This is a genomic window from Streptomyces sp. SID12488, from assembly GCF_010548275.1.
Classification (GTDB): Bacteria; Actinomycetota; Actinomycetes; order Streptomycetales; family Streptomycetaceae; genus Streptomyces.
Window position 1 is genome coordinate 1 of record NZ_JAAGLT010000022.1, and the last position, 114,395, is coordinate 114,395.

Consider the following 114,395-nt stretch of genomic DNA (forward strand, 5'->3'; position numbering starts at 1 on the left):
CAGCCCCACGACCGGCAACAACGGCTCCAGCACCGACCACTGCTCATCCGAAAGATCCCCACGCCCCACACCTAGATCATCACGGCATGAAGCATGGTCAGGGACTCAGTTCCAAAACACGGCCTAGACGGGGCGGGTGGGAAATGCCGCTCGCCGTCGAGAAGTTCGAGGGCGCCCGGCGAACGGACTGGAAACGGGCGGGTGGGTGGGAAGCAAGGCCTGGGCTGCAGCGGCCTCGCCCATCGGACGCCGGGTCGGCGGTGTGGTTTGAGGGCGCCCCGCCAACGGGCTGGAAGCCGGGGGGTGGGTGGGAAATCTCGCCCAATTCCCCTACCCCACCCGCGACATCCGAGCCACCGGATCCCCCGCCTCCGGGTTGTCCGTCTCGTACTTCAGGTCGTCGCCGACCGGAGTGAGCAGCACCCTGTGCGAACCCGTGGTGCACACGCTCCTGTTCGACTTGTCGGCGATCGACGTGACGACGAGCTGCGTCTTCGTGACCTCCTTCAGGAACAGGTCGTCGTCGCAGATGCCGCCGATCTGGTCGGTCTGCCGGAAGGTGCCCAACTTCTCGCCCACGGCGACCTGTTGGACCGTCACCCGGAACGTCCCCATCGGCAGCGTGCCCTCGAGGGCGACGGCCGGCCCCTCCCAGGTTCCGACATAGGACGCGGGGATCGCCGTAGGCCCGGTGACCACGTCCCCCGACGAGGTGCTCGGCACCGGGCTCTCCTCGACCTGGCCGGAGTCCTCGGTCGGCACCGGGGAACTGGCCGCGTCGGCGCCGCTGCTCTGCGCGGTGTCGTCGTCGGCGCCCCCGCCCGGCAGCAGGTCGAACACATACACCGAGCCCACCGTCACCGCGGCCATCGCGCCCGCCACCGCGAGGGCCACCGTGCAGCTCAGCTTCCGTCCGCGCCCGCCCGCGACGGGCGTGGAGGTCGCCGCCAGGCTCACGGAGACCTTGCCGGGCGTCCGGTCGGCCGGTTCCGGCTCCCGCTCCGGTTCCGCGTCCCGAGGCCCCGGCAGCGCCGGAAGCACCGGACCCGGCATCACCGGCGGCGGCCCGAACTCCCCCACCGCACCCACCGGCCCGGACAGCGAACCCTCCTGAGAGTCCGCCTCAGCAGTTGCCACCTCCAGGTTCAGCAGCGCCACCGCGCTCCGGCTGACCCGCTCCACCAGCACCCCCGGCAGCCACCCGCCCGCCACCAGCCGCGCCGCGCCCTCCGGAGCCAGCCGCCGGGCCACCTCGCCGGGGGCCGGTCGCGCTGCCGGGTCCTTCGCCAGGCACTCCTCGACCACCTCCCGCAACTCACCGCCGAGCCCGTCGAGTTGGGGCTCCTCGTGGACGACCTTGTAGAGCAGGGCCGCCGAGGAGTCACCAGGGAAAGGGGATCTTCCGGTCGCCGCGTACGCCAGTACCGCGCCCAGGGAGAAGACGTCCGCCGCTCCCGTGATCGGCTTGCCGAGGATCTGTTCCGGTGACATGTAGCCGGGCGAGCCGACCGAGACGCCCGTCGACGTCAGGGACGCCGTGCCGTCCGTGGCCCGCGCGATGCCGAAGTCGATGAGGAGGGGGCCGTCGAGGGTGAGCAGGACGTTCGAGGGCTTCACGTCCCGGTGGACGAGGTTCAGGGCGTGTACGGCGGTGAGCGCCTCGGCGAGGCCGGCGCCCAGCGCCCGTACGGAATCCAGGGGCAGGGGACCGTCGCCCGTGATCGCCGCCGTGAGGGAGAGGCCGGCCGCGTACGCCGTCGCCACCCATGGCACCGGGGCCTCGGGGTCCGCGTCCAGGACGGGGGCCGTCCAGGCGCCGCCGACCCGCCGGGCGGCCTCGACCTCGCGCCGGAACCGGGCCCGGAACTCCTCGTCGAGCGCGAAGTGCGGGTGCACGATCTTGACCGCGACGGTACGGCCGCCGGCGCTGCGCCCCAGGTAGACCCGGCCCATCCCGCCCGAGCCGAGCCGCCCGAGCAGCCGGTAGGGCCCCACGACGGTCGAGTCACCGACGTCCAGTGGCTGCATGACCCCCACCTCTCCCCCGTACACACACCTCATGCGCTCACATATGCCCGCACACACCCGCGTGCGCCCGCATTGCGCGCGTCGGTCCCGTGCGCGAGCAGCAGCCTACGGCTCCAGGAGGTCGACCTCCACGTCCGCGGGGAAGCCCGTCGTGGGGCCCACCCGGCGGGCGAACTCCCGCACGGCCGCCAGCTGCGGTGCGCCGAAGCGGAAGTCGAGGGTCGTGAAGTAGCGCTCCAGGACCTGCGCGTCGAACTCCTCCCAACGGGCCGCCTGCTCGGCGACCTTGCCGACCTCCTCCAGAGAGAGGTCGCGGGAGGCGAGGAACGCCTCGTGGACCTTGCGGGTCAGGACCGGTTCGCGCTCCAGATAGTCCTTCCGGGCCGCCCACACGGCGAAGACGAACGGCAGCCCCGTCCACTCCTTCCACAGGGCGCCCAGGTCGTGCACCTCAAGGCCGTAGCGCGGGCCGTCCAGGAGGTTGGCGCGCAGGGCGGCGTCCCCGATCAGCACCGCGGCGTCCGCCTCCTGCATCATCAGGCTGAGATCGGGCGGACACGTGTAGTAGTCAGGCCGTACGCCGTAACGCTCGGTCAGGAGCAGTTGCGCCAGGCGCACGGAGGTGCGGGAGGTCGAGCCGAGCGCCACCCGTGCGCCGTCCAGGCGGTCCAATGGGACCTGAGAGACGAGCACGCACGACATCACCGGGCCGTCGCAGCCGACGGCGATGTCCGGAAAGGCGACCAGATCGTCGGCGTTGCGGAGGAACTCGACGAGCGTGATGGGCCCGATGTCGAGATCGCCGCGCACCAGCTTCTCGCTGAGCTTCTCAGGGGTGTCCTTGGTCAGCTCGAAGTCGAGGAGCGTGCCTGTTCTCGCGAGCCCCCAGTACAGGGGCAGGCAGTTCAGGAACTGAATGTGGCCGACGCGCGGCCGGGTGCGAGAATTGTCCACATCGCGAGGCTAACGGGCGTTCGGTACGGTGCACCCTCCCGGGGGCTGTCAAGGCCGTGAGCCGCCCCTCAAACGTCCGGGTGACGTGATCTTGACCTCTATTGCTTTCAGGTGCCTGCATGCTAGGCTCGCCGCAAGTTGCAGTTTGGTTTCCCTTGCAGTACAGAGCCTGCGGAGCATCTGACCGTGGGCTCTCGTCGTATTCAGATGAATGCAGTTGTTTACAAGTTTTTGTTTACACCTTGCAGGTTCTGGAGCAGGGCAACCCTTTGGGCCCAGGGAGGGCTTATGGCTACCGGAACCGTGAAGTGGTTCAACGCCGAAAAGGGCTTTGGTTTCATTGCCCAGGAAGGCGGCGGCCCGGACGTCTTCGTCCACTACTCCGCGATCAACGCGAGCGGATTCCGCTCTCTCGAAGAGAACCAGGCGGTTTCCTTCGACGTCACGCAGGGTCCGAAGGGCCCGCAGGCGGAGAACGTCAGCCCGATCTAAGTCTTCGGCTCAGCTGAGCCGAACGCTCTGATCCGGAACGTGTGCAGTACCCCAAGGAGCTCCGAGCCGTCACGACGGCATCGGAGCTCCTGCCTTTTCCGGCGAGGCCGGCCGCGTTGTCCGTGGTCGGCCGCATTGTCAGTGGGCCCCGCTAGCGTCCCCTCCATGACCACCGAGACCAACGCCGACGCCAAGCCCGACGCCAACCCCGACTTCGTCGCCGCGACGCGCGTCTTCTACGACGCCATCGCCGAGGACTACTTCGACCGCTTCCGCTCCGGGCTCGCCGCCCAGCCGTTGGAGCGGGCCGTGCTCACCGCGTACGCCGAGTTCGTACGGGGTTCAGGGGGCGGCAGCGGACAGGTCGCCGATCTCGGGTGCGGGCCGGGGTGGGTCACCGGGTTCCTCGACTCGCTCGGGCTGTCGGTGTTCGGGCTGGACCTGTCGGCGGCGATGCTCGCGGTGGCCCGGCGGGAGCATCCGGGGCTGCGGTTCGAGCAGGGCTCGATGCTGGAGCTGGACCTCGCCGACAGCACCCTCGCCGGTGTCGTGTCCTGGTACTCGACCATCCACACCCCGGCCGACCGACTGCCCGGCCTCTTCGCGGAGTTCCGTCGTGTACTGGCGCCGGGCGGGCATCTGCTGCTCGGTTTCCAGGCGGGGGACGTGCACAAGCACCACGACCAGCCCTTCGGACGCCCCGTATCGATGACCTTTCAGCGGCGCCGGCCCGAGTGGATCGCCGAACTGCTGGCGGAGGCCGGGTTCACGCTCGCGTCACAGACCGTACGGGCGGCGGACGAGGAGGCCGGGGAGTCGTCCGAGCAGGCGTTCCTGATGGCCCGCAGACCGTGACCGGCCTGCGGGGCTGAGGGATTCAGGAGGTTCCGGCTCAGTATCCGTAGTCCTCGGGGTCCGGAAGTGGCTTGTAGTCCTTGTACTGCTGCCACTCTCCCGGGTTGTCCTGGATCAGCTGCAACAGCTTCCCGAAGGCGGTCGGGTCGTACAGCGCCCCGTTTATCTCGTCGGGGACACGGACGTCGTCGATCACGGCGGTCGGTGTTCCCGGGCCTTTTCCGGGCTCCGTGCCGACAGTCTCGTAGGCGTGCTCGGAGGCGGTGACGAAGGAGCGGTACTTCATCGTCCTCACCGCCGACTCGAACGCGGGGGTGCGCAACCCGTCGACCCGCTCGGCCAGTTCGAGGAGGCGGGCGTCGGTGAAGCCGTCGACCTCCTCCTCGGGCTGGTTGGCGTACAGCACCTCGTGGTACTCGGCGAACCGGTCGGCGTCCAGCGCGGCCCTGAGCGCGTTGGCCGCCTTCTTCGAGCCGCTCCCGCCGAACCTGTCGTCGAGGAAGGAGGCCAGGGTGTACTCGGCCTTGACCTCCCGCCGCAGCACGGCGTTCTGGAGTTCCGGGCCGCCGCCGGTCGTCTCGAACTCCTCGCAGACCGGGCAGCGCATGTCCTCGTACAGGTGCACGGTCACCTCGGCGGTCGGGTCGCCGACCATGATGGTCGTGCCACTCACCGCGAGCTTCTCCGGCACCTGCGCCAGGGTGTCGTACGGCTTCGGATCCCCGTACCGCTGCCCGCATCCCGTGACGAGCGCCATGCCCAGTACCGCCATGCCGACCACCGCGACCGCCGTCGTCCTTCTTGACGCGGCGAACCGCCCCCCGTGCCTTACGCGCACCTGTTGCCTCCCCAGCAATCAGCGTGACACTAAGGCATGTTCATGCAGAACGCACAGGTATATCGCCCGGCTGCGGGCCCCAGTGGTCCCCCCGGCGGTCAGAGCACCCCCGCCGCTGCCAGTGCCGCCACGTATCCGAACGTCATCGCCGGGCCGATCGTCGAGCCCGCGCCCGCGTAGCTGTGGCCCATGACGGCGGCGCTGGCGTTGCCGGCGGCGTACAGGCCGGGGATCGTCGTGCCGTCGGCCCGCAGTACCCGCGCCTTGGCGTCGGTCCGTAGGCCACCCTTGGTGCCGAGGTCGCCGGGGACGATCCGGAAGGCGTAGTACGGGGGCAGCCACAGAGGGGCCAGGCAGGAGTTCGGGAGGACGGCCGGGTCGGTGTAGTAGTGGTCGTACGCACTGTCGCCGCGCCCGAAGTCGGTGTCGTCGCCGTTCAGGGCAAGGGAGTTGAAGCGGCTGACCGTGGTACGGAGGGCGGCGGACGGGACGCCGATGGAGGTCGCCAGGGCGTCGAGGCTCCAAGCCTTGTACGCGGCACCGGAGTTGTACCAGTCGGCCGGGAGTACGAAGGTCGGCGTGACGTCCTTGAAGAGGTAGCGGTTGCGGTAGTTCTGGTCGACGATCAGCCAGGCCGGGATGTCCGGGTCGGTGGCGTCGCGCTCGTACATGGTGTGGACGACGTCGCTGTAGGGACCGGCCTCGTTGACGAAGCGGGAGCCCGCCGCGTTGACCAACAGGCCGCCGGGGAGGGTGCGTTCGGCGAGGCAGAAGTACGGCTCGCCTGGGAGCGGGATCGCCGGGCCCCACCAGGCGTCCTCCATCAGGGCGAGGGAACCGCCGACGCGCTCCCCCGCGCGGATTCCGTCCCCGGTGTTCTCCTTCGCGCCGACCGTCCACTGCGTGCCGATGGGCTGCTGCTGGTACTGGGCGCGCATCGCCGCGTTGTGCTCGAAGCCGCCGGAGCCGACGATCACGCCTCGTCGGGCGCGGAGGAGACCGGCGGTGCCGTTGCGGGTGACGACGGCTCCGGTGACTGCTCCGGACTCCGAGTAGAGGTCGGTGAGTGGGGTGTTGAGCCAGACCGGCACTCCCGCCGACGCCAGGCCCGCGCGCAGTCCGCCCGCGAGTGCCTGGCCCATGGTGAGCGGGGTCTGGCCCTTGAGGGCGGCCTTCGTGCCGCGCGCCAGGCACTCGCCGGCGACGGCGGCGCCCTTCGCGTTCACGGCTGCGAGGGCGAGCCACTTGTAGTCGGCGCTGAAGACGACCATGCCGGACGGGACGGCGAGGTAGGGCGGGTTGAGGTGGGCGAGTTCGGCGCCCAGGATGTTTCCGTCGAGCTGATCGGGCTCTATGGAACGGCCGTTGGGAAGCCCGCCGGGCAACTCCGGGTAGTAGTCGCTGTATCCCTCCATCCAGCGGAAGCGGAGGGGGCTGTTCGCCATGACGAAGGAGAGCATGGCGGGTCCGTGGGCGAGGAATGCCTGTTGTCGGGCGGCGGGGACGTCCGGTCCGACGACCGCCGCGAGATAGGCGGCGGCCTTGGCCGGAGTGTCCGGCACCCCGGCCGCCAGGATCACGGGGTTGTTCGGAATCCAGATCCCGGCGCCGGAGCGGGCCGCGGACCCGCCAAAAGTGGGCGCCTTCTCGACAACGACACAGGTCAGCCCCTGCTTTGCGGCCGTCAGCGCGGCGGTCATCCCGGCGGCGCCCGCTCCGACGACCACGACGTCGTACGTCCCGAGGAGGGGTGGCGGGGCGAGGGACGGGGCTGCGGCATGGGCCGTCCCCTGCCCCGCCGCGACACCCACCCCGACCGCAACACCCGCCACTGCGGCGCCGGCCAACACGCCTCGTCTGGAAGGGAGTTCGGCACGTCCGGAAGATTCGGAACGGTCGATACGGTCGGTACGTCTCGCGGGGTCCGCTTCTGGGTTCATGGGGCGGGAATGTCGTGCTTGGGTCTTGGGAAGTCAAGGCCTATACCTGACCGACAGTGAAACCCGCTCGACCGCGCCTCCCCCTGGAGAGATCCTTTCCGCATGGAGTTCCTCTGCTACCACCGCGACCGTCCCGACTCCCTCGCGCTGCGCTACGAACTGTTGGAAGAGCACTGGTCGTACATGGACCAGTACGCCAAGGAGATGATCGCCCGGGGCCCGACCTTCACCGCCGACGGCGAGACCCTCACCGGCAGCGTGCACATCCTCGACCTGCCCGACCCCGCCACCGCCCGCGCGTTCGCCTTCGACGAGCCGGGCTACCAGGCAGGCGTCTACCGGGACGTGCTGCTGCGCCGCTGGCGCAACACCCTGGGCCGCACGATGTGGGACTTCCCCGGCGGCCCTACCGAGGGCAACCGGTACCTGGTCCTCGGCCTCGGAACCGGCGAGCCCGCCGACCTCGCCCTACCGCCCGACCGGGACGACGACCTGATCGCCTACGGGCCGCTGCTGTCCGACGACGGCACCACCTGGCTGGGCACGGCGGCGCTTCTCCGGGCGCCGGACCCGGCCACGGCCCGCACCGTCTTCCTGGCCCCGGACCGGTACGCCGACATCGAGGTGCACGACTGGCAGTTCGGCGGGCGGCAGTAAGAGGTCGTTTCATCCTGTTGTTTCATCCCTGGATGAAACAACAGGATGAAACGACGTCTTAGCCGGTTCGGGTCGTCCTTGTTCTTGGCCACCTCGATGCACAGCAGGTTGTCGTGGGCGTCCGCGTGCTCGTGAAGGACGTAGTGGGCATCGTTCGTCGTTCCCGACTCGGGGCAAGCACCGACCGCTACTCATGCTCGGACAAGCGGATCTCGCTACTCCGAGGCGTCTGCCAGGTCGGCGGAGGGCTCTTGCCCACGCTGGAAGGCACGGCCGAAGTGTTGGCCGGAGCTGCCGACGGACATGAGGTTCGTGCGTTTGGCCACGCGACCGTCTCCGGAGGAACGCCCACGCGCGCGCCTGCCGATCCACGGACCTAGGAATCCGGCGACCCAGCGCACCTCGGCTGACGCGGCACGCAAGAATCGTGCCCGACCAACAGGCAGGACGGGCAACGGGTGCGTCCAGGAGGCGTCAGCGTCTGGCAGGTTGAGCGAGTGAGCGAGCGCCGCCGCGATCCGCTGGTGGCCGAGTGGGCTCGAGTGGAGGCGGTCCTGACTCCACAGGCGTGGATCCGTTGCCACCGGATACATGGTGACGTCGGCGACGACGACACCATGCCGGTGCGCCGCCGCGCGAACGCGGTGGTTCAGCGCCTCAAGACGCGGCCGGAGCGGACGGGCCAGTGGAGTGATGCGCGCGATGTCGGGAATGGTGAGCGTCGCCACGCGCGCCCCCTGGCCGGTGAGCGCGGCGAACATCGCCTCCAGATGCGCGGCCACCTCATCCGGATCGAAGCGGGGGCGCAGCATGTCGTTGACTCCGGCCACGACCGTCGCGAAGTCCGGCCGCAGCGCAAGCGCCGTGGGCAACTGCTCCGCGTGGACCTGCCCGGCCAGACGGCCCCGTACTGCGAGATTGGCGTACCGGAGCTGCGGGCTGTGCCGAGCCAGGTGCTCGGCGAGCCGGTCTGCCCACCCGCGCAGGCCCGTCAGATCGTCGGCGTCGCCCACCCCTTCGGTGTGACTGTCGCCCAGGGCCACGAAGCGCAGGTAGCGGGTCTCAGTGCCTGACATGAGCGGCTGGCTCCTTCTCGCGATCACCGGAAGAGCCATCACTCTACTCACTTTTTTGAGTATTAACCTTGGCGCGCTGGTCGAGCCTGCGCAACGCCATGTCGCCCCACTGGAGGTTCTCCCGCTCGAACGACATCCCGCGCAGCAGAGTGAGGTACGGGCCGATACGCTCGGCCTCGGCGAAGTACGCCTCCTCCGAGCGGCCGCCCAGCAGTCGTTGCCGGATTCTCTCGTAGCGGGCCAGCTTGGCCGTGGCCCATTCCATGCGTTCGACGACGGCGGCGCGCACCGCCTCGACGTCGCCGGCGTCCGCGCACTGCACCTTGACCAGCAGCTCGTCCCTGATGACCGCGGGCCGACCCGGTGGCTCGGCCGTGTATGCGCGCACAGCCTCCCGCCCAGCCTCCGTCAGGGAAAACAGCCGTTTGTTGGGACGCCGCCGCTGCTCGACGAGGCGGGCCGCGACCAGCCCCTCGGCCTCCATACGCTCCAGCTCCCGATAGAGCTGCTGAGGCGTCGCCGCCCAGAAGTTCGCGACCGTCGCGTCGAAGCCTTTCGCGAGGTCGTAACCGGACGCCTCGCCCTCCAGCAGCGCGGCCATCACCGCGTTCCGCAATGCCATGGGAGCAAGGTACGGCCCAGCGAGCATCCAATGGTGAGCACTGCCGGAGCGCCGCACCCTCGACAAGCACCGGAGTCGCCTCTACCCTCCTCTACACATATACAACTTGTTGAGTATCGAGGTCGATCATGCACCCCTTTCGCAAGGCCGTCGAGAACGGTGACCTGGACGCCGTGGCCGCCCTTCTGGCCGACGACGTCGTCTTCACCAGCCCGGTCGCCTTCAAGCCGTACCCGGGCAAGGCGATCACCACCGCGATCCTGCGCGCTGTGACACAGGTCTTCGAGAACTTCACCTACGTCCGGGAGATCGCGAACCCCGACGGCCGCGACCACGCGTTCGTCTTCACCGCGAGCGTCGCCGGAAAGAAACTCCAGGGCTGCGACTTCCTGCACTTCGACGAGGACGGCAAGATCGACGACTTCACGGTGATGGTGCGCCCGCTGTCGGCCGCCCACGCGCTGTCCGAGGCCATGGGCGCCCAGTTCGAGAAGATCGCCCGAGAGGCCGCCGAGCAGTGAGCCCGACGACCGACGCCGTGGTCATCGGCGCGGGAACGCCTGACTGACCGCCGCCACCCTCCAGCATGCGGGACGACGCACCTCCTTGTGAGGCGTCACAACCGGCTCGAAGATCCACCTGATCACGGAGCGGACCGGTTTACCCCTCTCCGTCGGCATCTCCGGCGCTAACCTGCACGACAGCCAGGCGCTGGAGCCGCTCGTGCGCGGGGTCCCGCCGATCCGCTCCCGCCGAGGGCCACGCCGACGTAAGCCCGCCAAGTTGCACGCCGACACGGACTACGACTACGACCAACTGCGCCGATGGCTGCGCAAGCGCGGCATCCCTCCACACGGTTGGGCCGCCACCGATGGACGATCGAGCGCACCATGGCCTGGCTCGCCGGCTGCCGTCGGCTCCACCGCCGCTACGAGCGCGAGGCCGAACACTTCCTGGCCTTCGCAGCCATCGCCTGCACCCTCATTTGCTACCGCCGGCTCACCAAATGAGACACCGTGGCGGCCTGCCGTCGGAATCACGCCCCCACTCAGTGACGCCGAGCTGATCACGCTCGCGGTCATGTCGGCGCTGCTCGGATACACCTCTGGCCGGCGCCGACTTCGCCGCGTCGGGCGGGACTTCGGCCACCTGTTTCCCCACGTGCCCCAGAAGTTCGGCTACAACAAGCGGCTACGCGCCGCGTCCTCACTGCTCACCAGCATGATCCGGATCGTGGCCCGCGATACCTCACTGTGGAGCGAAGATGTGTGGCCAGCCGATGCTGCGCATCACACTAACTAGCGGCGGAGGCGGCGACTGCCTCGAAGCCGCCTACACCTGGCGCAAGTCCAGCCACAGCAGTGGCGAAGGCGGCGAATGCGTAGAGGTGGCCGCCTGCCCCCACGCCATCCACCTCCGCGACTCCAAGAACCCCACCGGCCCCCACCTCACCCTCTCCCCCACCACCTGGTCCCTCTTCCTCCGCCAGGCGTCTGTGTAACAGCTGTAACAGCTGTGCTGCGTACGCGGCCGAGGTGGACTTACCGGGACCCTGCGCGGTGATGATCAGGGCATGACCATGACCACCCGCGCGGCCACAGCGGCAGCGATCTGCGCGGCGGTGCTGCTGACCGGCACCGCCTGCACCAGCGGCGACGACGGGCCGAAGACCTCGGCCAAGAAGTCGGCCCCTGCCACACCCACGCCCACCGTCTCCGCCGAGCCCGCCGACGACGCCGTTGAAGACCGCCCCTACGCCGACACCGTCAGCAAGGCTCCGCAGATCGACCGAAAGACCATCGCCTCGTTCGCCAACGGGCAGTTCGGGCGTGCCATCCCCTTCAAGGGCGGGCTCCACAAAGGGACCCTCGGGATCGCCCTGAACTGCGAGGGCAAGGGGACCGTGAAGGTCGAGGTCCCCGACCTCGGCATGAGCTTTGTCGAGGAGTGTGCGGACGGCAAGGTCGCCACCATCTACAACGAGATGGAGATCAGCGACCCGGACCCGGACGCGTACGTCCAGATCATGGGCACTTCCGGGGTGCGTTGGTCGATCTCCGCCGGGCAGTGACACACCCCGTGAGCCCGTTATGAAGCTGCTGAGCTCAGCGAAGAAGCATGGGGAAAGTCCGCCGACCGATGCTGGAAGCTGAGGATCTTCGGGTTCTGGACGACGCCGTCGCGGATCTCGATGGCCTTGCGGACCGTGACGTCGGCATCCCATGCCACCGGGCCGCTCATGACCTTGCGCAGGTACGGCAGGAGCGCCTCGCTGATTTCCCAGGTGGCGGAGTTCCACAGGTGGGACGGGCTGTGGTCGACCGCGTAGTAGTGACAGCCAGGTCCCACCGTGAACATCGGTTCGCCGAAGGTGGTCGGGCGGGCCCACTCGAAGCCCATGCCGTCGTCGCAGGAGACGTCGATGAAGACGGTCCCCGGCCGGAACCCGGCGAGTTCCTCGTCGTTGACGAACGTCAGCGGCGCGTCGGTGTCCTGCAGGATGCAGTTGACGATGATGTCGAACCCGGCCAGGTACTCCGCGAGCGGCACAGGGCCGGTCGGGGTGGCTGCCTGGAGGCGCGACGGGTCGTCCTCCTGCTCCTCGAAGTGGGACATCACGACCGAGGGCATCGGCGAGGCCACCGCCGCTGCGGCGCGCTGGGTGAGCACCGTGACGTCGGTGACCCCCATGGCGCCCAGCCCGGTGACCGCTCCGCGCGCCGTGGCGCCGAAGCTGATGACCACCGCGCGCAGGCGGCGGCCGTAGTGGCCGGTCAGCCCGCCGAGCTGGAGGGCGTGCAGGACCGAGCAGTAGCCGGCCAGCTCGTTGTTCTTGTGGAACACATGGACGCTGAAGGCGCCCGCGGAGGTCCAGTGGTTCATGGCTTCCCAGGCGATCAGGGTCAGCCGTCGGTCGATGGCGAGCTGGGTCATCTTCTCGTCCTGCACACAGTGCGGCCAGCCCCACAGCACCTGGCCCTCGCGCAGCTCGGCGACGTCCTCGTGCATCGGCTTGGGCAGCAGCAGGACGTCGCACTCGGCGATGAGCTCCTCGCGGGAGCGCAGGCCCGCCACCAGGGGGCGCAGCGCATCGTCCGCGACGCCGAACCGTTGACCGTACCCCCGTTCGAGGAAAATCTTGTCGCGCAGGTCAGGTGCGATTCGGTCGAGGTGACGGGGGTGAAGCGGCAGGCGAAACTCGTTCTCCTTGTGCGAGGAGGCGAGTACTCCGAGAGTCATCAGGCTCATGTGGGGCGGCTCATTTCCGACCGGACGCGATGCGTCCCGGCATTGCCGTTCCCCGAGGGCGACGCCGAAATGGATGACGGCGTGCGAAGTGCGCTCGGTACCGCTACCGTACTCCGGTCCAGGTCCACGGAGTGCCCGCCGCTCGTTTGAGCTCGAACAGCCGGCGACGACAACCGACGACGTCAGCGGCCCAGCGTCGTCCCCACGTCCTCCCATGCCCGTGCGCTCAGCAGCGGCCGGAAGCCGGTGAAGAGGGCGAGCAGATCCGGGCCCCACTGTTCGCGGAACACCGGGTTCACTCGGGCCAGGTCCAGCTCGTTCGCGGCCGTCAGCTCGGCGAGGTCCTCGCACCGGCTCCGGTTCGGAGTTCGCACGGCACCGGTGAAGCGGTCGTGGAGCGGCGCGTCCAGGGTGGCCAGGCCCGGGTAGGTGGCCTTGCGGTCCATGGCGGCGTAGACGTGCACGATCTCCTCCGCCTCCGGGCCGATCACCCTCGCCAGCTCGGCGCGGCGGTCGAGGGAGAGCAGCGCGGTGGGGAAACCGTCGCTGCCGTAGGCGGCGTGGCAGAGGCCCGCCAGGCGGAGGGCCGGCCGGGCCTCCCAGGCGGCGAGCAGACGGTAGACCCGACAGAGGTGGGCGAGCAGGGTGCCGCCGGGGTGCGCAATCTGCTCGGCGCCCAACTGCCTCAGGAATCCGACGGCTTGGGCGGCAGCGGAGGTCGCGAGGGTGGGAGGAGGGGGCTGAGGGGGGAATGGAGGAGACGGAGCGTGAGACGGAGAGGGGGAAGGGGAAGCGGACATGGGGTGGCGTCCTCTCGGTGCGCGAAAGGTCGGCACCCGTCCGCTCCCCGCCCTGTGGTCCGGACCCCGGCGGGGGCGCGGGACGGGTTGCCGCCTGGGCCCTGCGCTGATCGTGACGTACTCGCCCGTAGCCAGTCAATCCTAAGGTTCTGTCACCAACTCCAAGTGTTAGCTTGGGTGTTGTGACCCTGGATGACCTCCGCGTCTTCGTCGCCGTGTGCCGGGCGGGCAGCCTGAGCGCGGTGGCCCGTGACCTCGCGTGTACGCAGTCGGCCGTCAGCCAACATGTGAAGCGGCTGGAGCGGGAGACGGGCGTCGCGCTGCTGGAGCGGCACGCGCGAGGCGTCGTACCGACCGAGGCCGGGCGCGTGTTGCAGGCCGCCGCCTCGGAAGGCATCGCCGGGCTGGATCTCGCGCTGCGGCAGCTCAAGGACCTCGTCGACGGGGAGAGCGGGTCGGTACGGGTCGCCACCGGCGCCACGACCGTACGGCACTTCATGGCGGAGGCGGTTGTCACCTTCCGGCGTCAACACCCCAAGGTGAGCCTGGAGTTCCGTACGGAGAACTCCAGCCGGGGGTGTTTCGCCGCGCTGGCCGACAGTGAGCTGGATCTTGCGTGGATCACCATCGGGGGGCCGGTGCGGGGGATCGAGCAGCGGGTGGTGATGGAGTTGCCGTGGGTGCTTGCGGTGGGGGCGGGTGAGGCTCTTGCGGGGCGGGACTGTGCGGAGGTCGGTGATCTGCGTGACCTGCGGCTGATTCGGTTGCCGCCCAACTCGACGTCCGCGGCGCGTCTGGACGCGGCGTTCGCTGAGGTGGGGGTGCGGCCGGTGTTCGACACGAGTGTCGCCGACTGGGACACGGCTTTGTTGTTGGCCGAGTTGGGGTTGGGGTGCGCGATTGTTCCGGCCGTGCCTGATCTGGTGGTGCCGGGTGTGGAGGGGCCGGTTCGGTTGATCCCGGTGCCCGCGCTTCGGCCGTTGGCGGTGGGTTGGGCTGTGCGGCGGTGGGATGCGCTGAGCCCGATCGCGCGGGTGTTTGCGGACACCGTCGCGGAGAGTTGCGGTCGTTAAGGCGCCCATTGCCGGTCGTTACCCCTCACCACCCCTCGCTACTTCTCGTACAACCCCTCCACCTCCGCCGCGAAGTCCCGCGTGATCTCGAACCGTCGCAGCTTCATCGACGGCGTCAGATGACCGGCCTCCTCCGTGAAGTCGACGGGGAGGATGGTGAACCGGCGGATGGACTCCGGGCGGGAGACGAGTTTGTTGGCCTCCTCCACCGCCCGTTGGATGACCTCTCTCAAGTCGTCGTCGTCCATGAGGAGTTCGGCCGGTACCGGGTGCTTGCCCTGCATCTGGCGCCAGTGGGTGAGGCCCGCGGGGTCGAGGGTGATCAGGGCCGAGATGTAGGGGCGGCCGTCGCCCAGGACCATCGCCTGCGAGATCAGGGGGTGGGCCCGCAGCCAGTTCTCCATGGGCGCCGGGGCCACGCTCTTGCCGCCGGCCGTGATCAGGATCTCCTTCTTGCGGCCGGTGATCGTCAGATAGCCCTCTTCGTCGAGGGAGCCGATGTCGCCCGTCGCCAGCCAGCCCTCCGGCGCCGCCGGGACGACACCGCCCGCGCCCGGATCCCAGTAGCCGCGCAGGATCTGTTCGCCCGCGAGCAGCACCTCACCATCGGCGGCGATCCGCACCCGGGTGCCGGGGAGGGGCCAACCCACCGTGCCCACGCGGGGTTTGAGCGGTGGTGTGATCGTGGCCGCGCCCGTGGACTCGGTCAGGCCGTAGCCCTCGTAGATCTCGATGCCCGCGCCGGCGAAGAACCCGGCCAGGGGGCGGCCGAGGGGTGAGCCGCCGCAGATTATGTAACGGACCCTGCCGCCCATGGCGTTGCGGATACGGCGGTAGACCAGGGGGTCGTAGAAGGCGCGCGAGGTGCGCAGCGCACGGCCGGGGCCGTTGCCGATGCCGTGCCGCTGGTCCTCCACCGCCTCGCTGTAGCGTCGGGCCACGCCCACCGCGCGGTCGAAGGACGCGACCCGCTTGCCCGTCTCGGCTCTCGCGCGGGCCGTGTTGAAGACCTTTTCCAGCATGTAGGGGATGGCGAGCAGGCAGGTGGGCTTGAAGGCCGCCAAGTCCCCCAGCAGATCTTCCGACTTGAGGCTCGGGGCGTGGCCCAGCCGCACCCCTGCCCGGATGCACGCGATGGCCACCATCCGGCCGAAGACGTGCGACATCGGCAGGAACAGCAGTACCGACGCCTCCTCCTTCGTCCGTTCCCGGAAGACGGGGTAGAGGAGTTCGATGGCGTTGTCGACCTCGGCGAAGAAGTTGCCGTGCGTGAGCGCGCAGCCCTTGGCGCGGCCGGTCGTGCCCGAGGTGTAGATGAGCGTGGCGAGGGTGTCGGGGCCCAACACCCCACGGCGTACGGCGACTTCCTGGTCCGGTACGTCCTTGCCGAGCTCCGCGAGGCGCTCCAGGTGCCCCTTCTCGAAGACCCACATGTGCTTGAGGTCGGGGATGCGGTCGCGTTCCGGGCCGAGGGCGGCGGCCTGGGTGAGGGTCTCGGCGGCGAGGGCCACGGCGCCGGAGTCCTGGAGGATCCAGCGGGTCTGGAAGGCGGAGGACGTCGGATAGATGGGTACGGTCACCAGGCCCGCCGCCCACGCGGCGAAGTCCATGAGCGTCCACTCGTACATCGTCCGCGCCATGATGGCCAGCCGGTCGCCCGGCATCAGGCCCTCGGCTATCAGCCCCTTGGCCACCGCGAGGACCTGCTCGGCGAACTCGGCCGCCGTGACATCCGCCCAGGTCCCGTCGGGCGCACGACGGCTGAGGACCGTCGTCCCGGGCTCCTCGTTCGCGTTGTCGAAGGGGATGTCCGCGAGCGAGCCGTACGTCGCGGGCGCGACGAACGCCGGTACGGCCACCTCCCGCACGACCCCGTCCAGCCGTCGGATCTCGGGCTCGACGAGGAGCGGCTCGCCGTCGTAGCCCACGGCGGTCACGATCTGTTGTGAGGCCGGGGAGGACGGGGAGGACGGGAACGACGACGACACGAGCGGCTCCTGTGGCGTGCAGCGGCCTTCCGGTGGGCGTGCACCTCCGGTGGGTTCACCACAGATGTACGGATTCGGCAGCGCCGCTGTTCAGAAACCGGATCGTACGGCTCGCACGTGTGGGCGTCGTGCGGGTTCGGGGGTGGTGGAGCGGCGGCGGTGTGCAAGCTCAGACGTCACACAGGTTGCCGATGGGTCGTCTTGCCCTGTCATGAGCGCTTCACGTTAGCACCGGCCCCAGGTGCCTTCCTAGGGCATTCCTGGACCATTCCCGGGCCATCCTGGACCATTCCCGGCTTTCTTCGCACCTCTCCGCACATGACGGGTTGTGTCCGCGAGAGGGGAATTAGGGCTTACCTCCGGTAACCTTACTTAGGAGTAAGTAATCCGTCGAGCCATACGGACTCGTATGGAGCCGGGAGTCGCGTAGCCGTATGCCTGCTCACACCCTCGCCCGGACGCCTGCCCTCGCTCCCCTACTCGCACGGGGCGCCCTCCTGTCCCCCTTCAAGAAGGCCGCCCTCAACAGACCCCGCCCGGACACCGGCCTCCCGGGCACCCGCCTCGTCCTGCCCGGCGTACGCATCGATCTCGCCCGCCTCGCCGCCTACGAGCGGGTCTGCGGCTTCCCCGTCGGCGACGACGGCCTCCCCATCACCTATCCGCACGTCCTCGGCTTCCCGCTGGCCATGGCCCTGATGACCGACCGGCACTTCCCGCTCCCGCTTCTCGGGCTGGTGCACACCTCGGTGGAGATCGTCCGCTGGCGCCCGCTCGCCGCCACCGGCAGGTACGAACTGTCCGTGTACGTAGAGGAGTTGACGCCCCACCGGCGTGGCACCGAAGCCACGGTGCAGACGGAGGTACGGGAGGGCGAGGAGCTGGTGTGGGAGTCGCGGAGCACCTATCTGGCCCGGCACCGGAATGGCGAGCAGCCTGCCACCGGTGCGCCGGCCACCGACGCACCGCCCGCCGGCGACGAACGCGAGGCGCTCCCCCTGATCGCCGAGTGGCGGCTCGGGGAGGACGTCGGCCGGCGGTACGCCGCCGCCTCCGGCGACCGCAACCCCATCCACCTGCACGCCCTCACCGCCCGCCTCTTCGGCTTCCGGCGCGCGATAGCCCACGGCATGTGGACCGCCGCCCGCTGCCTCGCCGCCCACGGCACCCCTCAATCGGCCCTGGTCCGGACCGACTTCAGAGCGCCGGTGCTGCTGCCGGGCGCGGTGGAGTACGGGGCGGACGGCTTCGGGAGTTTTGAGCTGCGGGGCGGGGGGCGGGTACATCTGCGGGGGGAGGTGCGGCGGGTGTGAGGGGTTGTCGGTTTGCTGCGGCGCCGTCGTGGCCGGTCGCGCCCACGCGGCGGAGCCGCAAATCAATACAGCCCCGCGCCCCTTGGGGCCTACGGCCCCTTAGGGGCGGCGGACTCGCTCAGCTCTCTTTGTCAGTGGCCTTGGGCGTCTCCGCCGGGGGTGACCAGGGGTGTCCCGCCATCAGGTTGCCCAGGCCCGCCCAGGCGAAGTTCATCAGGGTGGCCGCCGCCTGTTTCGCGGTGATGCCGGGGGTGGTGTTGGCCCAGGCGGCGAGGGACTCGGCGGCGCCGACGAGGGCCACGGCGAGGCCGGCGACCTCCCGTTCCGGCAGCGAGGGGTCACGGTGGGCCTCGCGGGCGGCGACCACGATCAACTGGGTGACGAACGCGACGAGTTCCTCGCGCATCACGGCGACCTCGGACGCGAACGGCGCACCGTGCGTACGGGCCTGGAGGTGCAGTACCGACCAGCCGTCCGGGTTCTGGGCGGTGTGCGTGAAGAACGCGCGCAGGCCGTCCCAGAGCTGGCGGTCGGCGGGCAGGGCCGGTTCGACACCGGCGCGGACCGCTTCGGTGAGCGTCCTGGCCTCGCGCCGGATACAGGCGGTGAAGAGGTCTTCCTTCGAGTTCAGGTACAGATAGACCAACGGCTTGGAGACACCGGCGAGTTCGGCGATCTCGTCCATCGACGCAGCCATGTAGCCGCGCTGGCCGAAGGTTTGTACGGCGGCGTCCAGCATCTGCTGCTCACGGACGGCTCGCGGCATCCGCTTGTTCTTCACAGCACCCATGGGAGCAAGGGTAGTTGGGCTCTGGGGTCAGGAGGGCTGACCCTGCGCGCGGGCCGCCTCGTCGATGGCCTCGTCCTCCTGGCTGCGGTTCGCGTCCAGGTTGGCCTTGACGCGGTCCACCCTCTCGACGATCTGCACCGACGCCCGGTCCCGCTCCTTGCGCAGCGCCACGAAGCTGATCGGGGCGGAGATCACGAGGGAGAGCAGGATGATCCACATGCCGTTCGAGCTGCCCAGGCCACGCGGGGCGATACCGGAGAGGACGAGACCCCAGACGACCAGCAGGCAGGCCACCAAGATCCCGAGGCGCATCAGCGTGTAGCGGAGCATCTCAATCCACTCTTCCGGTTCCAAAAAGGGGCACCGTCCAGTGAAGCACGGCAAGGTCCTGATCTTGCAAGGGGGTGCACGGGCATACACGGGCGTCCCGCCTGGGCATCGTGCACGGGCGCCGCGTACGGGCTCACACCAGGGGCAGCAGCATGATGACGTCGTCGCGGTCGTCGCCGGGCGCGACCCGTATCGCGCCGGGTATGCGGCCGACCTCCTTGTAGCCGCAGGAGCCGTAGAAGCGCTCCAGGCCGAGGCCGCCGCGGCAGCTGAGGCGGATCGCCTCCGTGCCCTCGAAGGTGCGGGCCGCGTCGGAAGCCGCCGCCAGCAGGTCACGGCCGTAGCCCCTGCCCTGATGACTGGGATGCACCATCACCGTGTACAGCCACACCCAGTGGGCCACCACGCGGCGGGTGTTGAAGGTGAAGAAGGCGGCTGCGGCGACCCGCCCGCCCTCGTCATGGCCGACCAGGAGCCGGGTGCCGCCCTCCGCCATCGCCGCGAAGTACTTCACCAGCTCGGGCCTGATGACCTCCCTCTCCACCGGGGCGACGAAGCCGACGGCACCGCCCTCGTTGGAGACGTCCACCCACAGGTCGAGGAGGCCGTCGCGGAGGTCGGGGGTGACGGCGGGATCGAGGGTGAAGGTAATGGTCACACTGAGAGGATACCCATTACCACACTCGCGCTCACACTCGCCCCCGCCCCCGCACTCACACCCGTATCCGCACTCACACCCGCATCGGCTGCGGCGAATCCCGGCGCGCCGGGTCCGGACCGTCGTACTCCCGGATGATCTCGTACCGCGTGTTGCGCTCCACCGGACGGAAGCCGGCGTCCCGGATCAGGTCGAGCAGGTCCTCACGGGTGAGCTTGTTGGGGGTGCCGTAGTTGTCGGCGTCGTGGGTGATCTTGTACTCGACGACCGAGCCGTCCATGTCGTCGGCGCCGTGCTGCAGGGCGAGCTGGGCGGTCTGGACGCCGTGCATGACCCAGAAGACCTTGACGTGCGGGACGTTGTCGAACAGCAGCCTCGACACCGCGAAGGTCTTCAGGGCCTCCGCGCCGGTCGCCATCTGCGTGCGCGCCTGGAGGCGGTTCCTGACCTTGCCGTCCTTCATGTCGACGAAGTCGTGCTGGTAGCGCAGCGGGATGAAGACCTGGAAGCCGCCGGTCTCGTCCTGGAGTTCGCGCAGGCGCAGGACGTGGTCCACCCGGTGCCGGGGCTCCTCGATGTGGCCGTACAGCATCGTGGACGGGGTCTTGAGACCCTTCTCGTGCGCGAGGCGGTGGATGCGCGACCAGTCCTCCCAGTGCGTCCGGTGGTCCACGATGTGCTCGCGGACCTCCCAGTCGAAGATCTCGGCGCCACCGCCGGTCAGCGACTCGAGGCCCGCGTCGATCAGCTCGTCGAGGATCTCCGACGCCGACAGACCGCTGATCGTCTCGAAGTGGTGGATCTCCGTCGCCGTGAACGCCTTGAGGGAGACGCTCGGGAGGGCGGCCTTCAGCTCTCGCAGGGAGCGCGGGTAGTACCGCCACGGGAGGCTCGGGTGCAGGCCGTTGACGATGTGCAGCTCGGTGAGGTTCTCGCCCTCCATCGCCTTGGCGAGCTTGACCGCCTCCTCAATGCGCATCGTGTACGCGTCCTTCTCGCCCGGCTTGCGCTGGAACGAGCAGTAGGCGCAGGAGGCGGTGCACACGTTGGTCATGTTGAGGTGCCGGTTGACGTTGAAGTGGACGACGTCACCGTTCTTACGGGTCCGCACCTCGTGCGCCAGCCCGCCGAGCCAGGCCAGGTCGTCCGACTCGTAGAGCGCGATGCCGTCCTCGCGGGTCAGCCGCTCACCGGCCCTGACCTTCTCCTCCAGCTCACGCTTGAGCCCGACGTCCATGCTCATCCCTCTTCCACACCTAGACAGACCTCGTCAACCGTACGCCCACCACCCCTACTGCTCTTCCGGCAGCTCACCCACCCTGTTCTCCCACTTCGTGGAGAGCACGATGGTCGTACGGGTCCTGGAGACGCCCGCGGTCCCGCTGAGCCGCCTGATGGTCTTCTCCAGCCCGTCGACGTCGCTCGCCCGCACCTTGAGCATGAACGAGTCGTCGCCCGCGATGAACCAGCAGTCCTCGATCTCGCCGAGGTCCCGCATTCGGCGCGCCACGTCCTCGTGGTCGGCCGCGTCGGAGAGCGAGATGCCGATGAGGGCGATGACGCCGAGGCCGAGCGAGGCGGAGTCGACGGTGGCGCGGTACCCGGTGATGACACCGGCCGCCTCCAGCCGGTTGATGCGGTCGGTGACACTGGGCCCCGACAGACCGACGAGGCGCCCCAGCTCGGCGTAGGAGGCCCGGCCGTTCTCTCTCAGGGCCTGGATGAGCTGCCTGTCCACGGCGTCCATGCGATCGAGCCTTCCGATGAAGAATCCTGAAGAATGAAGAATGCTGAACATTTCTGAACACTGCTGAAGGTGAAGACTGCCGAAGTACTGCGGTACTGAAGTACTGGGGTTCCCGAAGGTGATGAGTGGTACTGCCAGTTGCTGATACGTACGCCGGCTCAGTCGTTATCAGCACGGGACGTACGGGATGACCCGGCCCCGCCACCGAGTTCGCCCTTCCAGCGGCGGTACAGCCCGTGCGGGACGCCCGCCGCGTCGAGCACACGCCCGGCGACGAAGTCGACGAGGTCCTGGATGTGGGTGGCACCGGCGTAGAAGGCGGGCGAGGCCGGTACGACACTCGCTCCCGCGTCGTCCAGGGTCACCAGGTGACGGAGGGTCTGCCCGTTCAACGGGGACTCCCGCACCGCGACGACGAGTGGGCGCCGTTCCTTGAGGGTGACACTGGCCGCCCGCTGCAACAGGTCCTTCGACAGCCCGAGCGCGACCCCCGCCACACAGGCCGTGGAGGCGGGCACGATCAGCATCCCCTTGGTGGCGTACGACCCCGAGGAGGGCCCGGCCGCCAGATCCCCGGCGCTCCAGTGCCGTACGCCACTGATGTCCACGTCGAAGGTGTCGGGCTTGCCGTCGGCGCCCCGGGACAGCCATTCCCGCAGGTCGTCCTGCCAGTGGGCGTCCCGGAAGGAGATCCCGGTCTCGTCGAGCAGGGTGAGCCGGGAGGCCCGGGACACGACCAGGTCGACGCTCTCGCCCGCGTCGAGAAGAGCGCGCAGCACTGCGGCGGCGTAAGGCGTGCCGGAGGCGCCGGACACCCCCACGATCCAAGGCGCACGCGGCGTCTCTCCTGGCTTGAGTGGGTTCACGACACGGAGCTTATCCGGCATCGTGGGGTGGGAACCGGGCGAGGCCGCCCAGGCGTTCTCTGTGGAGGGCGAGTTGATTCGCCCGTCATGGGCGGGGCGGGGGTCTGGCATGTGGGACAAGTGGAACGCGGCGAGAACGGGCCGGGCCGGTGCGGGTACCGGTCCGTCACAAGGTGACCGGCTCGCGCGTGACGGCGAGCTGTCCGGCGGTCTGCTGTCCGGCGGCGAACGCGCGAAGGCCGCGGCCAAGCTGATGCTCGGCTGGGTGGCGCTGCTGTGGCTGCTGGAGGTTGTCGACGTGGTGAGCGGCCACGCGCTGGACGGCCTCGGCATCACACCCCGCACCAGCTCCGAGCTGGTCGATGTCGTTCCCGCCGCCTTCATTCACTTCGGCTTCGCCCATGTGGCCGCCAACAGTGTCCCGCTGCTGGTCCTCGGCTTCCTCACGGCCCTGGGCGGCCTGCGCCGGTTCGCCGCGATCTGCGCGCTGATCATCGTCGCCGACGGGCTGGGCGTCTGGCTCGTGGCGCCCGAGCACAGCAACACGGCGGGCGCCTCCGGTCTGATCTTCGGCCTCTTCGGCTACCTGGTCGTGACGGGTTTCGTGGAACGCCGCCCGCTGGGCATCCTGGTCGGTCTGCTCGTGGCCGCCGTCTGGGGCGCCTCGATCCTGACCGGCCTGGCCCCGACCCAGACGGGCATCAGCTGGCAGGGCCACCTGGCGGGGCTGATATCGGGGCTGGTTGCGGCGTTCATGTTCCGGCGACGGGTGTCTCCGGGACAGCTCATGCCGTAGAGGGGCCCAGAAAGGGCAGTGGAGGGCCCGGTCGTGGGTCCCTCCGCGCCATGGACCTGCTATGACCTGCCATGGGCTGGCTTGCCCTGGCATGAGCTGCCATGACCCGATCACTCGATCGGGTGGTCAGACCGTGAGTCCACGGACGACCAGGTCGAGCAGCGCACACCCGAAAAGAGCGATGCCGATGAATCCGTTGACCGAGAAGAACGCCCGGTTCAGTCGTGACAGATCATGCGGGCGCACGATCCTGTGCTCGTACACGAACGCGCCCGCCACGATCAGCAGTCCCAGCCAGAAGAACGCCCCCGCGTCCGTGACCAGCGCGTACCAGACGAACAGGCCCGTCGTCAGCGCGTGACAGACCCGGGCGCTCCACACCGCCGCCGGGATGCCGAAGCGGGCCGGTACCGACAGCACGCCGGTCTCGCGGTCGGTGTCGACGTCCTGGCAGGCGTAGATCAGGTCGAAGCCGCCGATCCAGATGCCGACCGCCAGCCCCAGGATCACGGCGTCCCAGGACCACTCCCCCGTGATCGCCAGCCAGCCGCCGACCGGGCCCATGGCCTGGGCGAGACCCAGGATGGCCTGGGGGAAGTTCGTGAACCGTTTGCCGTACGGGTAGACCACCATCGGGATCACCGCGACGGGGGCGAGGGCCAGGCACAGGGGGTTCAGGAGAGCCGCCGAGCCGAGGAAGACGACGACGGCGATCAGGGCGCCGGTCCAGGCGTGCTTCACCGACATCGCGCCCGTGACCAGTTCGCGGTGGGCCGTGCGCGGGTTACGGGCGTCGATCTCGCGGTCGATGATCCGGTTGACCGCCATCGCGAAGGTGCGCAGGCCGACCATGCAGACGGTGACCAGGAGCAGCCGGCCCCAGTGGACGTTCTTGTCCGTCTGGAACATCGCCGTCAGCGCCGCGATGTAGGCGAAGGGCAGTGCGAAGATCGAGTGTTCGATCATCACCAGGCGCAGGAACGCCTTCGTGCGGCCGGGCTGGGGCAGTGCGGCGGATGCGGATGCTGAACTCACAGGCCGTATTCCTTCCAGCGTCTGTCGACCTTCGCCGCCGTGTCCGGGTCCGACACGACCATCTCCGGCCAGCCGCCGTCCCGCGTGTACCCCTCCTCGGGCCACTTACGGGTCGCGTCGATGCCCGCCTTGCCGCCCCAGAACTGCTGGTAGGAGGCGTGGTCGAGGTGGTCGACGGGGCCTTCGACGACGGTCAGGTCACGGGCGTAGTCCGTGTTGCCGAGGGCGCGCCAGGCGACTTCGTGCAGGTCGTGGACGTCGCAGTCCGAGTCGACGACGATGATCAACTTGGTCAGGGACATCATGTGGGCGCCCCAGACCGCGTGCATCACCTTCTGCGCGTGTTTGGGGTACTTCTTGTCGATCGAGACAATCGCGCAGTTGTGGAAGCCGCCGGCCTCGGGGAGGTGGTAGTCCACGATGTCGGGAACGATGATCTTGAGGAGGGGGAGGAAGAACCTCTCCGTCGCCCGGCCCAGTGGGCCGTCCTCCGTCGGTGGCCTGCCCACGACGATCGACTGGAGCAGCGGGCGACGCCGCATCGTCACACAGTCGATCGTGAGCGCCGGGAAGGGCTCCTGCGGGGTGTAGAAGCCGGTGTGGTCACCGAAGGGGCCCTCGGGGAGCATCTCTCCGGGCTCCAGCCAGCCCTCCAGTACGACCTCCGCCTGCGCCGGCACCTGCAACGGCACCGTCTGACAGTCGACCATCTCGATCCGCTTGCCCGCGATGAACCCGGCGAACAGGTATTCGTCGATGTCACCGGGGAGCGGTGCCGTGGACGCGTAGGTGACGGCGGGCGGGCAGCCGAACGCGATGGCGACCGGCAGCCGCTCGCCCTTGCGCGCCGCCACCTGGTAGTGGTTCCGGCTGTCCTTGTGGATCTGCCAGTGCATCCCGATCGTGCGCTTGTCGTGCCGCTGAAGGCGATAGAGACCCAGGTTGCGTACGCCGCTCTCCGGGTCCTTCGTGTGCGTCAGCCCCAGGTTGAAGAAGGAGCCGCCGTCCTCCGGCCAGGTGAAGAGCGCCGGAAGAAGGTCGAGGTCCACCTCGTCGCCCTTCAGGACGACCTCCTGGACCGGCGCGCCCGCCGACTTCACCTTCTTCGGCGGTACGTGCGTCATCGCGCCGAGCTTGCCGAAGGCCTCCCGCACACCGACGAAGCCCTGCGGCAGCTCGGGCTTCAGCAGCCCGCCGATCCGGTCGCTGATGTCCGCGTACGACTTCAGCCCCAGCGACTTGAGCAGCCGCCGGTCGGTGCCGAACACGTTCATCGCCAGCGGCATCGCCGACCCGCGCACGTTCTCGAAGAGCAGCGCGGGCCCGCCTGCCTTCTGCACACGGTCGACGATCTCCCCGACCTCCAGGTACGGGTCCACCTCGGCCTTGATGCGCTTGAGGTCACCCTCGCGCTCCAGCGCCCTGAGCAGGGAGCGAAGATCGTCGTAAGCCATGCGTTCCAGTATCCGTTACGCACTACCCTGGACTGGTCAGCGGGGGCCGGACGCGACCGTCAGCGCGCCCGCACAGCAACTCAAGGGGACCGAATACATGCTGCGGGTGCTGTTGATCCTGGTGCCGCTCGCACTGAGCATCTACGCGTTCATCGACTGCGTCACCACGCAGGAGAAGGACGTCCGCTTCATGCCCAAGCCCGTGTGGGCCATCCTGATCCTGCTGTTCCCGCTGGTCGGCTCCATCTCCTGGCTGATCATCGGCCGCGACCGTGCCACCTCCCAGCGCCTGGGCGCCTCGGGCGGCCAGTGGATCGCCCCGGATGACAACCCGGAGTTCCTGAAGTCCCTCAAGGACGAGAAGGCTGAGAAGACCGAGAAGGGCACGGCCGGGGAGCCGGTGCAGGACGACGACGCCCATCTGCGGGACTGGGAGGCCGACCTGCGCCGCCGCGAGGAGGAGCTGAAGCGCCGGGAGAGCGGCGAGGAGCCCAAGGAGTAGTACAAGCTGTACGTCGCCGAGCCCCCCGAAGCGGACAATGCGCCTCTGTGCCGGGCCTGGTGCGGCCCGGACACTTACCACGCATGACGACTGCTCCGGCCAGTACTCCCGTGACCCCGACCCCCGATTACGGCGACAAGGTCATCGCTGTGGAGACGGCGGGCGCGGAGCCCATTCCGGACGCCGAACGGCACGGCAGCCCGCTCCAGTTGCTGTGGACCTGGGCCTCCCCGAACATCGAGTTCGCGACCGTCTACATCGGCGTGATCTCGGTCCTCTTCTTCGGCCTGGACTTCTGGCAGGCGTCCGCGGCCCTGCTGCTGGGCACCGCGCTCGGTTCGCTGACGCACGGGATCCTCTCCCTCGACGGCCCCCGGTTCGGCGTACCGCAGATGGTGATCGGCCGGTTCTCCTTCGGGTTCCGGGGAAATCTGCTGCCCGCCGGTGTGAACGCCCTTGTCTCGGGCGTCGGTTGGTTCGCCGTCAACAGTGTGAGCGCCGCTTTCGCGCTCAACACGCTGACCGATCTGCGTCCGCTCCCCTCCCTGCTGCTCGTGGTGGCGGCGGAGATCGTGATCGGCTTCATCGGCCACAACTTCGTGCACGCCTTCGAGAAGTACGCGTTTCCGGCGCTGGCGGTCGTGTTCCTGCTGGCCGGTGTCTGGACGTTCAAGGAGGCCGACCTGGGCGCGCCCGGCTCCGGCGGCGGCATCGGCGGCTTCCTGCTGGCCTTCAGCGCGGCCTGGGGGTACACGGCCGGCTGGAACCCGGCCGCCTCCGACTACTCCCGCTACCTCCCCCGTACGGCCGACCGCTTCCGCACCGCGCTCTACCCGGCCGTCGGCCTGTTCGTGTCCGTGTCCGTCGTGGCGCTGATCGGCGCGGCCTCGGCGACGATCGTCGCTCCCGAGGGCTCGACCCCGACGGCCGCCTTCACGGGTCATCTCCCGGTCTGGCTCAGCGACTTGGTGCTCCTGGCGATCATCCTGGGCGCGGTCTCGGCGAACGCCCTGAACGTCTACTCCTCCGCGATGTCGGTCACGTCCCTCGGCTTCCGGCTGCCCGTGCGGCTGGGGCGCGGCGCGATCGTGGTGCTGTGCGGGCTCGCGGGTACGGCGGCAGCCTGGTCGTCGCTGGCGGACGCGGGGGCGGCCTACGAGGCGTTCCTGCTGGTGATCGCGTACTGGGTGGGGCCGTGGCTGGGGGTGGTGCTCGTGGAGCGGTGGCTTCAGGCGCGGACGCCGGTGGAGGCGCTGAGCGAGCGACTGTCCGACCGGAGCTTCGCCAACTGGCCCGGTATCGCTGCCTTGTTGACGGGCATCGTGGTGTCGGTGCCGCTCTTCTCGAACCAGGAGAAGTATGTGGGCTGGGTGCCGGAACAGTGGCCGTCCTTCGGTGACATCACCTGCCTGGTGGGGTTCGCGGTGAGCGCGGGGTTGTACGCGGGGCTCTACCGGGTGTTGCGGCGGGTCGCCTGACCGGACCGACTGGACCGACCAGGGTGGCCGCCCAGGGCGACCGGCTCGCCGATCGGCCGGGCGCACATCCCCCACGCGCCCGGCACACATCAGTAAAGCGTCATGAGCACGTCATTTTTAGGCCAACAGTCGCCCCTCGGCAGCTCAGGAACAGGCGGGTTCGGCGGGTCGGACAGGTCAGGCGCCGCTCAGCATCGGCAGTGCCGACAGGTGCTCCTCCGGAACGTCGAAGGCCTCGGTCAGAGTGCTGAGGTGCGGGGCGAGCCGGGTCGTGAGGGTGTGCAGGGCCTCCGGCAGGGCGCGCACCTGGTCGGCGGTGAGTGCCTGTTCGGCGAGCAGCAGACCACTGCGGGCGCTGACCTGCCGGAGGAGGAACAGCGCGCTCAGGTCCTCCAGGACCGCGTGCGTGATCGGGTCGGACATGCGGGCGCAGGCGGCGAGTAAGGCGTCGGCGGCCTGGCCCACCGTGTACGCCTCCACGAGGTTGAGGGCGGCGTCGGACGCGTTGTTCCAGCGGCCGAGGGCGTCGCCGCCGTCGTTGTCGCGCCGCAGATCGCGACGGGCGGCGAGGTGCCAGTAGCGCTCGGCGGTGGTGAGGGCGCGGCGCAGCAGTCCCGGGTCGGTCAACGGCTCGTCGCCGGTGGGCCGGACGGGCTCCGCCGCCAGGTCGTGTCCGAAGATCATCTCGGCGCCGGCCTTGCACCAGATCGCCACGTTGTCGCCCTCGGCGGTGATCGCGCCGTCGATGTCTCCGGCCATGGCGGCGATCCCGTTCACGGGGAACAGCCCCCGGGCGCCGCACCGCTCCCGGCTCTCGGTCGCGATCTCGCGGGCCCGCCAGGTGACCCACCCCTTGGTGACGGCGACCAGCCGCTCGGCGTCCGCGCGGTCCTCGGGCGTGTGGGTGACCCATCGTTCGGTGGCCGCGCGGTGCAGGAAGGTCATGGCGTAGGCAGTGGCGGTGTGGTCGAGGAGGCGGGTGTGGTGGGTGCGGTGGGTGGCGAGCGGGACGCGCTGTCCGGCGACCGGCCCGGATATGTGCCGGGTGTACGAGTACCGGACGGCGATCGCGAGTGCCGTCCGGGCCACCCCGAGCCCGCTGGCGCTCATGCACAGCTTGCCCGCCGTGACGCGGCTGATGGCGTGGATGAACCGCTTGCGCGGACTGCCGACGGAGCTGACGAGGCTTCCGTCGGGCAGGAGTTGCCCGTGGGCGCCCTGGATGAGGGCGGTGCGGGGCAGCCGTACGTTGTCGAAGTTCGTGGCGCAGTGGTCCACCGACGCGCCGACGCGCTCGGGCAGCAGGGTGACGGTGATGCCGGGCAGGGTGCCGTACTCGTCGCTCAGCGGGGTGAGGAAGAGGAAGGCGCCCAGGTACTTGTCGTCGACGATCAGCCGGGCGGCGACCACCGCGGTCTTGGGGCCGCCCGCGGAGCTGGTGTTGGGCATGTACTTCTGCGCCCCGGGGTGCGGGGTGTGCAGGACGAACTCGTCGCGCTCCCTGTCGTACCGGGCGACGGTCTCCAGCGCCGGTACGTCGTTGCCGTGCGCGCGCTCGGTGCACAGGAACGTCCCTATGCGGGACATGGAGGTGAAGTCCGTCAACTCACGTGACGGGGAGACCTGGTCGTCGAGGAGGCTGCCGAGGAAGAGGTTGTAGTGAATACCGGCCACGGTGACGGTGGGACCGTCCATGGGGCAGGTCCACTCGTGCAACGCCGCCAGTCCGCGCGGGTCGTTGGCGAAGTGCTCGGGCGACGGAACCTGTTCGTTGAGGGATCTCAGCCGCTTGTAGGCGAGCCGCCATCGTTGCTGGGTCCCCAGTCCGGGCCGGTACCGGAACAGCTCGTCCGAGACCGCTTTGCGCCAGCGGCCGTGAAGCTCGTTTCCGTCCGCGCCGTCGCTGAAGAGCAGACCGGTGATGGCGGCTTGATCAAGGACTGGATGGGGCGTGCGCGTCTCGGTGGTCATGGTGATCGGGATGCCCATTGTCATTGGGCGATCAACCAATAGTGACCAGGAGCACTTAAGAATCCGCCAATACACAGAATTAACAGACATGAATCGGCCGAAGTGCGACAGCGGCGATTCAGGCGACTTCGAACACTTAATCGACCCCGACGGGACGCCCGGAGCCGACCAACCGGAATCCGGATCGGGCCGTCTTCCTCGTAACGCTTCCTCGTAACGCTTTTCGTGTCCCGGCCCAAGAACGTGTGAAGGGCGAGTGACGCTACGAACAGGACGCGAAGGAGACGCCAGTGGACGGTGCGGAGCCGGAAGGGTTACGGGGTGGACCAGCCGATGCCGTGCGGGACCCGGAGCTGTTCGAGGCGTTCTACCGGCGTCATGTCGACGCGGTGATGCGCTTCGTGGCCCGGCGCGTCGACGACCCCCACACGGCGGCCGACCTGACGGCCGAGATCTTCCTCGCCGTGCTCGACTCGGCCCACACCTACCGGCCGCGCCTGGGCAGCGAGACGGCCTGGCTGTACGGAATCGCGCGCAACGTCGTGTCGTCGGAGCGCCGCCGGGTCGCCCGCGAGGCCGAGCGCGACCGGCGCTTCTCCGGGCGACGGCTGCTGGAGCCCGACGACATAGTCCGCATCGAGGACAAGCTCGACGCGGAGAGCCCCGGCCGGCGCGCCCTGGCCGCTCTCGACCGGCTGCCCGAGGGCGAGCGGGCCGTCCTGGAGCTGATCGTGGTGGACCAGCTCACGATCCCCGAGGCGGCAGCCGCGCTGGGCATCCGCCAGGTCACGGCCCGGGTCCGACTCCACCGGGCACGCAAGGCGCTGCGCGGCGAGGCCAACTCCGGGGCGAACTCCGAGGCGGCTCCCAAGGCTGTGGGGACACCGCCGGACACATCACTTCTGTACGCCAGGAGGGGCGAGGTATGAGCACGAGGACGACGTCGTTCGAGGACCGGCTCCTGGTAGAGCTGAAGCGGGAGATAGAGCTGCGCGAGTGCCTGTCGACAGAGGCCGACACGGGCGGGCGCGGGACGAGCACTTCCGTACGACGCCTGCTCACTCCCCGCCGGATCTCCCTCGCCGCAGCGGCCTGCGCGGTGGCCGGCCTCGCCGCGGTGGTCGTACCGGGTACACCGGCCGACTCAACGCCGTACGCGGTGGAGAGCCACGGTGACGGCAGGGTCACTGTCACCCTCAAGGTCGAGCGCATCGCCCTCCACGAACAATACGAACTCGCGGATGAGCTGCGCCCGAACGGCATCGTCGTGGACGTGGAGGTGCTTCCCCCCGGCTACTCCTGCAAGCCGTGGGGTAGTGCCGCAGTCCTTCAACTCGTGGAGGTCGGCAAGGACGACATCGCCACTGAACCCGTCTACGCCTGGAACGTGCCTGTCCGGGTCACCCTGAGCCGAGGCAACGTGCTGGTCTTCGAGAACAGCAAAGGCAGGGCCGAACCGCAGGCGGTGCACGCCTACGAAGTCGACCGCTACGAACTCGACGCCTCTGCGACCAGGGCCGAGTCCGAGGCCCGGTCGAAGCCCTGCGTCCCCGTGAAGGCCAGCCCATGACCGGCCCCCCGAACGCCTCGGCGGAGCGTACGGGCCGACCTGGCCGACTGGGCTGGCTCGACGCCCTGCGCGGCATCGCGGCCCTCGTCGTCGTGTTCGACCACTCCTCGTACTCCTTCCTCCCGGAGTTCCGGCGGGAGTTGATGCCCGAGTTCAACACCAGCCGGTTCGGCATCATGGTGTTCTTCCTGGTGAGCGGGTACATCATCCCGGCGTCGCTGGAACGCCGGGGCTGCGTGCGGACGTTCTGGATCGGGCGGGTGTTCCGCATCTACCCCCTGTGCGTGGCTGCCGTCGCCGCGCTCCTCGCCCTCGGCCTGCTGGGCGTCGCGGAGCCACGCGCAGACCTCGGCACCGTCACCACCGCCGTCGCCCATCTCACCCTGTTCCAGGAGCTGTTGGGCACCCCCAGCATCCTCCTCGTCCTGTGGACGCTCTCCTACGAGATGGCGTTCTACCTCCTCGTTGTCGCCCTCTTCACGATCCGCCGCCACGAACGCTCGGCGCCGGTCGCCGTCACCCTGGCCGTGCTCGCCGCCGCGAGCGTGGCGGCCGGGGTCACGCTCCCGCCCTCCGCACTGTCCGACGCTGTCGGCACCGGCCGCCTGGTCGCCCTCACCGCGATCGCCCTGACGACCGCCATCTGCTGCACGAGCGCCGGACCGCCCCGCCTGCGTGTGTTCGGGGGTGTGGCGGCCGGGGCTCTGGCGCTCGTGCTGGTCCTCTTCAACGGCACGGTCCCGGTGTGGGAGGGCCTGGTGATCCTGGCCGTGATGTTCCTCGGCACGGTCGTGCACCGGGCCGAGCACGGCCGGAGCAGCTGGCGGTACGCCGCCTGCACATCCGCCGTGGTCGTCGCCTGCGCTGTCGGGAGCGCGTACGGGTACGGCGACGGGGACCACTTCACTCGGCGCGCCTGGATCACGGCGTTCCTGCTGGCCGTACTCACCTTCGGCACCGGACTGGCGCTGCGCGACCGCCGCGTGCCGCGCGTGCTCATCGCCCTGGGGACGATCAGCTACTCGGTCTACCTGCTGCATCCGGTGCTGCTGACGGTGAGTGACGGCACGATCGGCCGGTGGCGACAGGACAGTCCCCTACTCGAAGTGGCCTTCTTCGCGGTGCTGTTGCCGCTGTGCGTGCTGACCTACCGCTGCGTCGAGGCGCCGGGACAAGCGTGGGGGCGGAGGCTGGCGCGGCGGCGCCCGAACAGACCGGGTGCGAGCAGTCCGGGTGCCGATGGCGATCGAATACGCTGGCGCGTGACGGTACGCGAACTCCGCCTCAACCCCGGCGAGCCGCACCTGACGGACAGCGCCCTGCCCGGCGCGCACGTGGTGAACTACTCTCACTGGCACGGTAGTTGACCGCCAGGAGGAGTGCAGGGTGACGCAGGACCAGGTCCGTATCGAGGGCATCGACACCAGTAGGCCGCACCCTGCCCGGATCTACGACTACCTGCTGGGCGGCAAGGACAACTACGAGGTGGACCAGCAGGCCGGCGATGCGCTCGCCGCCGCGGCGCCCGAGGTGCGGATCGGTCTGCGGGCCAACCGCGCGTTCATGCGGCGCGCGGTGCGGCACGTGGTCGGCAGCGGCGTACGTCAGATCCTCGACATCGGCACCGGGCTACCCACCTCACCCAACGTGCACGAGGTCGGCCAGGAGCTGGTGCCGGAGGTGCGAGTCGCGTACGTCGACAACGACCCGATCGTGAAGGCGCACGCCGATGCGCTGCTGAGCCGGAGCGGCGGCGGGACCAGCACCGTGCTCGCCGATCTGCGCGACCCGCGTGCCGTCCTGGATCACCCCGACGTCCGCCGGGTCATCGACTTCGACGAGCCGGTCGCCCTGCTCCTGGCCGCCGTCGTCCACTTCCTGGCCGACGCGGAGAAACCCGGGGAGATCGTCGCCACCCTGCGCGACGCGCTGCCGACCGGAAGCTTCCTGGTCCTCTCGCACGCCACGGGCGACTTCGCGGACCGCACCGACGCCCAGGCCGAGTACAGCAGGAAGGCCACCGCCACCCTGAACCTGCGCACCCGCGCCGAGGTGGAGCGCTTCTTCGACGGCTTCGAACTGCTCGAACCGGGCCTGACCCAGGTCCCGTTCTGGCACCCGGACGGCCCGGCGCCGGAGCGGTCCGAGGAGATCGGTATCTACGGGGGTGTGGCCCGCAAGACCGGTTGAACGCCCACCCAGCGTGGACGGAGGCATCACCAGGTTGAGGTCCGGAACCGCTCGACGTCCTGCTGGAGCGAAGCCGGCAGGTCCTCGACCAGCCCCGAGACGATCACCCGGAGCTCGCGCCGGAGTTCGGCGGAACCGGCCCAGGCTGCGGGGCTCCTGGTGATCACTGCGGACAGTAGATCACCGGCATACATATCGCCCTCTGCCATCGGGTTGTCCCGCAGCACCTTCACGGCCATCGGCAGGAGATAGGGCAGTCCCACGTCCTGTCGAATCAGCAGGCGCAGGTCCTCGACGGTCAGCTCTCCGATCGGCCGACGCCGAAGGGCGTGCGCGGATACGACAAGGCGGGTCGCGCCGGCTGGAGGATCTGGCCAGTGATCGCGTTCGAGCGCCTCAAGGGAACGCTCACGGTTCGGCGCCCTGTGACTACGCACCCCGACGAGACGCGCCCGCGACGAACTCCGCCCAGGCAGCGCGGGTTACGACCATCACCGGACCACCGGAAGCCACCTTGCTGTCACGGACCGGGACGACGCCGGGGAATCCGGGGGCCACTTCGATGCAGTTGCCGCCGTCGTTGCCGCTGTAGCTGCTCTTGATCCAGGTCACCGTGTCGAGTTCGTGCCTGTGCATGATGCTCGTAACCCTCCATCACGTCGCTGATCAGAGCGGCGGATTCGCGGGCGACAGAATGTCCGCCCTGAGCACATCATAGGTCTGGCTATGGCGTACGTAGTCTGCTGGATCATTGTTGAAGTGGCCCTGGTTCAGCGACTCCGAGTACACCCATCGCTCGTCGACGAGATCGATCAGGGACATGGAACTCTTGGGCGGGACAAGCCCGAAAAGGCCCGTCGGGACCACCTGGATACGGATGTTGGGGCACTGACCGACGTCGAGCAGATGCGCGCACTGGTCCCGCATGACCCCCGGGCTGCCGACGGCGTTGCGCAGACAACTCTCGTCCAGGACAGCGACGTACAAAGGCCCGTCGTCCGCCAGGAAACGCGGCTGGCGGCTCAACCGGGCCCGGACACGTTCCTCCACCTCGTTGCCGGTCGAAATCTGGGAGAACAGTGCGTGCGCGTAGCCCGGCGCCTGCAGCAAGCCGGGGATGACCTGTTCCTGGTACTCCCGCAGCGCCACCGCATCCGCATCCATCCGCGCCCGACGCGCGAACCAGTCCGGATGCTGCACCTCCGGATACCAGTCCACCTTCTTCCACACCCGCAGCAACACCCCACCCGTACCCAGCAGTTCGTCGCACGCCTTCGCGAACGTGTCCTGCGGGACGCTCACGCCCGCCTCCACCTTCGCCACATGGGACCGGTCGCACGGAATCTGCTGCGCCAGCGCCGTCTGCGTGAGGAGCGCGGCCTCGCGGAAGTGCTTCAACACCTCGCCGAACAGGGCGGCATTGCCGACTCCCGTCCCGGAGCCGTCGTCGCCGTTCCGTCGCACCACGCGTCCCCCTCATGCGCCAATGCCCCACTCACACGCCCCGGGCGTTGATACGAACCGTTCCCCTCAGCCACGCTCTAGGGGGTACCCGCGCGGCGCGGTCTGGGCGGGCGACTGTCCGCCGCTTGGGCTTCTTGGCGCCCGCCTGGTTGCAGCGGACGCTACCCGGAGGGCCGGTCGTGCGGGTCAAGCCGCGTCGGGGACGGTGATTGTCTTGCCGTCCCTGTCGAGCGTGTGGGTATCCCAGTACACGTCCCACTTGTCGTCGACCTCCTGCGGCACCTTGCCCTTCGGATAGCGCACCGATCCTGCCGGCGGCTCTTCCTTGTCCGACACGCAGGAGCTGCCAGTGCTGCCTACGGACATGACGGGATACTCGCCGCCGCCGCAGATGGCCTCCGAGTACTCGAAGGTGGAACATCCGGTGAGTGCCACGACTGCGGCCGCACTCACGAGAGCAGCAGCGGCGATGCGGCCCCTTCCGCGCCGAGAGGCGGTGGCGGTGGCGCTGGCGGTTCGGCTCGTTCTGCGGGGCAGGTACATGATCGTCTCCAGTCGCTGTTGATCTGTCTGCCGCTACTCTCGCCGCCGGGGAGCCGCCTCCCATGAGTACGCGTACTCAGCACCGCCCTCGCGGATACTCAACCGCTGTGTTTTCAGGGGGAATTGGCAGAGGCCACCCTCTGCCGGCGACAAGCCGCTCAGGCATGAGGATCGCGAGCGACCGCCGGCAGCCGGTGACCACCGGCGGAGCCCGGACGTCCTATCCGGCCCGGAGGGCGAACGCCTTCGCCCTGGCCCGCCGCGCCGTGTCGAACGCGTCGATCGCGCCCGCGCCCTCCCCCGGGCTGTCGTTCCAGCCGCGGATCTTTCGCGCGACACCCTTCAGTTTCGGGTGGCCGGACCTGAGCGCGATCTCGAAGTGCGACTCCTTCGGTGTGCTGAAGTCGCCGCCCCAGCTCACCGCGCCGTCCAGCTCCGTGAGGATGTCCCGGACGACCACCAGCTCCTGCGGGTACAGGCCACCCTTGACGCCGGTCGGGTACGCCTCCGCCCGGATCGATATCGCCGTACCGGACAGGTGGTTGGACTCGTACCGCTCCTGGATCCCGGCCTGGCCCTCGTGCGCCGGTCTGTGACCCCGCACGTCCCCCCGTCGGAGCTGGTCGATCTCGTAGTGGAAACGGCGTGCCACGTGCAGCAGGAGCACGGCCACGTCGCCGTCCGCCAGCCGCACCGACAGACCGCTGCCCTCGATGTCGTACTCCGTGGCCTCCGCCAGTACCGGCCAGCCGTTGGCCGACCTACCGCCCTTCCACACCCCGGCCGGTGCCGGACCTGCAGCGGACGCCGGACCGGCCGCCCCTGTCGAGCCCAGCACCACCGCACCGGCCACCGCACCCGTCGCGCCGGCGAACCGGCGCCGCGACAACTCATGAACCCTCACGGCTTCCCCCTCTTCGAGTTCTACGTGCTTTCGAGTTCTACGTGCTCTTCGCCGTCTTCGATCTCTTCGCCTGCCTCTTCGCCACAAGACGCGCGACCGCCAGCCACATCCCGATTCCCATGCACACGACGATCAGGAGCGTCAGGACGACGATGGCCGGGTTGACCCAGACCGGGACGAGGTCGTAGTCGGCGTTGCACTTGTTGTGCAGCGGGAACCACTGGCCCGGTTCCCGCCAGTGCTCGGCGCGGTACTGATCGTCCAGCGGCTGGCCGAGGGAGGCGCAGGTCTCGTCGATCTCGTGACCGCCGGAGAAGATGCCGACGAAGAACGTGATCCCCAGCAGGAACGGAGAGGCGACAAGCGCGACCCCCCATGCCAATAGGCCCCACCGGCGCATCGGCTACCCCTTCTTGTCCCCTGCCGCGCCTCGCGCCGCTGCGCGCGACCTGGCCGCGCGCAGGTACGTGTCGTGGTTCTTCCGGTAGGTGGCCGCCATCAGCGACTCCTGGCCGGTGCGGGCGAGGAGCGTATCAACGAAGCCCTGTTCGAACGGCTCCAGTTCGTCGTAACTCAGCATGGCGGGGAGCGTCTTGATGCCGCCCCGGTAGGTGATCAGACCGAGCTGTGCCAGGACGACCTCCTTGTCGTCCGCCGCGGTGAGGATGTTGTGGGCCAGGAACTTGGCGTCCGCGGTGTTCCCGTTGAACCGGCCGGCCCAGTACCGCTGGAAGCGCCTGAGGCCTCCGCCGCCGTTGTAGAGGTCGGTCACCGCGGTGACGATGTCCTTGCCGTTGTTGCGTATCGCGTCGGCCAGCAGCCAGGCGTCCGCGTCCTCGATCAGGTCGTTGAAGCCGAAGCTGGACGCCACTCCGACCTTCGCCAGCTTGGCCATCGCGAACGCGTGACCCGACGGATAGGCGTCCGTGGCATGGCGCCAGTCGGCGTAGAACGTCATCAGGTCGCCGCCCCAGCCCGCGACGTCGCCCTCGTTGACCGAGCGCGGGTTGCTCGGCTTCCACGCCACGAAGTGACCGTTCGTCGACGCCATCAGGTGCTCCGCGCCCAACTCGTAGCCGGTGTAGGGGTCCTTGAACCCCTCCATCACCGACATGCCTTTGCCGTTGGCGAAGTTGACGAACTCGCCGTCGTACTCGCCGATCAGGAAGTCCCAGTCGCCACCGCCGTACGACTTGTGCCGCACGTACTCCATGACCAGCTGGTTCGCGTTGCCCTTGCCGTACTCCTTCGCGATCGCCAGGAGGCGGGCAAGGTAGTCGATGAAGCCGTCGGCCGGGCCCGCCGCCTTGTTGACGGAGTTCTGGCCGGGGTCCGCGCCCGAGACGACATCGCGGTCCAGGTCGAAGACGTCCGACCCGTTGGTGACCTTGAACTCCTTGATCTGGTTGAAGGACCAGTTCGCCGGTATCGGGAAGCCCAGGTTCCCGGAGAAGCCCCAGGACATGCCCGAGACGAACGAGTAGCGGGCACCGGTCTGCTTCGTCACGTTCGTACAGACGTTCCGCGAGCCGTACACCCCGTGGATGTACCGCTTGCCGTTGTAGGCGAGGCCCGCGGCGACGCCGTGGAAGTACGGCACGATCGCCGAGTCGATCTCCTCCTGGGTGGCGTCGTAGTCCACCGCGAAGTAGATCGTCGTCCCCCGGTTGAAGCCGTAACCGCCGGCCAGCGAGTGTGCGTTCAGGGCGTGCTGGTAGCCCGCCGAGTAGGTGAAGTCGGAGAGCTGACGGGCGTTGTCCTGGTAGATCGGGAAGACCTTCAGGCCCGCGCCGAAGATCGTCGCGAGCTCGCCGGGCTTGATCTCCTTGTCCAGGGTCGAGCCCGGCGGGTCGTACAGATAACGGCCCACGACCTCGTAGAGGTTGTCCCTCAGGTACTTGGCCCGGGACGCGGTGATCTCGAAGCGGGTGTCGCTGCCGGTCGCCGCGCGGTCCGCGTCCCCCATCGACACCAGGAGCTGCGCCCATGTCTGGTAGTCCGCGCGGCCCGAGTCGGGCAGCTTGGAGAACCGCTGGAAGATCCGCACCCACTCGACGAGGGTGGCGTTGAAGGTGTTGCGCCAGGTCGTGGGCGTTCCGGGGTTGCTGGTACCGGACGGCACCGGGGAGTTGAACACGCATGCGGCCGAGAACATCTCGACCAGGACGCCCGAGTCGCCCAGGCCCAGGTTCTTCGTGCGCAGCGCGGCCTGGGTGGCGGGACCGAAGTTCCCGTTGGGAGCGGCGAGTCCCAACTCGTACTGGAGCCCGGTCATCAGCGCCTTCTGTACGTCCCGGGAGTAGATCCCGTCGCACGGGCCGACGCTGAAGGCGCTCTTTTGCCAGTACCGTCCGTTGAGCCACCGCTGGATCGCCCGAATCTCGTCCGTGCCACCGGCGACCCTGACGTAGGCGTCCATGTTGAGTACGCACTTGAACAGGGCGGGGGTGGTCTGGCCGCCCGCGGTGCCCGTGCCGCCGTCGGGCAGGCCCATGTCGACGCGCATGGCCTTGACGGCCTCGGTGGTGACCGCGCCGTACTCGCCGTAGCCGTTGGCGCCCCAGTAACCCTTGCAGAACAGGCCGTGCTGAATGATGCGGACGATGTTGCTGTTCCCGCTCCAGCCGAACCCGATGTCACCGATGGCCTGGAGCTTGGCCATCGTGCCGGGCCCGAAGCTGGCGACGACCGGGCTGATGCCCAGCTCGTGCTGGAGTCCCATGATCAGGGAGTTCATGGTGGACCAGCCGGTGCGGCCGTCCTCCGGGCACGCCTTGTAGCCGGAAACACTCGCGTAGGTGGCGTTCACCCATTTCTGGGCGTCAAGAACCTTCTCATCCACGATCGGTTTCTCCTCTGCCTCAAAACCCGTTCAGGGCAAGGCTGATGGCACAACTGGCGGAAATGGCGGAAATGGCGGCACGAACCAGTGGCCGCGCGACGCTTACGGCAGGGCTGTCGGCACGTCCGGACGGCCCTCGCCGCAGGACCTGTCCTCGCTGTACAGCTCCTTCGACGCGTCCCGGGCGCACGGCGATCCGGAGCCCTCCGCGTGGAAGCCGAACTCGTCGAGGCAGGTCAGCGCCAACACCGTTGCCCCATAAGGGAATTGGTACGGGTCAGGCAGCTCCGGTCGGTGAGCTGCCACGAACTCCGTGAACGACGAACCCCCTGGTGTGAAGAACTCCCCGTCTAACCGGCTACCGAGGCCGCCGAAGTCACTCCCCGTCATACATGCCTCCCCCTTCGCCGCACGCGTGTGCGAGCGGCGCATGACCGACTCCTACCAAGCCCCGGCACCCGGGAAACAAACGCCGCGAAAGAAACCACCGCCCCGGCCGCCCCACCCCCACCGGTCACGCCTTTCGTGCCCGTCGCGCCGGCGATCACCTCATCGCCCGTACGCCCTCCCGCAGAAACCCGCCCGTCCGGGAACGGGCCCCGCCAAGCGCCCCCGCCGCCTCCGCGATCTGCTCCGGTGTTCCCTCCGCGACCACGAGTCCTCCCCCGGCGCCGCCCTCCGGGCCGAGGTCGATGATCCAGTCGGAGGCGCGCATGACGTCGAGGTTGTGCTCGATCGTGACGACCGAGTGTCCCGCGTCGACGAGGCGTTGGAGTACGTCGAGGAGGCGCGCGGTGTCGGCGGCGTGCAGGCCTGTGGTCGGCTCGTCGAGGAGGTACAGGGTGCGGCCGGTCGCGCGGCGCCCCAACTCCTTCGCCAGCTTGAGGCGTTGGGCCTCGCCGCCGGAGATGGTGGTGGCGGGCTGACCCAGGGGCAGGTAGCCGAGGCCCACGTCCGAGAGCCGTTGCAGGCGGGCGGCGATCTGCCGTACGCCCCGGAAGACGGTGAGCGCCTCGTCAACCGTGGCGGCCAGCACCCCGGCGATGTCGTACCCCTCGTAACGCACCGCGAGCACCTCGCTCCGGAACCGGCGGCCCCGGCAGCCCGGGCACCGCACCTCCACCGCGGGCAGGAAGTGCATGTGCACGGCGAGCACACCGGCGCCCTCGCACCGTTCGCAGCGCCCGCCGGGCACGTTGAAGGAGAAGGCTGCCGGAGTCAGCCCCCGCGACCTCGCCGTCTCCTGCGCGGCGAAGAGTTCCCTGACCGGGGTGAAGACGTCCGCGTACGTCGCCGCGTTCGAGCGCGGGAGGCGGCTGATCGGCTCCTGGTCGATCGTCACGACCTTGTCGAGGTGCTCCCAGCCGTCGATACCGTCATGCTCCCCCGGGGACATCATGGCGGCCGACAACACCCGTCCCGTGTCGAGGCGTTGATGTGCAGCCCTGCCCAACACGTCGAGTATCAGCGTCGACTTGCCCGAGCCGGACGGTCCGGTGACCGTCACCAGCCGCCCGAGCGGAATCCGTACGGTGACGTCCCCGAGGTTGTGGGCACGAGCACCGCGAATCACCAACTCCGCGTTCGTATCGGGACGTTGCTTGCTTACGGGGTGCTGGAGCCGGCCCGACAGATACGCCCCGGTGACGGACCCCTCCGTCGCCGCCACCTCATCCGGGGTTCCCTCGGCGACGACCCGGCCGCCGTCCCGGCCCGCGCCCGGACCGATGTCGACGACATGGTCGGCGGCCCACAGCACGTCCAGGTCGTGCTCGATGACGAGGACCGTGTTGCCCAGGTCCCGCAGGCGGCGCAGTACGTCGATGAGGCGGGCCGTGTCGGCGGGGTGCAGCCCGATGGTCGGCTCGTCGAGGACGTACAGCATGCCGGTGAGGCCCGAGCCGAGCAGCGCGGCCAGGCGCAGCCGCTGGGACTCGCCCGCGGAGAGGCTGGTGCTCGACCGGTCGAGGGTGAGGTAGCCGACCCCGGTGTCGACGAGCCGGCGTACCCGTTCCTCCAGGTCGGCGACGACCGGTTCGGCGAACCGCCACTCGTCCCCGGTGGAGAACGCCCTCAACTCCGCTACCCAGTCCGCGAGTTCGTCGAGCGGGAGACGGGACGCCTCTGTGATGCCGAGCCCGTGCACGGTGACGGCCCGGCTCTCGGCGCGCAGCCGTGTTCCCGCGCACGCCCCGCAGGTCTCCTTCACCATCGAGCGCTCGGCCTTCTGCCGGTAGGCGGTGTCGTCGACGCGGTCGGCGTAGCGCCGCATGAACGCGGTGACGACGCCCTCGAAACGGCCCGCGGAGACGGTGGCCGGGGGCTCGATGCCGAGGGCCCCGAGGGTGGGGAGGTGACTGCGGAACTCCGGCGACTCGACCCCGTACAGGAGCAAGTCCCTCGCGGGTGTAGGTAGTTCCGCCACCGGGGTATCCGTGTCGAAGGTGAGGTCGTAGTGGTGGGCCGCGGCTCGCAGCAGGGGCAGGTTCCGCTCGACGAGCTGCCTGGGCCAGCCGCGCACCGCACCGGCGGCGACGCTCGACTTCTCGTCGACCAGGGTCCGTACGTCCACCCGGATCACCTCGCCGAGCCCGGTGCAGGACGGGCAGGCACCGGCGGGCTTGTTGAAGGAGAAGGAGCCCATGACGAGTTGGGGCACGGGGGTGGAGCAGTTCGGGCAGGTGGCGTACTCCCCCTCCACTCCCACCTCGTTCTCCGCTCCCGCCTCCGCCTCCTCGTCGCTCTCCGGGTCGTGGGCGTACGACGGCGGGATCTCCGCCCCGCAGCCGGGGCACGGGCGTACGCCGATCCGGGACCACAGCAGCCGCAGATAGGTGAAGACCTCGGTCGCCGTGCCGACCGTCGAGCGCGGGCCGCGCCCTGCCGGACGCTGGTCGACGCTGACGGATGGGGACAGGCCGGTGATCGAGTCGACGGAGGGCCGGCTGACACCGGCGGTCGCCACGCCCCACGCCTCCATGTACTGCCGGTGGCTCTCCCGGTGCAGGGTGTCGAGGACGAGCGTGGACTTGCCGGAGCCGGAGAGACCGGTCACGACTACCAGCTTCTGCTTCGGGATCGTGAGCGAGATGTTCTTGAGGTTGTGGAGACGGGCACCTTTGATGTGCATCACGGAACTTCGGTCATCCATACCTTCAAGTTTTTCATTGAAGTTCTTGTTGAGGCTTTCCCTCATAAACCCTCGGATTGACTTGGCTTGACTGCCTCTAAGCTTCAAATCCGTGACGAACCATGAGGTACGGCTGCGGCCCGTCGACCTGGCCCGGCTGGCAGGCCTGTCGACGCAGCAGATCCGCAACTACGAGGACGCGGGCGTGCTGCCCCCGGCGGCACGGACGGAGTCGGGCTACCGCGTCTTCGGGGACGTACACCGCCGTGCGCTGCTCACCTACCGGGCCCTGCAGCCCGGGTACGGGCCACTCGCGGCGACCGCCGTCATGCGCACCCTGCACGACGGGGACCTGCCCGGTGCCCTCGCGCTCGTGGACGCGGCGCACGCCGGGCTGCACGAGCAGCGGACGGCCCTGCGGGCGACACGCGAGGCCCTGGAGGCGCTGGCCGGCCGACGGGCCCCGAGGGCGACGGCCCCCACGGCCGACCTGCGGATCGGCGAGGTGGCCGCGCTGCTCGGCGTACGGACGTCCGCGCTGCGGGTGTGGGAGGCGGCGGGCCTGCTCACCCCGGCCCGCGAACGCGGCACGCGCTACCGGCAGTTCGGCCCCGACGACATCCGCGACGCCCGCCTGATCCAGACCCTCCGCCGCAGCCACTACCTCCTGGACCAGATCCGTCCGGTACTGGAGGAACTGCGCCGGGAGGGCGGCACGGAGGCACTGCGAGCGGCGGTCGCGGCACGCGGGGAGGCACTGGCGGGGCGTACCCGAGCGATGCTGGCGGGGGCGGGGCGGCTGGCGGAGTACCTCGACCATATGGACCTCATGGACAACATCGAGCGGGCCGCGAACAGTTAAGGCACCAGATCCCGCATCACCGCACGCGGCAGCGACGGATTGCCCGTCGCCGCCTCCGCCACCTGCCAGTCATCGTCGGCGAGCAGCTCCACGACGGCCGGGGGCGGGAGTGCCGGGTGGCCGGCGGCAAGGGATCTCGCCTCGTCGTCCTCCAGGCAGGCGAGCAGCGCCCCAGGTGTCGCGTTGCGGTGCCGGGCGATCTCGCGCAACGCCTTCTTCACCGGCGGCCTGTGACGGGTGAGGTCCTCCAGCAGCGCCCCCGACGCCTCCGGGTTGGTCGCCACCTTGGCGAGGACCCGGACCCCGTGCCGATCGACCATGTCACGGAGCTGTGCCTCGGAGAGGCCGGGGTGCGGCTCGCCCGTCTGTACGCCGGCCTCCCCTCCGACCCCACTCAACTCGCGCGTACAGCGCGGGATTTGCTGATCCACCGGGGCGAGGGCGACCAGTTCCGGCACACGCATCCCACCGACCGGCTGCACCACGACGCCGATACCCGCTACGTCGACGACATCCTCCGGATCGTCATCGCGCGCGACGGCTCCGCGCTGACCCGGCGGCGCTCGGCCGGGGACCGGTTCGTCGGTGTCTGCCGGGACTTCGCGCTGCTGCACTGCTCGCTGCTGCGGCACAGCGGCGTTCCCGCCCGGGTGCGGTCCGGGTTCGCCGACTACTTCCGGACGGACGGGTTCCACTGCGACCACGTGGTCACCGAGTACTGGGACGACGCGCGCGGCTGGCTCCTCGCCGACGCGCAGCTCGCCGATCCGGACGTGACGACCGGCGGTCGCCTCGACTTCGACCCGATGGACGTACCACGTGACCGTTTCCAGGTCGCGGGCCGCGCCTGGCGGGACATCCGGGCCGGTGACGCCGACCCCGGTACCTTCGGGCTGTACCCGGACGGGCCGTTGAACGGCGAGTGGTTCGTGGCCGGCAACGTGCGGCTCGACCTCGCCGCGCTGAACAAGGTGGAGACCCTGCTGTGGGACATCTGGGGGACGGAGGCCGAGGCGGACGGGCAGACCATGACCGAGCCTCTTCGTGAGCTGTACGACCGGGTGTCAGTGATCGTCGCCCCCGACGACGTTCCCTTCGAGGCCGCCCGGCGGATCTTCGCCGCGGAGGACGGGCTGCGGACGCCGAACACCGTGCTGGAGATGTCCGAGTACAACCCACCACGTCACGTCACCCTCCGGCCCTTCTGACTCCTCCCCCGCCGACCGCCTACGCCACCGTCCGCAGACCACCCGCTCCCAGCCCCGCCCCAGCCCCCGTCCCCCGCACCACCCGCCACGCGCAGGCCGCCGTGAGCAGCTCGCCCAGCAGGTCCGGGTCGTCGATCTCCAGGCCGAGGAGGGACTCGATGCGTTCCAGGCGCTGGTAGAGGGACTGGCGGCCGATGTGAAGGAGGGTCGCCGTGCGGGTGGGTGAGCAGCCGTTGCGGAGGTGGACCTCCAGGGTGCGGACCAGGTCGCTGGGGTGGGCCGCCTCCCACGCCAGGAGCGGGCCCAGGGTGTGCTGGACCAGACGGCTCAGGCGGTCGTGGTTGGCGTCGACGCCCCCTCGGGTCAGTTCGCGTTCGAGGGCGAGGGCCCGGGACGACGTCACCAGGGGGCCCTGCGGGGCGTTCGGCTCCGGTGGCGGCACCGTCAGTGCCAGTTCCAGGGTCGTACGGGCCGCGCGCAGCGTCTCGCTCCAGCGCAGCCAGCCGTTGCCGGCGTCGACGGCGTGGCCCACGGCGACGGTGAGGCCGGGGGCAGCGGCAGCCGTGCGGAAGGCGTCCTGCACCGCCCGTACCGGGTCCCGTCCCGTCTTCGCCCCCGGCGCCGGCCGCACCGCGAGGAGGGCGAGCACGTCCCCGGGGAAGGCGGCCCGCAGCACCGCCCCGCCCAGGATGCGCGCCGCCCGGTCGACCGCACCGACGTCCCGTGTGCCGTGTACGGAGACGCCGATCAGGCGGGCGCCGGGCCCGGGGTGGAAGCCCGCGAGGGCGGCGCGGGCCTCGACCTCGGGCTGGTTGAGGGCCTGGCCGTCGGCGAGGTCGGCGAGCAGAGCGGCGGTGTGGTCGTCGCCCCAGGGGCGGACCACCGTACGGCCGGACAGGCCCCGGGCGACGATCGCGCGGTTGGCGGCCTCCGTGATGCGTACGAAGGGGACGACTCGGCGCAGGGCGAGGAGGGGCAGACCGAGACGGCGGGCCTCGTCCGTCACCTCGGTTGGCATGGCGGGCAGCGAGCGGCCGATCTCCACGGCCAGGCCCGCCGCGCCCCGGGCGGTCAGCTCCCGGACGTAGCGGCGCCGTACCTCCTCGTCGGTGTCGGTGAGGCCGAAACCGTTGGTCAGCAGCAGTTCGCCGCCGTCGAGGAAGTTCGCGCCCTCGTACACCTCGCTGGAGTGCACCCAGCGCACGGGCCGGTCCAACGCGGCCTCGCCGGTGAGGAGTTCGGGCTCGGCGGCGCGGACCGGGTCTAGGGCCAGGACTTCACGGAGGGTGAGTGCGGGCACGGGTGCCTCCCAAGGCGCTGACACTTCGTCCTGCTGCGGGATGCCCGGAGAGTACTTTCCGCACGTTGCCCCGGTGTTTCCGCCGAAGGAGAGTGAACCCATGTATCCGGAAGATCGGCCAGGTTGGGCGGATCGGGCAGATCAAATGGATCAAGTGGATCAGGTGGATCAGGTGGATCAGGGAGACCGGATGGATCAGCTGGATCAGGCACTGGCACGCTCATGGCTCGCCGTCGCCGTCGAGGAGGCCCGCGCCGGGCTCGCCGAGGGCGGCATCCCGATCGGTGCCGCGCTCTACGGCGCCGACGGCACGCTGCTCGGGAGTGGGCACAACCGGCGCGTCCAGGACGGCGACCCCTCGGCGCACGGCGAGACCGCCGCGTTCCGGAACGCGGGACGGCAGCGTTCGTACCGTGGGACGACCATGGTCACCACGCTCTCCCCATGCTGGTACTGCTCCGGTCTGGTGAGGCAGTTCGGTATCTCCCGGGTGGTCGTGGGAGAGGCCGTCACCTTTCACGGCGGCCACGACTGGCTCGCCGAGCACGGCGTCGAGATCGTGCTGCTCGACGATCCCGAGTGCGTCGGAATGATGCGCGACTTCATCACGAACAATCCCGCACTGTGGAATGAGGACATCGGTGAGTAACACCACGTCGAGCGACCCCACGTCGGCGGCGGCCCCCGCCGCACCCCGTATCCCCACCGTCGACCTGCGGCCCTGGCTGTCCGGCGACGCGGAGGCCCGGGCCGACATCGCCCGTACCGTCGACTCCGCGCTCCAGACCGCCGGTTTCCTGCTGGTCACCGGGCACGGGGTCGACCCCGCCCTGCGGGCCGGTATCCGGGAGGCGGCCCGCGCCTTCTTCGCGCTGCCCGCCGAGGTGAAGGAGCGGTACACGGCGAAGGTCGGCGGGAGGGGGTGGCTGGGTCCTGGGGCCGAGGCCAACGGGTACTCGGAGGGGACCGAGACCCCGCCGGACCTGAAGGAGTCGCTGACCTTCGCGACGCACGACCCCTTCGACGACCCGGCCGTCAACGCCGAGTGGTACGCGCCCAACGTGTGGCCCGCCGAGGCGCCCGAGCTGCGGAGGCTGTGCGAGGAGTATCTCGACCGGATGGCCGAGCTGGAGAAGGAGCTGCTCACCCTCCTCGGGTCCGCTCTCGGGCTCCAACCCGACTTCTTCTCCCGGCACATGGACCATCCGACGTACGGGTTCAACATCAACTGGTATCCGGGGGTGGAAGTGGTCGGCGAGCCGGAGCCGGGGCAGTTCCGGATCGGGCCGCACACCGACTTCGGGACGGTCACCATCCTCGACCGGCAGGCCGGGAAGGGCGGGCTGCAGGTCTACACCGACGAGGGCGGGTGGGAGGACGCGCCCTTCGACCCCGAGGCGTTCACCATCAACATCGGTGACCTGATGGCCCGTTGGACCGGCGACCGCTGGCGCTCGGGCCGACACCGGGTGCTGCCGCCGCCGGCCGACTCCCCCGCCGAGGAGCTGATGTCCCTCGTCTACTTCGGCGAGTGCACCCCGGGCACGATCGTCGAGTCGGTACCCGCGCCGGTCGGCCGGGTCGCCTACGAGGCCTTCGACTCGCACGTCTATCTCCGGGGCCAGCTGGACTCGATCACCGTCGACTGAGGGAACGTACAGAAGGCGAGCATCGGGCCGACAATTTCGTAACACAACGGACATCACGCGCTCTGGTCCTATCCAACTCCCTCTTCCTACACTGGTGTTGCAGTACTGCACAGCAGACTGGACAGCGAGCCAGGCCCCAGGGGGAGGGATGCGGTGCTCAGACGGCTGCACGGACGCGGGGCGCTCTTCGACACCGAACCGCCGGGGCTCGCGCCCCGGCTCGTCGGACTGCGACCGCACCATCACATCGCCGCTCCCCTGGAGCACCCGCGTGAGCTGCCGTTCGTGGTGCTCACCGCGGGGCGCGGGCTCGGCAAGAGCGTGGTCCTCGGTGAGCTGCGCGCCGCCTACCAGCGGCACACCCCGGTCGCGCTGATCGACTGCGAGGACCCGCAGCTCGTCCGCGGGCCCGAGACGCGTCCGGCGCAGGCCTGGTCGCCGCTCGCGCAGGCGCTCCTGGTGATCGCCGAGCAGCTCGCCGAACCCGTCACCGGTGCCCGGCGGATCGCCTTCCCGCGGCTGATGTCCGGCCTGATCGCGGTGGCAGCCGGCGGCTGGGGCGACGCCGACACCGAGCGCATCCGCTGGGAGGTCCAGCGGATGCTGCTGCTCAACGAGAGCGGCTCGTGGTTCACCGGTTTCGCCGCACGCTGGGCGGGCCGGGTGGCCTCGAAAGCGGTCGCGGCGGCGATCAGCGACGACCCGCTGGTCTCGGCGGTCATCGAGGCCACGCTGGAGGCGATGACGGAACGTTCCTCGAGCTCGCGCCAGCGCAGGGCGTCCACCTGGTACCGGACCTACCCGAACGCCGGTGACCGCGCCGAGCTCGGACTCCGCCTGCTCTCCGACCACTTCAGGGCCGGCGGCACCTCCCGCGAGCACGCCGAGCGCTATCTCGTCCGCGCCCTGCTCGCCGACCTCACCGACGCCTACGCCGGGATGCGGGCGCATCTGCAGCGCCTGGGCCGTCCGCTCGTCCTGGTCGACAACGCGCAGGGTTCGCCGGGGCGTGAACTGATCGAGCAGGTGCTGCGCGACCGCGCCGAGGGCATCACCGACCAGGTCGCGTTCATCGCCGCCGTGCGCGGCAGCGGCGGCCAGTCCTCACTGCGCAACGCCGTACGCCGGGACCTGCGCGAGACCGTCCAGCACACCCGTTGGACACCGGGTGACACGGCCTCCTCCCGGGCCCTGCTGGTGTCGCTGCCGCCACTGTCCTCCGACGACACCCTGCACATCGTGGACGCGGTGTGCACGGGTACGGCGGTGCCCGTCCCGGCCGAACTCCCGCCCGCCACACACCGCTTGACGTGCGGGAACCCGCTGGGCATCGCGCTGGTCGCCGAGTCGGCCCGGCAGAACCTCCCCCAACTGCCGCCCACCGCACCCTTCGGCGCCCTGCTGACCGCCGAACTCGCCCTGCACGAGGACCGCGAGGGACAGCCCGCCTATCGCGAACTCCTCGACCGGCTCGTCCCCGCCGACCGGCTCGACGAGTTGACCGTGCTGGCCGCCGCCCACGACCACGACTCGGCCTGCATGCTCGCCGCCTCCCAGCTCCCCGACGACTTCGGCCCGGCGAGTGTCCGCGCGCTGGAGACCCGGCTCGTGGCGGAGGGACTGCCCGCCGTTCCCGGCCAGTTCGTCGGCGACGCCTTCGTCCGCACCCTGCTCCTGCTGCGCCTGCACCACCGGCACGCCGACCACGGCAAGTGGCGGGACGTCCACGAGACCCTCATCCAGCACTACGAGGGACCCGAGCCGTCTGCGGCCCGCTACCGCCTCCACCACGAACTCGCCCTCGGCGACACCGGATCGGCGGTCGCGTATCTGCGCGACACCTTCCACACCCTCGACACCAGCACCTGGCTCGACACGCTTCTGTTCATCGCCTCGGCGCCCTACTTCCACGCCCACGACGCCGAGGGCCACGACTTCGTCGGCGGCGACCACCAGCGCGCCCGGATCGCCTTCGGCCACACCGACGCCACGCAACTGCCGCCGGACGACGTGGACGCCGTACTGCATCTGCGGGTACGCCGACTCCTGCACGCGGTCTGGCAGTTGACCGATCCACTGGTGCTGCCCGACCGGAGGCTGTGCGACCGGCTGCGCTACGAGCTGGAGCAGCTCTCCAACGACCCGCGCGCGAGCAACGCGCTCCTGTGGCAGGCCTCGCAGGAGTGGCCCGAGGCGGCGCTGGCCGGCCGCCCGCTGCGCACCCCGGGCGACGACGAGGACGCCACCTCCGACGACCGGGGCCGCAACCGCAACGACGGAGGCGCGTGATGGCTCGCAGCGGGTTCAGGGGTGTCGGGGGCTTCGGGGCGTGGCTGCGCGAGGGGGTGTGGGCGATCCCGCTGCGCCGCTATCTGGCCCTCCTGGTCACGGCGGCGCTGGTGGCCGGGATCGGGTTCGCGGTCCGGTCGCTCACGCACGACGACCGTTCCTGCGCGCCGGGGGTCGTGCGGCCGGCAGGCAGTGACGAGTGCGTGGGCGTGTCGACGACCGACTACTCCTTCGGCCGGGAGCAACTCACCGCCACGATCAGGGCGATCGACCGCGAGAACGACTCCCTCACGGACAACGAGGGCGGTACGGACGGCAAAGACGGCACGAACGGCTATGTCACCGTCGCCCTGTTCGAGCCGTTCACCGCGACCGACGAGGACAACCTCGGGGATGTGCTGCACGAGCTCCAGGGCGCCTATCTCGCCCAGTGGAAGGTGAACCACGACGCGAACGGCGAGGGTCCGCCGATCCGGCTGGTGCTGGCCAACCCGGGCCGTACCGGCGCCTATTGGGAGCACACGGTCGACCAGCTCGAGCGGATGACGACGACCTCGGACCGGCTGCGCGCGGTCACCGGGATAGGGCTGAGCACCGAGGAGAACACCCGGGCGGTGAAGGAGCTGACGAGGCGCGGTATCCCCGTCGTCGGCACGTCCATCACGGCCGACAGCCTCGCCAACGGCCAGCAGGGCGCCCCCGGGGGCCTGAAGCCCTTCCCGGGGCTGGCCCGTACCGCCCCCACCAACACCGACGAGGCCCGCGCGCTCGCCTCCTTCGCCAAGGTGGCGGCCGACAAGGCGGTGCTGGTGTACGACGATCCGGGCGACCCGTACACGCTCACGCTCCAGGCGTCGTTCGAGAAGCTGCTGACGGGCTCGCGCTACCAGCCGTGGCCCTTCACCCCGCTCACCGACCGCACCAAGGAGGGGACCACCGCCAACGACTTCCGGCAGATCCGGGAGCTGGTGTGCGACACCGCGCCCGGCGTGAACACCATCCTGTTCGCCGGACGCCACACCCAGTTGCGCCAGTTCATCAACGCGCTCGGTGAACGGGGCTGCCAGCAGCGCGAGTTCACCATCCTGACCGGGGACGACGCCTCTTACCTCACCGGCGACAAGAAGCTCGACCCGGAAGCCCTCAAGCACGGCATCTCGGTGCGCTACAGCGCCCTCGCCCACCCGGACGCCTGGCTCAGGACCCCCCCGAAGAGCGGGGGTTCGGCGGCGGACGCCCAGGATCTGGCCGAACTCCTGAGCACCGCCCAGGCCAACAAGGAGTCCAAGAGCGACAGGCCCTCACCGATCGGCGCCATCGACCTGGAGGACGGTCAGCTCATCATCGCGTACGACGCGATGCGGCTCACCGTCGAGGGCATCCGCGAGGCCACGCCCAGCGGCCAGAGCGCGCCGACACTCGCCGACGTGGGTGACGAGTGGACGCTCATCAAGGGCTCGTCGGGGCGGGTCAACGGCGCGAGCGGCTGGATCTGCCTGGACAACTACGGCAACCCGTACGACAAGGCCGTACCGATCGTGGAACTGACCCCCGACCGGCACGCCCGCTTCGTCGAGATCGCCTGGCCGACGGGCAGGCCCCCGGAGAAGGACTGCCTGCCGCCGTCGTAACCCTTGTCGTCGCGGCTCAGACTCCCGCGTACGAGTGCTTGCCGCTGACGAAGATGTTGACGCCGTAGTAGTTGAAGAGGAAGCACGCGAACGCGATCAGGGCGATGTACGCGGCCTTGCGGCCCTTCCAGCCTGCCGTGGCGCGGGCGTGCAGGTAGGTGGCGTAGGCGACCCAGGTGATGAACGCCCAGGTCTCCTTGGGGTCCCAGCCCCAGTAGCGGCCCCACGCGTCGCCCGCCCAGATGGCGCCCGCGATGATCGTGAACGTCCACAGCGGGAAGACGGCGGCGTTGACGCGGTACGAGAACTTGTCGAGGGACGCCGAGGCGGGCAGCCGCTCCATGACGGAGGTCGCGAAGGTGCCGGGCTTGCCGCCGGACGCGAGCTTGTTCTCGTACGAGTCCTTGAAGAGGTACAGGATCGTGGCGACCGCGCCCACGTAGAAGACGGCGCCGCAGAGGATCGCCGTGGAGACGTGGATGTACAGCCAGTACGAGTGGAGGGCCGGGACGAGCTGGTCGCTCGCCGTGTACAGGACGGTGACGGCGAGACCGAGGTCGAGCAGGACGGTCGTGACCAGGGGGAGGCCGAGCCAGCGGATGTCCTTCTTCAGCGCGAGGAAGACGAGGTACACGCCCACGGCGGTGGTGGAGAAGGTGAGGTTGAACTCGTACATGTTGCCCCACGGCGCCCGCTGCACGGACAGCGCGCGGGCCAGCACCCCGGAGAACTCCACGAGGAACGCGACCACGGTGAGGGACACGGCGATACGCCCGTACAGGTCGCCCTGCTCGTCCCCGCCATGCGCGCCGGGCCCGTCCGGCACGTCCCGGGCCCCGGCCGCGGCCCGCACGACGACCTTCGGCCGCTCGAGTACGGCGGTCCCGCCGGCGTTCTTGACGGTCACCTCCGGCGCCTTCGCCCCGGCCGCCCCGGCCGGCTTCGCGGTGAGCGCGGCGGCCGTACGGCTGACCTTGCTGCGGCTGCCGAAGATCCACTCGGCGATGTAGGTGAAGAAGGCCAGGGTGTAGACGGCCATCGCGGAGTAGATCAGCGTGTTGCTGATGTTCGCGAGGTGCTCGTTGGTCGCGGTGGCGAGAGTCGTCACGTGGGCGAGGTCGGGCGCGGTGGCGAGAGCAGACATTTACTTCTCAGCCCCTTCGGCAGGTACGGCAGAAGTATCGGGGTCGGGGGTTTTGGGGTCAGGGGTTTCCGGATCGGGAGCACCGGGCGCCTGGTCGTACAGGATCCCGGCGAGGTCGCCGAGTTCCTCGGGCAGCTTGGCGGACTCGCTGCGGCCGAGGCCGCCCATCTCGACGACGGTGACGCCGTCGGAGCCCTTGACCGCCCGCACCCACACCCGTCGGCGCTGGATGAACAGGGAGCCGGCGAGACCGAAGATGGCGACGATCGCGCCGCCGAGCGCCCAGCCGGCGGCGGGCTGCCGGGTGACCTGGAAGTTGGCCCACTCCTTGGTGCCCTGGTAGGTGATCGAACCGGCGCCGTTCGGGAGCTGCATGGTCTCGCCGGGCTTCAGGTTCTCGCGCACCTGCCGGCCCTTGGCGTCCTTGTAGGCCTTCATGTGGGTCTTGTCGAGCTGGTACACGCTCTGCGGGAGACCCGCGTCGACCCCGAGGTCGCCGTGGTAGGGCGCCAGGTTCAGCACCGGGTTCTCCAGCGCCGGGAACTGTGAGGCGACCTCGTTGCCCGGCACGTACGTAGGCAGGAAGAAGGCCTGGATGCCGAGCTGTTCCACGACGCCCTTGGGGCTGCGGTAGCCGTCCATGACCTTGATCGCACCGGAGGAGGTGACGTTGGAGTCGAGAGGGAGGAGAGCGACGGCCTGGTCGAAGACGATGTCGCCCTTGCCGTCGCGGACGATGATGACGGGCGCGTAGCCGTGGGCGGTGAGGTAGACCTTCGAGTCGCCGACCACCAGCGGCTCGTTGACCTTGACGGTGCGCTTCTTCGCCTTGCCGTACGCGCCCACGCTGTAGTCGACGTCGGCCTCGTAGGTGCGCGGGGTACCGCGGTTGGGGCCGGTCGTCTCGTAGGTGCCCTTGAAGTCCTTCAGGTTGAAGCTGAAGGGGTCGAGGTCGTCGGTGTCGAAGAGGGTGCCGGACTTGAAGTCGTCGTACTGGGTGAGCGTGTTGGAGAAGCCGCCGCCTTCGAGGATCAGGCTGTTGCCCTCGGACTTGTACAGCTGGCCCCAGGCGAAGGAGGTCAGCATCACGATCAGCGCGATGTGGAAGGCGAGGTTGCCGACCTCGCGCAGATAGCCCTTCTCGGCGGCGACCGCGTCCCCGGCGAGATGTGCGCGGAAGCGGCGCTGCTTGAGCAGTACGAGGGCTGCCTCGCGGACCTGCTCGGGCTCGGCCCCCGTACGCCAGGTCGTGTACGCGGGCAGCCGGGTCAGGCGGCGGGGCGCGCCCGGCGGGCGGCTGCGCAGCTGGCCCACGAACTGCCAGGTGCGGGGCACGATGCAGCCGATGAGGGAGATGAACAGCAGGATGTAGATCGCCGAGAACCACACCGAGCTGTACACGTGGAACAGCCCGAGCTTGTCGTAGAGCGGCCCGAGGAAGCTGTGCCGCTGGATGAAGTCGGCGACCTTGGTCTCGTCCGTCCCGGACTGCGGGATCAGCGAGCCGGGGATCGCCCCGAGCGACAGCAGGAACAGCAGCAGCAGCGCGACCCGCATCGAGGTGAGCTGCCGCCAGAACCAGCGGGCCCAGCCGATGACGCCCATGGAGGGCAGCCCGGGAGCCTCCTCCCGGGGGGCGGTGGACAACTGGGAACCGGCGGCGCCGAGGTCCTGGTCGTCGTTGTCCTTGGGCGCGGACGCGGACCCGGGGGCGGGGGCGGGGGCAGGGGCAGGGGCAGGGGTGCTGCCGGTGCCGGTGGTGTTGCTCATCGATCAGATCCCCACAGTGAAGCCGTCGGACCAGGTCTGCATCTCCTGCACCAGACGGTCCCACGCGCCGGTAAGGAGCAGCACACCGGTAAGGATCATCATCGTGCCGCCGATGCGCATGACCCACACATAGTGGCGCTTCACCCAGCCGAAGGCACCGAGCGCCTTACGGAAGGCGACCGCCGCGAGCACGAACGGCACGCCGAGGCCGATGCAGTAGGCGACGGTCAGTACGGCCCCGCGGCCGGCGCTGGCCTGGTCGAAGGCGAGGCTGTTGACCGAGGCGAGGGTCGGGCCGATGCAGGGCGTCCAGCCGATGCCGAACAGCGCGCCGAGGAGGGGGGCGCCGACCAGTCCGGTGGCGGGCTTCTTGTGGAAGCGGAACTCGCGCTGGGTGAGCCAGGGCATCATGCCCATATAGAAGACGCCCATGAGGATCATGAGCACGCCGAGCACCTTGGACAGGGTGTCCTGGTGCTCCTGCAGCGTCTGCCCGAAGTACCCGAACAGGGCACCCGTGGACACGAACACGGCGGTGAACCCGAGCACGAAGAGCGAGGCCCCGGCGACCATCCGGCCCCGGCGGGCCTCGCCGAGGTCGGTACCGGTGACGCCGGTGACGTACGACAGATAACCGGGCACGAGGGGCAGCACGCACGGCGAGAAGAAGGAGACGAGGCCCCCGAGCAGGGCGATCGGCAGGGCCAGTATCAGGGCCCCGCTCATCACGGTCTTGTTGGCCTCGGGGACGGAGGCGGCGAGCGTGAGCACGCCGGTCACGTCCGTGATCGCTCCGCTCACGTCACTTCTCCGCGAGGACGGGCTTGAGCATCTTGCGGAGGTTGTCCTCGCTGAGCGCCACGAGCGCGCGGGCGGCGATCTTCCCCTCCCGGTCGAGGACGATCGTGGAGGGGATCGCCTTCGGGTTGAGCGTGCCCTTCTTGAAGCGGAGCATCAGCTTGCCCGTGGGGTCGTAGAGACTCGGGTACGTGACGCCGTACTGCTTCTCGAAGGCGACCGCCGGACGGGTCTCGCCGTCGCGGGTGTTGATGCCGACGAACTGGACACCCTGGTCCTTGAGGTCGGCGGAGACCGCGACGAAGTTCTTCGCCTCGAGGCGGCAGGGCCCGCACCACGAACCCCAGATGTTGATGACGACGATCTTGCCCTTGTAGTCGGCGACGTCCAGCTGCTTGCCGTCGATGGTCGGCCCGGAGAGGTCGGGGGCGGCGACCCGCTTGCCCTGGGCCACCGTGGCGATGACACCGTCGGTACCGGTGACGAAGTTGGTGTCGCCGGAACCCCCGGACGTACCGCCGGAGGTGCACGCGGTCAGGGCCAGCGCGGAGGCGGCGACCCCTGCGGTGAACAGCACGGCCCGGCGGCTACGGGCCTGGCCACGGGGACGGTTCGAGGAGAGGGGGACGCGGCTGGCGACACTCATGTGAAAAGTTTCGCATGTCCGTTCCGAGGATCTTGCGCACCCCCCTTGCGGGTACAAACCCGCATTTCAGGCGGCCTTTCCGGTCCCTCAGGCGCCGGTGGTGGAAGTCCCGGTCGAGGTGCTGGTCGAGGTGCCTGTGGGGGTCCCGGTCGGGGTCTTCTGCGGGGCGGCCAGGAAGCCCTTCCAGCCGCCGACCGGCTGCTGCCCGACGTCGAGGGTCCGCAGCTTCTCCAGCACCTCGGGCTTCTGTACGTCCAGCCAGTCGACGAACTGCCGGAAGGAGACGAGGCGGACGTCCTCGCCCTTCTCCTTCTCCCGCGCGATGTGCTTGAGGGCGGCCTCGACGGCGTCCATGTAGATGCCGCCGTTCCAGTGCTCGAAGTGGTTGCCGACGAAGAAGGGGGCGCGGTTCGTCTCGTACGCCCGCCGGAAACCGGCGATGTAGGAGCCGGTCGCCTGCTCGCGCCAGGCCGGGTAGTTGTGGGCGGGGGCCTTGGTCGAGTTGACCGACTGGTTGGCGAGGATGTTGTAGTCCATGGACAGGACCTCGAACTGGTGGCCGGGGAAAGGTATCGCCTGGAGGGGCAGGTCCCAGATGCCGCCGTTCTTCGTGGGCCACACCTGCCGGCCGCCGGGCGAGGAGGCGTCGTAGCGCCAGCCGAGATCGCGGGCGGTCGGCAGCAGGTTGCTCTGGCCGAGGAGACAGGGCGTACGGCCGCCGATGAGCTCCTTGTCGTAGTCGAAGGGGAGCGCGGGCAGGTCGGTCCACCCGGTGTTGGTGCGCCACTCCTTCACGAAGCCCTTGGCCTGCTCTATCTCGCTGCGCCACTGCTGAGGCGTCCAGTTGGCGACCGTGCCGTGGCCGGAGCAGAAGTGGCCGTTGAAGTGGGTGCCTATCTCGTGCCCGTCGAGCCAGGCCTGCCGGACGTTGGTGAGGGTCGCCTTGACGTGGTCGTCGGTGAGGTAGCCGATGTCGGAGGCGCCGGGGGCGTTGTTCGGCGGGAGGTACTTGCGCTTCTGCGACTCGGGGAGGAGGTAGAGCCCGGAGAGGAAGAAGGTCATGTGCGCGCCGTGCGTCTTCGCGAGGTCCAGGAAGCGCGGGAAGAGTCCGTTGCCGACCTCCCCCGCGCCGTCCCAGGAGAAGATCACGAACTGCGGCGGGGTCTGCCCGGCCTCCAGCGGCACGGGCCTGCCGGGCTGGTGGGGCTGCTTTCCGGTGAACGAGGTGGAGCCGTCACCGAGGGGTTTGGCGGCGGGGGCGGTGTGGCGGGGGCGGGACGGCTTGCCGGAAGGCCGCCGGTCACCGGAGGAATCTCCGGACCCGCTCGACCCCTCCCCCAGTACGGTTCCGCAGCCGGCGGTACCCAGAGCGGCGGCGGCACCGAGGCCGAGGCCGATCGCACCTCGCCGGCTGAAGCCACCGACGCCGCCGCCGACGCTTCCACCGTCACCGTTCTTGCCGTGCATGGGATCCCCATTCGTCGTACTCACCGCTGGTTCACCCAGTCAGAGGGCACGACGAACGGGCAGGTTCCCCGTATTGTCACGTGCTTCGGAACAATTGCAACAAATGTGTCACTAATCTCTCAAAGCGCGAAGGTTTGCGAATTTTTGGTTGATCAGGCCCCGAAGGCCTTGTCCTTCCCCTTCACCGGCTTGGCGCCGGCGAGGAGATGGGCCGGCACGAGATCACGGGCGGGCTCGGTGTAGCCGACCGACACGATCTTGTCGCCGCGGTAGGTGAAGGTGGTGAGAGAGGCGAGCGTGCACTGCCGCTTGCGGGGATCGTGCCAGAGTCGGCGCCGTTCCACATAGCTGCGCACGATCCAGATCGGCAGCTGATGACTGACGAGCACGGCCTCGTGCCCACGTGCGGCGTCCTTGGCGGCGTCCAGCGCCCCCATCATCCGTACGACCTGATCGACGTACGGCTCCCCCCAGGACGGCTTGAACGGGTTGACCAGGTGCTTCCAGTTCTCGGGCCGCTTCAGGGCGCCGTCCCCGACGCCGAAGGTCTTCCCCTGGAAGACGTTCTCGGCCTCCAGGAGCCGCGCGTCGGAGGCGAGATCGAGCCCGTGCGCCTTGGCGATGGGGGTCGCCGTCTCCTGCGCCCGCTCCAGCGGGGAGGCGCAGACATACGTCACGTCACGCGGGGCGAGGTGCTCGGCGACGCGGTCGGCCATCCGCCGGCCCAGCTCGGAGAGGTGGTAGCCCTCCAGCCGCCCGTACAACACCCCTTCGGGGTTGGCGACTTCGCCGTGCCGCATGACGTGTACGACGGTGATGTCGCTGTCGGAGCCGGCGGAGTTGCTGGTGCTGCTGGTGCTGTCGGAGTTGCTGGTGCTGTTGTAGTTGTTGGAGTCGTTCGTGAGGTCGCTCATGCTGCCGTGGCCTCCGCCGCCGCACGGGCCGCCGCCGGAAGGGCGTCGGCGATTTTCTGGATGGCCCGCTCGTCGTGCGCCGTGGAGACGAACCAGGACTCGAAGGACGAGGGCGGGAGATAGACGCCGTTCGCCAGCATGGACTGGAAGAACGCGGTGAAGCGGAACGACTCCTGCGTCTTCGCGTCCTCGTAGTCACGCACCGGCCGGTCCGTGAAGAACACGGAGAACATGTTGGAGGCGTTCTGCACGGTGTGCGCGACCCCCTCCTTGCTCAGCGCCTCGCCGACCAGCCCCTGGAGCTGAGCGGAGACCGCGTCGACCGTGACGTACGCGGCCTCGTCGAGCAGCCGCAGCTGGGCGAGCCCGGCGGCGGTGGCAATGGGGTTACCGGAGAGGGTGCCGGCCTGGTAGACGGGCCCGGCGGGAGCGAGGTGGGCCATGACGTCGGCGCGCCCACCGAAGGCGGCGGCGGGGAACCCACCGCCCATGACCTTCCCGAAGGTCATCAGGTCGGGCCGGACGCCGTCGATCCCGTACCAACCGCTGCGGCTGGTCCGGAACCCGGTCATGACCTCGTCGGACACGTAGAGCGCGCCGTTGGCCGCGCACGCGTCCTTGAGCCCTTGGTTGAAGCCGGGCAGCGGCGGTACGACGCCCATGTTGCCCGGGGAGGCCTCGGTGATCAGGCAGGCGATCTCGCCGGGGTGCGCGGCGAAGGCGGCGTGCACGGCGTCGAGGTCGTTGTAGGGGAGGACGATCGTGTCGCCGGCCTGGGCGCCGGTGACGCCCGGGGTGTCCGGCAGCGCGAAGGTGGCCACCCCGCTTCCGGCGGCGGCGAGGAGCGAGTCGACGTGACCGTGGTAACACCCGGCGAACTTGATCACCTTGGCGCGCCGGGTGAACCCGCGGGCCAGCCGGATCGCGGACATGGTGGCCTCGGTCCCGCTGGACACCAGTCGCACCTGCTCAAGGGGATCGATGCGATCGACCATCTCCTCGGCGAGAGCGACCTCGCCCTCCCCCGGCGTACCGAAGGAGGTACCGCGCGAGACGGCGTCCTGCACAGCGGCGATGACCTCCGGGCGGGAGTGCCCGAGGATCATCGGGCCCCAGGAGCAGACCAGGTCGACGTATTCGCGCCCGTCGGCGTCGGTGAGATACGGACCACGTCCCGACACCATGAACCGGGGTGTACCTCCCACGGCACGGAAGGCACGCACCGGCGAGTTGACGCCGCCGGGTGTGACGGCCGTCGCACGGTCGAAGAGGCCCTGCGAGACGGGCGCTTCGTATGAATAGGGCAACCCACTCGCCATTCCGCTGGCTGCCCCGCTAGACGTTTCGCTCATGACCTGCGACTTCTCCGACTTCTCGGGCTCCGGTTGCCAGTGACCCCCTCAGGGTAGGCGGCGCGAGAGGGGGGCGTCGGCCCCACCCGTCTGCGAAACTGGGACCGGACACACACACGGACACAGAGACACGCAGCTCATCGGGCCGTACATATGGACGATGGGCAGACGATGGTGTTCAGAGGCTGCGAAGATCCTGCGGACAGGTGTTTCAACGCACGTTTCGGCGGGCGGACGTGGGGGAGGTCACTGACACGATGATCGGGTTGCGCGACGGGGCTCGCGCGTCCTAGAACAGCAGTCGGGTGGAGATATGCATCGCGGTGGCGGACTGGGCGAGGGGACTGACGACCTGGGTCCTCGACGTGCCCGGCGGGGAAGGCACCGACGCGACGTGGAGGAAGCGGCAGCGGCAGAAGCGGCACGTCAGGCACAGGCCCAGGGAATGGGGCCCGGGCAGGGAACGGGTGCGGGGCAGGGCATGGTTCCTGGCCAGAGCACGGTTCCCGGTCTGGGCATGGGATCGAACGGTGTGCCCGAGAGCGTCGACCGGCGTGTCGAGCGACTCCGGGCAGCGAGCGGGAACGGTGGTCGGGTGGGGGTGACGTACAAATACTTTGGCGCACCGGACGGCGCCACGGCAGCCCGCGTCCCGATCTCGATGCGCCCCGAGGAACTCGGCGGCGACGAGCTCGGCATGAACGGCATGTTCACCAAGATCAAGCCCGAGACGATGGCCGCGATGGTCCTCACGGGCATCGAGGGCGTCCCCCTCAACAAGGTGCCCCCGCTGGAACTCGTCGTCCTGCACCCCGACTACGCGGTCGTGAAACTCCCGATGACCGTCGTCGACCCCCTACGGGGCATAGGCGAGGAGGCGGTGGGCGCGGCGGCGTTCATCTGGTCCACGGTGCCGGATCGCGGAGGGCCGCGAGACGCGTACAACGTGTACCAACTGCTGCACGAGTGGCAGGACTTCAGCCATCGGCTGCATGAGGCGGGGCATCAGCCGTACTGCCTTGTCTGGCCCTGAGCCGGGGTTTCCTGGTGTTGTGGGCGGGGTCTTCGGACTCCGCCCTTTTCGTGCTCCCGGAGGGGTCGTCAGGTCGTCAGGTGGCGGTCGGGCCGTCCTCGTGCTCCGGCTCTGCTTCCGTGAACGCGGTGTCGATCAGGTGGACTTGGGAAGTTTTCGCCGGTTGTCGTCCAGGAGCGCTTCTCGGGCCGAACAGGAGCACACTGGACAGTGCGAGGCAGGCGGTCCGTTGGCGCGGGGGATGTGCGATCAGGTCCGGCGCCGGGCCGTCGAGGAGCTTCGGGAGACAGTCCGCGACAGGAACCACCGGCGGGCCGGTGTCCTGGCCGTCACGGCCGCCGCCGGATGCGAGCCAGCAGGCACCGGCGGCGGCCGAGAGGCACGAGGACGGCGCGGACTCCCCTGCCGTCGCCGCCTCGCACTGACCGTCCTCACCACCCGTCCCGGGGTGCGCGGGAGTTCACCCCGGGCTCGAACAGGGCTGGGGAGGACGAAGGGCTGGAGCCGCGTTGTCGGCGATGCGGCTCCAGCCGCTCACAGTGGTCGCATTCGCACTGCGACCCGGGGGCTGGGGGCCTACGTATGCGGGCCGCCGACCCGTCGCCGACCGTGGTCGGCAGCGGGGCGAGGACCCTGCCCGCAGCATAGACCGGGCTTGGACGGGACCAACACCGTGCGATTCCGGACGCCCGTGGCCGGATGAGGCCGTAGGAGCCGTGCGAGACGGGTGAGACGGGTGCGGCCGGAGTGAACTGCTGGCCTCGCACGGGCAGTTCGCAGGCGTCGATGGATGCCAGAATGTCTCAGATCGTGCCCGGGCGAACGCGGGTTCGACCCAAGCCGGTCGAGTTCGGCCTGTCCAGCGAACGGCGCAGGGGCTAGGCTGCTGTATAGACGTCCCAGACCCCGGCGGCATGTTTGTTTCCTGAACACAGATGTCTGTTGGGGTGCGGACGCTTCGTCTGTCACCCGGCGCATCCCAGGAGGGAACCGGGTGGCTCCTCTGTCCTGCCGCGCAGGCTGTCGGACCGGCCGTTGCTCTGCCTCCGTCGAAAACACACCCCCGCCGGGAGCGCGCCCAGGAAGCCGGGACTCCGGTACCAGCGCATCCGCTGCCGGAGGGGCTCCGAACCGAGGCGTTATGCCCCAGCCCCAGCTCACAGTCCACCGCCATGACCGAAGGACACGGGCGCTGCTCACCCTGACCGGTGAGATCGACCTCGTATCCGCACCGCTGCTGCGGGTGTCCCTGGAACAGTGCCTGCGAGACGGTCTCCGCGACATCGACATCGACCTCACCCAGGTCACCTTCTGCGACTGCAGCGGACTCAACGAGTTCCTCCTCGCCGCGCAGCGGACCACCGCCGTCGGCGGGGCCCTGCGACTGCATCACCCGCCGCCGACGCTCGTCCGCATACTCGACATCACCGGCACCTCGGTCACACTCGCGGCGGTCCCGCCGCACGGCTCCGTCCAGCTGGTACCCGTCCTCTCGGGCGACGCGCGATGACGGCCGGCGCCCGGCGGGCGCGATCACGGAAGCCGGGGATCTCGCGACTCAGGTGTTGCTCGACACCCGGCCGCGGAGCCGGACCAGGACCAGTAGCAGTCCCAGCACCAGGACGCCCGTGAGGAAGCCGGAAGCATGGGCTCCGACCACCGAACGTGCCGCCGTCCTTCCCGCCCGTTCGGGCCGGGACCAGCCTCCATCGAGAGTACCCACCGTGGATCAACAGCTCCTGGCCAAGACCTTCGTGGAGCTGGCCGACAACCTGGTAGCCGACTTCGACCTCGTCGACTTCCTGCGCCTGCTGACCGACCGCTGCGTCGGCATGCTCGACGCGAGTGCCGCCGGGGTGCTGCTCGCCGACCAGGACGGCATGCTCCACGTCATGGCGGCCTCCGACGAGCAGGTGCGACTGCTGGAGCTCTTCCAGCTCCAGAACGACGAGGGCCCCTGCCTCGAGTGCTACCGCACCGGTGCACCCGTGATCGTCCACGACCTGACCCGGGAGGTCCACCGCTGGCCGCGCTTCGTCGAGGCGGCCCACCGCAGCGGATTCGGGGCCGTCCAGGCCCTGCCCCTGCGCCTGCGGGACAACACCGTCGGCGCCCTGAACCTCTTCCGGGCCGCCCCCGGCCCCTTCGACCCGCCCGCCACACTCGTCGCCCAGGCCCTGGCCGACGTAGCCACCATCAGCCTCCTGCAACACCGCACCGCCCACCGCAGCACGATGCTCAACGAACAGCTGCAGACGGCGCTGACCAGCCGGGTGCTGATCGAACAGGCCAAGGGAAAGCTCGCCGAACGCCAGGGCATCGACATGGAGCAGGCGTTCAGCGCGCTGCGCGGTTACGCCCGCTCCCACAACATGCGCCTCGCCGACGTGGCCCGCGCCTTCATCGACGACTCCGAATCCCTTGCCGGTCTGAGTGTCTGACCCACGCCGTGGCGGGCACCCGCCACTCCAGGACGTACCCGCGGACCGCTCTGTGGCGGACCGTCCCGCGTACGGTACGGCGGGGGCCGAGAGGCTCTCCATCCTGAAGTGCCACGGACATGGCCACGGACACGAGACGGAGACCGGTGATCAGCGACAGCATGGCCGAGGTCCTGCGGTCGCTGCGTCAGGGCGAGGTGGCCGACCCGGCCTGCGCGTGTGCGCGGGCGCTGGGCGTCGAGGGTGTCGTGCTGTCGTTACTGGCCGGCCCGGACCCGACGACCGAGCCGGTCTGGTGCCATCCCGAGCTGGGCGCAAGGTTCGAGGAGCTTCAGTTCACGCTGGGCGAGGGGCCGGGTCCGGACGCGGTCCGCACGGGTTCGCCCGTCGTGGAACCCGACCTGGGCCGGGTACGCCCTGAGCGCTGGCCCGCACTGCTGCCGGCCGCGCACGAGCTGGGCGTACACGGTGTGTGCTGCTTCCCGCTGGGCATCGGAGCCATCCGGGTCGGGGTACTGACCCTGCTGTGCGACGGTGACCGGCGGCTGAGCGGGCAGCAGTACACGGACGCCACCGCCCTCACGGCCGCGCTGACCGGCGCCTTCCTGAACGGGGGCCCGGGTGGCGGCGGGAACGGGCGCGGGTTCGACATGTCCCTGGATCCGCCGGCGGGACTGCGCCGCGCGGTCGTGCACCAGGCGACGGGAATGATCAGCGTCCAACTGGGCGTGGCCATGGCGGAGGCGCTCCTGCGCCTGCGTGCCCATGCGTACGGCAGTGAGCGCCCCCTCGGAGAGATCGCGGCGGACGTGGTCGCCCGCAGGCTCCGGTTCGAAGACGATGTGAGCGGGCCGCAATCGCCCGACGGTGGAAAGGGATGATCGGCATGGCCCGTGAACGACGTCTGGCCGAGATCTTCGTGGAGATCGCGGACTCCCTCGTCGAGGACTTCGACGTGATCGACCTGCTGCACCGGCTGTGCGCGCGCTGCGTCGAACTGCTCGACGTGTCGGCGGCCGGGATCCTCCTCGCGGACGCGCACGGTGAACTGCAGGTCATCGCCGCCTCCGACGAGCACACCCGGCTGCTGGAACTCTTCACGCTCCAGCACGACCAGGGGCCCTGCGTCGAGTGCTTCCGCACCGGTGTCGCCCGCACGAACATCGACCTGACGCAGCCTCAGGCCACCGCCGGCTGGCCTCGCTTCGCCCCGCAGGCCCACGAGACGGGATACGTGGCCACCCACGCGATCCCGCTGCGCCTGCGCAACCGGGTCGTCGGCGCCCTCAACCTCTTCCAGACCACGGCGCACCACCTCGGCGACGACGACATCGCGCTCGCCCAGGCACTCGCCGACGTGGCCACCATCACGATCCTCCAGCAGCGCACGCTGGAGCAGTCGCACGTGGAGAACAACCAACTGGAGAACGCGCTGATCAGCCGGGTCCTGGTCGAGCAGGTCAAGGGCGTCCTGGCGGAACGCTGGGAGACCTCCGTCGACAACGCCTTCGAGACGTTCCGGTCGTACGCCCGCGCCCGTCACCTGCGCCTGTCGGACCTCGCCGTGCAGATCATCTCGGGCGACTTCGACACCTCGGCCATCCCCGCTCCGGTGCCGGACCGGGCCGGGGACCAGCACGGCTGACCGGCCTCGCCCCTCCGCCACGGGGAGTAGCGTGAGGTCATCGGGAGCACCTCGCGCACCGGCCCCGTTACCGGTGTCGTTCCTGGTGAGCAACGACACCGCACACCTGACCGCAGCGTCTTCAGATGCCTCCAGACACCTCTAGACGCCTTCTAGATGCCCTCAGACGGAACGGAAGCGATCCCCGATGATGTACGACCAGACACGCGCCCAGCAGCCCGCGAGCCAACCCCGGGGTTCCGCCGAGCGCCGCAGGCCGGGCCCGGAACCGCTGCTTGCGCAGGACGAACAGGACAGGATCGTCCAACGCCTGCAACACGCCCTCAACACCTTCGCCGACACCCCGCTCGAGGCGCTGGAGGAGGCCGAGAGCGCCTACGACGAAGCCACCGCCCAGCTTGTGAACGCCCTCGCGGAACACCGGAGTCTCCTTCGCGCCGGCTGGCAGGACCAGAACCGCGAAACGCAGCCCACCGAAACACAGTCCGAAGAACTCCGGCTCGCCCTGCGGCAGTACCGCGAGATCACCCAGCGCATGCTCCGTCTCTAGGCCGGGTCGAGTCGGTGTCGGCACCTGCGGGACCGGTCGTCGAGGGGCACGCGGCGTTGCGGCCCTGAGGATCGTCGCCAGGAAGGCCACCGCGGCAGTCGCCGGACCGGACAGCGGCATGACGATGCGCCGCCGGGACCGGGCCCGCGGCGCGGTCCCGGCCGACGTCAGCCACCGGATCGGACGAGGTCAGGTCAGGTCGGGTCGGGTCAAATCACCGGATCGAGGAAGGTCAGCACTGAGGCGTCCTCCTCGATCAGCGGGACGAGGGCCGCGTTGAACGGGCCGCCGTACGGTGCCTTCAGGTGTGCCTGGAAGGCGTCCTCGTCGCGGTACGCCTCGAAGATCCAGTAGGCGCGCGGGGCGGCCGACCTGGTGTAGACGTCGAAGGCGAGGTTGCCCTCTTCCTCGCGCACCTTCTTGGCGTACTCCACGATCAGGCGGGCGACCTCGTCCTCCGCTCCCTCGCGGACGGTGAACTCGGCGAGCAGGGTCTTGTTCACGGTATGGCTCATTGGCTGCCCTTCTCTGACGGACGTACGGGCGTACGGGCACTCCGGTCACCCCAGCCACACCAGTCACCCCAGTCGCGTCGGTCGCCCCGGAGGGCGGCTGTCGGACAGTCCCGGTGGGCGGTGGTCGCGAGTGTTTGCCGATTTGTGACGAGCGCGGGGCATTGACGTTTCCGGGAAGCGGAGTCCATCATCCTGGCCAGGCAGTGTCAACGATGACATAAGTCAACGATGACACTCCCGGGCGGCGTGCTCTGAACCCAACCCCGTGCCGCTCGCTATCCCACAGGAGCCGATCATGTCTCGCACCACTCGCCTCTCCCCCTCCCTCCTCAGAGCCGCCGCGGTCACGGGCGTCGCGGCCCTCACCCTGACTGCCTGCGGGTCCGGCTCCGGATCGGGCTCGTCGAGCTCCGGCTCGGGCGAGGTCAAGGTCGGTCTGATCACCAAGACCGACACCAACCCGTTCTTCGTGAAGATGAAGGAGGGCGCGGAGAAGGCCGCCAAGGAGAACGGTGTCCAACTGTCCACCGCGGCGGGCAAGTTCGACGGGGACAATGCCGGACAGGTCACCGCCGTCGAGAACATGGTCGCCGCCGGGGTCAAGGGCATCCTGATCACCCCGAGCGACTCCAAGGCGATCGTGCCCGCGATCGAGAAGGCCCGCGCCAAGGGCGTACTGGTCATCGCCCTGGACACCCCGACCGACCCGGAGAGCGCGGTCGACGCCCTCTTCGCCACCGACAACCTCAAGGCCGGCGAGCTGATCGGCGAGTACGCCAAGGCCGCGATGGCGGGCAAGACGGCGAAGATAGCCGCGCTCGACCTCGCCCCGGGTGTCTCCGTCGGCGTTCAGCGGCACGACGGTTTCCTGAAGGGCTTCGGCGCCACCGAGAAGGACGTCGTGTGCGCCCAGGACACCGGCGGCGACCAGGCCAAGGGCCAGACGGCGATGGAGAACTGTCTCCAGAAGGAATCCGACATCAACGTCGTCTACACCATCAACGAGCCGGCCGCGCTGGGCGCGTACACCGCGCTGAAGGCCAAGGGCCGGGAGAAGGACGTACTGATCGTCTCCGTCGACGGCGGCTGCACCGGCACCCAGGCCGTCAAGGACGGCAAGATCGCCGCGACTTCGCAGCAGTACCCGCTGAAGATGGCGGCCGAGGGCGTCAAGGCCGTTGTGGCGTACGCCAAGGACGGCAAGAAGGCGTCCGGTTACACCGACACCGGCGTCACGCTGATCAGCGACAAGGCGCAGGACGGGGTCACGTCGAAGGACACCGCCTACGGCCTGGAGAACTGCTGGGGCTGAGCGGGGCACTCCGCTGGGGGGCGCGGTGCTTTGCTGCGGGCCGGGTGGGGGCTGGTCGCGCCCGCGCGGCGGAGCCGCATATCGGCACAGCCCCGCGCCCCTTGAAGGCGCCCCTGCGGGGCGGCCCTCACCAGAACCACCCCGTTCACCCCGTTCCCTCGCCCGCCGACAAGGACAACTGTCTTCCGACAAGGATTCGCATGACAGCCACGACCACGCCGTACGCCGAGCTCAAAGCACCGACCACGGCCCGCAGACTGCTCACGGCGCCGACCACGGGACCCCTGGCCGCCCTCCTCCTGGCCTGCGCCTTCTTCTCCTTCTCGACCGACCAGTTCCTGACCGGCGGGAACTTCTCGCTGATCGTGCAGCAGGTCATGGTCGTGGGCACCCTCGCCATCGGGCAGACCCTGATCATCCTGACCGCCGGCATCGACCTGTCGTGCGGCGCCGTGATGGCGTTCGGCAGCATCGTGATCGCCAAGATGGCCGCCGAGGGCTCCCTGCCCCCGCTCGTCGCCATCGCCCTGGGCATCGGCGTCTGCGGCGGCTTCGGGCTGATCAACGGGCTGCTGGTGCAGAAGATCCCGCTGCCGCCGTTCATCGTCACCCTCGGCATGCTCAACGTGGCGTTCGCGCTGACCCACATCTACTCCGAGGAACAGACGGTCACCAACCTGCCCGGCCCGCTGACCGCCCTCGGCGAGACCTTCCCCCTCGGTCACACCGACATCACCTACGGCTCCCTCGTCACCATCGCGCTGTTCCTCCTCCTCGCCTATTCGCTGAGCAACACCGGCTGGGGCCGCCACGTCTACGCCCTGGGCAACAGCGCCGAGTCCGCCAGGCTGAACGGCATCCGCACCTCCCGCCTGACCATCGGCATCTACACCGTGGCGGGTCTCCTCTACGGCATCGCCGCCCTGCTGCTCATCTCGCGCACCGGAGTCGGCGATCCGCAGGCCGGGCAGACCGACAACCTCGACAGCATCACCGCCGTGGTCCTCGGCGGCACCAGCCTCTTCGGCGGACGCGGTTCGGTCCTGGGCACCTTCATCGGCGTCCTCATCGTCGGTGTGTTCCGCAACGGCCTGCAGCTGATGGGCGTCGCCTCCATCTACCAGACCCTGATCACCGGCGTCCTGGTGATCCTCGCGGTGACCGTCGACCAGCTCTCCCGGAAGAAGGCCCGATGACCGCCACCTCCTCCCCCACGCCCGTGCTGCAGGCCCGCGGTCTGGTCAAGCGGTACGGCCAGGTCACCGCCATCGACGGCGCCGACTTCGACCTGCTCCCCGGCGAGGTCCTCGCCGTCATCGGCGACAACGGCGCCGGCAAGACCAGCCTGATCAAGGCCCTCACGGGTGCCGTGACCCCCGACGCCGGCGAGATCCTTCTCAACGGGCAGCCCATCACCTTCTCCGGTCCGCAGAGCGCCCGCGCCCACGGCATCGAGACGGTGTATCAGGACCTGGCCGTGGCCGCTTCCATGGACATCGCCTCGAACATGTTCCTGGGGCGCGAACTCCGCCGCTCCGGCGTCCTCGGCAGTGTCTTCCGCATGCTCGACAAGAAGCGCATGCGTCAGGAGGCCGCCGAACACATGGCCGACCTGAAGATCGGCCTGCGCTCGCTCACGCAGTCGGTGGAGACGCTCTCCGGCGGACAGCGGCAGGCCGTCGCGGTCGCCCGTTCCGTCGCGTGGGCCCGCAGCGTCGTCGTCATGGACGAACCCACCGCCGCCCTCGGCGTCAAGGAGTCCGGCCAGGTCCTCGATCTCATCCGCCGGGTCCGGGACAAGGGCATGCCGGTGGTCCTGATCAGCCACAACATGCCGCACGTCTTCGAGATCGCCGACCGGATCCACGTTCACCGCCTCGGCCGCCGCGCCGCGGTGATCAAGCCCTCCGACTACTCCATGGCCGAGGTCGTCGCCATCATGACCGGCGCTCTCACCGTCGATGCGGCCGGAGATACTGTCGTAGCGGATTCCGAGGCGGCGAAGGCAGCCGGAGTCCAGGCCAACTGACAGCACGACTCAGCTCTCGCAGTTCCCGGCCGAGGCCGCGGCCGGAACCGAGAGCCCTCAGGAGACGGTTTCCTCCATGGCAGCGAACCGCCGCCCCACCCTTGCCGATGTCGCCCGAGAAGTCGGTGTCAGCGCCAAGACGGTCTCCCGCGTCCTCAACGCGGACGGCCCCGCCTCCGCTCAGACCAGGGAACAGGTACTCGCCGCGGTGGCCAAGCTCGGCTTCCAGCCGAACCTCATGGCCCGCAACATCCGCGTCGGCGGACCCGACACCACGGTCGGACTGGTCATCCCGGACCTCGGGAACCCCTTCTTCGGGGCCGTGGCGCAAAGCATCGAGGACACGGTCCGCGACCGGGGCCTGACCCTGCTCATGGGCTCCTCCGCGGACGATCCCGTCCGCGAGCGCGCGCTGACGGACAAGTTCCTCGCCCGGCGGGTCAGCATCCTGATCGTCGTACCGTCCGTCGGCGCCGACCACGCCCACCTCAGGTCCCACCGTACGGCGGGACTGCCGGTGATCTTCCTCGACCGACCCGGAGTCGGCCTCGCCACGGACAGCATCGTCAGCTCCAACCGTGCCGGAGCCCACGACGGCGTCGCCCACCTCATCGCTCACGGGCACCGGCGCATCGGCTTCGTCGGCGACCTGCCGCTGACGCTGTACACGCGCCGCGAGCGGCTGGCCGGCTACCGCTCGGCGTTGCACGAAGCCGACATCCCCTACGACCGCTCGCTGGACACCAATGCCCACGACCAGCAAGGAGCCGAGGCCGCGACCGCCCGACTCCTCGGCCTGGCCGATCCCCCCACCGCCCTGTTCGCCGGCAACAACATCATGGCGCTGGGCATAGTCGCCGAACTCGCCCGCAGCAAACGCAAGGACATCGCCGTCGTCGCCTTCGACGACGTCTCCCTCGCCGAAGCGCTCGAACCCGCCCTGACCGCCGTCGCCCAGGACGCGGAAGAACTCGGCAGGGCCGCGGCGACCACCGCCCTGACCCGACTCGACGGCGACCGCACCCGGGCCCGCACCATCACCGTGCCCACTCGGCTGATCGTCCGCGGCTCGGGCGAGCAACCCGCGCCCAGTCCGTAGGCGGCTTCTTCCGTTTGCTTCGTCCGTTCGCTTCGGAGAGTTCCTGTACGTCGGCTGCCTTGCCTGCCCGATCGGCCGGCCGGCCGGCCGACCGACCGGCAGTGATCCCGTCACCGTCACCGTCGGCGGGCGGCGGGAACCGCCCGTCAGTCCGAGGCGAGGAGACCGAAGAGGATGTCGTCGGTCCACTCCCCCTTGATCCAGGTGCTCTGGACCAGGTGACCCTCGCGGCGGAATCCCACCCGCTCCAGCAGCTTCGCCGAGCGGACGTTGCGTCCGTCGCAGGCGGCCGAGATCCTGTGCAGGCCCTGCTCCACCAGCAGGAACCGCACCAGCCGCGCGACCGCCTCGGTGGCGTACCCGTGCCCCTGGAACTCCGGGGCGAACGTGAAGCCCAGCTCGGCCTGGCGTCCGTCCTCGCTGCGGCACACCCCGATGTCGCCGATCAGCCCCGGCACGTCCCGTCGCTCGACGGCGTACTGGAACCATCCCGGAGCGCCGGGATCCCCGGCCGAGAAGGTGGCCGCCAGCCGCTCGGCCTCCGCCAACGGCACCGGCGCCTCCCAGGACTGGTACCGGCTCACCTCGGGGTCCGACCGGTACGCCGCCAGGGTCGGCGCGTCCCCTGCGGTGAACCTCCGGATCAGCAGCCTCGCCGTCTCCATACCTTCGCCTCCCTTCCCTCCAGCGGTAGTCGAGTCAGCAGTAGTTGAGTCAACGGTATTTGAGTCAGCGGTAGTTGAGCTCCGCCAGCTCGGTCGCGAGCTTCCTCGGCATGGCCGTGTGGCCCAGCAGGGGAAGCGCGATGTTACGCGCGCGGCGCATCACGGGGTTACGGGTGGTGGCCATTCGGGTCATCCGGTCGGTGAAGGCGACGACCCGCTGGGCGACGGGGCGGCGCTGAGCCTCGTAGCCGTCGAGTTGCCCGGTGGCGAAGGCCCGGCCGAGGGCGTAGCCGTCCTGGATGCCGGTGTTCATGCCCTGGCCACCGGCGGGGCTGTGGACGTGCGCGGCGTCGCCCGCCAGAAGCAGGCGGCCGGCCCGGTAGTGGTCGGCGACCCGGTGGTGCACCCGGAACCGTGACGACCAGGCGAGACCGGTGACCTTGGCCTGGCCGGGGGCACGCTCGTCGAGCAGCCGCTGGACGAAGTCGAGGTCGGGGGTGGGCGGGGCGTCGTCCACGGTGGCGACGACCCGGTAGTGGCCGCCGGGGAGCGGCGCGACGACGGCGAGACCCTGGGTGCCGAAGGTGAGCGACACCTCGGCGGGGCCCGGCGCCCAGTCCATCACGACGTCCGCGAGGACGAAGGACTCCTCGTAGGCGCTGCCGGTGAACCCGATGCCGGCGGCTTCGCGGACGGTGCTGTGCATACCGTCGGCACCGACCGCGTATGCGGCGCGCAGGGTTTCGCCGGTGCTCATGGTGAGCGTCACGCCGTCGGCGTCCTGGACCACGGAGGCGACCTCGTACGGGCGGTGCACGGCGCCGCCGAGCGCCCGCAGCCGGTCCAGCAGCACGCTCTCGGTCTCGTACTGGGGAACCATCAGGGTGTACGGGTGGGCCGTGGGCAACCGGTCGAACGGCACCGTCAGCAGGCGCCGGGAGCCGTCGCGGACGCCGAAGCGGGTGATCCGGATGCCGCGCGCGATCAGCTCCTCGGAGGCTCCCAGCTCGTCGAGGACCTCCAGAGTACGGGCGTGCACGACGGCGGCGCGCGAGGTGTTGGCGCCCTCAGCCAGCTTGTCCAGGACGACGAAGTCGACGCCGGCGGCGGCGAGCGTGACAGCGAGCGCGAGTCCGGCCGGCCCGGCACCCACGACGGCGACCTCGGTCCGGGCAGGCAGCGTGGTGCCGTTCATGCCGTTCCTGCCATGCAAGTCGTTCCTGTCGTTCATGCCGTTCCTGTCGTTCTGGTTGTCCGTGTTGTTCATGGCGGTCTCCTTGCCAACATGTGTTTGCCAACGAATGTTGGCCAACGCCTGTTGGCATGATGCTCTCACTCGCACTGGAAAGTCAACACCCGTTGGCCTACAGTCGTTGGCATGAACCAGCACACCGAGCCCACCAGCACGGACAAACGCTCCGACCGCACCAAGGCCGCGATCCTGCGTGCCGCACGCGAACGGTTCGCGGCCCAGGGCTACGAGCGCACAACCATCCGGGGTGTGGCCGCCGACGCCGACATCGACCCGTCCATGGTCATGCGTTACTTCGGCAACAAGGCCCAGCTCTTCGACGCGGCGCTCGCCATCGACCTGCGCCTGCCGGACCTCACCGGCGTCTCGGCGGACGAGCTGGCGCGGGTGCTGGTGCGGCACTTCCTCGACCGCTGGGAAGGCGACCCGGCCGATGAGGCACTGCTCGTCCTGCTCCGCTCGGCGGTCACCAACGAGCACGCCGCGGCGCGGATGCACGAGATCTTCGCGACCCAGGTCGCCCCGACGCTGGCCGCCGCCCTGGGCCCGGAAACCGCCAGGCGCAAGGCCGGCCTGGTCTCCGCCCAGCTACTCGGCCTGGGGCTGACCCGCTACCTGCTGCGCCTCCCGGCGGTGACCGCCCTCACCCGGGACGAGATCGAGGACGGCCTCGCGCCGGCCATCGAGGCGGTTCTTCATTGAGTGTCTTCCCGGACGGCGGTGGCCGACAACGGGGGCGCCTCCTACAACGTGGTGGTGGGCGCCGGAGACGTCACCGGACACGGAAAGGCCCTGTACTGACCGCGGAGCGTCGGCGACGACGCTTCGCTTCGCCTATTCGGTTGTCCGGCAGTCGTTCCACAGGGTGGCGAGGTGGGCCGGGATCTCGGGGATGGCGGCACATCCCCGAGGGTCGGCGGGGAATCCGCCGCCGGCCACGTAGCGCCAACCGGTGCCGGGGCGGTCGACGAAGTACTTCACCGCGGCTCCGTCGTCCTGCAGGGCGACCTGCTCGGCGTATGTGCTGCCGGGAGTGAGCTGGAAGCGGGTTCCGGCGTAGAGCGTGCCGTCACAACTGCCGTAGTAGAACGTGCCCTTGACCGGGGCGATGTGGCTGAGGGGCGGTTGGGCGTGGCTGCGGTAGGCCGCCGTGACGCTCGCCTTGACGGTGGGCGAGGCCAACAGTGACCGGCAGCCGTCGGGCTTGGCGGGGGAACCGGCGGTGGTGTGCGCAGCCGGCGATGAAGGCGTTCGCGTCGCGTTCGGAGGGCTGCTGCTGGTCACAGGGCGGCTGTTCTGCGTGCAGCTCGTGAGCGTAAGCAGGGCCACCGCAGCGGCGGCCGTACCCAGAGCGGCAGCGCGGGACAGGGAACGGTTTCGAGGCAGCACCATTTCGGACCATCCTCTGCTCTTCCGGTCTTGCACATCAAGACGCCGCGTCATGCACTGCGGTTTCACCGGGCACGACGGCGAAGGGCCCCACCGTTCGGAAGGTTCGCGGTGGGGCCCTTCGCCGTCATCGTCCGGCTGCCAGGTAATTCATTCAGTACAGGCCGGTGTAGCCGCCCCAGCCCGTCGCGATGCGGGTCTTCGTACCGAAGGTGGCGGACTTCGTACCGTTCCAGCGCCACAGGGCGCCGGCGCGGTCCCGGCCGAGGAGGTCGGGGCGGCCGTCGCCGGTCAGGTCACCGGGTACGACCAGGGCGTTGACGCTGATCCCGCCGGCGATCCGGACCCGGCTGCCGAAGGCGCCCTTGCCGTTGCCGAGCCACCGCCACAGCCCGCCCGTGCGGTCAAGCCCGACCATGTCGCCGATTCCGTCGGCGTTCAGGTCGCCCGCGCCGACCAGCCGGGTGTAGCCGCCCTGGCCCGCGACCAGCCGGACTCGCGCGGCCAGGCCGCCCTTGCCGTCGTCGGAGTAACGCCACAGCACACCGGCCTTGTCGCGGGCGATCAGGTCGGCGCGGCCGTCACCGGTGAGGTCGCCGGGGGAGGTCAGCGCGTTGTACCCGCCGAACCCGGTGCCGAGCAGGCGGTGCGGGGTCCTCGGCGTGAACGCCTTGCCCCACGTGCCGTCGTACCGGGTCAGTCGCCCGGCGGAGTCCCGGACCAGGAGGTCGTTGCAGCGGTCGCCGCTCAGGTCGCCGAACGGCACGAAGGCCGACGAGGTGGGCCAACCGCCGGCCTGGACCTTGTGCGCGCTGTCGATGGTGCCGCGCCCGGTGCCGGGCTGGATCGCCAGCCGGCCGGCGCTGTCGCGGGTGATCAGGTCGCCGATGCCGTCCCGGCCGAAGTCGTGTCGCTCCACCGACCGTACCGGCACCTGCTTGTCGTAGATCACCGTGTCCGCCGTCGCGCCGTTCGCGGCCCGGGCGGTCAGTCTCATCCGGTAGGTACCGGTACGGACCAGTGCCCCGTTCTCGGCGCGCCCGTCCCAGGTCGCAGTGAGTGTCCCGCGCGCCAGGCCGCCGGTGACGGTCCGTACGACGGCGCCGCCGGGGGCGGTGACGGTCAGCTTCCAGCTCGCGGCCGGCCTGTTCAGGTGCCAGATGCCCTGGAAGCCGCTTCCCTGGCGCAGGTTGACGGAGGTGGGGACGGTGGCGTCGATCGCCGCGAACGGGGAGGTGGTCCCCTGCGGCCATTTCACCGTCACATCACCGGACGCCGTCTGATAGGCGACCGGACCGCCGAACCGGTCGACGTTCCAGAACCGGGCCCGCCGGTCTGCGGGAGCGTACGGCGGGGACGGCAGCGGGCCGAGCTCCTCCGTTCCGACCCGGTCCGCGGGAACCGCGCCCCGCAGGTAGGTGATCAACAGCTTGCCGGCCTCGTCGTCCTGGGAGACCAGATAGCCATCGCCCAGCTGCGCGTAGCCCCGCGGGACATACTGCTGCGTCCCTGTCTGCTGGTCGAAAACGCCCGCTTCTTCGTTCGGCCCGCAGGACCAGTAGACGTACCGGCCCACCACCTGCAGATCGGACGGGAGGCAGTCGTCGAGCGACAGGCTGCCCAGCCGCCGCATCGACGGCAGCGAGAACCTCTCGTACACGGTCGAGCCCCTCGAGTCGGTCCCGGCCGTCCACAGCGTGTTCCCCCACAGCGCGGCGGCCGGCCAGGAGCCGGTGGCCAGCACCTTGAACCCGTCCCGCACCTCCATCACGCCCCGGGCCGTGCGGACGACCCGGTACGGGGCGGACGCCGCCACGACCGCCGACACCCCGTCCTCCGGGTAGGGGATTCCGCCCTCCCCGTTGCCGGTGAGCCGCAGGCACTCCTCGTAGCAGTCGACGTGGTAGCTGCTGCCGACGTCGTACCCGAGATCGCCCAGCTGCTCCGGCGGTGCGGCGGTCAGCGTGCCGTCGGCCGCCAGGGAGAGCGCGGAGGCGGTGAGATGGGTGCCGTCGACCGGGCCGGACGCGTCCGCGCGCTCGGTGCCGAGCAGCACCCGCCCCTGGTCGACCGCGACGCCGCCGGCCTCGTACACCGAGACCGGCGGGAGCGGCGCCACCGGCTCGAAGGCCGGGGTCCCGTCCGTGCCCAGGGTGACGCGCTGAACCGCCCAGTGCTCCGCGTCCGTACCGCCCTCGATGAAGAAACTGCCGTCATCGCCGTCGACGAAGTTGCCGGTCGAGGCGGTCAGCAGCGTGCGCGCCGGGCCGCCGGTCACCGGCACTGCGCGGATCGCGTTCTTGGCGGTGTCGGGGTACAGCACCCAGTCGCCGATCGCGCGGGCCCTGAGGCGGGCGTCGTACGGAAGATCGATCAGGTGCCCGCGGGCCTCCGGACGACTGCGGTCGATGACGTACAGGTGCGAGTTCTGGAAGCCCTTGTCGATGGCGTAGAAGAGCACCGTGTCGCCGGCCAGGTGGGGGTATTCCAGGAGACCGAAGTCGTCGCTGGGCATGTACGTCAGCGCGGCGGTGTCGAAGTCGAGCAGCGCGGTGCGCCAGGGGTGGTCGCCATCGGCCTGCTTGTACCAGAACGCGGCCCCACGCGGGTCCGACGCCTCTCCCTGCATCCACCCGTCGAAGTCGTCCTGCACGCCGGTCACCGGCCGGTCGACCGGCTTCCCGCCGCCCGCCGGCATCTCCAGCAGGCGGAGCGTCCACTTCCCGCCGACCTGGCGGGCGACCACCAGGCGGTTCTCGGCGAAGACTTTGGTGGCCCGGTCACCGGCCGGCACGTAGAACCGCGTCACCTTGCCGGTGGCGTACTGCCGGATCTGGTACACGTTCTCCGTGTCCGGGACCTTTTCCAGCCCGAGGCCGCCGTTGTAGGCGATCGCGTACGGGCGGCGCGGGATGTCCCTGGTCGAGCCGTCGCGGCCGATCCACGTCGCAGGGGAGCCGGGCTCGTACGACCTCGGCACGGACAGGTACCCGGAGTTGTCGGCGGCGGTCAGGAACCCCTGCCGCGGCGCGGCCCGGTGCGCGCCGGTCAGCGTGACGGACGGCATGTCCCCGCCGTCCGCCGCTGCGGCCGGTCCCGAGGCGAACTGCAGCAGTCCGGCCACCACCGCCAGGGCCGCCGCGGCCGAGACCGCCCCCGTCATCGACCGTTTCCTTCTTGGCGCCGTGCGCGGATTCGGCGCCGTACGCAGAGTCGTGCGTCTCACACGTCCCACCCCATTTGCTTTCCCCTGTAGGTGCGTCCGCAAGGACTGCGACTCCCGTCGGGGCGGCCGTCAGCTCCTGCCGCCCTGTCAGACTCTCGTCGCGCCAAAGAGTTGTACGGGGGCGGAGTGTTACAGAAGGCGCCGCGTGCCTCTGTTCCCGCTCGGCTGGGCAGCCGTACGGCAGGTACGCCAATATCCGCTGAAGCGGGGGTCGTCGACTGGTAACCGCGCGACGGACGCCCCGGCATCTCGGCCGCCCATGTGGCCAACCTGTGAGTCGCAAGTTCCTGCTCTGCGCAGCGGGACGACGAGTTGGTGTCGCGGGCGGCAAGTCCGGCGCTGTTCGACCGCTTCACCTCGACGGAGAAGACACCGCACGCCGACCCCGGCAGGCACGGCGATGTCCCGATGTTCGAGGTGTACTGCTCACCTCGGTTCTGCGCCCGGCACCTGAGCCGACACCACCCTGAGCCGACATCAACGCCGACCGAGTTCAGCCGACTGACACCGAACGTCCTTCGGCGGCCTACGAGTTGACCGGTCTGCGCCTCGCCTCGGCACCGCCGCTCACCCCACTCACCCCATTCACCCCTTCCTCGTACCGCCCCCGCATTTCGGAGAGCACGCCGAACGCCGCCGCCGTCAGCGGTACGGCGAGCAGCATGCCGAGGATGCCGGCGAGGGAGGCGCCGGCGGTGAGGGCGACGAGGATGACCGCCGGGTGCATCTGGAGGGTGCGGCTCTGGATCATCGGCTGGAACACGTTCCCCTCCAGGAGCTGGACGAGGGTGACCACGCCGAGGACCCACAGCGCGGTGGTGAGCCCGCCGTCCGCGAACGAGACGAGGACGGCGACCGCGCCCGACAGGAAGGCGCCGAGGTACGGGATGTAGGCGCCGATGAACACCAGCGCCCCGAGGCCGACGGCGCCCGGTACCTGGAGGATCAGCAGGCCGATGGTGATGCAGACGGCGTCGATGAACGCGACGATCGTCGTACCCAGCATGAAGCCCTCGATCGCCTGGAAGGCGCGGCGGGCCATGACCTCCAGGGTCGCGCCGGAGCCGCGGGGCGCCAGCGAGTGCAGCGAGGCGACGGCCCGGTCGGAGTCGCGGAGGAAGAAGAAGAGGAGCAGGATCGCGAGCGTCGCGGTGGCGATCATCTCGGTGAGGATGCTGACGCCGCTCAGCACACCGGAGACCGCGGTGCCGCCGAACTTGGACAGCAACTCCTGCGCGTTCGTGGCGAGTTCGTCCAGGGCGGTGCCGACCACGTCGAACCGCTCGCTGAGGTCCTTCGCCGCGTCCCGCAGCGAGTCGATGATCTGGTCACCGGTGTCGAGCAGGGCGTTCACCACGATGTACGCGGCCCCGCCCATGACGAGGACCACGGCGGCGCAGGTCAGCCCGGCGGCGAGCGACTTGTTGAACCTCATCCTGACCAGCCGCCGGTAGAACGGGCCGAGCAGGGCCGACAGAAGCAGCGCGAGCAGTATCGGCGTGACGGCGGTCTGGAACGTGATGCAGAACCACACACCCACGGTGATCACGCCGCTCACCAGAAGCAGCAGCACGCTTCCGGCGGCGATGCGCCGGGCGGGCCCCGCCAACAGGGGCGCGCTGCCGCTGTCGGCACGAAGCGATGGCGTGTTCTTGGGCACACCGGTGGTGCGTACGGTCGTACGCGTCCGGTGTGCCCGGTGCATCCGCGTGCCGCGTTGCCCCGGCTGCCTGTTCCGGCCCGCGCCGACTCGCCGAGAGGCTCCCGTACGGCTGCTGTTCATCCTGTTTTCGTCTCCGCTCACCCGCATGACCGCTGGCCACGGCGCTTCGAAGATCGTGCTTTGCCGCGGCGAAAGGGTAGACCGGCGCGGGCCCCCGCAGGGTTGAGAGGACGCGTGGAGGAGGGCGGAGGCGGGTGGAGTTCGGATGCGGTCCGGGTGGAATCCGGGTGGAGGCGCGGCGTCCGGTAAGCGGCGCGGAAGCTGTGGAGACCGTAAGAACGCGTGTGGCTCCACCGAGGCGGGGCAGGCGGGGACGTTATGAGCACCCCCACCGACCGGAGCACGGTAGACGTCACTGACGCGGCCACGCAGCGGAGCCCGCAGGGCGTACAGACCGCGCGCGGGCCGGTGGCGGAACCGCGGCGCAGATCCGGTGGTGGCGGGCGGGGTTTTCCGTCAGCGCTGCGTGGTGGCGGACGGGTGGCGGGGCTGGACGGACTGCGGACGGTCGCGGTCGTCCTGGTGATCGTGTACCACGTGAAGCCGGATCTGGTACCCGGCGGCTCGGTCGGCGTGGACGTCTTCTTCACGCTCAGCGGTTTCGTCATCACCCGGCTGCTGATCACCGAGTACGCCCGCACGGGCGGCATCCGCCTGCGGTCGTTCTACAAGCGGCGGTGGCTGCGGCTGGGCCCGGCCATGCTGACGATGTGCGCGGTCACCGCGCTCCTCTCCCTGGCGCTTCCGCTGCCGCTGTTCGACGGGGCGTGGAAGGCGGCGGCGCTGGCAGCGGTGTCGGTGGTCAACCTCGTACGGGCGAGTGAGTCAGGCCCGTACTCGGACCTCACCGCACCCCTCAGCCACACCTGGTCCCTGGGAGTGGAGGAGCAGTTCTACCTGGCCTGGCCGATCCTGTTCCTCCTACTTCTACGGCACACCACGGCACGGAGGGCACTGGCCTGGCTGGCGGCCCTGTGCGTCCTGCCGCTGCTGTGGCGCCTCGCCCTCTGGGACCCCACGGCGGCCCACCGCATCTACAACGGCCCCGACACCCGCGCCGACCAGCTCCTGATCGGCGCGCTGCTGGCCGTGGTCCTGGCCCGCCTGCGTGCCGACGATCCCCGACTGGCACTGCTCGGCCGCTGGGCGGGACGCCTGTGCTGGCCCGCGCTCGCGTTGCTGGCCCTGGTCGCCTGGCAGATCCCGATCGCCGGGGCGAGCGCGTGGAACCCCGTCTGGTACACGGCCGGTTTCATGGTCGCCGCCGTCCTGACGGCCACGGTGGTGGCAACCCTGGACCTGCTCCCAGGGTCGTGGCCCTCCCGCCTCCTCTCGATCGGGGCCCTGGCCTGGGTAGGCCGCAACCTCAGCTACGGGATGTACCTCTGGCACTACCCCGTCATCCGCCTCCTCTCCGACCTGGGCGTACCCGACGACCAGTTGCTGCCGATGGGCATGGTGGGGACGGTCGCGGCGGCCCTGGCGTCGTATGCACTGGTGGAACGGCCGTTGCAGCGACGGGGGTGAGGGCCCTCAGGGGGGCCTCGAGGGGTACGTCCCCGGTGTGGACCAGCGGATCGGGGGATCGGGGGATCGGGGGATCGCGGGCCACCAGGGAACGGAACGCGATGCATCAATGTCAGTGGGCCGTCCTAGACTCCGGCGCACTATGACCGACTTCCACACCTACGGCACCAGCGCCCACACCCCCGACGAACTGGTCCGACTCGTCAGCGACCGCCTCGGGTTGGACTTCACCGAGCGTGACAGCTACTTCCGGGGTGTGTACCACCTCGCGGAGAGCCCCGACCGTCAGATCGAGATCCAGCCCAACTCGATTCCCGGCGACGACGAGGACGAAGACGACCTGTATGCCTCCGAACACGCGGCGTTCCAGGTGCTTCTGCTGACCACCACTCCAGCCGCTGATCCAGCCCTACGGGCCGCCCTGGCCTCTGTCGAAGGGCTCGTTCACCTGGCCCTTGAATCAGAGGCGTGAAGGAAAGTGCAGAAACGCGAACTGCCCCAGCCGACTACCACCGCGGACCAGCTCGACCCCCTCAAGCCCGCCTTCGACTCCATGACTGTTCTTGTGGCAGCCGTCATCGTTCACGACCGGGCGGCGGGCCGTGTCGTCCTTCTCCAGCGCGGCCCGCGTGCCAAGTTCGGGCAGGGCATGTGGGATCTGCCCCTCGGCAAGAGCGAACCCGGCGAACCGATCACCGGCACGGCGGTGCGCGAGCTGTACGAGGAGACCGGTCTGACGGTGAAACCGGAGTCCCTGAAGGTCGTGCACATCGTCCACGGCTCCCAGGGCGTCCAAGCCCCCAACGGCTACCTCACCGTCGTCTTCGTCACCCACGACTGGACCGGCGAGCCCGAGAACCGCGAACCCGACAAGCACGCCGAGGTCCGCTGGGTCGAAGTCGACGCGCTGCCAGAGGAGTTCGTACGCTCGAGCGCGGGCGCCCTGCGTCACCATCTCGGCGGCGGGCCGCTTATTTCACTGGCCGGCTGGGGGTAGTCGGGGACTATGATCGCAATCTTCGGCTGGCGGAAGCCACCTGGAGTCCCTTGAGGCTGTGCCGACACGATGAACCCGGCGACGACTGACCCGGCAACGACGAACGTCGAGAACACTCCCCCCACCCGACTGCGGCTCGACCGCGCCCTGGACCGACTGGACGTCACCTTCCGCGGGATGACCGCCCGCGCCGACGAGGGTCAGTGCGACTGCCATTGGGGCAGCGCGGAGGAGCTCGCGCTGCTGAAGGTCCCGGACGTGGAGCTCGATCCGGACCTCCTGTATCGCACCTGGCACGCCTTCGACTGGGACGACTACGGCGCGGTACTGCGCCGCATCCTGCCCCAGTTCGCCAGAGCACTGGTGGGCGGCCTCGTGGAGCCGTACCTCATGGCCGAGGTCGGACGCTCGTTCTCTGCCGGCGACTGGCACCGGTGGCCCGTGCGCCAGAGTGCGGTGGTGGGGGAGTTCCTGCACGCCTGGTGGACGCACAGCCTCACCGACCCGGATCCCGTTGTCCCCGTGCACCAGCTCCTCTGGCTGTGCACCGATGCGTCCGGCATTGTCAGCCCGTGGCTCACGGTCTGGGAGGGACTCGATCACCCGGTGGCCGACCGGCACTTGGCGGAAGCGGCTGCCGAGTGGGAGTACGACCTGCTGAGAGACGACCTTCCCTGGAACACCTGGCTGTGGGAGGACGACGACGCGGATGCCCTGCGCACCGAGCTCGCGGCCTGGCTGGTCCGCCACGCCCCCGCACGGCTGCGAGCCCAGGACGACGCGACCAAGGAACTCCTGCACCTGGTACGGCTGATAGGCCTCACCGGCCCCGCCCGCTATGAGGACCCGCACTGGCCCAGCGACCGCTGAGGGTCGCGCCGGGTCCCTGTGCGCCGGGATCCGGGCGGCCACGGCCCTCCTCCTAAAGGACTTTGGGAAAAGAACCAACTACCTTCCCCCTCCCGCCCGTTCATACCTGTTCGCCCCCCGTGCACCCCCGTTCACTCTCAGGAGTGACGCGGTTGCGGCGAGTGGGTGCGGAGAGTTACGTTCCCCGAAACAACCTCACAAAGACGACGGCCCCCGCCAGGACGGCAATCCTGAACGAGGGCCTGACCGCTCAGGAAGAGAAGACCTTCCCAATGGCTGAAACGCAGTCTAACGCGCCCTCGTGCGCCAACTCCGGTGCGACGAACGCACCGAACTCACCTTCGCCGAACACGCCGAACACGCCGAACACACCCACCTACGGTGTGATTCACGTACGCACCCGCCTCGCCGCCAACTTCACCGTGATCTCCAACGTCCTCGCCCAGCGGCGCGGCAGCGCGGTCACGATCGGCGTCGCGGCCTACATCCTCTCCGTCCCGGACGGCGCCCGCATCAGCATCGCCGCCCTCTGCGCCCACTTCGACGAGGGCGAGATCCTGATCTCGCGTGCGCTACGGGAGTTGGAGGCAGCGGGCCATCTGGAACGGCGCCGGGTGAGGGAACCGAACGGCAAGGTACGTACACAGACCTTCTTCTACGACGTACCGCGCGGCGCTGGTGACCGGGCGACCCCTGCTCCGCAGCCACCCACCCGACCGGCGAAGCCCGAGCCCAAGCCGGAGTCCGAGTCCGCCGAGGACAACATGCCGGCGGCAACTCCCGTGAATCTCCCGCTGGTTGCTCCGCCGTCCCCTCCCCCTCGCCCGCTGGGTCTCGACGATGCCGACCCGCAGGCCGTCGTCATCCTCGCCTCGCTCCGTATCGTCGACCACAGGCTGATCCTGTCCCGCAGCGAGGTCGCCGAGTTGGCCCCGGCGGTCAGCGAGTGGCTCACGCAGGGCCTTGGCCCCGAGGAGATCACCGAGGCGCTCACCACCAACCTGCCCGCCCCCTTCCGCGCCCGCCCGGCACGCGTACTGGCGTTCCGCCTGCGCGAAGCCCCGCTTCCGGTACCCACGAGAGCCCTACCGGCCGCCACACCTCTGCCCCTCACCCTCCGCTGGCAGACCTGCGACGGCTGCGAACGGGCGTTCCGGGCAGCGGAGCCCTCCGCGTGCCGCGACTGCAGGATCGCCGAGGCGGCTTGATGACTCGGGGAGCCGGTACCAAGGCGCGGCACCACACGCCGGGCACGTGCCGTCATGGCGCGCAGTCGACGAACTGGGTGTGCAAGCATGCGAATCCTGGGGATCGACGAGAGGAGGGTCATGGTCGACCGGTTCAGCGACGGGCTTCTGACGCCCGCGGAGACGGCCACTTCCGAACCTGTCCGGAATGAAGGTTGCGCCCGCCCACGCCCTGAACACCATTGAGGGTCTGGTTGACACGGGAAGGGCAGACATGGATCCCTCACGCCGTACGGTCCTCACCACCGCGCTCTACTCCGCAACGCTCGCCGTACCGAACTTCACCGAAGCCGACGAGACCCTGGACCGCCTTGAGCACCAGGCCGCAGGCCGCACGGTCAGGATCGGCCCCGGCGATGTGGCCGTGGTCCGCAGCATGACGGACAAGATCGCCGACATCCTCGACGAACTCGGGGGCGCCCACGCACGACCGATGGCCGCCGCCTTCATCGTGAACTCGGTCGCTTCCTACCTCCGCGCGGACGGAACCGACACCGTCAAGAACGACATGCGCGCCGCCGCATCCGATCTCGTGTACCTCACGGGATGGATGGCCATGTACGAGAAGGCTCACGGACTCGGCCAGCGGTACTACCGTCAGGCCCTCGGTCTGGCGAAAGCCGGCGGTGACGAGGTGACCTACTGCCGCACACTGCGCGGAATGGCCCTCCAGGCCGCCAACCTCAACCACGCGAACAAGGCCCTCGACCTCGCCGACTCGGCGGCGGAAGCCGCACCGAAGGCCGGCCCACGGCTGCAGGCCTTCCTTCGAGGACAGCAGGCACACGGGGCTGCTCTGGTCGGCGACAAGGGGCTTGCCTTCACCCGCCTGTCCGAGACAGAAACGGCTCTGTCGAAGGCGGACAACAGACGCGATGCCGTGGGGGGCTACGACCAGGCGGCCTACCAGTTCCACGTGTCGAGCGTGCTGTACGCCCTCGGGGACGTCCCCGGCTCGATCGAGGCCATGAAGGCGTCGAACCGCGCGCGGCCCTCGGTGGAGAAGCAGGGCAACGCACACGCGAACGGCCTGCTCGCGCAGAGGCAACTCGAAGTCGGACACCTCGAAGTCGCGTGCGCGACCTGGCACGAGTTCCTCGACGACTACGCCTCGTTGTCCTCCGCCCGCGCCGACGAGCACTTCGGCATCATGCGCCGACGCATCCACCCGCACCTCGGTAATCCGAGGGCACGGGAGCTGAACGAGCGGGCGCGGGAGCTTTCTCGGCAGAAGGCTGCGGCCTAGCGACTGGAAAGGAACCGGTCGAGCCTCGGATCAACAGCGGCTGGTGAATCAATACCGCTGGACCTGTGTACACACCTCGGGGAGTCCGCCGGTGTAGACACCTCGTTGTCAAGAGCTGCGTACAACGCCAACGGGGTTGCACCATCTTGATGCAGTCAGGGCGCCTGCCAGATGCAACCTTGCTGGCCGCTCCCGGCACCTGTGCTCGGCATGCCGGTCATTCTCGCGCCGTGTGCCGCCTGCCTGCCGATGGTCATCCTGCTGCCCGTCGCGACTGCATCCTGGCGGCCCTGCGCCGGATCGCACTTCGGCGATTGCCCGCGTACGCCAGGGGGCAACAGCCATGTCGGACACGGGGCCAGGAGCTCCACTGGATCACAAAGCCGACATCGGAGCGGCCATCTCCAGCTACCAGAGCGACAGTTGAGTCCGAGCATGGTCTCAAGGCCAACCTGCCATGCCCCAGACCAACGCCCCGGCAAGGGGTAGCCCCCTATGACTATTTGCCCATAAATGGCAGGAATTTCCGCAAGGAATTATTAAAGAACGCCTGCACAGCGAACCCTTTTACGCGTTCCCAAAATCACCATAAAAGCAATAAAACGCCCAGCAAAGAATGCCACCCAGGGGCTCCGGATCTCCCAACACGCGTGTCTCTTGATCTCACTTTTACCGGAGCATCGGATTCCACATGAGGGTCTCTGCAGCTGACTGCGAAGATCCGCTCACCATCTCTCCGCACATCGCTGACCACCGCCACGGCGGCCACCCGCACCTACGAACCTTCGGCCGCACCACCGCAATCCATCATCGGTGGTCGGGATTTTTTCGGCCATAGATTTCTCGGTTACCTACCACTCTATCCCGAGGAAGTAGAGGGAAAGAATTGCCAAAAGAAGTGAGTAAACGTGACGCGCATCCGCTCGTTCTCGCTGCGCGGCTGCTGCTCGCCCAGGCAGTTTTTTGTTACCTGGTGTTCGTGATACTGCTCTTCGCTGAAGGTATGCTCAATTTTGGGGCGCGCGTGGCATTGCGGCACGCGCTCGAGCGAGCTGCGATAGCGGGCGTGGTGCTCCCCGTGGTAATCACCCTCTCGCAGCTCAAGAAAGCGAAAAGCGGGTCAGGTAGCTCCGCGCTCGCAATGCTTGGTGTCGAGCGCTTCGATATCCCTCTCGCGATGACCGGATCAGCTTCCCGCGGCATCCAGGAGAAACTGCAGTCGGTACCAGGAGTCTGCAACGTCATAGTTCTGGGCGACCAGAGTTGGGGCGTGGTCCTGAGAGGTCCCGCCCGGTGGTTCACCAGAGTCCATGTCACCGTGACTGGCGACCGGCTGGCCGTAGTGGAGGCAGGACCACGGCATCCTTTCTTCTTTCCCACCGATGCCGGGAGGCGAACGGTCAGCGCTTTGGTCAAAAAGCTGGGTGAACGGTGAGGCTCGGGGCGTTTGAGAGGTGAGGCAGGAAGGTGTTCGGGCCCGAACACCTTCGACTGGTCGGCGGCACCATTCGCATGGTGCCGCCGACTAATCCATGCCAGGTGGGAAGTGGCCGGCGGCCTCGTCGCGGGTGCCGGTGCCAAGACGTTCGAGCGGATCATGGTCAGGGTGCACCGGTATCTGGTGAAGGTCGTGGGGAATTCGATAGCCACATGCGGATTCAGCTTCGGCTGCTCCTGAACGGTTCGCAGTGAAACCCGACAAGCGGTAAGGAGTCCTGATGTCGGATCGGCGCTGGGTGCGCGAGGAATCCCGCATCACCTGGGAGGCCATGAGCAGGAGTGAACACGCGGCCATCGTCCGAGCCGCCCTCAAGGGCGAATCGACGAAGGACTCCGCCACCGCACTGCTGGCGCTGCACTGGGCCTGGGCCGTCATCGGCTCGCCCGGTGCGCGCAGACGCTACCCCTGGCAGGACGTCTTCCTTGATGTCAGGCCCACCGCTTTCCTCACCGACATCTACGACGGCAAACCGCGGAACGACGTCCGCACGTACGTCCGCCGCGACGCCCGGCGGGTTGAGGCGGCGTACCTGCCGTTCCTGGAATCCCTTGGCGTGGAAACGGCCGAGAACTCGCGAGCCGTACCGAAGGGCTGCGCCAACACCGCCAGAACGCGGACAGAACACCCGCAGCCGTGAAAATCGCTGTCCGATTGTCGGAACGCGGTGATAGAGAGGCCGTGTGACAACGCCACTTGGGTTCGCCGTCCCGCTGCGCCTGATCGACGAACGGTCGACCACCTTCCGCGCCGTGGTCGCCGACGCCACCCTGCGGGGTACGGCGAATGAGCTGACACTCGCCCTGTACGGCCGTATTCCGATGGACTCCCTGAAGATCGACGGCGACCGGGAGCTCATCGACCTGCTTCAGGCCTGGTAGCCGTAGAAGCAGGAGAAGCAGGAGAAGCAGGACGAACGAGCAGAACGCAACGCCAGAACGTCACAGGAGCCCACGCATGTTGTCCGAGAAGCCCGAACACCCGGCTCCCGCCACCGCTGCCGCCGATCCCAACCTGCGATCCGACTGCGGCAGCTGCTTCGGGTTGTGCTGTGTCGCACTGCCCTTCGCGGCCTCGGCGGATTTCGCGACCGACAAGGACGCCGGGCAGCCCTGCACCAACCTGCGAGCGGACTTCCGCTGCGGTATCCACACACAGCTCCGGCAGCGGGGTTTTTCGGGATGCACCGTCTTCGACTGCTTCGGCGCGGGACAGAAGGTCTCCCAGGTCACCTTCGGCGGGCAGGACTGGCGGCGGGATCAGGGCACGGCCCGGCAGATGTTCGACGTGTTTCCCGTCATGCGGCAGCTCCACGAACTCCTCTGGTACCTGACCGAGGCACTGACACTGCCGCCCGCCCTCCCCATCCACGGCGAACTGCGCCGCGCGCTGGACAAGACCGAACACCTCACCGGTGGCAGCGCCCAGGAACTCACCGAGCTGGACATGGCGGCGCACCGGGGCGACGTCAACGCCCTTCTGCTGCGCACGAGCGAACTCGTACGCGCCAAGGTCACGGGCCGTAAGAAGGACAAGAAAGACCGGCGGGGAGCCGATCTCATCGGCGCCGACCTCAGAGCCGCCGATCTGCGGGGTGCCAACCTCCGCGGCGCCTACCTCATCGCCGCCGACCTCAAGGGCGCCGACCTGAGAACGGCCGACCTGATCGGCGCCGACCTACGAGACGCGGACCTGAGCGGCGCGGACCTCACCGGCAGCATCTTCCTCACCCAGGCCCAGCTCAACGCGGCCAAGGGCGACAGCAGCACGAAAGTGCCGCCGGCCCTCGTCCGTCCCGCGCACTGGTAGTCCGTTAGCCCGGGGTCGCCACTGCCGCCAGATCCTCGTGCCCGACACCGAGGCCGATCGCCGCCGGTCCCCGATGCCCCTACGCCCCTACGCCCCTACGCCCCTACGCCCCTACTATCGGGCCGGATCAGGTCAGGCCTGGTTCGAGGCCCATTGATCATCGAACCCGGACACGGCACACGGCACACGGCACAGGCGGCGAGCCCGAGGTCAACCAGCAAGCTCAGGATCGGCGCATACTGCCAGCATGGACACTGACCCGCAGGACGGTCCGTCCACCGCGAGTAATGCCACACCGCCCCCCGACAAGCACGGGCAAGAAACCGATGCACAGCAACAGGTGGCCGACGAGCGAGGGCGCGCCGCTGACGTCCGTGAGGCCACCGCCGATGAGCGTGAGGCCAGCGCCGACAGGCGGGAAACCACCGCCGATGAGCGGGAAGCCGCTGTGGACGCGTGGCAGGACCAGCTCGCCACTCAGGAGAGCCGCCTGGACACACGGCGTCGTGCGGCGGGGGCTCCGGCTCCCAGCGTGCGCAGGCGCTCGTACGAGCGGATCGACCGGACCCAGGAACGGCTGACAGCCGGCCAGGAGCGTCTGGACCGCAGCGCGGCGGCCCTGCGCCGGACGGATGCGACGGACCGGCGGGAGCAGGAGATCATCGACCGGGAGACAGACGTCTCCACCACGCGGATGGCTGCGCGGGACCCCGTGCCGCTCAGCGTCCTGCAGACCGCGGCCGATCGGCTGCGCGAGCAGGCCGCGGCGGCGGCCGAGGCACTGGCCGAAGCCGAGGACGCCCTGGTGGACGAGTACGAAGGGCATCACCGAGCCCAGCAGGCCACCGAACACCGACACCACGCCGCACAGGCCCGCACCGCGGCCGACACCCTGCGCAACATCAACGTCACTATCACCGTCACCGAACCGCCGGAGGGCGAGGACGGCACTCCCTCAGAACCTCAGGTCCCGTAGACCGTCGAGCGGTGTCCGACATGTTGACGTGACGACGGCCCGCCGGAAGCTCAAGTCCTCCGGCGGGCCGTGGTTGTCTCTCCGTCGTCCATGCGTCCGCTCAGCTCGCCGGTCGCCGAATCCGACCCCCGTAATGCCGTTCCAGCCCCAGGTTTCCCTCGAATCCCCCGGGTACGTTCGCCGACACGTACACCGGCGGACGCTCCCCCGACTTGATCAGCGCCGCCGCCGTTTCCGCGACCGCCATCTGAACCAGCATCACGCCGGTCAGTGTGGACAGCGCGCACACCGCGCCCCCGCCCGGGAGTTCGAGGAGCGCGTCGCCCGTGGGGGCCTCGTTGTCGAGGACCACGTCCGCGATGTCGGCCAGCTTCTTGCCGCTGGTGTGGCCCGCCGGGACCGTGCGGGTGTGGGTGAGGGACGTGATCGCGAGGATCTTGTGGCCGCGCTCCTTCGCCCGGAGGGCCATTTCGACGATGACGTTGTTGACGCCCGAGTTGGAGATGATCACGAACAGGTCGGACGGGTGCGGCTCGGCGAGTTCGTACAGGCGCCCGGCGATGCCCGGCTTGCGTTCCAGGAGCGGGTCGTCGAGGGCGCTGGGGTCGTCGCCGCCGTAGAGGACGAGGTCGGCCATGCTCAGGCGGTTGGTGGGGACGAGGCCGCCGGCCCTGCCCGCCAGTTCCAGGACGAGGGCCTGGGAGTGGCCCGTGCCGAAGGCCTGGATGACGCCGTCCGCGCGGATGCAGTCCGCGATCAGCCCGGCGGCGCGGGTCACCGACTCCTGGACCGCCTCCGACCCGGTGATGCGGTCGAGAACGGCCCGGCTCTCGCGCGCGAACCCCTGCGCACTGACGGACGCGCTGACGGACTCGACGGACACTCGACACTCCCCACCGGTGGATTGAACCACCCACTCTATCGCTATAGGTGAATCAATAAATCACAGTGTACGGGCTGCGAGCAACGCCTCCCGGTCTCACCCCGCTGCACTCAGCCTCTCCGGGCTCCTTCCGGCCTCTTCTGGTCCTGGAATTCAAACTGTCCTGTAGACGGTGGCTGATACATTCGTCCCTGCCATCCGCACTACCGCCAGTACGGCGCCGAGGAGATCGGTAACCCCATGGAACGGACCGGCTCCGGCAACGGGATGCCCCCGACCGATGTCACCACCCTCATCCGTACGGAGCTGCCGCGCCTCGCCGGTTCCCTGCGGAAGGTGGGTGAGCTGATCCTCGAGGATCCCGCCGCCGTCACCCACTGCTCCGCCGCCGAGCTGGGCCGGCGTACCGGCACCTCCCAGGCCACCGTCACCCGGTTCTGCCGCGCCATCGGCCTCGACTCCTACCAGCATCTCCTCATCGAGCTGGCCCAGGAACGCGGTCGCGGCGAGGTTTCCGACTGGGGCACCGCCGAGATCGGGCCCGACATCTCGCCCGACGACAGCCTGGAGCGGGTCGTCCAGGTCGTCGGCAGCGCCGATCTCCGTGCCATCCAGCAGACCATCGACCGTATCGACCTCGACTCCATCGAGCGCGCCGGCCAGGCCGCCGCCCGCGCCCGCCGCATCGACGTGTACGGCGTCGGCGGCAGCGGAGCCGTCGCCCAGGAGACCGAGACGCGGCTCTTCCGCATCGGATGCGCGGTGCGCGGCTGGACCGAGGTGCACGCCGCCCTCACCTCCGCCGCCCTCCTCACCCCCGCCGACGTCGCCATCGGCATCTCGCACTCCGGCTCCACCCGCGAGACCATCGAGCCCTTCGAACTGGCCAAGCAGCGCGGCGCCACCACCGTGGCCATCACCGCCGATCCGAAGTCGCCGCTGGCCCGCGCAGCCGACGTACGGCTCATCTCCTCCTCCTCGGAGACCAGTTTCCGCACCGAGAGCATCGGCGCCCGCCACTCCGTGCTCGTCCTCATCGACCTGCTGTACGTCCGGGTCGCCCAGCTCTCCTACCAGCGCGCCAGCGCCTCCCTCGCCCTCACCGACCACATCGCCAGGGAGCACGCGGTGAAGTCCCGCCGCACGCGCTGAGCAGTCGCACAGAAGGACATGAAAGCCGCCTCGGGTGACCTCACCCCGAGGCGGCTTTTGCATGGATGAACCACCAAGGAAACTTGAAGATGGTTGTTTGAACCATCCGGACGGTGCACGATAGGCGCCGCTGTTCCCCTCGCTCCCCTCGCTCCCACCGTTCTTCCCGTTCCCCCGTTTCCCTCGTAGGCCTCGTAGGAGACCCATGCGCGTCACCTCAGTCGAGTCGACCGAGCTGTTCGTCGGCAGCGCCGAGCACCCGCGTCAGGTGGTGACCGCCGGGATCGGCCACACCGCCGGACGGACGGTTCGTCTCACCGCCGAAGGCCCCGGCGTTCGCGCCGACGGGGAGACCCTCGCGACCCTCGGTGACGACGGCACCCTCCGCGTCGAGATACCCGTGGTCTGCGACCTGCCCCCCGGGGAGCGCACCCACGTCACCGTCACCGCCGAGGACACCGCCGACCCAGACCAGCGGGCCTCGCTCACCGGCAGCCTCCTCGTCGCCGAGCCCGGCTGGACCATGTTCATGGTCAACCACTTCCACTACGACCCGGTCTGGTGGAACACCCAGGCCGCCTACACCGAGACCTGGGACGACGTCGACGACCCGGCCGCCTCCGGACTGCCCGCCCGCACCTACGACTGGCGCGGCCAGTCGGGCATCAGCCTCGTCCGCGCGCACATCGATCTCGCGCGCCGTGACCCCGCGTACACCTTCGTGCTCGCCGAGGTCGACTACCTGAAGCCGTACTGGGACGCCTTCCCCGAAGAGCGCGCGTTCCTACGGCAGTTGCTGCGCACCGGGCGCGTAGAGATCATGGGCGGCACCTACAACGAGCCCAACACCAACCTCACCGGCGCCGAGGCGACCGTACGCAACGCCCTCTACGGCGACGGCTTCCAGCGCGGGATCCTCGGCGCCGACCCGCACACCGCCTGGCAGTTGGACGCCTTCGGGCACGACCCCCAGTTCCCTGGGCTGATGGCCGACGCGGGGCTCTCCTCCAGCTCCTGGGCCCGTGGACCCTTCCACCAGTGGGGGCCCACCATGTCGGTCTTCGGGGACGAACCCCGCGACCCCCAACGGATGCAGTTCCAGGCCGAGTTCGACTGGATCGCCCCCTCCGGACGCGGCCTCCTCACCGCGTACATGGTCAATCACTACGCCGCCGGCTGGGCCATCGACAACGCGCCCACGCTTCCGGACGCGGAGGCCGCCGCCCTCAAACTGTTCACCGGGCTGAAGAAGGTCGCGCTCACCCGCAACATCCTTCTCCCCGTCGGTGGCGACTACGCGCCGCCCTGCCGCTGGGTCATGGCCATCCACCGCGACTGGAACGAGCGGTACGTCTGGCCGCGCTTCGTCTCCGCGATCCCCCGCGACTTCTTCGCCGCCGTACGCGCCGAACTCGCCGCCGAGGGGCGCAGGGCCTCGCCGCAGACCCGGGACATGAACCCGGTCTACACCGGCAAGGACGTCTCGTACATCGACACCAAGCAGGCCCAGCGGTACGGCGAGACGCTTCTCGCCGACGCGGAGGCCTGGGCGACACTCGCCTCCCTCGTCACCGGGCGCGCCTATCCCGACGCCGCCCTCGACAAGGCCTGGCGGCAGCTGATCTACGGCGCCCACCACGACGCGGTCACCGGCTCCGAGTCCGACCAGGTCTACATCGACCTGATGACCGGCTGGCGCGAGCTGTACGACCTCGCCGAGTCCGTGCATGCCGACGCCACCCAGGCCCTCGCCGACCGGGTGGCCCCGCTGCCCGGCGGCGGCCCCGACCTCGTCGTCCTCAACTCCGCGACCTGGCAACGCCGGGACGTCCTGACCGTCCCGGCCGTCGACCTGCCCGACGGCCTCGTCCCCCTCGACAACACCACCGGGCTGCCGCTGCCCGCCGTACGGGACGGGAGTGGTGAGCTGCGGGTCGTGGTGCCCGACGTACCCGGCCTCGGGCTCAAGGCGCTGCCGCTCGGGGAGGGTTCGGTTCCCGGCTGGGCTCCGGGCGACGGACTGACCATCCGCAACGAGTTCTACGAGGTGACGGTCGATCCCGGTCGCGGCGGTGGCGTCAGCAGTCTGCGGCAACTCGGCGTGGGTGGGCGGGAGTTGCTGCGCGCCGGTGACATCGGCAACGAGCTGGTCGTACAGGAGGAGTATCCGACGCACCCGAAGTTCGGCGAGGGACCCTGGCATCTCACCCCGACCGGGACGACCGCCGCCCGCAGCCGCGACATCACCGACGCGGACGTACGCGTCGAGCACTCGGCCGCCGGGGCACGCATCACCGTCACCGCCGCCCTCGGCCAACTCTTCACCTACACGCAGCAGTTGACCCTGTGGAAAGGCGTCGACCGGCTCGACGCATCGACGACCATCGACGGGTACGACGGTTCCGACCGGCTCATCCGGGTCCGCTGGCCCTCGAACGTCCAGGGCGGGCTGCCCGTTCACGAGGTGGCCGACGCGGTCATCGGGCGTGGGTTCGGTTTCGTGGAGGTGGACAGCGAGCAGTTCCCGTGGACGCTCGACAACCCGGCCAACAACTGGTTCGGGCTGGGGAGCACCGCCCGGGTGGCCGTGCACGACGACTCCGGCGCGCTCCTCGGCCAACGGGCCGTCGGTGTCGCCGAGTTGGTCTACCCGTCCTGGAGCGAGGCCGGCGAACTCGGTGTCGAACTCGCCGCCGCCCTCGTCCGGGTGGGGGTGACGGCCACCTCGACGATCGCCGACGGCCAGCGCTACGGCGACCTGGAGATCGACTCCAACCTCCCCGACATCCGGATCGCCGTGGGCACCCCCGACCGCAACTCCGTCGTCGCCGAGGCCCTCGGCATGGACCCGGCCGCCGGTCGTGAACTCCGGTGCCAGCTAGCCGAGTCGGGCGTCGCCACCGTATGGGTCGCACCGCGTGCCGGACTGCGCGAGGAGTGGGTGCCGGGGGCCGACCTGCGGGATCTGGAGCGGCTGCCGCTTCTCGTGGTGGCGGGCAGCGGTCCGGAGGGCGACGCCAAGGCGGTGGGCGCGCTGATCGCCGACCTCGGCGACGCCGTCGTCCATGCCACGGCGGCCGGTGGCGGCGAGGCGCTGCCGCCGGGTGACACCTGGGACGGCACCGGCTTCGCCGTCCTCAACCGGGGCACACCCGGCTGCGTGATCACGCCCTCCGGCGACCTCTACATGTCCCTGATGCGCTCCTGCACCGGCTGGCCGTCGGGCTTCTGGGTCGACCCGCCCCGCCGCACGGCCCCCGACGGCTCCGCGTTCCAGCTCCAGCGCTGGTCGCACACCTTCGAGTACGCCGTGCTCGGCGGCACCGGCGACTGGCGCGAGCAGCGGCTGCCGCAGGCGGGGCACGCGTACAACCACCCGTTGCGGGCGCGGCTGCGCGGGCAGCAGTCGCCGGGCAACGTCAACCTCCCTCGTACAACAACCCTGTTGAGCCTCGAACCCGCTGGTGAGGTGCTCCTCGACGCGCTCAAGCCCGCCGGGTCGCCGCTCGCCCGGGGAAGCGTGGCGCCCGCCGATCCGGGGCGCGGTGTCGTCGTACGGATGCACGAGGTGAACGGCCGGCCGACGTCGGCGCGAGTGCGCGGGCCGGTGGCCTGGACGGACGGCGCCCGTACCGACGTCCTGGAGACACCCGGGGAACCACTGACCCCGGACGCGGAGGGCGGCCTCTCGGTCGACCTAACCGGCTTCGAGGTCGCCACCGTACTCATAACTCCCTCCGACACACCGGCCGCTGAAGGTGTGGGCATCGACGCCTACGAGCCCGCCCAGCCCGTCCACACCCGCTACTGGCTGCACAACTCGGGCCCGGCCCCACGCGGCAACCTGCCCGTCGCCGTCTGTCTCTCCCCCAGCGCCCTCACCGCCTCCGGGCCGGTTACGGCGACGGTCCGGATCAGCTCCGAGCTGACGGACTCCCCCGTCTCCGGCACGCTGGCCCTCGGCGTCCCGCCGGGCTGGTCCGCCGAACCGGCCGAGCTGCCGTACGCGCTCGGCCCCGCCGGCTTCACCCTCACCGAGGTCACGGTGACCCCGCCGAAGGACGCCCCACCCGGCCGCCACTGGCTCAGCGCCCGCCTGCCGTACGGCGGTCAGGTGTACGAGGATGTCGTGGCCCTGGACGTGCCGGGCACCGTGCCGGAGGGCACGCCGGACGGGCGTACCGGACCGACTCTGGTGACGCGGCTGGGGGTTGACCGGGTCGTCGTGCGGCGCGGGGAGCGCCTGCGAGTTCCGGTGAGCCTGCGCAACACCACCCTCGGGGAGATCAACGGCACGTTGTGGGCCGTGTCCTCGTGGGGGACGTGGGCGGGGGTCGGGCCCGGGATGCGGGGGTTCGCCGTACCGGCCGGGGAGTCGGTGGAGTGCGGGATCGAGGTGGACGGCGGGGCGCTGGCACCGGGGTCGTACTGGCTGATGGCGAAGGTCGGCTGGCACGGGTGCGTGGCGTACACGGAGGCCGTGGTCCTGGAGGTGACGCCGTGAACGAGCAACATGGGCGCGGGTATCCGCACGCGCATCCACACGCACATGCACATCCGCCTGAGGGTGCCTGCGCTCTCGTACGCGGTGAACCCATCGCCCGGGAGCAGGTCGACGCGGTTCTGGCGGCCGTACCGGCGCGCGATGGCGACAGGGCGCGGCCCGAGGCGCTCGCGCGAGCGGAGCGGCAGCGGCGGCGCTGGGCGACTCAGGTGGTCGTGGCGGACGTACTCGCGCGGCGGGCGTGTGCCGAGCGGGGGCTGAAGCCTCCTCCGGAACCACCCCGAGCAGGCGTACTGACCGCCGTGCCGGAGGCGGATGTCGCCGGGCTCGGGAGCATCGTCGCGGTCGTGCTGGCCTACTCGGCCGCCGCGCGGGCACTGCTGGGGCACCTCGAAGGGCACCAGGCGATCCCCGAGGCGGCCCTGTGGGAGTACTACGAACGCAACCGGGACCGGTTCCTGACCGTGGAGTCCCTGCGTGGCGGCGTAGATCCGTTCGGTGCCGCGAGGGATGCCGACTTCCTGCCGTACGAGCAGGTGAAGGCCGGTATCGAGGGCGAGTTGAGGCAGGCGGCGGGCCGGCGCGCCTTCTTCTCGTGGCTCGACCTGGCGCGGGTGGACGTGGTGTACGCGCCCGGGCACGAGCATCCCGGGGACCCGTCCCAGCCGGACCACGAACACCGCCACTGAAGCGGTTGCCGGACGGGCCTCGTTCCCGTCCGGAACCTAAAAGCAACACGGCACCCCATTGACCTCCGATGAATTCTGGTCCACATTTTCATCAATCGGAGTCGAAGTTGGTGAATCAAACCAGCATCCAGCATCCGCATCCAGGAGGGCAGCAGCAATGCGCGCAAGAAGACTGACCGGATCCCTGTCCTGTCTCGTCGTACTGACGTTGACGGCCGCCGGATGCGGCCTCTCCGGAGGCTCCGACGACAGCGGCGGCGCCACCGCGGGCGGCTGCTCGGTCGACAAGGGCAACGTCGACTCCGGGAAACTCACCGGTGACGTCAAGGGCACGATCACCTTCCAGACCACCAACCTGAAAAAAGACTTCGGCGACTTCTTCAACGGCGTGATCGCCGACTTCCAGAAGGCTCACCCCGGCACCAAGGTCAAGTGGATCGACGACCCCGGCGACAACACCTTCACCAACCGGACCGTCGCCGATGCCCAGGCCTGCACGATGGCCGACGTCATCAACGTCAACGCGCCGACGGCGACCGCCCTCACCAAGGCCGGCTACCTGCTCGACATCGGCACCAAGGACCCGGCCGCCTCCAAGCCCTTCGTCCCGTCGTTCTGGAAGACCGCCACCTTCGCGGACGCCTCCGGCAAGTCGATCCACACCACGCTGCCCTGGTACACCGGCGGCGTCCTGCTGACGTACAACAAGGACCTGCTGGAGAAGGCCGGCATCGACCCGGCGAAGGCGCCGACGAGCATCTTCGGGCTCTTCGCCGACTACGAGAAGATCGCCAAGGCCTCCGAAGGCAAGTACTTCGCGACGATGGCCAACCCGATCTGGCGCATCCCGGCCGACTTCGACCAGATGGGCATCAAGGTCCTCTCCACCGACGGCAAGTCCGCCGTCTTCGGCGACGACCCGCGCACCACCCAGTGGGTGGAGTGGATGGCGAAGCTGTACAAGGAGGGCGCGATGCCGAAGGACTCGCTGTCCTCCAGCAACGACCCGTCCACGCTCTACAGCCAGGGCAAGGTGGCCTACGGTTCGACGAACCCGAGCTTCGTGCGGTTCGTCAAGCAGAACAGCCCGTCGGTCTACGGCAAGACGGCCGTCGGCCAGCAGCCCTACGACGCCCTCGGCGTCGCCTCCGCCGGCGCCCCCCAGTACATCTCGGTCGCCGCGACCAGCAAGCACGCCCCGGTGGCGCTCGCGTTCGCGGAGTTCCTCACCAACGTCGAGAACCAGACGGCCTGGTGCAAGGACCCGGCCGTGGTGATCTTCCCGACCACCACCGAGTCGCTGAACGACCCGTTCTTCCAGAACGTCACCGGCACCGACCCGTTCTCCCAGGCCCGCAAGCTCGTCGCCGACCAGCTCAAGACGGCCTCCACCAACCAGACCAACCTCTCCCCGGCCGTGCAGAACGCCATCGTGTCCCAGGTGCAGCTGGCCATGCAGGGCAAGAAGAGCGCGGCGGACGCCGTGAAGGACGCCCAGGAGAAGTCGAACGAGCTGCTGAAGCAGGGCAGCTGACAGTGACGGCACAGATCACGAACCCGGTGTCCGGCGTGGAGCCCCTGCCCTCCACGCCGGCCCCGGCCACGTCCACGGCTCGCCTCCGCCGACTCGCCAGGGCCGCGCTGCCCGGTCCCGCTCCCGGGGCCAACGGAGCGTCCATGTACCGCCGTTGGTGGCTGCCGTGGCTGTGGACCGCCCCCGCGATCGTGTGCGCGGTGGTCTTCGGGGTGTTCCCGTTCCTCAACACGGTCCTGCTGTCGTTCACCAACGCCAAGCCGCTGGGCGGCGCTGCGGGTTTCGTCGGACTCGACAACTACACGCGGATGCTCCAGGACGACGACTTCTGGCTCGCGACCCGCAACAGCATCCTGTACGCGGTGATCGTCGTGCCGCTGATGGTGCTGCTGCCGTTGATGCTCGCCGTCCTGGTGGAGAAGAACCTGCCCGGCATCGGCTTCTTCCGCTCCGCCTTCTACACGCCGGTGCTCGCCTCCAGCGTGGTCGTGGGCCTGAGCTGGCAGTGGTTGCTCGCGGACGACGGCCTGGTCAACACCTGGCTGGAGAAGGCCCACTTGATCAGGTCGGCGATCCCCTTCCTCTCCGACTCGTGGCTGATCCTGCTCTCCGCGATGGGCCTGACCCTGTGGAAGGGCCTTGGCTGGTACATGGTCTTCTACCTGGCCGCCCTCGGGAACGTGCCCAAGGAACTGCACGAGGCCGCCCAGATGGACGGCGCCGGCGCGGTCCGCCGCTTCTGGAACATCACGATCCCCGGCGTCCGGACGGCCATGATGCTCGTCGGCACGCTCACCGGCATCGGCTCCCTGCGGGTCTTCACCGAGATCTACATGCTCGGCAGCTCCACCGGCGGCCCCGGCGGCGCCGACCGCACCCTGCCGTTCTACATCCGGGACGTCGGCCTGGACCCGATCACCGGCAACGCCGGCTACGGCTCGGCCGTCAGCGTGGCCCTGTTCGCGCTGACGCTGGGCCTGACCCTGCTGGCGCAGCGTCTGACCAAGGAGGACGAGTCATGACGACGACCGTCGTCGAGACCAAGGGCCGTCGCCTGATGCCGCGTTGGCGTGACTACGGCCGCCCGCGCCAGCTGGTCGTCCGCTATCTGCTCCTCCTCCTGGTGCTCGGCCTCACCGTGGGCCCGCTGCTGTGGCAGCTGCTGGCCTCCCTGAAGGGCACGAGCGAGGACGTCTTCGGCGCGAACGCCACCCTGCTGCCGCACGACCCGACCCTGCGCGCGTACCGGACGGTCTTCGACCAGGTGCCGGTGTGGTCGTACATCAAGAACAGCCTGATCGTGGTCGCCCTGTCGGTCACCAGCCAGCTGGTCTTCTCCACGACGGCCGGCTACATGCTCTCCAAGCCCTCCTGGAAGGGCCGCAGGGCGGTCTGGGTGGTGCTGATCGCCTCGATGATGTTCCCCTTCGAGTCGATCATGGTCTCGCTGTTCATCAGCATCCGCGACCTGGGCCTGGTCGACAGCCTGGCCGGCGTGTGGCTACCGGGCTTCGTCGGCGCCATCAACGTCATGCTGATGCGCGGCGCGTTCCTCGCGGTCCCGCGCGAGATCGAGGACTCGGCGATGCTGGACGGCGCGAACGAGTGGCAGCGCTTCAAGTACCTGTATCTGCCGTCCGCGTGGGGCGCGATCATGGTGGTCGTCATCAACACGTTCATCAGCGCCTGGGACGACTTCCTGTGGCCGCTGATCGTGCTGCGCTCCGAGAGCAACATGACGCTCACACTGGGGCTTTCACGCCTGCAGAGCTCGTCGTTCGGCTACGACCAGCGGATGGTCATGGCGGGGTCGGTGATCTCGGTGATCCCGGTGCTGGTGCTGTTCGTGATCACTCAGCGGTGGTTCTATCGGGGGGTGGCTGCGGGGGCTGTGAAGATCTGAGGGTGGCCTCCCAGTTCACAGGGGCTCACAGGGGTTCACGGGGGGACGGATAGCCTGCGTCCATGGGTTCAGGTGAGGGGACCGAGGGCGTCGGCGCGGATCTTGACAGTCAGGGGTGGGGCGCCACGCGCTCCTGGGTGGAGAAGCGGGTTGCTTCCTGCACCGGGACTTCCATCCCGGCAACATCCTCTTCACGGGCATCGCCGATGATCTTCAGATCAGTGGTGTCGTCGACTGGGTGGAGACCTCCTGGGGGCCGGCCGACTTGGACGTGGCTCATTGCTCAACGGCCCTCGCTCTGCTGCACGGGATTCCCGCAGGCATGCGATTCGCCGACCGCTACATCGCTGCGGGAGGAACCCTGGCCGAAGACGGCCCCGCCCATCTCTACTGGCGGCTGCTCGACGCGTTGGCTTTCGCTCCGGACGCGGAGAAGGTCGCTGTTCCCTGGCGCGAACTGGGCCGCGTCGATCTGACAGCCGGTGTCCTGACTCAAAGGTTGGAGGAATACATGGAATCCCTTTTCAGTCGATACACCTGAACTCGCGACCATTGGTGCGACTTTGCATCACCTCGACGGTGCAGTCGTTCGGTAAGGCGGTTTGGGCGGAGGTGACCGCTTGTGAGTGGGAGCGCCGCTGATGTGGCGCGGCCACCATTGACCATCTCGACGAGACCGGCCGCGCCATCGGCGGCGTCCATCCCTCTCTGCCTACTTGAGTCCACCGAGACGAAGGGCATCCTCGATCTCGCTGAGCTTCGGCCGCCGCCTACTCCAGGCACAGATCGTAATGTTGGCTGGTCAGGGCCGACGATAAGACGGCTGCGGCCACCGGAGCAGCCCGCCAACACGATCACGACCTGAGGGCGGGCTGAGGCCCGGTCCAACCGGTGGCGGCCACCACCTCCCGCGCAATGTCCACGACAGGCCGTCCGTCCGTCACCACCCGCACTGCCTCCGCCGGGGCCCGCTGGTCCAGGAGCCGTGCTTTGCGGACACTGCTTTCCACCTCATGCTCAAGCTCCGAGCCGAGTTCGCGTCCCACCAGCCGCTCGCGGGTGGTGGCGTCGGAAGCGGTGAGCAGGACTCGTATGATCCCCACTCCGGCCCCCATGGCGCGCTCAAACATGCCCGTCGTCTCAGGCAGCACACTCACGGTGTTCGTATAGATCAGGCGCCGATACCCGCGCCGGGCGAAGTTCGCCCACACGGCAGCCAGATTGCTCTCGGTGATCTCCGCACGGTGCGGATCCCCGTCGGGTGCCGGATGCACCTGCCCCATGAAGTCACCCTCGATGATCGCGTGAGGGACCTCCGCGGCGCGCAACAGTGCCGAGACTTCCCACCCCACCGTCGTCTTACCAACACCAGCTCGCCCTCCGATGAGCAGCACTTCCGCGTGATCCATGAAGGCAAGCGTGCCAGCGGGCGACCACCTCACGCGATCCGATATCGATCCGGGCGCCTGATCGCAGCCCCGCCAACAAGATCACGTTCTACGACGGCAGCAGCGAGATCAGCACCGGCGCCGGGCCCGACAACCAGCCCCGTCCCGTCACGCTCGGCCCCGGCGAGTCGGCGCTCGCCAGCCTGGTCTGGCGCAACACCACCGAGTCCGGCACGCCGGTGAACGCGCCCTATGTGCGAGTGCGGGCGAAAGCCGGCGCCGACCCGGTGACGGTGACCCCACACCTCGACCTCGGAACCACCGGAAAGCTCGGCGTCAGACGATGGGAGAAGACGGAGCGGTAGATTTTCCGCCCTTTGTGGCAGCCGATTTCATAATTCCACATTTCGTGCCAGATTTTCAGCAGGCCCCGTCTTCGCAGCTCAGAGGCGTTTTTGTTTTCTTGACCATATTTCAACCACTCCTCCAGGATGGTCAATGCATAAGAAAACCTTAAGTCGACCTTAATGATTCATGTGCGCGTCCGAGTTGGTGCGTTTGTCTAATGTGCGGTCGCTAGCGTGAGCGACTGTCAATCAGGCGATCGCATTCGAAGGGCGAACAATTCATGAGGGTTATTCCTGACCGGCGCCTGTCGCGTCGGACGACCGGGCTGGTGTTTGGATCGGCGTTGCTCGCGGCGGCAGCCGTGTCTCTTGGCACCGCACACGCCGGTAGCACCGTGGATGCCGGGCTGCCGGATCCGGGCGCGAGCGTCAGCGCCCCGGCCCCGGCAGCGGAAGCCGTGGTGGGGGTCGGGCTGGACGATGCCCGGAAGAAGGAGATCGCGATGCAGCTGGTCTCCAGTGCGGAGAACTCCTCGCTGGACTGGAAGGCCCAGTACCAGTACATCGAGGACATCGGCGACGGCCGGGGCTATACGGCCGGGATCGTCGGGTTCTGTTCCGGGACCGGGGACATGCTGGAGCTGGTCCAGGCGTACACGCAGGCGAAGCCGGGCAACGTGCTGGCCAAGTACCTGCCGGCGCTCAAGCGGGTGAACGGGTCCGATTCGCACAGTGGACTTGGCGACGCGTTCGTGGCGGACTGGCGTACGGCGGCCAAGGACAAGACGTTCCAGCAGGCCCAGGACGCGGAGCGGGACCGGGTGTACTTCGACCCGGCGGTCAAGCAGGCCAAGAGCGACGGGCTGAGGACGCTGGGGCAGTTCATCTACTACGACGCGATCGTGATGCACGGTCCCGGTGACGACACGGTCAGTTTCGGCGGCATACGCAAGACCGCCCTGAGGAAAGCCAAAACACCTGCCCAGGGTGGTGACGAAACGGCCTACCTGAACGCTTTCCTCGATGCCCGCAAGGCGGCGATGAAGACCGAGGAAGCGCACAGCGACACCAGCCGCGTCGATACCGAACAGCGGGTGTTCCTGCGTGCGGGCAACCTCGATCTGAATCCGCCGCTGCGGTGGAAGGTCTATGGAGACCCCTACACCATCGAGAACTGATTGCCGACAGTAGGGCCGGCAGAAGGGATACGACCATGGGGTCGCACGCACATACACGCCGTAAGAAGGCCGTTATGGCCGCTACTGCCGGCGCGGCGGCGATATCGGCGCTTGTCGCCCTGAGCCTTGGCACCAACGCCATGGCGGGAGAGGCACAGCCGGACCAGAAGGCCAAGGTCGAAGTCAGAGCGGCCACAGCCTCCGACGCCAACGCCGACGCCGGGTGGACGTTGCGTTGGAGTCCGGATCCGGTGAAAGACGGGTTGGAGGCGTTCGAAGGAGTGGAGGACGACCGGGCGGGATCCGACCCGGGGGTCAAGCACATATACGTCGAGGATGGCGCGTACCGCTTCGACATGCCTCTGGAGGAAAGGGACTCCAGCCCGGACCGGCAGCGCAACGAGGTCAAAGGGATGAGCGCCGAAGGTCGGGATCTGACGATTTCCGAGGGGGAGACCTGGCGCTTCACCGACTCCCTGTTCATACCTTCAAGCCTGGAGGCGACCAGCAGTTTCACCCACATCATGCAGTTCAAGATGCCGGGGGCCGGGAGCGGGCCGATCATCGTCATGTCGTTGCGGCAGCATGACGGCAAACCCACCATCGAGCTGAACTCCGCCCTCAGCGGCAGGATCGTCGGCCGTACCGACCTTGCTCCGCTCCAGAACAAGTGGATCGGCTTCGACCTGCAGATCACCTTCGGTGACGGCGACGGCAAGATCCGCTGGGTGGTCACCGACGGCTCCAGCACGGTCGCCGATGCGAGCGCGTCCGGGCTCGACACCTGGTTGGGCGAGCGGGCGCGGCCCAAGTGGGGAATCTACCGCTCGCTCAAGGACAGCGCGCATCTGAAGAACACCTACCTGCTCGTCAAGGACCTGAAGGCGTATCAGCAGACCTGACCGTCAGACAGCGAAAGGGCCGCGTAGGCGGTGATGGGGGTCGGACCGGCCGATCCGGCCCGCCCGGCTTTGTCGGGCGGGCCGGTTGCCCTGGACACCGGACCCCGCTTCGGGTGTCGGTGTCAGTCCCCTCCCTTAAAGTCCCCCGCGTGACCCACAACCCCTCCCCCGCCCACCTCACCGCGATCCGCGACTCGTACGACACCGTCGCCGCCGACTACGTCCAACTCGTCAAGAATCCGGCGGAGTTGGACCCTCTGTCACGCGCGATGCTGGCCGCTTTCGCCGAAGCCCTGCGAGTGGCCGACGCCGGCCCGGTCGCGGACCTCGGATGCGGACCCGGCAAGGTGACCGCGCATCTGGCAGGCCTCGGAGTGCCCGCGTTCGGCGTCGACCTGTCCCCGAAGATGATCGAGCTGGCCCGCCGGGCCCACCCGCACCTGAGCTTCACCGTGGGCTCGATGACCGACCTCGCGCTGCGGGACGACGAACTCGGCGGCATCCTCGCCTACTACTCCACCCACCACACCCCGCCCGAGCAACTACCCACCGTGTACGCCGAGTTCCACCGCACCCTCGCACCCGGCGGCCTCCTGATGCTGGCCGGCTACGTGGGAGACGACGAGTATCTGCATCTGCGTCCGACCCAGGCTTACGGCGGCCATCCGGTGTCCTACGAGGCCCATCTGCTGCCGGTGGAGCGGATCGCCGAACTGCTCACCCGGGCCGGTCTCGTGATCACGGCGCGACTGGTGCAGGCGCCCGACGAAAACGTACGGAGGACAGTCGCCACCTTCCTCGCCCGGAAACCCGAACGCCCCCTCGCGCCACAGTGATTGTCACGTTCCCGAGTCCGCCGGTGTCTTCATGTCCAACAGGCCGACAGGCCTGGGAAATCGACAAGGAACCGTCAAGGAACCGACGAGGAGAACACCGTGACACTGCGCATTCCGAAAGCACAGCTCCCCGCCGAGATCAGTGAGAACCTGGTCAAGCAGTTCGGTGCCGTGCCCGAGCCCTTCGAGGTGACGGCGCACAACCCCAAGGTCGCCCGGGACTCCTCGGAGATCGGGGGCAGGGTGGGCGAGTGGGACATGGCCGACGAGGGGCTCAAGATCTTCGCGCACATGGCGGTCGCCGCGCAGGTCGGCTGCGGTTGGTGCCTCGACATCAACTACTTCCAGGCGCTGCACAAGGACCTGGACCTGACCAAGGCGAGCCAGGTGCCGCGCTGGCGCGAGTCGGAGGTGTTCACGCCGCTGGAACGGGACGTACTGGAGTACGCCGAGGCCATGACGAACACGCCGCCGACCGTCGACGACGAACTGTACGCGGGCCTGCTCGACCGGCTCGGTCCGGCGGCGATGGTCGAGCTCACCGCAGGCATCGGCTTCGCCAACATGGCGACGCGGAACAACTCGGCGCACGGGATCACCTCGCAGGGCTTCTCCGACGCGTGCGGGATACCGCTGGCCGCACGTCCCGAGGAGGCGGGCAACAACAGGTCCGGTGCCGAGAGGCCCGCCATCGCGAAGTCCGGCATCGACAAGCCCGGCGTGGTGTCGGCGGCGATATGACCGAGGATTCGACTGCCGATCCCTTCGTCACCCACCGCAGCCTGCTCTTCACTGTCGCCTACGAGATGCTCGGCTCGGCGGCCGACGCGGAGGACGTACTGCAGGAGTCCTGGCTGCGGTGGGCCGGCGTCGACAGGTCCCAGGTGCGTGAGGCTCGGGCGTACCTCGTCCGGATCGTCACCCGGCAGGCACTCAACCGGCTGCGTACGTTGTCCCGCAGCCGTGAGGAGTACGTGGGCGAGTGGCTGCCTGAACCCCTGCTGACCAGCCCTGATGTCGCCGAGGACGTCGAACTCGCGGAGAGCGTCTCGATCGCGATGCTGACCGTCCTCGAAACCCTCGGGCCCACCGAGCGCGCGGTGTTCGTGCTGCGCGAGGTCTTCGAGATGCCGTACGGCGAGATCGGCGAGGCCATCGGGAAGTCCGCGGCGACGGTACGGCAGGTCGCGCGGCGGGCGCGTGAGCATGTGGCCGCCCGGCAGCCGCGGGTGCGGGTGAGCCGGGCCGAGCAGCGGACCGTCGTGGACCGCTTCCTTCTCGCCCTGCGCACCGGGCAGTTGCAGGACCTGCTGGAGGTCATGGCGCCGGATGTCGTCCTGATCGCCGATGGTGGCGGGGTCGTGGCCGCCGTGCTGGCTCCGATGCACGGGGCCGAACCGGTGGCGAAGCTGCTCACGCGCGCGAACCAGGTCGCGGTCCCGTTCGAGATGACGACCGTATGGCTCAACGGCGCGCCCGCGGGCCGGATCGAGATGAACGGCGAGCCGACCGCCGTGAGCCTCGTGGTGGAGAACGGGCAGGTAACCCGGATCTACATCGTGCGCAACCCGCAGAAGCTGACACGGCTCGACGAACCGGCCGAACTCGCCAGGTGAACCCGCCGCCGCCCGCACAAGAGACAGCCCGCTCCGGCCGGAATTCGTTTCGTTCCCCGCAGCGGGCGCCCTAGTGTGGCGCGGTGGCGATTCCGGTTCGGGCGCAGGCTCAGGTCCAGATACAGGGCGAGATGCAGGTCGAGATGCAGGCTCAGATGATCATTCTCAACGGTGGTTCCAGCTCGGGGAAGTCCGCGATCGTACGGTGTCTGCAGGCCGAACTGCCGGACCCGTGGCTGGCGTTCGGGTGCGACTCGTTCGTCGACGCCCTGCCCGCGAGGATGCGGGAGTCGGACGCGGGGATCGCGATCGCGGCGGACGGCGAAGTGAGCGTCGGGGCGGACTTCCTGGCGCTGGAGGCGGCCTGGCGGGAAGGCGTCGTGGCAATGGTCCGGGCCGGCGCCCGGGTCGTCATCGACGACGTCTTCCTCGGCGGAGCGGCGTCCCAGCAGCGCTGGCGCAAGGCTCTTGGTGAAGTGGGTGAAGTGGGTGACCTGCCCGTGCTGTGGGTCGGCGTCCGGTGCGAGAGCGCCGTCGCCGCGCGCCGCGAGATCGCCCGGGGAGACCGGGCTCCGGGGATGGCCGCCGCGCAGGCGGACGTCGTCCACGAGGGCGTCGTCTACGACCTGGAGGTCGACACGTCGCACACCGAGTCCCTGGCGTGCGCGCGAACCATCGCCGCGCGCGTCCACGGCGGTGAGGACCGAGTCGGCTGATCCGGCGCCCCCACCGCCTCACTCAGGCCGTCGCGTTCACGACCGTGTTCAGCGCTGATCGAGAACATGACGATCACCCCTTGATGCCGAGGACGACCGGTACGACCCCCAACGCCCCCCGCGCCGACTCCGCCACCCGGATCTCCACGCTCCCGGGCAGTACTGCCGCCTTCAAATCGGCCCCGACCTGGGCGAGTTGGTCGGGGCCGAGGGAGAACGTGACCGTACGGCACTCACCAGAAGCCAGGTCGACGCCCTGGAAGGCGCGGAGTTCCAGGGTCCGGGGCCACACCGTCGTACGCAGCGGGCGGATGTAGAGCTGGGCCACCGAACGCCCCGCCCGTCCACCGGTGTTGGTGACCGCGACCTCGACCTCGACCTGGTCACCGCAACTGGCGCCATCCGGCCTGATGTTCGGGACGCCGTACTCGAACGTCGTGTACGTCAGGCCGTGGCCGAAGGAATACTGCGGCTCGGCGTCCTCGTCCACGTACGACCCGTACTCCGTGTCCTTGTGGTTGTAGTAGACGGGGAGTTGGGCCGCCGAGCGCGGTACCGACACGGGGAGGTGGCCGGTCGGGGCGGTGTGGCCGAGGAGGATCTCGGCGATCGCCTCGCCGCCCCAGGGGCCCGGATACCAGGCCGTGAGCAGTGCGGCGGCGTGTTCCGCCGCCTCCGGGACAGCGTGCGGGCGGCCCTGGATCAGGACGACGACCGCGGGTGTGCCCGTCGCCGTCACCGCGTCCAGCAGGGCGTGCTGGGCCCGGCCCAGCCGCAGGTCGGCCAGGTCGACACCCTCGCCGCAGGTCATCTCCGACACCGCGGTGCGCGCCGCGCCGTTGGCGTCGAACTCCGTGTCCGGGGTACGGGCGCTGCTGCCGCCCAGGACCAGTACGGCCAGGTCGGAGGCCGCCGCTGCCGCCACCGCCTCGGGGATGCCGGAGAGGTCGTCGCCGGTCAGGGCACAGCCTTGGGCGTAGCGGAGCTCCGTCTCCTGGTGGGTGAGGTCGCGGAGGGCGGCCAGGACACTGGTCCCTGTGCCGGGGCGCTGGGGGGCGGTGTAGTCGCCGAGTTGGTGGGCCGTGGTGGCGGAGTGCGGGCCGAGGACGGCTATACGGGAGATCCTCGCCTGGTCGACGGGCAGGACGCCCGCCTTGTTGTGGAGGAGGGTGACGGCCGAGCGCGCGAGGGCTGTGCTCAGGGAACGGCCGGCGTCGGCGGACGGCAACTCCGGTGTCACATAAGGGTGTTCGAAGAGGCCGAGGCGGAATTTCAGGGTCAGGACCCGGGATACGGCCGTGTCGAGCACCGACTCCTTCACCAGGCCTCGTTCCACCGCCTCCGCCAGGTGCGTGAAGCCCTCGTCCCAAAGGCTCAGGTCGATACCGGAGTTGAGGGCGAGAGCACCTGCGGAGACCTTGTCGCCGGTGATGCGGGCGAGGCGGTCCACCGCCAGCCCGTCCGCCATGACCAGGCCCTCGAAGCCCCAGCCACCACGATCCCCGCTGCCGCGCAACAACCCGTTCAGCAAAGGGCCGTTGGCCGAGCACGGGATGCCGTCCACCTCGTTGTAGGCGGCCATGACCGCCGCCGCACCGGCCCGTACCCCGGCCCTGGCTGCCGGGAGGTGGATCTCATGGAGTTCACGGGGACCCAGCTCCGACTCGGCCGAGTTCCGGCCGCCGACCGTCGCACCCTGGCCGGCGAAGTGCTTCAGGACCACCGGGGCCTTGTCCGAGGAGAATCTCCCCTGCTCGTCCATGTCCCCCTGCGCGCCTCTCACCAGCGCCTCCGTCAGGCGCGCGGCGAGGTACGGGTCCTCCCCGAAGCACTCCTCCGTACGGCCCCAGCGAGGGTCACGGGCGATGTCCAGCGCCGAGACCAGGGCCAAGTGGCCGCCCCTGGCGCGGAGTTCGGCGGCGGCGTGGGATGCCGCCCGCTCGTACAGGTCCGGGTCCCAGGTGGCGCCCACCGCCAGGTTGACGGGGAGGACCGTGCCGTCGAGGGCCATGAGGCCGTGCGGTACCTCCTCGACGAAGAGAGTGGGGATGCCGAGGCGGCTGCGTTCGAGTACGTGGCGCTGGACCAGGTGGGCCAGCGCCGGGCCCGTTTGCGCGTCGGCGCCGGTCGAGTGGTCGACGCCGGACCAGGCGTCGGCGCGCAGGAGTCCGTACAGGGCGCCGAGGCCCTCGAAGCGGTCGGTCTCCTCGTACAGGGCCCGGGTCAGCTCGAACTCGCCGTCGGGGCGGCGGCGGTAGGCGTCCCAGCCGTACATCCGCTGGTTGAGCTGGCCCACCTTCTCCCGCAGGGTCATCCGCGCCAGGAGGTCGGCGACGCGGGCGTCGACGGGGGCGGCGGGGTCACGGTAGAGGGGGGACACGGTCACGGTCACTGGTTCTTCTCCAGGTGCTGCGGGGCAGGGCCCGGTGCGAGTCGGGCCAGGGCCACCGCGCCCCGGCTGCCGTCGGGGACCCAGTGCGCCACCAAACCGAGGGCACGCAGATGCGGCTCAAGGGGGGCGGTCAGTGGGCCTTCGGGGCCGAGCAGGCCGCCCGTCGCGACCACCGACTCGCCCGGCCTCGGCTCCAACGCCCGTACGCAGTCGGCGAGATGACCGGCGGCCTCGTCGAGGATCGCCCGCGCGAGGGTGTCCCCCGCGCGGGCCGCCCCGGCGACCAGCGGGGCGAACCGGGCCAGCCCGACCGGCGGTTCGGCCATGACGGCGGGGAGGACGTACCGGCGAAAGGCCTCACGGGCGGAACGGGTCCAGGGCTGCTGAGCGGCGCCCTCACCTTCGTACGCCGACATCTCACCCTCGTACGCCGACACCTCACCCTCGCGCGGGAGGACCGCGACCGGCACCCCCAACTCCCGTCCCACCAGCGCCGCCAGAGTCGTGTCGCCGCCCCGCCGGTCCGCCATGCGCAGCGCGACCCGGACCGCTTCCCGGCCGATCCAGAAGCCGCCGCCGTCGTCGCCTAGGAGCCAGCCGTCGCCGCCTACCGTCTTCTCGCAGTGGCGGGCGGTGATGCGCATCGCGACGGCGCCCGTACCGGCGACGAGGGCCAGCCCGTCGGCAGGGGGACCCGGGGTGTCCGGGGCGGCGGCGAAGGCGGCCTCGATGTCGCTGCAGATCCGGATCTCGCGCGCGGGGACGCGGATGCCGAGTCGGCGCAGGGCTTCCGTCAGCGCGGTGAGGGCGTTGACGCGGCCGGGTTCGTCGGCGGTGCCGGCGGCGCCCGCGAAGCCGCCCGCGACGGCGACGACCCGGCGGCGGTCCGGCTCCGGCACCGCCAGGGCGAGGGCCTCGACGAGGTGCTCGGTGAGCTGCGGCACGGCGACGGTGAGGGCGTTGCCCGGCCCGGCGACGCCCTCACCGAGCGTTCGCCCGTCGAAGGCGGACGCCAGCACGGCGCGCGTACGGGTGCCACCGGCGTCGAGCCCGACGACGAGGGCGCCGGCCGCCGGAACACCGTGTTCGCCCGGGCCGGAATCCTGACCCGATTCCCGGCCCGAGTTCCGACTCGAATGCTGGTTCAATTCATTGCTCATCGCGCACTATGGTGGTTCATACATTCGCCGAGGACAAGACCCGACTCGCGGCCCGGCGCAGTCACGCACGTCCGTGGAGGACCCGTGAGCACATCCACCGCCCCCTCTTCTCCGTCTCCCGCTCCTCGTTTCGGCGTCAACTACACGCCGCGCCGGGGCTGGTTCCACTCCTGGTACGACTTCGACCCGGCCCTCGCCCGCGAGGATCTCGACCAGATCGCCGGGCTGGGCCTGGACCACGTACGGATCTTCCCGCTCTGGCCGCTGCTCCAGCCGAACCGCACGCTGATCCGCGCGTCGGCCGTGGACCAGGTGGCGCAGCTGGTCGACGTGGCGGCGGAGGCGGGCCTCGACGTCATGGTGGACGGTGTGCAGGGCCACCTCTCCAGCTTCGACTTCTACCCGGAGTGGACCCGCAGCTGGCACCACCGCAACGTCTTCACGGACCCGGAGGCGATCGAGGCGCAGGCCAACCTGCTGCGCACCCTCGGCAGCGCGCTGACCGGCCGCCCGAACCTCCTCGGCCTCCAGCTCGGCAACGAGCTCAACAACCTGGTCGAACACAACCCGGTGACGGTGGCCGACATCGACCACTACCTGGACACCCTGCTGGCCGCCGCGCGAACAGGGCTGGGACCGGCGGGCGCGACAGGCCTGGTCACGCACTCCGCGTACGACGCCGCCTGGTACAGCGACGACCACCCCTTCACGCCGGAGGCCTCGGCCCGCAAGGGCGACCTGACGACCGTCCACCCCTGGGTGTTCTCGGCCGACTGCGCCCGCCGCTACGGCCCCCGCTCCCCGCAGGTCCAGCATCTCGCGGAGTACGGCGTGGAACTGGCCACCGCGTACGCCGAGGATCCCGCCCGGCCCGTCTGGGTCCAGGAGACCGGCGCCCCCGAACCGCACATCCCGGCAGCCGACGCACCCGGCTTCGCCCGCGCGACCGTACGCAACGCCGCCGAGTGCGCCAACCTGTACGGGGTCACCTGGTGGTGCTCCCACGACGTCGACCGTTCCCTGGCCGACTTCCCCGAACTGGAGTACACCCTCGGCCTGTTCGACTCCACGGGCCGCCCGAAGCCCATCGCCGAGGCCCTCGCGGAGACGGTCACCGAGCTGCGCGCCGCCCCCCGCCCGGCCGAGCCCCGTACGACCGCCCTGATCCTGGACTGCACACCGGGCACACGCTCGGTGTCGGGCCCGGGAGGCGCGTACTTCGAGGCGTGGATGCGACTGCGGGCGGAGGGCACGCGCCCGGCGGTGGTACTGGCGGAACACGCCGAGGACGAGACCTACCTGACGGCCCGGGGCATCAAGGAAGCCGCACGCCCCCGTTGACCGGAGCGAGCGGCAAGGACCGAGGGCGCGCCCCCGACCGGAAGCGAGCGGCACGCTCCCAGGGCCGGGGTCCAACCGGAGACCAGCAGCAAGGGAGGGCTCCCCAGGGGCCCGGGCCCCTGGGCCCGGGCCCCTGGGGAGCCCTAGCAGTGGCCCGGCCAGTGGCCGGAGGCCGCGAGGGCGAGCGCTCCCAGGGCGCGAGTCCACCCGGCGCAGACAGCAACCGGCTGCCTTCAGGAGCGCGGGGCTGTGACATTTGCGGCTCCGCCGCGTGGGCGCGGCCGGCCTCCACCGGCCCGCACCCCACACACCACCTCAGACACCCCCTACCAACACCTCGGCCAACGCCCGCAAATTGACCCGCCCCCGCCCGTAGGAACACAACGCACCCGCACCGGAACGCGCACCGACCCCACCGTCGGTCAACCCGGTCTCCACCACCACCGCGTCCCCCCGCCCGGCCACCAGCGCGTCCCGCAGCTCCTCCTGCCACGGATACAACCCCGCATCCGACGTGGCGACCACCAGCGGCACCCCCACCGCCCACCACAGAATCCCCTCGGCCAGGGCAGCGGGATCCACTGGAGCCTCGTTCAGCACCATGCCCGCAGCCGTGGGATCCAGCGCCCGCACCTCGCTCAGCAGGTCCTCGCCACCCCAGTTCAGCGCGGGATGCGGCGGCGGAAACAGATCGACGACATACGCACCCCGCCCCGCGGACACCGCACCGACACCATCCCCGAAACCGGCAGCGCCACCCCGTACAGCCCGCCGAGCCGCGTCAAGCCCCGCGCCCGCGTCCCACGGCGCGACCGCGCCCTCCCCCACCGCCCCCGCATACCGCTCCGCCAGCTTCCGCACCCGCCCGGCGGCCTCCCGTACCCGCTCCTCCGCGAGCATCCCGTCCCGCAGCGCGTCGATCACCGCGTCCCGGCAGGCCAGGGTGGTCGCCAGGTCCGGTACGGCCACGATCACCTGGTCGGCGCCCGCGGCCAGGGCGAGCCGGGCGCCGGCCGCCTCGCCGTACCGGTCGGCTATCGCCTTCATCTCCAGGGCGTCGCTGACCAGGACCCCGTCGAAACCGAGGTCGTGGCGAAGCAGGTCGCCCAGGATGCGGCGGCTGAGGGTCGCGGGCCGTTCCGGATCCAGCGCCGGGTACACCACATGCGCGCTCATCAGCATCGGCACGCCCGCCGCCACAGCGGCCCGGAACGGCTCGACATCGGCGCGGATCTCGTCGTACGACCGCAGGTCGACCGCCATCTCGTGGTGGCTGTCGGTCACCGTGCCGCCGTGGCCGGGGAAGTGCTTGGCGCAGGAAGCGACGCCGCGCGCCTCGGTGGCCGTGATCCAGGCGCGGAGGTGACGGGCGGCGAGTTCCGGATCGGAGCCGAAGGAGCGGGTACGGACGATCGGGTTGTCGGGGTGGTACTGGAGGTCTGCCACGGGGGCGTACGAGACGGTGATGCCCAGCGAGGAGAGGTGACCGGCGAGGGCGTCGGCGCAGCGGGCGGTGAGGTCCGGGTCGTCGACGACGCCGAGGGCGTACGAGCCGGGCACCTCGGGCGCGCCCGCGGCGACGAGGTGGCCGATGCCGCCGCCCTCGTTGTCGATGGCGACGAGGAGATCGGGCCGCAGGGCGCGCAGCTCGTCGGTGAGGCGGCGGACCTGGCCCGCGTCGCGCACGTTGCGGGTGAAGAGGATCACTCCGCCGAGGCCGCGCTCGATGAGCCGCTTGAGGGTGTCCGGGACACCCGTGGTGCCGTCGAAACCGGCGACGAGGCACCGGTGGACGGCTTCGTCGAGGTCGACAGGCAGGTCGAGGGGCAGGTCGAGGGGCAGGTGATTCCGGGGCTGCTGCTGCATCGACTTCATCGACTTCATCGGAAGGCCTCTGGGTTCGCGGGCAGATACTTGGCAGACACTTGGATGATAGAAGTCACCAAAACTGCAGCACAAGGTGAATCAAACAACCAGAATCTCGCAGCGCACATGCCCCATACGCCCCGCATGCGCCATTCCACGGCCATCCCGGGTTCACCCGCGCCACCGACGATGCGCCCATGAACCGCACCGCCCTCGCCCTCGCCGCACCCTTGTGCGCCCTGCTGGCCACCGCACTCCCCGCCCACGCGGCGGACCGTTCCACTTCCTCCTCCGGCTCCACTTCCTCCTACGGCTCCGGATCCGCCTCCGCCTCCGCCGACAGCTACGGCACCAAGGCCTCGTACGCCCCCCAGCAGAGCCTGCGGAGCTATCAGCAGCCCCCGAAGGGCTTCGTCCCGGTGTTCACGGAGAACGTCTCCCGGCACGGCTCCCGGGCCGCGACCGACAGTTCGGACGGCGACCTGATCCTCAAGCTGTGGGACCAGGCCGAGAGCGAGGGCCAACTCACCGCGCGCGGCAAGGAGTTCGGGCCGAAGGTGCGGGCCCTGCTCGCCGCCATGACCAAGGTCGGCTACGGCAACCTCAGCGGGCGCGGCAAGAGCGAGATCGCGGGCACCGCCGTACGGATGGAGAAGCGGCTGCCGGGCCTCTTCGCCGGTATCGCGAGGAACGGCGAGAAGATCGACGTCGTCAGCTCCGGACAGGGCCGCGCCGTCGACAGCGGGCAGCTCTTCGCGGACACCCTGGCGGCCACCGACCCGGCACTCAAGCCGCTCATCGGCGCGGGCCGCACCGACAAGGACCTGCTCTACTTCCACAAGGCCGCCGGGGGCGCCGCCTACCGCGACTACATCGCGAACGACCAGCGTCTCGCCACCACCCTCACGTCGATCACCGACCAGCCGGCCACCCACCGCGCCGCGTCGGACGTACTGCGGAAGATCTTCAAGCGCGGCTTCGTGCAGCGCATCGTCGACGGCGAGTTCGCGAGCACCGCCGGCAGCGCGGTGGACGCGGCCGAGGCGGTCTACAACCTGTACGGGATCGCCCCGGCCATGAGCGACGAGAGCCCCGGCGGCAAGGGCTGGCACATGGACCGGTACATCTCGCAGCGCGATGCCGCCTGGTTCGGGTACCTGAGCGACGCCGAGGACTTCTACGAGAAGGGTCCCGGCTTCTCCGACAGCGACATCACCTACAAGATGGCGGGCGTCCTGCTCGACGACTTCTTCAAGAAGGCCGAGACCGCGCAGGACAGCACCGCCGCCACCGGCACCCTCGGCGCCGAACTGCGCTTCACGCACGCCGAGGAGATCATCCCGCTGGCCGCACTGATGGGCCTGCCGGGCAGTACGCGGGGAGTGAGCGCCGAGCGGCCGTACACGTACGGCGACAACGCGTGGCGGGGCGCGGCGGTGGCGCCGATGGCCTCGAACATCCAGTGGGACGTGTTCCGCAAGGGCGACACCACCCTCGTACGGATGCTCTACAACGAGAAGGAGACCGCCTTCAAGGCCGGCTGCCGACCCGTGTCCAAGGGCAGCAAGTTCTACGCCCTGGATGAGCTGGAGCGCTGCTTCGGCCGTACTTCCTGACGTACGAGGTACCTGACGTACGAAGTGCCTGACGTACGAGGTGCCTGACGTACGGCGCGCCGCGAATATAGGGGTACCCCGTATCCGTATACGCCCGCCGGGCTAACATGGCCGTGTGACAGCCCGCGCACAGCGACC

106 protein-coding genes and 4 pseudogenes (1 of these 110 running past the window's edge) are annotated in these 114,395 nt (G+C 69.5%); 62 read left to right on the forward strand and 48 right to left on the reverse strand.

Going from position 1 to position 114,395, the window contains the following annotated elements; translation table 11 throughout:
* Positions 1-330: 330 nt before the first annotated feature.
* Both G3I56_RS28375 and G3I56_RS28380 read right to left on the reverse strand, forming a co-directional pair.
* Complete coding sequence (locus G3I56_RS28375; RefSeq protein WP_164413814.1) at positions 331-2,028, reverse strand: serine/threonine-protein kinase; 1,698 nt, start codon at positions 2,026-2,028, stop codon at positions 331-333.
* A gap of 105 nt (positions 2,029-2,133) precedes the next feature.
* A complete protein-coding gene (locus tag G3I56_RS28380) occupies positions 2,134-2,982 on the reverse strand; it encodes a menaquinone biosynthesis protein (protein ID WP_164413816.1) in 849 nt (282 codons plus the stop codon).
* Between the two features lie 288 nt (positions 2,983-3,270).
* Between G3I56_RS28380 and G3I56_RS28385 the strand changes: the two genes are divergently transcribed.
* Together G3I56_RS28385 and G3I56_RS28390 are read left to right on the forward strand one after the other, a co-directional pair.
* Positions 3,271-3,474, forward strand: a complete 204-nt coding sequence (locus G3I56_RS28385) for a cold-shock protein (RefSeq protein WP_006380707.1) — start codon at positions 3,271-3,273, stop codon at positions 3,472-3,474.
* Positions 3,475-3,639: 165 nt separating this feature from the next.
* Positions 3,640-4,329: a class I SAM-dependent methyltransferase gene (locus G3I56_RS28390; protein WP_164413818.1), complete on the forward strand. Its 690-nt coding sequence runs from the start codon at positions 3,640-3,642 to the stop codon at positions 4,327-4,329.
* 37 nt (positions 4,330-4,366) lie between these two features.
* Here G3I56_RS28390 and G3I56_RS28395 read toward each other — a convergent pair whose 3' ends face one another.
* The gene (locus tag G3I56_RS28395; protein ID WP_239135158.1) at positions 4,367-5,086 is read right to left on the reverse strand and encodes a thioredoxin domain-containing protein; all 720 of its coding nucleotides are present in this window, start codon (positions 5,084-5,086) and stop codon (positions 4,367-4,369) included.
* A gap of 179 nt (positions 5,087-5,265) precedes the next feature.
* On the reverse strand, positions 5,266-7,107 hold the full coding sequence (gene kstD, locus G3I56_RS28400) for a 3-oxosteroid 1-dehydrogenase (protein WP_275406853.1): 1,842 nt from the start codon (positions 7,105-7,107) through the stop codon (positions 5,266-5,268).
* A 102-nt stretch (positions 7,108-7,209) separates the two neighbouring features.
* Between kstD and G3I56_RS28405 the strand changes: the two genes are divergently transcribed.
* The gene (locus tag G3I56_RS28405) at positions 7,210-7,764 is read left to right on the forward strand and encodes a YciI family protein (RefSeq protein WP_164413822.1); all 555 of its coding nucleotides are present in this window, start codon (positions 7,210-7,212) and stop codon (positions 7,762-7,764) included.
* Positions 7,765-7,979: 215 nt separating this feature from the next.
* Here the strand turns inward: G3I56_RS28405 and G3I56_RS28410 are convergent, their stop codons facing one another.
* Positions 7,980-8,840 (reverse strand): SGNH/GDSL hydrolase family protein, encoded by an 861-nt coding sequence (locus tag G3I56_RS28410; RefSeq protein ID WP_164413824.1) that lies wholly within the window; start codon positions 8,838-8,840, stop codon positions 7,980-7,982.
* Positions 8,841-8,883: 43 nt separating this feature from the next.
* On the reverse strand, positions 8,884-9,462 hold the full coding sequence (locus G3I56_RS28415) for a PadR family transcriptional regulator (RefSeq protein ID WP_164413826.1): 579 nt from the start codon (positions 9,460-9,462) through the stop codon (positions 8,884-8,886).
* 128 nt (positions 9,463-9,590) lie between these two features.
* Here G3I56_RS28415 and G3I56_RS28420 point away from each other — a divergent pair, with 128 nt between their 5' ends.
* The 5 genes and pseudogenes from G3I56_RS28420 (at position 9,591) to G3I56_RS28440 (ending at position 11,533) form a co-directional block, all read left to right on the forward strand.
* Positions 9,591-9,983: a nuclear transport factor 2 family protein gene (locus tag G3I56_RS28420; RefSeq protein ID WP_067271159.1), complete on the forward strand. Its 393-nt coding sequence runs from the start codon at positions 9,591-9,593 to the stop codon at positions 9,981-9,983.
* Between the two features lie 103 nt (positions 9,984-10,086).
* Positions 10,087-10,472, forward strand: a pseudogene (locus tag G3I56_RS28425) (transposase); the annotation flags it as partial.
* 70 nt (positions 10,473-10,542) lie between these two features.
* On the forward strand, positions 10,543-10,764 hold the full coding sequence (locus G3I56_RS28430; protein ID WP_239135149.1) for a hypothetical protein: 222 nt from the start codon (positions 10,543-10,545) through the stop codon (positions 10,762-10,764).
* Positions 10,727-10,963, forward strand: a complete 237-nt coding sequence (locus G3I56_RS28435; protein WP_164413828.1) for a DUF397 domain-containing protein — start codon at positions 10,727-10,729, stop codon at positions 10,961-10,963. The genes G3I56_RS28430 and G3I56_RS28435 overlap by 38 nt, the downstream gene beginning before the upstream one ends.
* A 72-nt stretch (positions 10,964-11,035) precedes the next feature.
* A complete protein-coding gene (locus G3I56_RS28440; protein ID WP_164413830.1) occupies positions 11,036-11,533 on the forward strand; it encodes a hypothetical protein in 498 nt (165 codons plus the stop codon).
* Between the two features lie 17 nt (positions 11,534-11,550).
* On the opposite strand, the gene G3I56_RS28445 is transcribed toward G3I56_RS28440, so the two are convergent.
* Complete coding sequence (locus tag G3I56_RS28445) at positions 11,551-12,711, reverse strand: N(5)-(carboxyethyl)ornithine synthase (protein WP_164413832.1); 1,161 nt, start codon at positions 12,709-12,711, stop codon at positions 11,551-11,553.
* Between the two features lie 182 nt (positions 12,712-12,893).
* A complete protein-coding gene (locus G3I56_RS28450) occupies positions 12,894-13,391 on the reverse strand; it encodes a DUF6817 domain-containing protein (protein WP_343240073.1) in 498 nt (165 codons plus the stop codon).
* 302 nt (positions 13,392-13,693) lie between these two features.
* Between G3I56_RS28450 and G3I56_RS28455 the strand changes: the two genes are divergently transcribed.
* Positions 13,694-14,584 (forward strand): LysR family transcriptional regulator, encoded by an 891-nt coding sequence (locus G3I56_RS28455; RefSeq protein ID WP_164413834.1) that lies wholly within the window; start codon positions 13,694-13,696, stop codon positions 14,582-14,584.
* 38 nt (positions 14,585-14,622) lie between these two features.
* Here G3I56_RS28455 and G3I56_RS28460 read toward each other — a convergent pair whose 3' ends face one another.
* On the reverse strand, positions 14,623-16,521 hold the full coding sequence (locus G3I56_RS28460; protein ID WP_343240082.1) for an AMP-binding protein: 1,899 nt from the start codon (positions 16,519-16,521) through the stop codon (positions 14,623-14,625).
* A gap of 485 nt (positions 16,522-17,006) precedes the next feature.
* Here G3I56_RS28460 and G3I56_RS28465 point away from each other — a divergent pair, with 485 nt between their 5' ends.
* Positions 17,007-17,885: a MaoC/PaaZ C-terminal domain-containing protein gene (locus G3I56_RS28465; protein WP_164413838.1), complete on the forward strand. Its 879-nt coding sequence runs from the start codon at positions 17,007-17,009 to the stop codon at positions 17,883-17,885.
* Positions 17,886-18,003: 118 nt separating this feature from the next.
* On the opposite strand, the gene G3I56_RS28470 is transcribed toward G3I56_RS28465, so the two are convergent.
* From G3I56_RS28470 to G3I56_RS28495, 6 genes are all read right to left on the reverse strand, one after another.
* A complete protein-coding gene (locus G3I56_RS28470) occupies positions 18,004-18,675 on the reverse strand; it encodes a TetR/AcrR family transcriptional regulator (RefSeq protein ID WP_164413840.1) in 672 nt (223 codons plus the stop codon).
* A gap of 27 nt (positions 18,676-18,702) precedes the next feature.
* Entirely contained in the window at positions 18,703-19,005 is a 303-nt protein-coding gene (locus tag G3I56_RS28475; RefSeq protein ID WP_164413842.1) for a DUF4229 domain-containing protein, read from the reverse strand.
* A 133-nt stretch (positions 19,006-19,138) separates the two neighbouring features.
* On the reverse strand, positions 19,139-19,663 hold the full coding sequence (locus G3I56_RS28480) for a GNAT family N-acetyltransferase (RefSeq protein WP_164413844.1): 525 nt from the start codon (positions 19,661-19,663) through the stop codon (positions 19,139-19,141).
* A 73-nt stretch (positions 19,664-19,736) separates the two neighbouring features.
* Positions 19,737-20,900, reverse strand: coding sequence for an aminofutalosine synthase MqnE (gene mqnE, locus G3I56_RS28485; protein WP_164313757.1), 1,164 nt, complete (start codon positions 20,898-20,900; stop codon positions 19,737-19,739).
* A 54-nt stretch (positions 20,901-20,954) separates the two neighbouring features.
* Positions 20,955-21,410, reverse strand: a complete 456-nt coding sequence (locus G3I56_RS28490; RefSeq protein WP_164413846.1) for an Lrp/AsnC family transcriptional regulator — start codon at positions 21,408-21,410, stop codon at positions 20,955-20,957.
* A gap of 158 nt (positions 21,411-21,568) precedes the next feature.
* Positions 21,569-22,276, reverse strand: coding sequence for a UbiX family flavin prenyltransferase (locus tag G3I56_RS28495; RefSeq protein ID WP_343240074.1), 708 nt, complete (start codon positions 22,274-22,276; stop codon positions 21,569-21,571).
* Between the two features lie 253 nt (positions 22,277-22,529).
* Between G3I56_RS28495 and G3I56_RS28500 the strand changes: the two genes are divergently transcribed.
* A complete protein-coding gene (locus G3I56_RS28500; protein ID WP_164414065.1) occupies positions 22,530-23,072 on the forward strand; it encodes a rhomboid family intramembrane serine protease in 543 nt (180 codons plus the stop codon).
* A gap of 126 nt (positions 23,073-23,198) precedes the next feature.
* Here the strand turns inward: G3I56_RS28500 and mqnP are convergent, their stop codons facing one another.
* Positions 23,199-24,107: a menaquinone biosynthesis prenyltransferase MqnP gene (mqnP, locus tag G3I56_RS28505; RefSeq protein WP_164413850.1), complete on the reverse strand. Its 909-nt coding sequence runs from the start codon at positions 24,105-24,107 to the stop codon at positions 23,199-23,201.
* Entirely contained in the window at positions 24,104-25,561 is a 1,458-nt protein-coding gene (locus G3I56_RS28510; protein WP_164413852.1) for a menaquinone biosynthesis decarboxylase, read from the reverse strand. The genes mqnP and G3I56_RS28510 overlap by 4 nt, the downstream gene beginning before the upstream one ends.
* Before the next feature lie 97 nt (positions 25,562-25,658).
* Here G3I56_RS28510 and G3I56_RS28515 point away from each other — a divergent pair, with 97 nt between their 5' ends.
* Positions 25,659-26,063: a PLD nuclease N-terminal domain-containing protein gene (locus G3I56_RS28515; RefSeq protein WP_164414068.1), complete on the forward strand. Its 405-nt coding sequence runs from the start codon at positions 25,659-25,661 to the stop codon at positions 26,061-26,063.
* 83 nt (positions 26,064-26,146) lie between these two features.
* On the forward strand, positions 26,147-27,541 hold the full coding sequence (locus tag G3I56_RS28520) for a cytosine permease (protein WP_164413854.1): 1,395 nt from the start codon (positions 26,147-26,149) through the stop codon (positions 27,539-27,541).
* Between the two features lie 177 nt (positions 27,542-27,718).
* On the opposite strand, the gene G3I56_RS28525 is transcribed toward G3I56_RS28520, so the two are convergent.
* Positions 27,719-29,512, reverse strand: coding sequence for an acyl-CoA dehydrogenase (locus tag G3I56_RS28525; protein WP_239135151.1), 1,794 nt, complete (start codon positions 29,510-29,512; stop codon positions 27,719-27,721).
* 290 nt (positions 29,513-29,802) lie between these two features.
* Between G3I56_RS28525 and G3I56_RS28530 the strand changes: the two genes are divergently transcribed.
* From G3I56_RS28530 to G3I56_RS28545, 4 genes are read left to right on the forward strand one after another with little or no spacing between them, the layout of a single operon-like run.
* Complete coding sequence (locus tag G3I56_RS28530; RefSeq protein ID WP_164413857.1) at positions 29,803-30,441, forward strand: RNA polymerase sigma factor; 639 nt, start codon at positions 29,803-29,805, stop codon at positions 30,439-30,441.
* The gene (locus G3I56_RS28535) at positions 30,438-31,082 is read left to right on the forward strand and encodes a hypothetical protein (RefSeq protein WP_164413859.1); all 645 of its coding nucleotides are present in this window, start codon (positions 30,438-30,440) and stop codon (positions 31,080-31,082) included. Before G3I56_RS28530 ends, G3I56_RS28535 begins: the two co-directional genes overlap by 4 nt.
* Positions 31,079-32,449, forward strand: a complete 1,371-nt coding sequence (locus G3I56_RS28540) for an acyltransferase (protein ID WP_164413861.1) — start codon at positions 31,079-31,081, stop codon at positions 32,447-32,449. The genes G3I56_RS28535 and G3I56_RS28540 overlap by 4 nt, the downstream gene beginning before the upstream one ends.
* 19 nt (positions 32,450-32,468) lie before the next feature.
* A complete protein-coding gene (locus G3I56_RS28545) occupies positions 32,469-33,272 on the forward strand; it encodes an SAM-dependent methyltransferase (protein ID WP_164413863.1) in 804 nt (267 codons plus the stop codon).
* 26 nt (positions 33,273-33,298) lie between these two features.
* Here G3I56_RS28545 and G3I56_RS28550 read toward each other — a convergent pair whose 3' ends face one another.
* The 9 genes from G3I56_RS28550 to uvrA form a co-directional block, all read right to left on the reverse strand.
* On the reverse strand, positions 33,299-33,709 hold the full coding sequence (locus G3I56_RS28550) for a contact-dependent growth inhibition system immunity protein (protein ID WP_164413865.1): 411 nt from the start codon (positions 33,707-33,709) through the stop codon (positions 33,299-33,301).
* Positions 33,702-33,908: a DUF397 domain-containing protein gene (locus G3I56_RS28555; RefSeq protein WP_164413867.1), complete on the reverse strand. Its 207-nt coding sequence runs from the start codon at positions 33,906-33,908 to the stop codon at positions 33,702-33,704. Before G3I56_RS28555 ends, G3I56_RS28550 begins: the two co-directional genes overlap by 8 nt.
* A 30-nt stretch (positions 33,909-33,938) precedes the next feature.
* Positions 33,939-34,739, reverse strand: coding sequence for a helix-turn-helix transcriptional regulator (locus G3I56_RS28560; RefSeq protein WP_203690913.1), 801 nt, complete (start codon positions 34,737-34,739; stop codon positions 33,939-33,941).
* A 183-nt stretch (positions 34,740-34,922) separates the two neighbouring features.
* On the reverse strand, positions 34,923-35,189 hold the full coding sequence (locus G3I56_RS28565; RefSeq protein WP_343240075.1) for a hypothetical protein: 267 nt from the start codon (positions 35,187-35,189) through the stop codon (positions 34,923-34,925).
* Positions 35,190-35,499: 310 nt separating this feature from the next.
* Positions 35,500-36,183 (reverse strand): hypothetical protein, encoded by a 684-nt coding sequence (locus G3I56_RS28570; protein ID WP_343240076.1) that lies wholly within the window; start codon positions 36,181-36,183, stop codon positions 35,500-35,502.
* A 37-nt stretch (positions 36,184-36,220) separates the two neighbouring features.
* The gene (locus tag G3I56_RS28575) at positions 36,221-36,583 is read right to left on the reverse strand and encodes a hypothetical protein (RefSeq protein ID WP_164413869.1); all 363 of its coding nucleotides are present in this window, start codon (positions 36,581-36,583) and stop codon (positions 36,221-36,223) included.
* A 3-nt stretch (positions 36,584-36,586) separates the two neighbouring features.
* Positions 36,587-39,025: a glycoside hydrolase domain-containing protein gene (locus tag G3I56_RS28580; RefSeq protein WP_164413871.1), complete on the reverse strand. Its 2,439-nt coding sequence runs from the start codon at positions 39,023-39,025 to the stop codon at positions 36,587-36,589.
* A gap of 102 nt (positions 39,026-39,127) precedes the next feature.
* Positions 39,128-39,274 carry a hypothetical protein gene (locus G3I56_RS28585; RefSeq protein WP_164413873.1) on the reverse strand — a complete coding sequence of 49 codons (147 nt, stop codon included), beginning with the start codon at positions 39,272-39,274 and terminating at the stop codon, positions 39,128-39,130.
* A 295-nt stretch (positions 39,275-39,569) separates the two neighbouring features.
* Positions 39,570-42,176: an excinuclease ABC subunit UvrA gene (gene uvrA / locus G3I56_RS28590; RefSeq protein ID WP_164413875.1), complete on the reverse strand. Its 2,607-nt coding sequence runs from the start codon at positions 42,174-42,176 to the stop codon at positions 39,570-39,572.
* A 91-nt stretch (positions 42,177-42,267) separates the two neighbouring features.
* On the opposite strand from uvrA, the gene G3I56_RS28595 reads away from it, so the two are divergent.
* The gene (locus tag G3I56_RS28595) at positions 42,268-43,017 is read left to right on the forward strand and encodes a MerR family transcriptional regulator (protein ID WP_164413877.1); all 750 of its coding nucleotides are present in this window, start codon (positions 42,268-42,270) and stop codon (positions 43,015-43,017) included.
* On the opposite strand, the pseudogene G3I56_RS28600 reads toward G3I56_RS28595, so the two are convergent.
* A pseudogene (locus tag G3I56_RS28600) lies at positions 43,014-43,397 on the reverse strand (hypothetical protein); the annotation flags it as partial. The gene G3I56_RS28595 and the pseudogene G3I56_RS28600 overlap by 4 nt on opposite strands.
* On the opposite strand from G3I56_RS28600, the gene G3I56_RS28605 reads away from it, so the two are divergent.
* Positions 43,329-44,225: a transglutaminase-like domain-containing protein gene (locus G3I56_RS28605; protein ID WP_343240083.1), complete on the forward strand. Its 897-nt coding sequence runs from the start codon at positions 43,329-43,331 to the stop codon at positions 44,223-44,225. The pseudogene G3I56_RS28600 and the gene G3I56_RS28605 overlap by 69 nt on opposite strands.
* Before the next feature lie 19 nt (positions 44,226-44,244).
* Here G3I56_RS28605 and G3I56_RS44825 read toward each other — a convergent pair whose 3' ends face one another.
* Positions 44,245-45,525 carry a PucR family transcriptional regulator gene (locus tag G3I56_RS44825; RefSeq protein ID WP_164413881.1) on the reverse strand — a complete coding sequence of 427 codons (1,281 nt, stop codon included), beginning with the start codon at positions 45,523-45,525 and terminating at the stop codon, positions 44,245-44,247.
* A gap of 190 nt (positions 45,526-45,715) precedes the next feature.
* Between G3I56_RS44825 and G3I56_RS28615 the strand changes: the two genes are divergently transcribed.
* The 4 genes from G3I56_RS28615 (at position 45,716) to G3I56_RS28630 (ending at position 51,094) form a co-directional block, all read left to right on the forward strand.
* On the forward strand, positions 45,716-46,174 hold the full coding sequence (locus G3I56_RS28615; RefSeq protein ID WP_164413883.1) for a nucleoside deaminase: 459 nt from the start codon (positions 45,716-45,718) through the stop codon (positions 46,172-46,174).
* Positions 46,167-47,174, forward strand: a complete 1,008-nt coding sequence (locus G3I56_RS28620; RefSeq protein WP_164413885.1) for a 2-oxoglutarate and iron-dependent oxygenase domain-containing protein — start codon at positions 46,167-46,169, stop codon at positions 47,172-47,174. The genes G3I56_RS28615 and G3I56_RS28620 overlap by 8 nt, the downstream gene beginning before the upstream one ends.
* Positions 47,175-47,327: 153 nt before the next feature.
* On the forward strand, positions 47,328-49,463 hold the full coding sequence (locus G3I56_RS28625) for a hypothetical protein (protein WP_164413887.1): 2,136 nt from the start codon (positions 47,328-47,330) through the stop codon (positions 49,461-49,463).
* Positions 49,463-51,094, forward strand: coding sequence for a hypothetical protein (locus tag G3I56_RS28630; protein ID WP_164413889.1), 1,632 nt, complete (start codon positions 49,463-49,465; stop codon positions 51,092-51,094). Before G3I56_RS28625 ends, G3I56_RS28630 begins: the two co-directional genes overlap by 1 nt.
* 16 nt (positions 51,095-51,110) lie before the next feature.
* Here the strand turns inward: G3I56_RS28630 and ccsB are convergent, their stop codons facing one another.
* From ccsB to hemL, 7 genes are all read right to left on the reverse strand, one after another.
* Entirely contained in the window at positions 51,111-52,238 is a 1,128-nt protein-coding gene (ccsB, locus tag G3I56_RS28635; RefSeq protein ID WP_164413892.1) for a c-type cytochrome biogenesis protein CcsB, read from the reverse strand.
* Positions 52,239-54,008 carry a cytochrome c biogenesis protein ResB gene (locus G3I56_RS28640; RefSeq protein ID WP_164413894.1) on the reverse strand — a complete coding sequence of 590 codons (1,770 nt, stop codon included), beginning with the start codon at positions 54,006-54,008 and terminating at the stop codon, positions 52,239-52,241.
* Positions 54,009-54,011: 3 nt separating this feature from the next.
* Complete coding sequence (locus G3I56_RS28645) at positions 54,012-54,734, reverse strand: cytochrome c biogenesis protein CcdA (RefSeq protein WP_164414076.1); 723 nt, start codon at positions 54,732-54,734, stop codon at positions 54,012-54,014.
* Positions 54,735-54,810: 76 nt separating this feature from the next.
* Positions 54,811-55,452, reverse strand: coding sequence for a TlpA disulfide reductase family protein (locus G3I56_RS28650; protein WP_164413896.1), 642 nt, complete (start codon positions 55,450-55,452; stop codon positions 54,811-54,813).
* Between the two features lie 87 nt (positions 55,453-55,539).
* Positions 55,540-56,919, reverse strand: coding sequence for a hypothetical protein (locus G3I56_RS28655; protein ID WP_164413898.1), 1,380 nt, complete (start codon positions 56,917-56,919; stop codon positions 55,540-55,542).
* A 152-nt stretch (positions 56,920-57,071) separates the two neighbouring features.
* A complete protein-coding gene (locus G3I56_RS28660) occupies positions 57,072-57,719 on the reverse strand; it encodes a histidine phosphatase family protein (RefSeq protein WP_164414078.1) in 648 nt (215 codons plus the stop codon).
* Between the two features lie 110 nt (positions 57,720-57,829).
* Positions 57,830-59,152: a glutamate-1-semialdehyde 2,1-aminomutase gene (hemL, locus tag G3I56_RS28665; RefSeq protein ID WP_164414080.1), complete on the reverse strand. Its 1,323-nt coding sequence runs from the start codon at positions 59,150-59,152 to the stop codon at positions 57,830-57,832.
* 628 nt (positions 59,153-59,780) lie between these two features.
* On the opposite strand from hemL, the gene G3I56_RS43310 reads away from it, so the two are divergent.
* Both G3I56_RS43310 and G3I56_RS28675 read left to right on the forward strand, forming a co-directional pair.
* The gene (locus G3I56_RS43310; protein ID WP_006381067.1) at positions 59,781-60,218 is read left to right on the forward strand and encodes a hypothetical protein; all 438 of its coding nucleotides are present in this window, start codon (positions 59,781-59,783) and stop codon (positions 60,216-60,218) included.
* A 1,141-nt stretch (positions 60,219-61,359) separates the two neighbouring features.
* Positions 61,360-61,728: an STAS domain-containing protein gene (locus G3I56_RS28675; RefSeq protein ID WP_164413900.1), complete on the forward strand. Its 369-nt coding sequence runs from the start codon at positions 61,360-61,362 to the stop codon at positions 61,726-61,728.
* Between the two features lie 48 nt (positions 61,729-61,776).
* On the opposite strand, the gene G3I56_RS28680 is transcribed toward G3I56_RS28675, so the two are convergent.
* The gene (locus G3I56_RS28680) at positions 61,777-61,941 is read right to left on the reverse strand and encodes a hypothetical protein (RefSeq protein ID WP_164413902.1); all 165 of its coding nucleotides are present in this window, start codon (positions 61,939-61,941) and stop codon (positions 61,777-61,779) included.
* Between the two features lies 1 nt (position 61,942).
* Here G3I56_RS28680 and G3I56_RS28685 point away from each other — a divergent pair, with 1 nt between their 5' ends.
* From G3I56_RS28685 to G3I56_RS28700, 4 genes are all read left to right on the forward strand, one after another.
* A complete protein-coding gene (locus G3I56_RS28685; RefSeq protein WP_164413904.1) occupies positions 61,943-62,659 on the forward strand; it encodes a GAF and ANTAR domain-containing protein in 717 nt (238 codons plus the stop codon).
* Positions 62,660-62,805: 146 nt separating this feature from the next.
* Entirely contained in the window at positions 62,806-63,540 is a 735-nt protein-coding gene (locus G3I56_RS28690) for an ANTAR domain-containing protein (protein ID WP_164413906.1), read from the forward strand.
* Positions 63,537-64,304, forward strand: coding sequence for a GAF and ANTAR domain-containing protein (locus G3I56_RS28695; protein WP_164413908.1), 768 nt, complete (start codon positions 63,537-63,539; stop codon positions 64,302-64,304). Before G3I56_RS28690 ends, G3I56_RS28695 begins: the two co-directional genes overlap by 4 nt.
* A gap of 187 nt (positions 64,305-64,491) precedes the next feature.
* The gene (locus tag G3I56_RS28700) at positions 64,492-64,854 is read left to right on the forward strand and encodes a hypothetical protein (protein ID WP_164413911.1); all 363 of its coding nucleotides are present in this window, start codon (positions 64,492-64,494) and stop codon (positions 64,852-64,854) included.
* 209 nt (positions 64,855-65,063) lie between these two features.
* Here the strand turns inward: G3I56_RS28700 and G3I56_RS28705 are convergent, their stop codons facing one another.
* Positions 65,064-65,357: an antibiotic biosynthesis monooxygenase family protein gene (locus G3I56_RS28705; RefSeq protein WP_164414082.1), complete on the reverse strand. Its 294-nt coding sequence runs from the start codon at positions 65,355-65,357 to the stop codon at positions 65,064-65,066.
* A gap of 307 nt (positions 65,358-65,664) precedes the next feature.
* Between G3I56_RS28705 and G3I56_RS28710 the strand changes: the two genes are divergently transcribed.
* The 4 genes from G3I56_RS28710 (at position 65,665) to G3I56_RS28725 (ending at position 69,809) form a co-directional block, all read left to right on the forward strand.
* Entirely contained in the window at positions 65,665-66,681 is a 1,017-nt protein-coding gene (locus G3I56_RS28710; RefSeq protein ID WP_164413913.1) for a sugar ABC transporter substrate-binding protein, read from the forward strand.
* Between the two features lie 200 nt (positions 66,682-66,881).
* Positions 66,882-67,877: an ABC transporter permease gene (locus G3I56_RS28715; RefSeq protein WP_164413915.1), complete on the forward strand. Its 996-nt coding sequence runs from the start codon at positions 66,882-66,884 to the stop codon at positions 67,875-67,877.
* Complete coding sequence (locus tag G3I56_RS28720) at positions 67,874-68,710, forward strand: ATP-binding cassette domain-containing protein (protein WP_164413917.1); 837 nt, start codon at positions 67,874-67,876, stop codon at positions 68,708-68,710. The genes G3I56_RS28715 and G3I56_RS28720 overlap by 4 nt, the downstream gene beginning before the upstream one ends.
* A 76-nt stretch (positions 68,711-68,786) precedes the next feature.
* Positions 68,787-69,809, forward strand: coding sequence for a LacI family DNA-binding transcriptional regulator (locus tag G3I56_RS28725; RefSeq protein ID WP_164413919.1), 1,023 nt, complete (start codon positions 68,787-68,789; stop codon positions 69,807-69,809).
* A 146-nt stretch (positions 69,810-69,955) separates the two neighbouring features.
* Here G3I56_RS28725 and G3I56_RS28730 read toward each other — a convergent pair whose 3' ends face one another.
* Entirely contained in the window at positions 69,956-70,474 is a 519-nt protein-coding gene (locus G3I56_RS28730) for a GNAT family N-acetyltransferase (protein ID WP_164413922.1), read from the reverse strand.
* 64 nt (positions 70,475-70,538) lie between these two features.
* The gene (locus G3I56_RS28735; protein WP_239135153.1) at positions 70,539-71,741 is read right to left on the reverse strand and encodes an FAD-dependent monooxygenase; all 1,203 of its coding nucleotides are present in this window, start codon (positions 71,739-71,741) and stop codon (positions 70,539-70,541) included.
* Positions 71,742-71,852: 111 nt separating this feature from the next.
* On the opposite strand from G3I56_RS28735, the gene G3I56_RS28740 reads away from it, so the two are divergent.
* Positions 71,853-72,428, forward strand: coding sequence for a TetR family transcriptional regulator (locus tag G3I56_RS28740; protein ID WP_164413924.1), 576 nt, complete (start codon positions 71,853-71,855; stop codon positions 72,426-72,428).
* A gap of 132 nt (positions 72,429-72,560) precedes the next feature.
* Here G3I56_RS28740 and G3I56_RS28745 read toward each other — a convergent pair whose 3' ends face one another.
* The 3 genes from G3I56_RS28745 to G3I56_RS28755 form a co-directional block, all read right to left on the reverse strand.
* A complete protein-coding gene (locus G3I56_RS28745) occupies positions 72,561-73,010 on the reverse strand; it encodes a hypothetical protein (RefSeq protein ID WP_164413926.1) in 450 nt (149 codons plus the stop codon).
* A 259-nt stretch (positions 73,011-73,269) separates the two neighbouring features.
* Entirely contained in the window at positions 73,270-76,278 is a 3,009-nt protein-coding gene (locus G3I56_RS28750; RefSeq protein WP_164413928.1) for an FG-GAP-like repeat-containing protein, read from the reverse strand.
* Between the two features lie 589 nt (positions 76,279-76,867).
* Positions 76,868-78,124 (reverse strand): AI-2E family transporter, encoded by a 1,257-nt coding sequence (locus G3I56_RS28755; RefSeq protein ID WP_239135154.1) that lies wholly within the window; start codon positions 78,122-78,124, stop codon positions 76,868-76,870.
* Positions 78,125-78,382: 258 nt separating this feature from the next.
* Between G3I56_RS28755 and G3I56_RS28760 the strand changes: the two genes are divergently transcribed.
* The 11 genes from G3I56_RS28760 (at position 78,383) to G3I56_RS28810 (ending at position 88,234) form a co-directional block, all read left to right on the forward strand.
* Positions 78,383-79,591: an acyltransferase gene (locus G3I56_RS28760; RefSeq protein ID WP_164413930.1), complete on the forward strand. Its 1,209-nt coding sequence runs from the start codon at positions 78,383-78,385 to the stop codon at positions 79,589-79,591.
* Between the two features lie 142 nt (positions 79,592-79,733).
* Positions 79,734-80,063 carry a hypothetical protein gene (locus tag G3I56_RS28765; protein ID WP_164413932.1) on the forward strand — a complete coding sequence of 110 codons (330 nt, stop codon included), beginning with the start codon at positions 79,734-79,736 and terminating at the stop codon, positions 80,061-80,063.
* Positions 80,064-80,144: 81 nt separating this feature from the next.
* Positions 80,145-80,588 (forward strand): NUDIX domain-containing protein, encoded by a 444-nt coding sequence (locus G3I56_RS28770; RefSeq protein WP_164414088.1) that lies wholly within the window; start codon positions 80,145-80,147, stop codon positions 80,586-80,588.
* A 69-nt stretch (positions 80,589-80,657) separates the two neighbouring features.
* Positions 80,658-81,458, forward strand: coding sequence for a hypothetical protein (locus G3I56_RS28775; protein WP_164413934.1), 801 nt, complete (start codon positions 80,658-80,660; stop codon positions 81,456-81,458).
* A 272-nt stretch (positions 81,459-81,730) separates the two neighbouring features.
* Positions 81,731-82,666 (forward strand): hypothetical protein, encoded by a 936-nt coding sequence (locus tag G3I56_RS28780; protein ID WP_164413937.1) that lies wholly within the window; start codon positions 81,731-81,733, stop codon positions 82,664-82,666.
* Between the two features lie 253 nt (positions 82,667-82,919).
* On the forward strand, positions 82,920-83,951 hold the full coding sequence (locus tag G3I56_RS28785) for a hypothetical protein (protein WP_343240077.1): 1,032 nt from the start codon (positions 82,920-82,922) through the stop codon (positions 83,949-83,951).
* 898 nt (positions 83,952-84,849) lie between these two features.
* Positions 84,850-85,386 carry a hypothetical protein gene (locus G3I56_RS28790; RefSeq protein WP_164413939.1) on the forward strand — a complete coding sequence of 179 codons (537 nt, stop codon included), beginning with the start codon at positions 84,850-84,852 and terminating at the stop codon, positions 85,384-85,386.
* A gap of 283 nt (positions 85,387-85,669) precedes the next feature.
* Complete coding sequence (locus G3I56_RS28795) at positions 85,670-86,089, forward strand: hypothetical protein (protein ID WP_164413941.1); 420 nt, start codon at positions 85,670-85,672, stop codon at positions 86,087-86,089.
* A 43-nt stretch (positions 86,090-86,132) separates the two neighbouring features.
* Positions 86,133-86,330, forward strand: coding sequence for a hypothetical protein (locus G3I56_RS28800; protein ID WP_164413943.1), 198 nt, complete (start codon positions 86,133-86,135; stop codon positions 86,328-86,330).
* Between the two features lie 76 nt (positions 86,331-86,406).
* A complete protein-coding gene (locus tag G3I56_RS28805; RefSeq protein ID WP_164413945.1) occupies positions 86,407-87,258 on the forward strand; it encodes a pentapeptide repeat-containing protein in 852 nt (283 codons plus the stop codon).
* A 247-nt stretch (positions 87,259-87,505) separates the two neighbouring features.
* Positions 87,506-88,234, forward strand: coding sequence for a hypothetical protein (locus G3I56_RS28810; RefSeq protein WP_164413947.1), 729 nt, complete (start codon positions 87,506-87,508; stop codon positions 88,232-88,234).
* A 100-nt stretch (positions 88,235-88,334) separates the two neighbouring features.
* Here the strand turns inward: G3I56_RS28810 and G3I56_RS28815 are convergent, their stop codons facing one another.
* Complete coding sequence (locus G3I56_RS28815; RefSeq protein ID WP_164413949.1) at positions 88,335-89,117, reverse strand: SIS domain-containing protein; 783 nt, start codon at positions 89,115-89,117, stop codon at positions 88,335-88,337.
* A gap of 267 nt (positions 89,118-89,384) precedes the next feature.
* On the opposite strand from G3I56_RS28815, the gene G3I56_RS28820 reads away from it, so the two are divergent.
* The 7 genes and pseudogenes from G3I56_RS28820 to G3I56_RS28850 form a co-directional block, all read left to right on the forward strand.
* Positions 89,385-90,269, forward strand: a complete 885-nt coding sequence (locus G3I56_RS28820) for a MurR/RpiR family transcriptional regulator (RefSeq protein WP_164414090.1) — start codon at positions 89,385-89,387, stop codon at positions 90,267-90,269.
* A 205-nt stretch (positions 90,270-90,474) separates the two neighbouring features.
* The gene (locus G3I56_RS28825) at positions 90,475-94,773 is read left to right on the forward strand and encodes an NEW3 domain-containing protein (RefSeq protein ID WP_164413952.1); all 4,299 of its coding nucleotides are present in this window, start codon (positions 90,475-90,477) and stop codon (positions 94,771-94,773) included.
* On the forward strand, positions 94,770-95,462 hold the full coding sequence (locus tag G3I56_RS28830) for a peptidyl-prolyl cis-trans isomerase (protein WP_343240078.1): 693 nt from the start codon (positions 94,770-94,772) through the stop codon (positions 95,460-95,462). The genes G3I56_RS28825 and G3I56_RS28830 overlap by 4 nt, the downstream gene beginning before the upstream one ends.
* A gap of 157 nt (positions 95,463-95,619) precedes the next feature.
* On the forward strand, positions 95,620-96,996 hold the full coding sequence (locus tag G3I56_RS28835; RefSeq protein ID WP_164413954.1) for an extracellular solute-binding protein: 1,377 nt from the start codon (positions 95,620-95,622) through the stop codon (positions 96,994-96,996).
* A 2-nt stretch (positions 96,997-96,998) separates the two neighbouring features.
* Positions 96,999-98,018 carry a sugar ABC transporter permease gene (locus G3I56_RS28840; protein WP_164413956.1) on the forward strand — a complete coding sequence of 340 codons (1,020 nt, stop codon included), beginning with the start codon at positions 96,999-97,001 and terminating at the stop codon, positions 98,016-98,018.
* A complete protein-coding gene (locus tag G3I56_RS28845) occupies positions 98,015-98,899 on the forward strand; it encodes a carbohydrate ABC transporter permease (protein ID WP_164413958.1) in 885 nt (294 codons plus the stop codon). Before G3I56_RS28840 ends, G3I56_RS28845 begins: the two co-directional genes overlap by 4 nt.
* 151 nt (positions 98,900-99,050) lie before the next feature.
* A pseudogene (locus G3I56_RS28850) lies at positions 99,051-99,440 on the forward strand (aminoglycoside phosphotransferase family protein); the annotation flags it as partial.
* Between the two features lie 313 nt (positions 99,441-99,753).
* On the opposite strand, the gene G3I56_RS28855 reads toward G3I56_RS28850, so the two are convergent.
* A complete protein-coding gene (locus G3I56_RS28855) occupies positions 99,754-100,308 on the reverse strand; it encodes a hypothetical protein (protein ID WP_203690868.1) in 555 nt (184 codons plus the stop codon).
* 95 nt (positions 100,309-100,403) lie between these two features.
* On the opposite strand from G3I56_RS28855, the pseudogene G3I56_RS28860 reads away from it, so the two are divergent.
* The 7 genes and pseudogenes from G3I56_RS28860 to cpt all read left to right on the forward strand — a co-directional run.
* Positions 100,404-100,652, forward strand: a pseudogene (locus tag G3I56_RS28860) (DUF4232 domain-containing protein); the annotation flags it as partial.
* 344 nt (positions 100,653-100,996) lie between these two features.
* Positions 100,997-101,812 (forward strand): chitosanase, encoded by an 816-nt coding sequence (locus tag G3I56_RS28865; protein ID WP_343240079.1) that lies wholly within the window; start codon positions 100,997-100,999, stop codon positions 101,810-101,812.
* Between the two features lie 74 nt (positions 101,813-101,886).
* Positions 101,887-102,714 carry a Tat pathway signal sequence domain protein gene (locus G3I56_RS28870; RefSeq protein ID WP_239135155.1) on the forward strand — a complete coding sequence of 276 codons (828 nt, stop codon included), beginning with the start codon at positions 101,887-101,889 and terminating at the stop codon, positions 102,712-102,714.
* Positions 102,715-102,863: 149 nt separating this feature from the next.
* Entirely contained in the window at positions 102,864-103,550 is a 687-nt protein-coding gene (locus tag G3I56_RS28875; RefSeq protein ID WP_164413962.1) for a class I SAM-dependent methyltransferase, read from the forward strand.
* A 99-nt stretch (positions 103,551-103,649) separates the two neighbouring features.
* Positions 103,650-104,291 (forward strand): carboxymuconolactone decarboxylase family protein, encoded by a 642-nt coding sequence (locus tag G3I56_RS28880; RefSeq protein ID WP_343240080.1) that lies wholly within the window; start codon positions 103,650-103,652, stop codon positions 104,289-104,291.
* Positions 104,288-105,166, forward strand: coding sequence for an RNA polymerase sigma-70 factor (locus G3I56_RS28885; RefSeq protein ID WP_164413964.1), 879 nt, complete (start codon positions 104,288-104,290; stop codon positions 105,164-105,166). The genes G3I56_RS28880 and G3I56_RS28885 overlap by 4 nt, the downstream gene beginning before the upstream one ends.
* A gap of 143 nt (positions 105,167-105,309) precedes the next feature.
* Positions 105,310-105,882 carry a chloramphenicol phosphotransferase CPT gene (gene cpt / locus G3I56_RS28890; RefSeq protein WP_239135170.1) on the forward strand — a complete coding sequence of 191 codons (573 nt, stop codon included), beginning with the start codon at positions 105,310-105,312 and terminating at the stop codon, positions 105,880-105,882.
* A gap of 73 nt (positions 105,883-105,955) precedes the next feature.
* Here cpt and G3I56_RS28895 read toward each other — a convergent pair whose 3' ends face one another.
* Positions 105,956-108,196: a glycoside hydrolase family 3 N-terminal domain-containing protein gene (locus G3I56_RS28895; protein WP_164414100.1), complete on the reverse strand. Its 2,241-nt coding sequence runs from the start codon at positions 108,194-108,196 to the stop codon at positions 105,956-105,958.
* A 74-nt stretch (positions 108,197-108,270) separates the two neighbouring features.
* The gene (locus tag G3I56_RS28900) at positions 108,271-109,434 is read right to left on the reverse strand and encodes a BadF/BadG/BcrA/BcrD ATPase family protein (protein ID WP_164413966.1); all 1,164 of its coding nucleotides are present in this window, start codon (positions 109,432-109,434) and stop codon (positions 108,271-108,273) included.
* Positions 109,435-109,518: 84 nt separating this feature from the next.
* Here G3I56_RS28900 and G3I56_RS28905 point away from each other — a divergent pair, with 84 nt between their 5' ends.
* Positions 109,519-110,775 (forward strand): cellulase family glycosylhydrolase, encoded by a 1,257-nt coding sequence (locus G3I56_RS28905; protein ID WP_164413968.1) that lies wholly within the window; start codon positions 109,519-109,521, stop codon positions 110,773-110,775.
* Positions 110,776-111,090: 315 nt separating this feature from the next.
* Here the strand turns inward: G3I56_RS28905 and nagZ are convergent, their stop codons facing one another.
* Positions 111,091-112,650, reverse strand: coding sequence for a beta-N-acetylhexosaminidase (gene nagZ / locus G3I56_RS28910; protein WP_239135156.1), 1,560 nt, complete (start codon positions 112,648-112,650; stop codon positions 111,091-111,093).
* Positions 112,651-112,838: 188 nt separating this feature from the next.
* On the opposite strand from nagZ, the gene G3I56_RS28915 reads away from it, so the two are divergent.
* Together G3I56_RS28915 and G3I56_RS28920 are read left to right on the forward strand one after the other, a co-directional pair.
* Positions 112,839-114,257: a histidine-type phosphatase gene (locus G3I56_RS28915; protein WP_164413970.1), complete on the forward strand. Its 1,419-nt coding sequence runs from the start codon at positions 112,839-112,841 to the stop codon at positions 114,255-114,257.
* A gap of 115 nt (positions 114,258-114,372) precedes the next feature.
* A protein-coding gene (locus G3I56_RS28920) for a DUF6153 family protein (protein WP_164413972.1) crosses the window boundary here: on the forward strand, positions 114,373-114,395 show its beginning. 409 nt of this gene lie beyond the right edge of the window; only the first 23 of its 432 coding nucleotides appear in the window; its start codon is at positions 114,373-114,375; its stop codon lies off the right edge, out of view.

Bases quoted from the DNA above. Each gene is read 5' to 3' on its own strand.
- nagZ (WP_239135156.1), bottom strand. From the start codon at position 112,650: ATGAAGTCGATGCAGCAGCAGCCCCGGAATCACCTGCCCCTCGACCTG.
- G3I56_RS28500 (WP_164414065.1), top strand. From the start codon at position 22,530: ATGCTCGGCTGGGTGGCGCTGCTGTGGCTGCTGGAGGTTGTCGACGTG.
- G3I56_RS28785 (WP_343240077.1), top strand. From the start codon at position 82,920: ATGGATCCCTCACGCCGTACGGTCCTCACCACCGCGCTCTACTCCGCA.
- G3I56_RS28855 (WP_203690868.1), bottom strand. From the start codon at position 100,308: ATGGATCACGCGGAAGTGCTGCTCATCGGAGGGCGAGCTGGTGTTGGT.
- G3I56_RS28540 (WP_164413861.1), top strand. From the start codon at position 31,079: ATGACCGGCCCCCCGAACGCCTCGGCGGAGCGTACGGGCCGACCTGGC.
- G3I56_RS28795 (WP_164413941.1), top strand. From the start codon at position 85,670: ATGTCGGATCGGCGCTGGGTGCGCGAGGAATCCCGCATCACCTGGGAG.
- G3I56_RS28395 (WP_239135158.1), bottom strand. From the start codon at position 5,086: ATGGCGCTCGTCACGGGATGCGGGCAGCGGTACGGGGATCCGAAGCCG.
- G3I56_RS28710 (WP_164413913.1), top strand. From the start codon at position 65,665: ATGTCTCGCACCACTCGCCTCTCCCCCTCCCTCCTCAGAGCCGCCGCG.
- G3I56_RS28820 (WP_164414090.1), top strand. From the start codon at position 89,385: ATGCCCCCGACCGATGTCACCACCCTCATCCGTACGGAGCTGCCGCGC.
- G3I56_RS28730 (WP_164413922.1), bottom strand. From the start codon at position 70,474: ATGGAGACGGCGAGGCTGCTGATCCGGAGGTTCACCGCAGGGGACGCG.
- G3I56_RS28515 (WP_164414068.1), top strand. From the start codon at position 25,659: ATGCTGCGGGTGCTGTTGATCCTGGTGCCGCTCGCACTGAGCATCTAC.
- G3I56_RS28895 (WP_164414100.1), bottom strand. From the start codon at position 108,196: ATGACCCTGCGGGAGAAGGTGGGCCAGCTCAACCAGCGGATGTACGGC.
- G3I56_RS28740 (WP_164413924.1), top strand. From the start codon at position 71,853: ATGAACCAGCACACCGAGCCCACCAGCACGGACAAACGCTCCGACCGC.
- hemL (WP_164414080.1), bottom strand. From the start codon at position 59,152: ATGGCGAGTGGGTTGCCCTATTCATACGAAGCGCCCGTCTCGCAGGGC.
- G3I56_RS28520 (WP_164413854.1), top strand. From the start codon at position 26,147: ATGACGACTGCTCCGGCCAGTACTCCCGTGACCCCGACCCCCGATTAC.
- G3I56_RS28525 (WP_239135151.1), bottom strand. From the start codon at position 29,512: ATGACCACCGAGACGCGCACGCCCCATCCAGTCCTTGATCAAGCCGCC.
- G3I56_RS28405 (WP_164413822.1), top strand. From the start codon at position 7,210: ATGGAGTTCCTCTGCTACCACCGCGACCGTCCCGACTCCCTCGCGCTG.
- G3I56_RS28465 (WP_164413838.1), top strand. From the start codon at position 17,007: ATGCCTGCTCACACCCTCGCCCGGACGCCTGCCCTCGCTCCCCTACTC.
- G3I56_RS28445 (WP_164413832.1), bottom strand. From the start codon at position 12,711: ATGAGCCTGATGACTCTCGGAGTACTCGCCTCCTCGCACAAGGAGAAC.
- G3I56_RS28780 (WP_164413937.1), top strand. From the start codon at position 81,731: ATGGCTGAAACGCAGTCTAACGCGCCCTCGTGCGCCAACTCCGGTGCG.
- G3I56_RS28575 (WP_164413869.1), bottom strand. From the start codon at position 36,583: ATGCGCCGGTGGGGCCTATTGGCATGGGGGGTCGCGCTTGTCGCCTCT.
- G3I56_RS28825 (WP_164413952.1), top strand. From the start codon at position 90,475: ATGCGCGTCACCTCAGTCGAGTCGACCGAGCTGTTCGTCGGCAGCGCC.
- G3I56_RS28640 (WP_164413894.1), bottom strand. From the start codon at position 54,008: ATGAGCAACACCACCGGCACCGGCAGCACCCCTGCCCCTGCCCCTGCC.
- ccsB (WP_164413892.1), bottom strand. From the start codon at position 52,238: ATGTCTGCTCTCGCCACCGCGCCCGACCTCGCCCACGTGACGACTCTC.
- G3I56_RS28765 (WP_164413932.1), top strand. From the start codon at position 79,734: ATGACCGACTTCCACACCTACGGCACCAGCGCCCACACCCCCGACGAA.
- G3I56_RS28715 (WP_164413915.1), top strand. From the start codon at position 66,882: ATGACAGCCACGACCACGCCGTACGCCGAGCTCAAAGCACCGACCACG.
- G3I56_RS28725 (WP_164413919.1), top strand. From the start codon at position 68,787: ATGGCAGCGAACCGCCGCCCCACCCTTGCCGATGTCGCCCGAGAAGTC.
- G3I56_RS28555 (WP_164413867.1), bottom strand. From the start codon at position 33,908: ATGCACAGGCACGAACTCGACACGGTGACCTGGATCAAGAGCAGCTAC.
- G3I56_RS28885 (WP_164413964.1), top strand. From the start codon at position 104,288: ATGACCGAGGATTCGACTGCCGATCCCTTCGTCACCCACCGCAGCCTG.
- G3I56_RS28510 (WP_164413852.1), bottom strand. From the start codon at position 25,561: ATGGCTTACGACGATCTTCGCTCCCTGCTCAGGGCGCTGGAGCGCGAG.
- G3I56_RS28430 (WP_239135149.1), top strand. From the start codon at position 10,543: ATGTCGGCGCTGCTCGGATACACCTCTGGCCGGCGCCGACTTCGCCGC.
- G3I56_RS28650 (WP_164413896.1), bottom strand. From the start codon at position 55,452: ATGAGTGTCGCCAGCCGCGTCCCCCTCTCCTCGAACCGTCCCCGTGGC.
- G3I56_RS28675 (WP_164413900.1), top strand. From the start codon at position 61,360: ATGCCCCAGCCCCAGCTCACAGTCCACCGCCATGACCGAAGGACACGG.
- cpt (WP_239135170.1), top strand. From the start codon at position 105,310: ATGCAGGCTCAGATGATCATTCTCAACGGTGGTTCCAGCTCGGGGAAG.
- G3I56_RS28490 (WP_164413846.1), bottom strand. From the start codon at position 21,410: ATGGACGCCGTGGACAGGCAGCTCATCCAGGCCCTGAGAGAGAACGGC.
- G3I56_RS28915 (WP_164413970.1), top strand. From the start codon at position 112,839: ATGAACCGCACCGCCCTCGCCCTCGCCGCACCCTTGTGCGCCCTGCTG.
- kstD (WP_275406853.1), bottom strand. From the start codon at position 7,107: ATGAACCCAGAAGCGGACCCCGCGAGACGTACCGACCGTATCGACCGT.
- G3I56_RS28615 (WP_164413883.1), top strand. From the start codon at position 45,716: ATGGATCAGCTGGATCAGGCACTGGCACGCTCATGGCTCGCCGTCGCC.
- G3I56_RS28645 (WP_164414076.1), bottom strand. From the start codon at position 54,734: ATGAGCGGGGCCCTGATACTGGCCCTGCCGATCGCCCTGCTCGGGGGC.
- G3I56_RS28385 (WP_006380707.1), top strand. From the start codon at position 3,271: ATGGCTACCGGAACCGTGAAGTGGTTCAACGCCGAAAAGGGCTTTGGT.
- G3I56_RS28760 (WP_164413930.1), top strand. From the start codon at position 78,383: ATGAGCACCCCCACCGACCGGAGCACGGTAGACGTCACTGACGCGGCC.
- G3I56_RS28375 (WP_164413814.1), bottom strand. From the start codon at position 2,028: ATGCAGCCACTGGACGTCGGTGACTCGACCGTCGTGGGGCCCTACCGG.
- G3I56_RS28475 (WP_164413842.1), bottom strand. From the start codon at position 19,005: ATGCTCCGCTACACGCTGATGCGCCTCGGGATCTTGGTGGCCTGCCTG.
- G3I56_RS28770 (WP_164414088.1), top strand. From the start codon at position 80,145: ATGACTGTTCTTGTGGCAGCCGTCATCGTTCACGACCGGGCGGCGGGC.
- G3I56_RS28535 (WP_164413859.1), top strand. From the start codon at position 30,438: ATGAGCACGAGGACGACGTCGTTCGAGGACCGGCTCCTGGTAGAGCTG.
- G3I56_RS28720 (WP_164413917.1), top strand. From the start codon at position 67,874: ATGACCGCCACCTCCTCCCCCACGCCCGTGCTGCAGGCCCGCGGTCTG.
- G3I56_RS28900 (WP_164413966.1), bottom strand. From the start codon at position 109,434: ATGAGCAATGAATTGAACCAGCATTCGAGTCGGAACTCGGGCCGGGAA.
- G3I56_RS28750 (WP_164413928.1), bottom strand. From the start codon at position 76,278: ATGACGGGGGCGGTCTCGGCCGCGGCGGCCCTGGCGGTGGTGGCCGGA.
- G3I56_RS28470 (WP_164413840.1), bottom strand. From the start codon at position 18,675: ATGGGTGCTGTGAAGAACAAGCGGATGCCGCGAGCCGTCCGTGAGCAG.
- G3I56_RS28655 (WP_164413898.1), bottom strand. From the start codon at position 56,919: ATGCACGGCAAGAACGGTGACGGTGGAAGCGTCGGCGGCGGCGTCGGT.
- G3I56_RS28870 (WP_239135155.1), top strand. From the start codon at position 101,887: ATGGCCGCTACTGCCGGCGCGGCGGCGATATCGGCGCTTGTCGCCCTG.
- mqnE (WP_164313757.1), bottom strand. From the start codon at position 20,900: ATGGACGTCGGGCTCAAGCGTGAGCTGGAGGAGAAGGTCAGGGCCGGT.
- G3I56_RS28700 (WP_164413911.1), top strand. From the start codon at position 64,492: ATGATGTACGACCAGACACGCGCCCAGCAGCCCGCGAGCCAACCCCGG.
- G3I56_RS28630 (WP_164413889.1), top strand. From the start codon at position 49,463: ATGGCTCGCAGCGGGTTCAGGGGTGTCGGGGGCTTCGGGGCGTGGCTG.
- G3I56_RS28735 (WP_239135153.1), bottom strand. From the start codon at position 71,741: ATGAACAACACGGACAACCAGAACGACAGGAACGGCATGAACGACAGG.
- G3I56_RS28810 (WP_164413947.1), top strand. From the start codon at position 87,506: ATGGACACTGACCCGCAGGACGGTCCGTCCACCGCGAGTAATGCCACA.
- uvrA (WP_164413875.1), bottom strand. From the start codon at position 42,176: ATGGATGACCGAAGTTCCGTGATGCACATCAAAGGTGCCCGTCTCCAC.
- G3I56_RS28845 (WP_164413958.1), top strand. From the start codon at position 98,015: ATGACGACGACCGTCGTCGAGACCAAGGGCCGTCGCCTGATGCCGCGT.
- G3I56_RS28775 (WP_164413934.1), top strand. From the start codon at position 80,658: ATGAACCCGGCGACGACTGACCCGGCAACGACGAACGTCGAGAACACT.
- G3I56_RS28420 (WP_067271159.1), top strand. From the start codon at position 9,591: ATGCACCCCTTTCGCAAGGCCGTCGAGAACGGTGACCTGGACGCCGTG.
- G3I56_RS28415 (WP_164413826.1), bottom strand. From the start codon at position 9,462: ATGGCATTGCGGAACGCGGTGATGGCCGCGCTGCTGGAGGGCGAGGCG.
- G3I56_RS28390 (WP_164413818.1), top strand. From the start codon at position 3,640: ATGACCACCGAGACCAACGCCGACGCCAAGCCCGACGCCAACCCCGAC.
- G3I56_RS28440 (WP_164413830.1), top strand. From the start codon at position 11,036: ATGACCATGACCACCCGCGCGGCCACAGCGGCAGCGATCTGCGCGGCG.
- G3I56_RS28660 (WP_164414078.1), bottom strand. From the start codon at position 57,719: ATGCGGCACGGCGAAGTCGCCAACCCCGAAGGGGTGTTGTACGGGCGG.
- G3I56_RS28435 (WP_164413828.1), top strand. From the start codon at position 10,727: ATGTGTGGCCAGCCGATGCTGCGCATCACACTAACTAGCGGCGGAGGC.
- G3I56_RS28805 (WP_164413945.1), top strand. From the start codon at position 86,407: ATGTTGTCCGAGAAGCCCGAACACCCGGCTCCCGCCACCGCTGCCGCC.
- G3I56_RS28835 (WP_164413954.1), top strand. From the start codon at position 95,620: ATGCGCGCAAGAAGACTGACCGGATCCCTGTCCTGTCTCGTCGTACTG.
- G3I56_RS28410 (WP_164413824.1), bottom strand. From the start codon at position 8,840: ATGTCAGGCACTGAGACCCGCTACCTGCGCTTCGTGGCCCTGGGCGAC.
- G3I56_RS28755 (WP_239135154.1), bottom strand. From the start codon at position 78,124: ATGAACAGCAGCCGTACGGGAGCCTCTCGGCGAGTCGGCGCGGGCCGG.
- G3I56_RS28695 (WP_164413908.1), top strand. From the start codon at position 63,537: ATGATCGGCATGGCCCGTGAACGACGTCTGGCCGAGATCTTCGTGGAG.